103 protein-coding genes, 2 tRNA genes, 2 rRNA genes, 1 pseudogene and 1 CRISPR repeat array (2 of these 109 cut by a window edge) are annotated in these 115343 nt (G+C 37.9%); of the genes and pseudogenes, 39 read left to right on the top strand and 69 right to left on the bottom strand.

Annotated features, from left to right (window positions below):
- From ACA100_RS06770 to ACA100_RS06750, 5 genes and pseudogenes are all read left to right on the top strand, one after another.
- Window positions 1-677: pseudogene (locus ACA100_RS06770) on the top strand (carbohydrate ABC transporter permease); its annotated part reaches 103 nt to the left of the window's first position; the annotation flags it as partial.
- Window positions 678-686: 9 nt separating this feature from the next.
- Window positions 687-1502: a phosphodiesterase gene (locus tag ACA100_RS06765; protein WP_481076951.1), complete on the top strand. Its 816-nt coding sequence runs from the start codon at window positions 687-689 to the stop codon at window positions 1500-1502.
- A gap of 2 nt (window positions 1503-1504) precedes the next feature.
- Window positions 1505-2602 carry an ABC transporter ATP-binding protein gene (locus ACA100_RS06760; protein WP_481076950.1) on the top strand — a complete coding sequence of 366 codons (1098 nt, stop codon included), beginning with the start codon at window positions 1505-1507 and terminating at the stop codon, window positions 2600-2602.
- Window positions 2603-3910 (top strand): ABC transporter substrate-binding protein, encoded by a 1308-nt coding sequence (locus ACA100_RS06755; RefSeq protein ID WP_481076949.1) that lies wholly within the window; start codon window positions 2603-2605, stop codon window positions 3908-3910.
- A gap of 448 nt (window positions 3911-4358) precedes the next feature.
- On the top strand, window positions 4359-5126 hold the full coding sequence (locus ACA100_RS06750) for a hypothetical protein (protein WP_481076948.1): 768 nt from the start codon (window positions 4359-4361) through the stop codon (window positions 5124-5126).
- 226 nt (window positions 5127-5352) lie between these two features.
- Here ACA100_RS06750 and ACA100_RS06745 read toward each other — a convergent pair.
- Window positions 5353-5442 (bottom strand) — tRNA-Ser (locus ACA100_RS06745).
- 60 nt (window positions 5443-5502) lie between these two features.
- Complete coding sequence (gene pyk, locus ACA100_RS06740) at window positions 5503-6933, bottom strand: pyruvate kinase (protein ID WP_481076947.1); 1431 nt, start codon at window positions 6931-6933, stop codon at window positions 5503-5505.
- A 140-nt stretch (window positions 6934-7073) separates the two neighbouring features.
- Between pyk and hemN the strand changes: the two genes are divergently transcribed.
- Entirely contained in the window at window positions 7074-8450 is a 1377-nt protein-coding gene (gene hemN / locus ACA100_RS06735; protein ID WP_481076946.1) for an oxygen-independent coproporphyrinogen III oxidase, read from the top strand.
- A 99-nt stretch (window positions 8451-8549) separates the two neighbouring features.
- Window positions 8550-9347, top strand: coding sequence for a bifunctional hydroxymethylpyrimidine kinase/phosphomethylpyrimidine kinase (thiD, locus tag ACA100_RS06730; RefSeq protein ID WP_481076945.1), 798 nt, complete (start codon window positions 8550-8552; stop codon window positions 9345-9347).
- Window positions 9348-9414: 67 nt separating this feature from the next.
- Here the strand turns inward: thiD and ACA100_RS06725 are convergent, their stop codons facing one another.
- From ACA100_RS06725 to ACA100_RS06675, 11 genes are all read right to left on the bottom strand, one after another.
- On the bottom strand, window positions 9415-11082 hold the full coding sequence (locus ACA100_RS06725) for a PTS fructose transporter subunit IIC (protein WP_481076944.1): 1668 nt from the start codon (window positions 11080-11082) through the stop codon (window positions 9415-9417).
- A gap of 2 nt (window positions 11083-11084) precedes the next feature.
- Window positions 11085-12017 (bottom strand): 1-phosphofructokinase, encoded by a 933-nt coding sequence (pfkB, locus tag ACA100_RS06720; protein ID WP_481076943.1) that lies wholly within the window; start codon window positions 12015-12017, stop codon window positions 11085-11087.
- Window positions 12014-14530, bottom strand: coding sequence for a phosphoenolpyruvate--protein phosphotransferase (ptsP, locus tag ACA100_RS06715; protein WP_481076942.1), 2517 nt, complete (start codon window positions 14528-14530; stop codon window positions 12014-12016). The genes pfkB and ptsP overlap by 4 nt, the downstream gene beginning before the upstream one ends.
- A gap of 32 nt (window positions 14531-14562) precedes the next feature.
- Window positions 14563-15432, bottom strand: coding sequence for a sulfurtransferase (locus ACA100_RS06710; RefSeq protein WP_481076941.1), 870 nt, complete (start codon window positions 15430-15432; stop codon window positions 14563-14565).
- 56 nt (window positions 15433-15488) lie between these two features.
- Window positions 15489-16334 carry a ModD protein gene (gene modD, locus ACA100_RS06705; protein ID WP_481076940.1) on the bottom strand — a complete coding sequence of 282 codons (846 nt, stop codon included), beginning with the start codon at window positions 16332-16334 and terminating at the stop codon, window positions 15489-15491.
- 20 nt (window positions 16335-16354) lie between these two features.
- Window positions 16355-17053, bottom strand: a complete 699-nt coding sequence (locus tag ACA100_RS06700; RefSeq protein WP_481076939.1) for an ATP-binding cassette domain-containing protein — start codon at window positions 17051-17053, stop codon at window positions 16355-16357.
- Window positions 17037-17813: an ABC transporter permease gene (locus tag ACA100_RS06695; RefSeq protein ID WP_481076938.1), complete on the bottom strand. Its 777-nt coding sequence runs from the start codon at window positions 17811-17813 to the stop codon at window positions 17037-17039. Before ACA100_RS06695 ends, ACA100_RS06700 begins: the two co-directional genes overlap by 17 nt.
- The gene (modA, locus tag ACA100_RS06690; protein ID WP_481076937.1) at window positions 17810-18565 is read right to left on the bottom strand and encodes a molybdate ABC transporter substrate-binding protein; all 756 of its coding nucleotides are present in this window, start codon (window positions 18563-18565) and stop codon (window positions 17810-17812) included. The genes ACA100_RS06695 and modA overlap by 4 nt, the downstream gene beginning before the upstream one ends.
- Before the next feature lie 55 nt (window positions 18566-18620).
- Complete coding sequence (locus tag ACA100_RS06685; RefSeq protein ID WP_481076936.1) at window positions 18621-21878, bottom strand: AAA family ATPase; 3258 nt, start codon at window positions 21876-21878, stop codon at window positions 18621-18623.
- A 3-nt stretch (window positions 21879-21881) separates the two neighbouring features.
- Window positions 21882-23120 carry an exonuclease SbcCD subunit D C-terminal domain-containing protein gene (locus ACA100_RS06680; protein WP_481076935.1) on the bottom strand — a complete coding sequence of 413 codons (1239 nt, stop codon included), beginning with the start codon at window positions 23118-23120 and terminating at the stop codon, window positions 21882-21884.
- A 191-nt stretch (window positions 23121-23311) separates the two neighbouring features.
- The gene (locus ACA100_RS06675) at window positions 23312-23920 is read right to left on the bottom strand and encodes a hypothetical protein (RefSeq protein WP_481076934.1); all 609 of its coding nucleotides are present in this window, start codon (window positions 23918-23920) and stop codon (window positions 23312-23314) included.
- Between the two features lie 62 nt (window positions 23921-23982).
- A CRISPR array of direct repeats spans window positions 23983-24430; the repeat unit is 28 nt; unit sequence TTTCTAAGCTGCCTATTCGGCAGTTAAC.
- 415 nt (window positions 24431-24845) lie between these two features.
- On the opposite strand from ACA100_RS06675, the gene ACA100_RS06670 reads away from it, so the two are divergent.
- The 3 genes from ACA100_RS06670 to ACA100_RS06660 are packed head-to-tail and all read left to right on the top strand — an operon-like array spanning window position 24846 to window position 27239.
- Window positions 24846-25175 (top strand): c-type cytochrome, encoded by a 330-nt coding sequence (locus tag ACA100_RS06670; RefSeq protein WP_481076933.1) that lies wholly within the window; start codon window positions 24846-24848, stop codon window positions 25173-25175.
- 4 nt (window positions 25176-25179) lie between these two features.
- Window positions 25180-25662, top strand: coding sequence for a hypothetical protein (locus ACA100_RS06665; RefSeq protein WP_481076932.1), 483 nt, complete (start codon window positions 25180-25182; stop codon window positions 25660-25662).
- Between the two features lie 11 nt (window positions 25663-25673).
- Window positions 25674-27239, top strand: a complete 1566-nt coding sequence (locus tag ACA100_RS06660) for an FAD-binding oxidoreductase (protein ID WP_481076931.1) — start codon at window positions 25674-25676, stop codon at window positions 27237-27239.
- 142 nt (window positions 27240-27381) lie between these two features.
- On the opposite strand, the gene ACA100_RS06655 is transcribed toward ACA100_RS06660, so the two are convergent.
- The 8 genes from ACA100_RS06655 to ACA100_RS06620 form a co-directional block, all read right to left on the bottom strand.
- Window positions 27382-28839 (bottom strand): aldehyde dehydrogenase family protein, encoded by a 1458-nt coding sequence (locus tag ACA100_RS06655; protein WP_481076930.1) that lies wholly within the window; start codon window positions 28837-28839, stop codon window positions 27382-27384.
- Between the two features lie 86 nt (window positions 28840-28925).
- Window positions 28926-29876, bottom strand: coding sequence for a Gfo/Idh/MocA family oxidoreductase (locus ACA100_RS06650; RefSeq protein ID WP_481076929.1), 951 nt, complete (start codon window positions 29874-29876; stop codon window positions 28926-28928).
- Between the two features lie 10 nt (window positions 29877-29886).
- Window positions 29887-30738, bottom strand: a complete 852-nt coding sequence (locus tag ACA100_RS06645; protein ID WP_481076928.1) for a class III extradiol dioxygenase subunit beta — start codon at window positions 30736-30738, stop codon at window positions 29887-29889.
- Window positions 30731-31120: a protocatechuate 4,5-dioxygenase subunit alpha gene (gene ligA, locus ACA100_RS06640; RefSeq protein ID WP_481076927.1), complete on the bottom strand. Its 390-nt coding sequence runs from the start codon at window positions 31118-31120 to the stop codon at window positions 30731-30733. The genes ACA100_RS06645 and ligA overlap by 8 nt, the downstream gene beginning before the upstream one ends.
- 10 nt (window positions 31121-31130) lie before the next feature.
- Window positions 31131-32051 carry an amidohydrolase family protein gene (locus tag ACA100_RS06635; RefSeq protein WP_481076926.1) on the bottom strand — a complete coding sequence of 307 codons (921 nt, stop codon included), beginning with the start codon at window positions 32049-32051 and terminating at the stop codon, window positions 31131-31133.
- 22 nt (window positions 32052-32073) lie between these two features.
- Window positions 32074-32769: a 4-carboxy-4-hydroxy-2-oxoadipate aldolase/oxaloacetate decarboxylase gene (ligK, locus tag ACA100_RS06630; protein WP_481076925.1), complete on the bottom strand. Its 696-nt coding sequence runs from the start codon at window positions 32767-32769 to the stop codon at window positions 32074-32076.
- Window positions 32770-32779: 10 nt separating this feature from the next.
- Complete coding sequence (locus ACA100_RS06625; protein ID WP_481076924.1) at window positions 32780-33811, bottom strand: amidohydrolase family protein; 1032 nt, start codon at window positions 33809-33811, stop codon at window positions 32780-32782.
- Window positions 33812-34936, bottom strand: coding sequence for a 4-oxalomesaconate tautomerase (locus ACA100_RS06620; protein ID WP_481076923.1), 1125 nt, complete (start codon window positions 34934-34936; stop codon window positions 33812-33814).
- 179 nt (window positions 34937-35115) lie between these two features.
- Here ACA100_RS06620 and ACA100_RS06615 point away from each other — a divergent pair, with 179 nt between their 5' ends.
- Window positions 35116-36024, top strand: a complete 909-nt coding sequence (locus ACA100_RS06615) for a LysR family transcriptional regulator (protein ID WP_481076922.1) — start codon at window positions 35116-35118, stop codon at window positions 36022-36024.
- A gap of 176 nt (window positions 36025-36200) precedes the next feature.
- Window positions 36201-37583: an MFS transporter gene (locus ACA100_RS06610; protein ID WP_481076921.1), complete on the top strand. Its 1383-nt coding sequence runs from the start codon at window positions 36201-36203 to the stop codon at window positions 37581-37583.
- 57 nt (window positions 37584-37640) lie between these two features.
- Here ACA100_RS06610 and ACA100_RS06605 read toward each other — a convergent pair whose 3' ends face one another.
- From ACA100_RS06605 to ACA100_RS06580, 6 genes are all read right to left on the bottom strand, one after another.
- Entirely contained in the window at window positions 37641-38045 is a 405-nt protein-coding gene (locus ACA100_RS06605; protein WP_481076920.1) for a DUF6691 family protein, read from the bottom strand.
- 10 nt (window positions 38046-38055) lie between these two features.
- On the bottom strand, window positions 38056-38475 hold the full coding sequence (locus ACA100_RS06600; RefSeq protein WP_481076919.1) for a YeeE/YedE family protein: 420 nt from the start codon (window positions 38473-38475) through the stop codon (window positions 38056-38058).
- Between the two features lie 181 nt (window positions 38476-38656).
- Window positions 38657-39337 (bottom strand): energy transducer TonB, encoded by a 681-nt coding sequence (locus ACA100_RS06595; RefSeq protein WP_481076918.1) that lies wholly within the window; start codon window positions 39335-39337, stop codon window positions 38657-38659.
- Window positions 39338-39341: 4 nt separating this feature from the next.
- Window positions 39342-41288: a TonB-dependent copper receptor gene (locus ACA100_RS06590; RefSeq protein WP_481076917.1), complete on the bottom strand. Its 1947-nt coding sequence runs from the start codon at window positions 41286-41288 to the stop codon at window positions 39342-39344.
- Window positions 41289-41362: 74 nt separating this feature from the next.
- The gene (locus tag ACA100_RS06585; RefSeq protein ID WP_481076916.1) at window positions 41363-42184 is read right to left on the bottom strand and encodes a sulfite exporter TauE/SafE family protein; all 822 of its coding nucleotides are present in this window, start codon (window positions 42182-42184) and stop codon (window positions 41363-41365) included.
- A 152-nt stretch (window positions 42185-42336) separates the two neighbouring features.
- Complete coding sequence (locus tag ACA100_RS06580; RefSeq protein WP_481076915.1) at window positions 42337-43074, bottom strand: GntR family transcriptional regulator; 738 nt, start codon at window positions 43072-43074, stop codon at window positions 42337-42339.
- A gap of 95 nt (window positions 43075-43169) precedes the next feature.
- Here ACA100_RS06580 and ACA100_RS06575 point away from each other — a divergent pair, with 95 nt between their 5' ends.
- Window positions 43170-43655: a CopY/TcrY family copper transport repressor gene (locus tag ACA100_RS06575; RefSeq protein WP_481076914.1), complete on the top strand. Its 486-nt coding sequence runs from the start codon at window positions 43170-43172 to the stop codon at window positions 43653-43655.
- A 66-nt stretch (window positions 43656-43721) separates the two neighbouring features.
- Here ACA100_RS06575 and ACA100_RS06570 read toward each other — a convergent pair whose 3' ends face one another.
- From ACA100_RS06570 to ACA100_RS06540, 7 genes are all read right to left on the bottom strand, one after another.
- Window positions 43722-44894, bottom strand: a complete 1173-nt coding sequence (locus ACA100_RS06570) for a M20 family metallopeptidase (protein WP_481079114.1) — start codon at window positions 44892-44894, stop codon at window positions 43722-43724.
- A 4-nt stretch (window positions 44895-44898) separates the two neighbouring features.
- Window positions 44899-46143: an allantoate amidohydrolase gene (locus tag ACA100_RS06565; protein WP_481079113.1), complete on the bottom strand. Its 1245-nt coding sequence runs from the start codon at window positions 46141-46143 to the stop codon at window positions 44899-44901.
- 7 nt (window positions 46144-46150) lie between these two features.
- Window positions 46151-47368 (bottom strand): hypothetical protein, encoded by a 1218-nt coding sequence (locus tag ACA100_RS06560; protein WP_481079112.1) that lies wholly within the window; start codon window positions 47366-47368, stop codon window positions 46151-46153.
- A 314-nt stretch (window positions 47369-47682) separates the two neighbouring features.
- Window positions 47683-48318: a lysophospholipid acyltransferase family protein gene (locus ACA100_RS06555; protein ID WP_481079111.1), complete on the bottom strand. Its 636-nt coding sequence runs from the start codon at window positions 48316-48318 to the stop codon at window positions 47683-47685.
- On the bottom strand, window positions 48318-49259 hold the full coding sequence (locus ACA100_RS06550; RefSeq protein ID WP_481076913.1) for a phosphatidate cytidylyltransferase: 942 nt from the start codon (window positions 49257-49259) through the stop codon (window positions 48318-48320). Before ACA100_RS06550 ends, ACA100_RS06555 begins: the two co-directional genes overlap by 1 nt.
- A 69-nt stretch (window positions 49260-49328) precedes the next feature.
- Complete coding sequence (prfH, locus tag ACA100_RS06545; RefSeq protein ID WP_481076912.1) at window positions 49329-49946, bottom strand: peptide chain release factor H; 618 nt, start codon at window positions 49944-49946, stop codon at window positions 49329-49331.
- Window positions 49946-51046 carry an RNA ligase RtcB family protein gene (locus tag ACA100_RS06540; protein ID WP_481076911.1) on the bottom strand — a complete coding sequence of 367 codons (1101 nt, stop codon included), beginning with the start codon at window positions 51044-51046 and terminating at the stop codon, window positions 49946-49948. The genes prfH and ACA100_RS06540 overlap by 1 nt, the downstream gene beginning before the upstream one ends.
- Before the next feature lie 323 nt (window positions 51047-51369).
- Here ACA100_RS06540 and ACA100_RS06535 point away from each other — a divergent pair, with 323 nt between their 5' ends.
- From ACA100_RS06535 to ACA100_RS06520, 4 genes are all read left to right on the top strand, one after another.
- Window positions 51370-51981 carry a CDP-alcohol phosphatidyltransferase family protein gene (locus ACA100_RS06535; protein WP_481076910.1) on the top strand — a complete coding sequence of 204 codons (612 nt, stop codon included), beginning with the start codon at window positions 51370-51372 and terminating at the stop codon, window positions 51979-51981.
- 86 nt (window positions 51982-52067) lie between these two features.
- Window positions 52068-53825 carry a bifunctional alpha/beta hydrolase/class I SAM-dependent methyltransferase gene (locus tag ACA100_RS06530; RefSeq protein WP_481076909.1) on the top strand — a complete coding sequence of 586 codons (1758 nt, stop codon included), beginning with the start codon at window positions 52068-52070 and terminating at the stop codon, window positions 53823-53825.
- The gene (locus ACA100_RS06525; RefSeq protein WP_481076908.1) at window positions 53809-55128 is read left to right on the top strand and encodes a phosphatase PAP2/dual specificity phosphatase family protein; all 1320 of its coding nucleotides are present in this window, start codon (window positions 53809-53811) and stop codon (window positions 55126-55128) included. Before ACA100_RS06530 ends, ACA100_RS06525 begins: the two co-directional genes overlap by 17 nt.
- Complete coding sequence (locus ACA100_RS06520) at window positions 55110-55484, top strand: hypothetical protein (RefSeq protein ID WP_481076907.1); 375 nt, start codon at window positions 55110-55112, stop codon at window positions 55482-55484. Before ACA100_RS06525 ends, ACA100_RS06520 begins: the two co-directional genes overlap by 19 nt.
- Window positions 55485-55515: 31 nt before the next feature.
- Here the strand turns inward: ACA100_RS06520 and ACA100_RS06515 are convergent.
- Window positions 55516-56876 (bottom strand): IS3 family transposase gene (locus ACA100_RS06515; RefSeq protein ID WP_481076906.1). Its coding sequence is split into 2 segments (ribosomal slippage): window positions 55516-56396 and window positions 56396-56876, totalling 1362 coding nucleotides; the frame shifts between segments, so codons are not numbered across the junction.
- Between the two features lie 477 nt (window positions 56877-57353).
- Between ACA100_RS06515 and ACA100_RS06510 the strand changes: the two genes are divergently transcribed.
- Window positions 57354-57839, top strand: coding sequence for an ABZJ_00895 family protein (locus tag ACA100_RS06510; RefSeq protein WP_481076905.1), 486 nt, complete (start codon window positions 57354-57356; stop codon window positions 57837-57839).
- Between the two features lie 36 nt (window positions 57840-57875).
- Here the strand turns inward: ACA100_RS06510 and ACA100_RS06505 are convergent, their stop codons facing one another.
- Together ACA100_RS06505 and ACA100_RS06500 are read right to left on the bottom strand one after the other, a co-directional pair.
- A complete protein-coding gene (locus ACA100_RS06505) occupies window positions 57876-58691 on the bottom strand; it encodes an AraC family transcriptional regulator (protein WP_481076904.1) in 816 nt (271 codons plus the stop codon).
- 24 nt (window positions 58692-58715) lie between these two features.
- Window positions 58716-59249, bottom strand: a complete 534-nt coding sequence (locus tag ACA100_RS06500; RefSeq protein ID WP_481076903.1) for a YbhB/YbcL family Raf kinase inhibitor-like protein — start codon at window positions 59247-59249, stop codon at window positions 58716-58718.
- Between the two features lie 1312 nt (window positions 59250-60561).
- On the opposite strand from ACA100_RS06500, the gene ACA100_RS06495 reads away from it, so the two are divergent.
- From ACA100_RS06495 to ACA100_RS06485, 3 genes are read left to right on the top strand one after another with little or no spacing between them, the layout of a single operon-like run.
- Window positions 60562-62247: an Hsp70 family protein gene (locus ACA100_RS06495; RefSeq protein WP_481076902.1), complete on the top strand. Its 1686-nt coding sequence runs from the start codon at window positions 60562-60564 to the stop codon at window positions 62245-62247.
- Window positions 62244-62954: a DUF1266 domain-containing protein gene (locus ACA100_RS06490; RefSeq protein WP_481076901.1), complete on the top strand. Its 711-nt coding sequence runs from the start codon at window positions 62244-62246 to the stop codon at window positions 62952-62954. The genes ACA100_RS06495 and ACA100_RS06490 overlap by 4 nt, the downstream gene beginning before the upstream one ends.
- A complete protein-coding gene (locus ACA100_RS06485; protein WP_481076900.1) occupies window positions 62954-65371 on the top strand; it encodes a DnaJ domain-containing protein in 2418 nt (805 codons plus the stop codon). The genes ACA100_RS06490 and ACA100_RS06485 overlap by 1 nt, the downstream gene beginning before the upstream one ends.
- 71 nt (window positions 65372-65442) lie before the next feature.
- Here ACA100_RS06485 and ACA100_RS06480 read toward each other — a convergent pair whose 3' ends face one another.
- From ACA100_RS06480 to ACA100_RS06470, 3 genes are read right to left on the bottom strand one after another with little or no spacing between them, the layout of a single operon-like run.
- Entirely contained in the window at window positions 65443-66297 is an 855-nt protein-coding gene (locus tag ACA100_RS06480; RefSeq protein WP_481076899.1) for a MetQ/NlpA family ABC transporter substrate-binding protein, read from the bottom strand.
- A 41-nt stretch (window positions 66298-66338) separates the two neighbouring features.
- Complete coding sequence (locus tag ACA100_RS06475; protein ID WP_481076898.1) at window positions 66339-67022, bottom strand: methionine ABC transporter permease; 684 nt, start codon at window positions 67020-67022, stop codon at window positions 66339-66341.
- A gap of 1 nt (window position 67023) precedes the next feature.
- On the bottom strand, window positions 67024-67761 hold the full coding sequence (locus tag ACA100_RS06470) for a methionine ABC transporter ATP-binding protein (RefSeq protein ID WP_481076897.1): 738 nt from the start codon (window positions 67759-67761) through the stop codon (window positions 67024-67026).
- A 318-nt stretch (window positions 67762-68079) separates the two neighbouring features.
- On the opposite strand from ACA100_RS06470, the gene ACA100_RS06465 reads away from it, so the two are divergent.
- Together ACA100_RS06465 and ACA100_RS06460 are read left to right on the top strand one after the other, a co-directional pair.
- Window positions 68080-68436 (top strand): TM2 domain-containing protein, encoded by a 357-nt coding sequence (locus ACA100_RS06465; protein WP_481076896.1) that lies wholly within the window; start codon window positions 68080-68082, stop codon window positions 68434-68436.
- A gap of 118 nt (window positions 68437-68554) precedes the next feature.
- Entirely contained in the window at window positions 68555-69634 is a 1080-nt protein-coding gene (locus ACA100_RS06460; RefSeq protein WP_481076895.1) for an alpha/beta hydrolase, read from the top strand.
- Between the two features lie 17 nt (window positions 69635-69651).
- Here ACA100_RS06460 and ACA100_RS06455 read toward each other — a convergent pair.
- The 4 genes from ACA100_RS06455 to ACA100_RS06440 form a co-directional block, all read right to left on the bottom strand.
- Window positions 69652-69716, bottom strand: a tRNA-Met gene (locus ACA100_RS06455).
- Window positions 69717-69791: 75 nt separating this feature from the next.
- A complete protein-coding gene (locus ACA100_RS06450; protein WP_481076894.1) occupies window positions 69792-70970 on the bottom strand; it encodes an MFS transporter in 1179 nt (392 codons plus the stop codon).
- A gap of 90 nt (window positions 70971-71060) precedes the next feature.
- A complete protein-coding gene (locus ACA100_RS06445; RefSeq protein WP_481076893.1) occupies window positions 71061-72452 on the bottom strand; it encodes a hypothetical protein in 1392 nt (463 codons plus the stop codon).
- Between the two features lie 9 nt (window positions 72453-72461).
- The gene (locus tag ACA100_RS06440; protein ID WP_481076892.1) at window positions 72462-73829 is read right to left on the bottom strand and encodes a hypothetical protein; all 1368 of its coding nucleotides are present in this window, start codon (window positions 73827-73829) and stop codon (window positions 72462-72464) included.
- Window positions 73830-73995: 166 nt separating this feature from the next.
- Here ACA100_RS06440 and hisG point away from each other — a divergent pair, with 166 nt between their 5' ends.
- Genes hisG through hisIE form a run of 7 tightly spaced genes read left to right on the top strand, consistent with a single transcriptional unit; the run spans window position 73996 to window position 80443 of the window.
- Window positions 73996-74892: an ATP phosphoribosyltransferase gene (gene hisG / locus ACA100_RS06435; protein ID WP_481079110.1), complete on the top strand. Its 897-nt coding sequence runs from the start codon at window positions 73996-73998 to the stop codon at window positions 74890-74892.
- Between the two features lie 2 nt (window positions 74893-74894).
- Entirely contained in the window at window positions 74895-76187 is a 1293-nt protein-coding gene (gene hisD, locus ACA100_RS06430) for a histidinol dehydrogenase (RefSeq protein WP_481076891.1), read from the top strand.
- 2 nt (window positions 76188-76189) lie between these two features.
- The gene (hisC, locus tag ACA100_RS06425) at window positions 76190-77239 is read left to right on the top strand and encodes a histidinol-phosphate transaminase (RefSeq protein ID WP_481076890.1); all 1050 of its coding nucleotides are present in this window, start codon (window positions 76190-76192) and stop codon (window positions 77237-77239) included.
- 10 nt (window positions 77240-77249) lie between these two features.
- On the top strand, window positions 77250-78335 hold the full coding sequence (gene hisB / locus ACA100_RS06420) for a bifunctional histidinol-phosphatase/imidazoleglycerol-phosphate dehydratase HisB (protein ID WP_481076889.1): 1086 nt from the start codon (window positions 77250-77252) through the stop codon (window positions 78333-78335).
- Complete coding sequence (hisA, locus tag ACA100_RS06415; RefSeq protein ID WP_481076888.1) at window positions 78332-79066, top strand: 1-(5-phosphoribosyl)-5-[(5-phosphoribosylamino)methylideneamino]imidazole-4-carboxamide isomerase; 735 nt, start codon at window positions 78332-78334, stop codon at window positions 79064-79066. The genes hisB and hisA overlap by 4 nt, the downstream gene beginning before the upstream one ends.
- Window positions 79051-79824 (top strand): imidazole glycerol phosphate synthase subunit HisF, encoded by a 774-nt coding sequence (gene hisF / locus ACA100_RS06410; protein ID WP_481076887.1) that lies wholly within the window; start codon window positions 79051-79053, stop codon window positions 79822-79824. The genes hisA and hisF overlap by 16 nt, the downstream gene beginning before the upstream one ends.
- Window positions 79817-80443, top strand: coding sequence for a bifunctional phosphoribosyl-AMP cyclohydrolase/phosphoribosyl-ATP diphosphatase HisIE (gene hisIE / locus ACA100_RS06405; RefSeq protein ID WP_481076886.1), 627 nt, complete (start codon window positions 79817-79819; stop codon window positions 80441-80443). The genes hisF and hisIE overlap by 8 nt, the downstream gene beginning before the upstream one ends.
- Window positions 80444-80578: 135 nt before the next feature.
- On the opposite strand, the gene ychF is transcribed toward hisIE, so the two are convergent.
- From ychF to ACA100_RS06380, 5 genes are all read right to left on the bottom strand, one after another.
- Window positions 80579-81670, bottom strand: coding sequence for a redox-regulated ATPase YchF (gene ychF, locus ACA100_RS06400; RefSeq protein WP_481076885.1), 1092 nt, complete (start codon window positions 81668-81670; stop codon window positions 80579-80581).
- Between the two features lie 16 nt (window positions 81671-81686).
- Window positions 81687-82256: an aminoacyl-tRNA hydrolase gene (pth, locus tag ACA100_RS06395; protein WP_481076884.1), complete on the bottom strand. Its 570-nt coding sequence runs from the start codon at window positions 82254-82256 to the stop codon at window positions 81687-81689.
- A 6-nt stretch (window positions 82257-82262) separates the two neighbouring features.
- Window positions 82263-82868, bottom strand: a complete 606-nt coding sequence (locus ACA100_RS06390) for a 50S ribosomal protein L25/general stress protein Ctc (protein ID WP_481076883.1) — start codon at window positions 82866-82868, stop codon at window positions 82263-82265.
- Between the two features lie 81 nt (window positions 82869-82949).
- Window positions 82950-85193 (bottom strand): DNA topoisomerase IV subunit A, encoded by a 2244-nt coding sequence (gene parC / locus ACA100_RS06385; protein ID WP_481076882.1) that lies wholly within the window; start codon window positions 85191-85193, stop codon window positions 82950-82952.
- A 71-nt stretch (window positions 85194-85264) separates the two neighbouring features.
- Window positions 85265-85930: a protein-L-isoaspartate O-methyltransferase family protein gene (locus ACA100_RS06380; RefSeq protein ID WP_481076881.1), complete on the bottom strand. Its 666-nt coding sequence runs from the start codon at window positions 85928-85930 to the stop codon at window positions 85265-85267.
- Window positions 85931-86060: 130 nt separating this feature from the next.
- On the opposite strand from ACA100_RS06380, the gene glyA reads away from it, so the two are divergent.
- Window positions 86061-87311, top strand: coding sequence for a serine hydroxymethyltransferase (glyA, locus tag ACA100_RS06375; protein ID WP_481076880.1), 1251 nt, complete (start codon window positions 86061-86063; stop codon window positions 87309-87311).
- 184 nt (window positions 87312-87495) lie between these two features.
- Window positions 87496-88257, top strand: a complete 762-nt coding sequence (locus tag ACA100_RS06370; RefSeq protein WP_481076879.1) for a hypothetical protein — start codon at window positions 87496-87498, stop codon at window positions 88255-88257.
- Window positions 88258-88504: 247 nt separating this feature from the next.
- Here ACA100_RS06370 and ACA100_RS06365 read toward each other — a convergent pair whose 3' ends face one another.
- Window positions 88505-89485 carry a toxin-antitoxin system YwqK family antitoxin gene (locus tag ACA100_RS06365; protein ID WP_481076878.1) on the bottom strand — a complete coding sequence of 327 codons (981 nt, stop codon included), beginning with the start codon at window positions 89483-89485 and terminating at the stop codon, window positions 88505-88507.
- 107 nt (window positions 89486-89592) lie between these two features.
- On the opposite strand from ACA100_RS06365, the gene ACA100_RS06360 reads away from it, so the two are divergent.
- Together ACA100_RS06360 and ACA100_RS06355 are read left to right on the top strand one after the other, a co-directional pair.
- Window positions 89593-90153, top strand: coding sequence for a hypothetical protein (locus tag ACA100_RS06360; RefSeq protein WP_481076877.1), 561 nt, complete (start codon window positions 89593-89595; stop codon window positions 90151-90153).
- A 152-nt stretch (window positions 90154-90305) separates the two neighbouring features.
- Window positions 90306-91253: an AEC family transporter gene (locus ACA100_RS06355; protein ID WP_481076876.1), complete on the top strand. Its 948-nt coding sequence runs from the start codon at window positions 90306-90308 to the stop codon at window positions 91251-91253.
- 3 nt (window positions 91254-91256) lie between these two features.
- On the opposite strand, the gene menA is transcribed toward ACA100_RS06355, so the two are convergent.
- The 5 genes from menA to ACA100_RS06330 all read right to left on the bottom strand — a co-directional run bounded on the left by menA (window position 91257) and on the right by ACA100_RS06330 (window position 94376).
- Window positions 91257-92168, bottom strand: coding sequence for a 1,4-dihydroxy-2-naphthoate octaprenyltransferase (menA, locus tag ACA100_RS06350; RefSeq protein ID WP_481076875.1), 912 nt, complete (start codon window positions 92166-92168; stop codon window positions 91257-91259).
- Between the two features lie 137 nt (window positions 92169-92305).
- Window positions 92306-92848, bottom strand: coding sequence for a protoglobin domain-containing protein (locus ACA100_RS06345; protein WP_481076874.1), 543 nt, complete (start codon window positions 92846-92848; stop codon window positions 92306-92308).
- A gap of 223 nt (window positions 92849-93071) precedes the next feature.
- Entirely contained in the window at window positions 93072-93614 is a 543-nt protein-coding gene (locus ACA100_RS06340; RefSeq protein WP_481076873.1) for a protoglobin domain-containing protein, read from the bottom strand.
- 220 nt (window positions 93615-93834) lie between these two features.
- Window positions 93835-94179 (bottom strand): protoglobin domain-containing protein, encoded by a 345-nt coding sequence (locus ACA100_RS06335; protein ID WP_481076872.1) that lies wholly within the window; start codon window positions 94177-94179, stop codon window positions 93835-93837.
- Window positions 94167-94376 carry a protoglobin domain-containing protein gene (locus ACA100_RS06330; protein WP_481076871.1) on the bottom strand — a complete coding sequence of 70 codons (210 nt, stop codon included), beginning with the start codon at window positions 94374-94376 and terminating at the stop codon, window positions 94167-94169. The genes ACA100_RS06335 and ACA100_RS06330 overlap by 13 nt, the downstream gene beginning before the upstream one ends.
- Window positions 94377-94758: 382 nt before the next feature.
- Here ACA100_RS06330 and ACA100_RS06325 point away from each other — a divergent pair, with 382 nt between their 5' ends.
- From ACA100_RS06325 to ACA100_RS06315, 3 genes are all read left to right on the top strand, one after another.
- Complete coding sequence (locus ACA100_RS06325) at window positions 94759-96339, top strand: DEAD/DEAH box helicase (protein ID WP_481076870.1); 1581 nt, start codon at window positions 94759-94761, stop codon at window positions 96337-96339.
- A gap of 103 nt (window positions 96340-96442) precedes the next feature.
- Complete coding sequence (locus ACA100_RS06320; RefSeq protein ID WP_481076869.1) at window positions 96443-96802, top strand: MliC family protein; 360 nt, start codon at window positions 96443-96445, stop codon at window positions 96800-96802.
- An 18-nt stretch (window positions 96803-96820) separates the two neighbouring features.
- Window positions 96821-97171, top strand: coding sequence for an MliC family protein (locus ACA100_RS06315; protein ID WP_481076868.1), 351 nt, complete (start codon window positions 96821-96823; stop codon window positions 97169-97171).
- A gap of 92 nt (window positions 97172-97263) precedes the next feature.
- Here the strand turns inward: ACA100_RS06315 and mutM are convergent, their stop codons facing one another.
- On the bottom strand, window positions 97264-98073 hold the full coding sequence (gene mutM, locus ACA100_RS06310; RefSeq protein WP_481076867.1) for a bifunctional DNA-formamidopyrimidine glycosylase/DNA-(apurinic or apyrimidinic site) lyase: 810 nt from the start codon (window positions 98071-98073) through the stop codon (window positions 97264-97266).
- A 64-nt stretch (window positions 98074-98137) separates the two neighbouring features.
- Between mutM and ACA100_RS06305 the strand changes: the two genes are divergently transcribed.
- Window positions 98138-98521, top strand: a complete 384-nt coding sequence (locus ACA100_RS06305) for a DUF2069 domain-containing protein (RefSeq protein WP_481076866.1) — start codon at window positions 98138-98140, stop codon at window positions 98519-98521.
- Between the two features lie 60 nt (window positions 98522-98581).
- Here ACA100_RS06305 and ACA100_RS06300 read toward each other — a convergent pair whose 3' ends face one another.
- From ACA100_RS06300 to recC, 10 genes are all read right to left on the bottom strand, one after another.
- On the bottom strand, window positions 98582-99271 hold the full coding sequence (locus ACA100_RS06300; protein WP_481076865.1) for a 5'-methylthioadenosine/adenosylhomocysteine nucleosidase: 690 nt from the start codon (window positions 99269-99271) through the stop codon (window positions 98582-98584).
- Window positions 99272-99351: 80 nt separating this feature from the next.
- The gene (gene lysS / locus ACA100_RS06295; protein ID WP_481076864.1) at window positions 99352-100863 is read right to left on the bottom strand and encodes a lysine--tRNA ligase; all 1512 of its coding nucleotides are present in this window, start codon (window positions 100861-100863) and stop codon (window positions 99352-99354) included.
- 32 nt (window positions 100864-100895) lie between these two features.
- On the bottom strand, window positions 100896-102353 hold the full coding sequence (gene guaB / locus ACA100_RS06290; protein ID WP_481076863.1) for an IMP dehydrogenase: 1458 nt from the start codon (window positions 102351-102353) through the stop codon (window positions 100896-100898).
- 76 nt (window positions 102354-102429) lie between these two features.
- Window positions 102430-104136, bottom strand: a complete 1707-nt coding sequence (gene recJ / locus ACA100_RS06285; RefSeq protein WP_481076862.1) for a single-stranded-DNA-specific exonuclease RecJ — start codon at window positions 104134-104136, stop codon at window positions 102430-102432.
- On the bottom strand, window positions 104133-105128 hold the full coding sequence (locus ACA100_RS06280) for a hypothetical protein (protein ID WP_481076861.1): 996 nt from the start codon (window positions 105126-105128) through the stop codon (window positions 104133-104135). The genes recJ and ACA100_RS06280 overlap by 4 nt, the downstream gene beginning before the upstream one ends.
- A 53-nt stretch (window positions 105129-105181) precedes the next feature.
- Entirely contained in the window at window positions 105182-105400 is a 219-nt protein-coding gene (locus ACA100_RS06275) for a sulfurtransferase TusA family protein (RefSeq protein WP_481076860.1), read from the bottom strand.
- Between the two features lie 2 nt (window positions 105401-105402).
- Window positions 105403-105858 carry a ribosomal protein S18-alanine N-acetyltransferase gene (gene rimI / locus ACA100_RS06270; protein ID WP_481076859.1) on the bottom strand — a complete coding sequence of 152 codons (456 nt, stop codon included), beginning with the start codon at window positions 105856-105858 and terminating at the stop codon, window positions 105403-105405.
- Window positions 105859-105865: 7 nt separating this feature from the next.
- Complete coding sequence (locus ACA100_RS06265) at window positions 105866-106579, bottom strand: uracil-DNA glycosylase (RefSeq protein WP_481076858.1); 714 nt, start codon at window positions 106577-106579, stop codon at window positions 105866-105868.
- Complete coding sequence (gene pssA / locus ACA100_RS06260; RefSeq protein WP_481076857.1) at window positions 106569-107408, bottom strand: CDP-diacylglycerol--serine O-phosphatidyltransferase; 840 nt, start codon at window positions 107406-107408, stop codon at window positions 106569-106571. Before pssA ends, ACA100_RS06265 begins: the two co-directional genes overlap by 11 nt.
- A 376-nt stretch (window positions 107409-107784) precedes the next feature.
- The gene (gene recC, locus ACA100_RS06255; RefSeq protein ID WP_481076856.1) at window positions 107785-111189 is read right to left on the bottom strand and encodes an exodeoxyribonuclease V subunit gamma; all 3405 of its coding nucleotides are present in this window, start codon (window positions 111187-111189) and stop codon (window positions 107785-107787) included.
- A gap of 77 nt (window positions 111190-111266) precedes the next feature.
- Here recC and ACA100_RS06250 point away from each other — a divergent pair, with 77 nt between their 5' ends.
- Window positions 111267-111740 (top strand): low molecular weight protein-tyrosine-phosphatase, encoded by a 474-nt coding sequence (locus tag ACA100_RS06250; protein WP_481076855.1) that lies wholly within the window; start codon window positions 111267-111269, stop codon window positions 111738-111740.
- 33 nt (window positions 111741-111773) lie between these two features.
- Here ACA100_RS06250 and ACA100_RS06245 read toward each other — a convergent pair whose 3' ends face one another.
- The 3 genes from ACA100_RS06245 to ACA100_RS06235 all read right to left on the bottom strand — a co-directional run.
- Window positions 111774-112319: a hypothetical protein gene (locus ACA100_RS06245; protein WP_481076854.1), complete on the bottom strand. Its 546-nt coding sequence runs from the start codon at window positions 112317-112319 to the stop codon at window positions 111774-111776.
- A 360-nt stretch (window positions 112320-112679) separates the two neighbouring features.
- Window positions 112680-112795, bottom strand: a 5S ribosomal RNA gene (rrf, locus tag ACA100_RS06240).
- A gap of 117 nt (window positions 112796-112912) precedes the next feature.
- Window positions 112913-115343, bottom strand: a 23S ribosomal RNA gene (locus tag ACA100_RS06235); it runs 478 nt beyond the window's last position.

Raw genomic sequence — 115343 nt, 5'->3', positions numbered from 1 at the left:
CAATTTCATTCGACAACTTCAAGCTTGCGTGGGAAAGCGCAGATTGGCCAGTGCTATACATCAATACCATCATATTTTCCTTTGGAACCTTCTTCATACAGTTATTGACCATCACAACCGCAGGCTATGTTTTTGCTTACCATGATTTTAAAGGCAAAACGCTCCTGTTCTATCTATTGTTATTACAGTTAATGATCATGCCTGTCATCTTAATGGTGCCCAATATTATGACACTGCAATCCGTGGGCTTAATCAATAATCTCTTCGGTACGATGATGCCCTATTTTGCTTCAGCATTTGGTGTATTCCTAATGCGACAAGCCTTCCTCAGCATCCCAAAAGAGTTAGAAGATGCAGCTTTAATGGAGGGTTGCAGCTGGTGGCAAGTGATTTGGTATGTGCTTTTACCAATGACAAAGCCCACAATTCTCGCCTTTGGCATTGTTAGCGTCACTTATCACTGGAATGAATTCATCTGGCCATTAATGACGCTTAATGATCCGTCATCACAAGTTTTAACCATTGGATTAGTCTCATTTGCAATGGGCGCTGAATCTGGCGGCCAATGGGGAATGATCAGCGCAGGCACAATCCTTGTGTGTTCACCACTTCTCATTCTCTTCCTCATTTTCCAAAAACAATTTTTCAAAAGTTTCGGTTTTTCAGGCATTAAATAAGGATTTTTTATGTTACTTGCTCATATTTCAGATTTACACTTTCGCAGCGAAGGCACAAAACTGTATGATTTCATCGATACAAATGCCAAAAATGCACAACTCATCAACCATATTAACTCCCTCAGTGAAAAACCTGATGCATTGATCATTACAGGCGACATCGTTAACTGTGGCAATGAAGCTGAATATCAATACGCACGCAAAGTCTTGCAATATCTAAACTTGCCGATCTATTTAATCCCAGGCAACCATGATGATAAAGAGTTATTTGTACGCTATTTCCATGATTTATGTCCTGTGATGGGCAATGACCCTGAAAATCTGTTTTATGCAGTAGATACAGATCATGCACGATTATATTTCATCGACACTAGCCAAAAAGGCAATCCTGCTGGCCACATTACATCGGCAACATTGGAATGGTTATCAAACGAGTTATCCACTCACGATAAGCCTTCATATATTTTTATGCATCATCCTCCTGTTGATTTTGGTAATTGCCAAATGGATCTCATCCGCTGCTTAAATGGTGATCAATTACTGCCGTTGATAGATCAACATCCTCATCTTGAACGAATCTTCTGTGGACATGTTCACAGAACGATGATCGCGCAATATAAACAAGCCATCATCATGTCCATTCCAGGCACAGTCCACCAAGTACCTTATCACTCAACAGATCTCACAGATCGTTATAACGAAGAAGAAGGCATGATGTTCATGCATCGATTACTGCCAACCACAGGTTTAGTGAGCTATAACATGCCATTAGCGGCGATTCCTTCTTATCTGTATCAACCTTCCATTAGCTGTCCTGGAAACTAATCATGACAACCGTAACATTAAGAAATATCGAAAAATCATTCAATCAAACATCTGTTTTAAAAGACATTAATTTAGAGATCAATGACGGTGAATTCATTGTACTTGTGGGCCCATCTGGTTGTGGCAAAAGTACTTTATTGCGTATTTTAGCGGGATTGGAGCATGTTTCATCTGGGCAGTTATTGCTCAACAATACTGAGATCAACGATTGGTCGCCTAAAGAGCGTAATTTTTCTCTTATTTTCCAAAATTATGCACTTTTCCCTCATATGAGCGTGGAAAAAAATATCACATTCGGTATGAAAGTGCGTGGTGAAGATAAATCCACATTTGCAGGAAAAGTGAAAGAAGTCGCGGATTTATTACAGTTGGAGCCTTTATTAAAGCGTAAACCTAAAGAATTATCTGGCGGACAGCGTCAACGCGTTGCGATGGCTCGTGCCATTGTACGCTCGCCCAATCTTTTCTTAATGGATGAGCCTTTATCTAATCTCGATGCCAAACTTCGTACAGATGTTCGCGATGGGATCATTGATCTTCATAATCGGCTCAAAACCACAACCGTTTATGTAACACATGATCAAATTGAAGCCATGACAATGGCAGATAGAATCGTTGTGATGAATAAAGGAACCATTCAACAAATTGGTTCACCTGAAACACTCTATTTTCATCCTAGAAATCTATTTGTCGCGACTTTTATCGGCATGCCAGCTATGAATGTATTCAAATTACCAATTCATGCCAATGATGTTGTGCTCTATCCAGAGAGAACATTGAGCATTCCTAATGTTCAATTCCCAAAAGATGCACAAGATATTTACCTTGGCATTCGCCCTGAACATATGTCCCATGCTTTGACAGAAGATATTCGCGAAGATAACAGCTTTGCTTTAGAAGGCACGGTGACGCATCGCGAATTGCATGGTGCGGAATACTTGCTCACGATCAAAACTGCGCTGGGCGATCTGACTTATCGAATTGCTAACTATAACGGCAATGTTCCTGCATTACAGAGCGTAATGACGTTACACATTCCTTTTAATCAACTTCACTTCTTTTCAACCACCACTGAACTCAACCTTACTACGGAGTTTTAAATGAAAAAGTTACTTTCCCTTGCTGTTACATCCACTTTGATGATGAGCGCAGCTTATGCTCAGCAAAAAATTGACTTCATGTTTCCTGCACCTTTGGATGGCAAGTTAACCGCTGAAATGACACGCATTATCAAAAACTACAATGCCTCTCAAGATGACGTTGAAGTCCGCGGTATTTTTACAGGTGACTATGATACAACTAAAATGAAAGCAGAATCTGCTGCTAAAGCTGGTCAACCACCTGCATTAGTCATTATGGCAGCAAACTATACAGTTGATCTTGCATTGAAAGATATGATCTTGCCAATGAATGAACTATTCAAATATGATCCTAAACAAAAAAATGCAACAGAGTTTTTAACCAATAATTTCTGGCCAGCAGTTCATAAAAATGCTCAGATGCTAGGTGAAACTTATGCCATTCCTTTCCACAACTCAACGCCATTACTCTATTACAATCAAGATCTTTTTGATGCAGCGGGTATTAAAGAACCACCAAAAACTTGGGATGAAATGGTGGAAGTTTCTAAAAAGTTGACAGATCACTCAAAAGGTCAATGGGGCATTATGATGCCAAGCACGAATAACGACTACGGTGGCTGGGTTTTATCATCATTAACTCATGCTAATGGTGGTTATTTTAATAATCCTGATTATCCTGGTGAAGTTTATTACGATGCACCGAGCACACAAGGCGCGATGCAACTATGGAAAGATTTCGTCTATAAACATGAAGCAATGCCAGAAGGCGTACTGAACTCTAAACAGATCAGTGCTAACTTCTTCTCAGGCCGTTTAGGCATGGCAGTACTCAGCACAGGCGCATTAGGTTTTATGCGTGAAAACAGCAAAAAGATTAATATGCAAGTTGCCATGTTGCCTTCTAAAGAACGTAATGCTGTCATCATCGGTGGCGCAAGCTTAGTGAGCTTTAAAGGCATCAGCGAAGATGAAAAAGCAGCTGCATATAAATTTTTAACTTATCTTGTTAGCCCAGAAGTTAATGGTGAATGGAGTCGATTCACAGGTTATTTCGCACCAAGAATGGCAGCTTATGATCTACCTGCAATGAAAGAGTATTTAGCAGAAGAACCAAGAGCAAAAGTTGCGTTGCAACAGTTACAATATGCTTATCCTTGGTATGCAACATATGAAACAGTTGCTGTGCGTAAGGCAATCGAAAATGAATTGGCAGAAGTGATCAGTAATCCTAACTATTCAGTGCAAGAAGCCACAAAAAATGCACAGAAGAAAGCTAATGAAATTATGAAACCCTATCAAGATTCAACAGCATTAAAAGTTCAATAATAAAAATGTAGTAATTAAAACCGTCGATATTTTTATATCGGCGGTTTTTTTAGGGCTTACAATTAGACTAGAACAAGCATACAAAGTGGCCTACTTTGAAATAGACAATAAAAATAAAAGTATCTATATTTAACAGCATAGGTCAGTGACAGCTGAGATTAAGATCAGAGAACGCCGAGTGATAGATTACTTCTTATCCCCTCTTCAAACGAAGGTGGATGAGAGTATGCGTGAATTATAGGGAAAATTAACTATGAATTACTATGATTATGCACCACCCATTTTTAGATGGACATTTGGTAACACCAATATTAAGCCATGGGAGATATTTCCGTATTTGATGTAGGGAACGGTGGTTATTGCATTTATTTTTATAATTTTGGCTTTGGTACCATTGTTTAGAAAAAAACGATTCAAACACCAAAAATGGGTGCAGTTGAGTTGCTTAATGAGTGGCTTAGTTTTATTTTATTATGGGATTCAGTGGGATAAATATTATTTAGATTATGAATTTGATAATGCTTTATCTCAGCCTGGAATTTTTATAAAAAAACAGGTAGAGGCAGATGGATATGCTGAAATTTCTTTTCGCTATAGAACTCTTACAGGAGATAGAGAGGAGGTAAGATTCAAGCCCTCTGAATTAATAAAAATCAAAGAAATACCTGCCAGTGGCCTCATAAATCAATGGAATTTGAAAGATGATAAATCTTGTTATAGATTTAATCATCCAAATGAGCCTTATTTATATAAAGAAAAAGCAACTATCCTCAAGGAGGATGATGGGATATTTAATTATTCTAAACCATTAAATGAAGTAGCAAAATATAGCGGGTATAAAGATGGTCAGTGTATTGAAGGCACCCTGAATAAACCTATATCTCGTTATTACTATATCAAGGAGTCGGATCGCGTTGGGTTAGGCCTCAGACGTGAAAAACACTATATTGTTGATACCTATACCGGAGAAGAGCTGAGCTACCAATATCGTTTTCGTACAGCGCGGAGCCGTTTATATTCTATGACGCTGGGTTTGCTGGATGATTTTCTTCCCTATGGTAATAACCAAACAATACAGTCACCAGAAGGTGTAGTCATTAAAAAATATTATCCAAAAGAAGTTTACAAGTATTACGATTCAATGCCTGAATATTTTATTATCCAAACCCTTATTCCTTCAAAATTTTTTCATACAAGTACCCAAGGAGCTAAATAATGAAACCATTAACAATTCAACAAATGTATGATTTGGTGTTGCCATACCAATACAATATACTGCTCACAACCTAATATTAAAAATATTAGGTTAATAAGATAAGAACATAGTTTTGTTTTTACCAAACATCGAAATCTACACAGGGTATAGATGAGGGTACAGCATTTCAGACAGGCAATAAAAAAGCTTGTTAATCAATAAGATAAACAAGCTTTTTTACTATACTTGGCGGAGGCGGTGGGATTCGAACTCACGAACGGTTTAACCCGTTGCCGGTTTTCAAGACCGGTGCCTTCAACCACTCGGCCACGCCTCCAAAAGAGAAATGAATTATATACAATTTCAGAGTTAACGCAACCCTAAAATTGAATCTTTTTTACTCAACCACTGCAATTCGTAAATTATTTGTGCCACCTTGTACAAAATTGAGTGATCCTCTCGTAATAATAATGCGATCGCCAGACTTCACAGCATCCTGTGCTTTCAACACTTGCACAACTTCACCCACAACATCTTCTTCATTGGCATGATTCACATTGAACTCAATCGGCTTCACACCACGATACAATGTCATGCGCCCTGCTGTTTCTGTATGGCGCGTTAAACCATAGATTGGAATTTCTGCGGTTACACGGCTCATCAACAATGCTGTCGTGCCTGATTCTGTTAAACAAACTAACGCTTGAACATCATAATGGTTTGCTAAAACCATTGAGGACATAGCAATGGCTTCATCTGTAAAATTAAACTTACGATCTTTAATGAATTGATTTGGCGTTAATACGGCAAACTGGTCACTTTCTGCACCCACACAAATTTCTGCCATGGCTTTCACGGTTTCTACAGGATATTTACCTGCTGCGCTTTCAGCTGATAGCATTACAGCATCCGTGCCATCTAATACTGCATTCGATACATCCATCACTTCTGCACGCGTTGGTGATGAGTTCTCGATCATAGATTCCATCATTTGCGTTGCTGTAATAACTGCACGATTCAATTCACGAGCGCGTAAAATCATGCGTTTTTGTGCGCCCATCAATTTGGAATCACCAATTTCAACGGCTAAATCACCACGCGCAACCATAATGCCATTCGATGCCAAAATGATCTCATCAATATTAGCAACCGCCTCAATGCGCTCAATTTTTGCAATAAGATGCGCTTTTGACCCAGCTTTTTCTAACAACTGGCGCGCTTCATCCATATCAGCGCCATTTCTTGGAAAAGAAACAGCAACATAATCTGTGTGGAAATTTGCAGCACAAATTAAATCTTCTTTATCTTTGTCTGTTAATGCAGGTGCGGATAAGCCACCGCCTTGTAAGTTGATCCCTTTACGATTAGAAATCACACCACCAATTTTCACTTGTGTATGAACTTCTGAGCCTTGTACTTTTATAACTTCTACAATAATTTTCCCATCATCCAACAGTAAAATATCTTGTGGTTTTACATCATTAACTAATTCCTTATATGCAATCCCAACACGCTCTGCTGTACCTGCATTGTCATCATATTCACTGTCTAAAATGAAAGCAGCCCCTTCTTCTAAAGTGACAGAGCCATCCACAAATTTCTCAATGCGAATTTTAGGGCCTTGAAGATCAGATAAAATGCCTACTTTAATATTCAAGCGATCAGAAATTTCACGCACAGCATTCACACGCTTAATGTGATCTTCATGGGTTCCGTGGGAAAAGTTCAAACGTACAACGTTGACACCTGCTTTAATGATTCCTTCTAAAACACCTGCTCTATCCGTTGCTGGCCCCAAAGTTGCAACGATTTTGGTACGTCTATTCATGAACTTCTCCTTAATCTTTGATTAAATTCATATTAATAATACTAATCTTGATAATAGATAAAACAAGATCGCAGTCTTGTGTGTAATTCAGTACAATATACAGAATTATTTCTTTATTAACGAATATCTAGTTTGGAATCATGACAGAATCTATCTTTAATCGCGAACTCATCGACAAGTATGACAAAGCAGGTCCTCGCTATACTTCTTATCCAACAGCTGTGCAATTCACAACAGAATTCACACGTGAAGATTATATGGAAGCTGCGAAGCGTTCTAATGAATCAGGCCGTGACTTATCATTATATTTTCACATCCCATTTTGTGACACAATCTGCTTTTACTGCGGCTGTAACAAAATCATCACTAAAAATCGTAAGCGTTCTTTACCTTATGTAGATCACATGTTGCATGAAATTGAATTGCAAGCACCATTGTTTGATCGCAATCGTAAAGTAAAACAGCTCCATTGGGGCGGCGGCACGCCAACATTCTTATCGCGTGATGAGATGAAAATGGTGATGGATAAAACAGCTGAAAACTTCACTTTATTACCGAATGATGAAGGCGAATATTCCATCGAAGTTGATCCACGCGAAGCCAATGCAGACACTGTTCGTTTCTTGCGTAGCATTGGCTTTAACCGCTTAAGCATGGGCGTTCAGGATTTTAACCCTAAAGTTCAAGTGGCTGTTAACCGTATTCAGCCCAAAGAGATCACATTAGAAACATTGCATGCAGCGCGTGATTGTGGCTTTAGCTCTATTTCTGTGGATTTGATCTACGGATTGCCATTCCAAACTGTGGATACATTTAACCAAACATTGGAGGAGATGATCGAAATCTCTCCTGATCGTTTATCAGTATTCAACTATGCGCACATGCCACATTTGTTTAAAACACAAAAACAAATGAATGCAGAAGATATGCCAAAACCTGAAGAAAAGCTTTTGATTTTGAAAAACATCATCGAGCGCTTAACGGATGCTGGTTACGTTTACATTGGTATGGATCACTTTGCTAAACCAACGGATCAACTAGCTATCGCACAACGCGAAGGCAATTTATACCGTAACTTCCAAGGTTACAGCACGCATTCAGATTGTGATTTAGTGGGCATGGGCTTATCTTCAATCTCTCAAATCGGTAATATCTATGCACAAAATGTGAAAGATATGCCTGAATATGAAGCGGCATTGCAAGGCAATCAGTTACCAATTTGGCGCGGTGTTACATTAACGCCTGAAGATGAATTGCGTCGCCATATCATCACGGAATTGATGTGTAATTTGAAATTAGACATCAATGAAATCAGCCAACGCTTCAATATGGATGCAAAAGAGTATTTCAAAATTGAACTCGAAGATTTACGCGCGATGGAACCAGATGGTTTAATCGTAGTGGATGGTGATACTTATTATGTTCAAGATCGCGGTCGTTTGTTGATTCGTAACATTGGCATGGTATTCGATGGCTACTTACAGAAAAATGACCAGCGCTTTTCACGCGTGATTTAACAATATTCAAGCAACACTGAAAAAAGCTCTATCCGTAGAGCTTTTTTGTTGTAAGCTATATTTTTCACAAACAATTTGATGGATAGTAAAGGATTTTCAATGAAAAAAATCTTAACCATTGCAGGCTCAGATTCTAGCGGTGGCGCAGGCATTCAAGCGGATTTAAGAACATTTGCAAAGCATGATTTATACGGCTTTTCTGCATTAACTGTTATTGTCACGATGGACCCTGAAAAATGGTCCCATGGTGTTTATCCAATTGATGTGCCTGTGATTGAAGCACAGATTCAAACAGCATTGGATGGTGTTGGCGTTGATGCAATCAAATTGGGCATGTTGCCAACGCCTGAAATCATCGAAAATGTTTCAAAACATTTAGATATTTGGGCAACTAAAGTGCCTGTTGTGGTTGATCCTGTGATGGTTTGTAAAGGCAATAAACCATTGTTCCCTGAACATGCTGAAGCCATTCGTACGAATCTAATCAAATATGCAACAGTCACAACGCCAAACTTATTTGAAGCCGCACAATTAGCAGGCATGGAAGAGATCACAAGTTATGAAGATGCTGTAGAAGCCGCAAAACGCATCGTAGCTTTAGGTTGTAAAGCTGTGGCAATCACGAATGTTGGCCGCGTCATGGAGCCTAAAACATCCGCTGATCTATTCTATGATGGCAATGAATTAGTATTAATGGAAGGTGATTTCATTGATACACATCATACACATGGCTTAGGTTGTACTTTTGCCGCGCACGTTGGCGCAAACCTATGTAAAGGCTTATCACCACGCGAATCAGTTTATGAAGCAAAAGAAGCCATTAAAAAAGGCATCCAAAAGCATTGGGCAATGAATGAATTTGTTGGGACTTTAAACTTCCCTGATAGTTTTAAATAATATTGGTCATCAGTATCCAAAATAATAACTTAGCTCCCATCGGGAGCTAAGTTATATAAATATCAGCTTAAATTGCTCGTTTCTTTAATGTGCCAAGCATAACAGCGCTAACAACTGTACCTGCCGCAATTGCAATAACATAACCCAATAAATTACTAATCGCCCCTGGGATTAACAGCACAAAAACACCGCCATGTGGTGCTTTTAATTCGCAACCTAACACCATCGAAATCGCACCTGCAACGGCTGAACCTACAACAAAGCTTGGAATCACACGAAAAGGATCACGCGCTGCAAATGGAATCGCGCCTTCACTGATGAAAGATAAACCCAAAACTCCTGTCGCAATGCCTGATTCATATTCGTCGTTGGTGAATTTACTTTTAAACAATCGTGTCGCAACCGCTGCTGCTAACGGCGGAGTCATTCCTGCTGCCATTACAGCCGCAATCGGCTCATAAACGCCTGAAGAGATCAAAGCCACCGATGTTGCATAAGCAGCCTTATTCACTGGCCCACCTAAATCAACCGCCATCATTCCACCAATCACCGCGCCTAACACAAAAGCATTGGCACCTTCCATTCCTTTAAGCCATGATTCTAAGGCTTGCAATACAATCGCAATCGGCTCACCCACAACATAAATCATGATCAAACCCACAATCAATGTTGCCAATAATGGCAAAATCAATACAGGCTTTAATCCATCTAAATTACGGGATAATCGAATATTTTGATTAAGCCAAAGGACAATATAACCTGCAAGAAAACCTGCAATAATTCCACCGAGAAAACCAGCGCCTAAATGAGCCGCTAATAATCCTCCAATCATTCCTGGGGCTAAACCTGGTCGATCTGCTATAGAAAAGGCAATATAACCTGCCAATGCTGGCACCATTAATGAAAATCCTAAACCACCAATGGTTGATAATGCATGTGCCAATGTACCTGCATTTTCTGCATCGCCCGCATTAATACCGCCTAAAGCAAATGCCAATGCAATCAATAATCCACCTGCAACAACAAATGGAATCATAAAAGAAACACCTGTCATCAGATGTTTATAAGGCCCTATCTTTTTATCCTCTTGCACTTCTATTGCCGCTCTATTTTCAATAGGTTCCGCTTTATGCAATTTTGCTTCAGCAAGTGCTTTTTGAATGTATGATCGCCCATCATTAATCGCAGCTTTCGTATTCGATGCATAAACTCGTTTACCATGAAAACGTGCACGATCCACTTCTCTATCCGCAGCAATGATCACAATGTCTGCATTTTTGATCTCTTCTTCTGTTAATGCATCTTGTGAACCGACAGAACCTTGTGTTTCCACGCGAATATTAACGCCTAAAATTTCTGCCCCTGCTTGTAAACCTTCTGCTGCCATAAAAGTATGCGCGATGCCAGTTGGGCAAGATGTTACAGCTACAATTTGAACCGCTTTAGGCATAACGCCAGACAAAATACTTTGTGGCGATTGTAAAACAGCATCTAATGTCGTCACTGTTTGTATCATATCTTCATATTGCGCACGAATTCTCTCTGCCACATCCACACAAATCACAACATCATCTTTTTGTGGTGGTTGATCAAAGTTAACAATCGTACTATCTTTTTTAATCACAACCACTTCTATTCGTTGGTGTAAATCATGTGCGGCTTTAATCAATGCTTCCTTTGCCAAAGCCCCTTGCACTATCGAAGCTTGAATGATGACCCAAATTTTCTGATGCATGATTAGCCCTCCAATTGCTCGATCACAACTTGCGATGCCAATATTTCTACAACCTTTCTTTCAGGCAAATCGGGGCCAATAAAACCTAATTTAGCCACTGCAAATGCAGAAGATAAGCGCGCGGTAGCTTCTAAAGATAAACCCTCACGAAGTGCAGTTGCAATGCCTGCAACCATTGCATCACCTGCACCCACTGTCGTTAATATCGTGTTTGCTTTAAGCGAAGCTTTAATAACTTGCTCAGAATCTATAAATAATGCACCTTCTGCGCCCATAGAGATCACAACTAACTGAATGCCTGAAGTAATTAATTGTCGAGCTTCACAGATCACATCATCCTGAGAATTCAATAAGCGCCCAACCCAATCAGATAACTCAGCCATATTAGGTTTAATGCAATAAGGTTTAATCTCTGCTTTCAATGTCTCTCTCAATGCTTCACCGCTCGCATCCAAAATTACTTTTGCATCATGTTTTTGTAATACTGATAACATACGGACATAAACATCATTGGCGCAATTCAATGGCAACGAACCTGATAAAACAGCAATATCACAAGGTGTTTCTAAAAATTGTAGTAATTGATTGAGAGCTTCTGCTGTTGCGGAGATTCCAGGCAGATTAATATCCGTTGTATCTGATGGATCCACAATCTTAATATTGGTACGATTTGCACCCGCAACCTGCACAAACTTATCTTGAATATTTTTCTGCTGAAAGGCTGATTTAAACAGCACAGCATTATCATTGCCCAATAACCCCGTCACAATGATCGGTTCAGCATGCCAATCCGCCAAACAAGATGCCACCATGATGCCTTTGCCACCAGCAGTATAATGTACAGATTGTGCCCTATGAACTTCACCAATGTGTAGATGATTCACCGAAATGGTTTGGTCAATCGCAGGGTTTAATGTCACCGTTACAATACTCATCGTATTTCTTCCACTAAAGCACGAACATCAATCGCACAGTCTTGAACTAAAGCTGAGTGCGCCAATTTTTTCATATCCACTAAAGAGTGAGCGCGTAATTTAGCCTTTACAGGCGCAATATCTCTTGGTGTCATGGACAATTCATCCACACCCAAACCCGTTAAAATCATTGCGCCTAATGGATCACCTGCCAAACCACCACAAACGCCCACAGGACGATTGTACTGCTTAGCACCTTCTACAATCTTTTGGATCAATCGCAGTACAGCTGGATGCAAGCTATCTGCCTCTGCTGCAAGTTCTGGATTCTGACGGTCAATCGCCAATGTATATTGTGTTAAATCATTGGTGCCAATGGAGAAGAAATCCACATGTGCCGCTAAAACCTCTGCCATGACAGCCGCTGCTGGCACTTCCACCATAATACCAATTTGAATTGTAGGTGCATTCAGAGATTTACGAACCCCTTCGCAATAACTCTTCAATGTCAAAATCTCTGTCACAGTTGTAATCATAGGAAACATAATGGCCAGCTTTTTGCCATCTTTCGCCACTCGATACAAAGCTTTTAGCTGCGGTAACAACAGATCCATTCTACGCAATAATAAACGCGCACCACGAACACCTAAAAATGGATTGTCTTCACAAGGCAAATGTAAATGCGCAACTTTTTTATCGCCACCAATATCTAAGGCACGGATGATTAAAGGTAATCCATTCAATTCTTTCGCCATCGCGCTATAAATGATGTATTGATCATCTTCTGTTGGCAATTCTGAATTTTCTAAAAACAGAAACTCCGTACGCATTAACCCAACACCTTCAGCGCCTTGTGCCAATGCAAAAGGAATTTGATCAGGTTGATTGGTATTAGCACCAATCATCACTGTATGTCCATCTTTTGTCGTAGCTGGCTGACGTCGATGAGCTTCTTCTTCACGGTATTTTGCGGCCAATGTTTCCAACCAAGCTTCCGCTGATCTCATATTCGCATCGGAAGGATTCACATAGATCATCGCACCATCACCATCCACGATCATCGTACTACCATTTTTAACGTGTGCCACTGCTTCACCTGCGGCCACAATGGCAGGAATCCCTAAAGTTCTTGCTAAAATTGCTGTGTGCGATGTTGGTCCGCCATATATTGTGACCAATCCTTTCACTTTAGAGGCATCCAATAATACAGTATCAGATGGTGTTAAATCTGTTGCTGTAATGATCCATTCGCCTTCTGGTAAATCCGCCAATGTATTCCATTTTAATGAAGGATCAATGTGCCCCAAAACACGGTAGCCAATGTCACGAAGATCGGCTGTTCTCTCGGACAATGTCGCATTATCTGACAATAAAAACTCTTTCACTCGTTTCTCAATGGATTGCTGCCAAGACCATGCAACGCCATGACCATCCACAATTAACTGACATGCGCTACTGACTAAACTTTCATCGTCTAATAATGCTAATTGAGCTCGAAAAATTGCGGCGTCTTTTGCGCCCAATTTTTTCGTCATAGATTCAATGAGATTTTCCATCTGCTTTCGCGTATTTTCGATAGCATTTTCAAGAACTTTGCCCGCATCTTTCAATGCAACAGGTTCATCCAATATCACAGGACAAGATGATGTTAAATGGTAAGATTGAGCAATCACAAAACCAGGACTTGCTGAAACACCATGCAAAATTGCAGCATCTGTAATTTCTGCGGGCTTCCAACCTGAAATTTTTCCTTTTTGCTTTTGTAAACGCTCATGCTCAGCGTCATTTTGTTCCTGCATGGATAATGTTTGAATGCATGATTTAAACGCCTCAAGCTTCTGCTCATCATCCGCAGAAATGATCACTTGATCGCCACATTTAAGTCCAAGCTGTAATAATTCCACCATATTTTCTGCCATTGCAACATGTTTGCCATGGTGCACTTGAACTGCAAGATCTAATTTTTTTGCTGCTTCCGCCCATGCTGATGAAGGACGCGCATGCAAGCCCGAAGGATAATCAATCGTCCATTCAAATGAATGGGCATAATTCTTATGAAGCCTGCCAATTTCAGCATAATCTGGCTCTTTTGCATGCAGTAAAGCATTAATAATGAGATGAGCATTTGTCGTTGTACATAGCTGATCAATCAATGCTTCATTGTGCAACAATCTTGTGAGACGCTTTAATATTGCAATGTGATTATCTGTTTTTGCTGCAATGGCTATGATTAATTTTGCTTTTTGTCCATCATGCCAATCCACGCCTTCTGGTACTTGTAATACAGCTACAGCATCATGGTGAATACAATAGCGATCCTCCACTAATCCATGAGGAATTGCAACACCAACACTCAAATAAGTATTAGCCGCTTGTTCTCGTTTTTCCATACTGGGAATGAAAGCATTATCCACACAACCAGCATCCACTAGTAATTGGCCAACTGCACGAATCGCCTCTGACTTGGTTATCGATCCATTACCTAACGAAATCAACTGTTCTGTTAATATAATATTCTCAGTGGAATTGACCATATTCACGCCCTTTACATCATGATCTCTGTTATCTACCCTTTCGCTATTGGCCTTTCTGGATTTTTGCACCATTCACTCCAAGAACCAGGATACAACTTTGTAATACCCAAACCAGCATAATACATCGCAAAAATATTGTTGCAGGCGGACACGCCAGATCCACACTGCTGAACTATTATTTTACCACTATGATCTTGTAAAAACTCATTCCATTCATCTTTTAAAACATCTGGTGATTTAAATGTGCCATCGTCTTTAAGATTACATTCAAATGGACGATTGATCGCGTTGGGAATATGGCCAGCAACAGGATCTAATGGCTCAACTTCACCACGATAGCGTGCTGCACCTCGAGCATCCACAATACATAATGTAGATTGGCTCGCTGATAAATCGTCCAACACATCTTGTGTCGTGACTGTACCAAAATCACTGGCACGTATCGTGAAATTACCAGTCGTTTGATCTGTCGTTGGCTCACCTGTTTCTAATGCGTAACCTGCTATTTGCCATCCCTTGAATCCGCCTTCTAAGACTTGGACATCTTGATGACCTAACCAATGCAAAACCCACCATAAATGCGTTGCATATGTGCCACCATTATCATCATAAATAATGATACGATCATCCGAATTGATCCCTAAATCCTGCATTAACGCTTCTAACTCAGAGGGAGATTTTAAAGGATGTCTACCTGTTTCAACTGTGATTTCTGCACACAAATCAATATCAAGATCCACTCTCAATGCATTGGGAATTCTACTTTTAGCATATGCAACATCGCCATAATCTTCATTCATTAAATCAAACCGAGCATCAATGATGACCAGCTTATGATGATTTTCTTGTAATTGTTTCAAGGCTGAAACTGTGATCAATGGCGATAAAGCTTGAGTACTCATTGTGCATCCTCACATATTATGAATATATTAGTCCCATAATATGCATGAATGTGCGCCTAAGATAAAGGATTAATCATCACTTTTATGTCTAATGCTTTGGCATAATAAGGCGAAGTCGTCACTAAACCATCCACGCCTGTCTTACAATAAGCTTGAATATTATTAGGATTAATTCCGCCTGCACCCAATAATGAAATATGTGGATGCGCCATTTTCATCACACCAACGGCTTCTTTTAATGCTTCTGGCGTTAATTTATCAAACTGAATCGCATCTATGTCCATTTGTGCAAAACGTAAAGCTTCTTCTAGACTTTCAGCTTCTATCACAATCTTTTTTTCACACGTTAAATGCTTAATGTCTGCAATTTTCTGCATCAAAGCTTCGTCATTCACAAAGAATGCTCGATGCTGCTGAAAGATCAAAATGGTTTCAGATAATCCCAATCTATGTGGCATCGCTCCACCTGCAATGATACCTTGAATTGCCAAATGCTTTGTCCCTGGAATACTTTTCCGCGTCGTTAATAGTGCAATTTTTGGGCTGGCTTGATTGCACACATCCACCATTTTTCTTGTAGTACTTGCAACACCAGAACAATAATCGATGATATTCTGCCCGATCTTCCAAACTGTATGAATCGCTTCACTGCTGCCTTTGCCGATTAATACAACATCACCTGCATTAATCTGCTCGCCTGAATGCTTCATTTCAACCAATTCGATGCCCAATCGATCGAACATTTTTGCCACAATTTCTGTACCTGCCACAATGCCATTTTCCCGCGTTGCATAACGAATTTCGGCCATGTGCGCTCGAATGCTTAAAAGCTCACAAGTGAGATCAATGTAAGGCACATCCTCTCGAATTAAACGCTCGATTTCATCCGTTGTCATAAACATAATGGATCCTTTTAATGATTTTATTTCAGTTGTTCAAATAAAAATGATTCACCTTCAGCTTTAATCTCTTCAGTTAATTCATAAGCATGAATCAATCGCCCCGCTTTCATCACGCCAATTTGTGTGGCAAGTGATAAAGCCTCACTAATATCATGCGTTACATGAATAATCGTTGGCTGATAGGCTCGGTGAATGTTTCGTAAAACTTTCCGCATGTCATGGCGAGTGACATAATCCAATGCACTTGTGGGTTCATCCAACAATAATATTTGAGGTTTAAATACTAGAGCACGTGCCAAGGCGATGCGTTGTTTTTCACCACCACTTAAATGATGCACGGTGTGCTTCAATAAATGGGTGATCCCCAAACATTCTGCAATGTCATTCACCATAACTTGGCACTTTTTTAGAGGATAACCACGCATTTTTAATGGAAAAGCGATGTTATCCAACACATTCAAATGCATGAATAACTCAAAATGCTGATAAACAAACCCAATATTGCGGGCTTCTGGTAAAGTATTCTGCAAGGCTTGTCCATTAAATATCATCTCGCCCGTGACTTTGGGATATCGTCCTGCGATGGATTCCAATAACAAGGTTTTACCAGAACCTGTTCGCCCTAAAATCACACAATAGCTACCTCGCTGAATGTTCAAATTAATATCATTGAGCTGAAATTTTGATAATTTTAGTGATAAATTACAAATATTCAGCATGTTTTTTCCTCAATATCCATTCAAAAACTAAAGAGCATGTGAGTGAAATTAGCATTAAAATCACAGCGATCGACATTGCTAAATCTAAATCACCTGTTGAAAGATTCAACATGATTGAAGTGGGTAAAATCTCTGTTTTCATGCGTGTTGCGCCCGCCACCATAATGACAGCGCCAAATTCACCTAAAGCTCTCGACCAAGTTAAGACAACTGTGGAAATAATCGTAGATTTCAGTAATGGTAATGTCACATGATAAAAGCATTGCCATCGGCTCGCTCCCAATGTTCGAGCCACAAATAATTGTTTAGTATTTAAGTGCTCTAAACCAACTGTTAGGAGTTTTATCGCAAAAGGCAGATTCACAAAAGTTTGTGCCAAAATAATGCCTTGTTGAGTAAAAACAAAGGATACATTCAGATGCTTTTCTAAAAAGCTACCAATGCCCATATGACCAAAAAATAGTAATAAAGCGACGCCTGAAACAATATGTGGCAAAGCCAATGGTAAACATAACAATGGCATTAACCAATGTTTAAAACGCGAATGATATAAAAAATAAGCAATGGGAGCGGCTAGAATTAAACAGATGATTGTGGAAATGATGGATGTTTGCAGGCTCAAGCCAATAGCAAATTGCACTTCTTTTAGAAACAGCGCTTCTGGCAATAACGGAATGCCTTCCTTCATCAGCATAAAAAGTGGCGCAATAATCAATAGCGCCACCAAACTAACTAATCCATAATATGGGATTCTTCTCATTCAGCAACTGGCTTAAAACCGTAACGCGCAAAAATTTCCTTGCCCTCTTTCGAGCTTGCTAAATCCATAAAAGCTTTGGACAATTCTGGTTGTGCAGTCGAACTAATCACACCGCCAGTAACGATTTGATCAATATTTTGGTTAGGATCAATTTCAATGATCTCAACTTTCGGATTATTGTAAACAGAATCGATCGTTGCAATCATTGCATCCGCACTGCCCAATGTTAACTGCACCACCATTTCATTCACAGTATTGGCTGTGGAAACCACATGATTGTTGACCTTTTTTAAGTTGTTCTTTTCTAAAATCAACTGGGCCGTTTTACCAATCGCACTTGCTTTCTCTTCCCCAAGAATCACTTTGATACCGTCTTTACTAAGATCTTGTAGATTTTGGATATTTTTAGGATTACCTTTAAGGACAACTATCGCTGGCGTATGATGAGCAATGCCATAAGCTTCATTCACTAATCCTTTTTTATGGGCAGCATTATAAGCAACATCCGCACCAACAATGAATAAATCACCTTTCTTTGTGGCTTCCAATTGTGTCAATAACTGCCCAGAACCCGCATAGTTAAATTCAATTTCTGCATTATTTCGCGCTTCAAACAGCGTTGCGATCTCTTCCATTGGCTTTTTCAAACCTGCACCAGAATAAACAAATAGTGATTCTCCATCTGCCCATGAAAAACCAACACTGCTCGCCAATATTACAGCGGTTGCTGTTATTTGCTGAAACACTTTCATTACTGCCCTCATGATTAACTGAAATGATCGCAGTATAATATATTACATAACGTATTTACAATTTCTCACAACCCGTGCCAATAATCTCACTTCGTCCACCGCTCATTGGTTTAATCCGAATCTGTGTTTGGATTCGCTCTTTCAATGCCGAAACATGGGAAATGACGCCAATCAATTTCCCTTCGCCATGCAAATTGGATAAGACTGCAAGCGCTGTATCCAACGCTTCTTCATCCAATGTACCAAAGCCTTCATCCAAAAACAGTGAATCCACACGCACTTTTCGGCTCGCCATTTTCGATAAACCCAATGCCAGCGCCAAACTAATGATGAAGCTTTCTCCGCCTGATAAATTTTTAGTGGATCGCTCTTCGCCTGCTTGGTAATTATCCATCACGTTTAACTTTAAAGGCTCAGCTTTATCGCGCATCAATAGATAACGATCCGTCATTTTCTCCAATTGACGATTGGCGTGATTCACCATTAATTCAAAGGTTAAACCTTGTGCAAAGTTGCGATACTTTTTACCATCAGATGAACCAATCAAACCATGCAATTTATCCCATCGTTGGCATTCTAATCGCTGCGCATCAATCGCTTCTTTCTTCTCCGCAATTCTGCCAAGTGCTTGATCATTCTCACTCAATTGATATTCTAGCTGAGCCAATTGTTCTTGCTGTTCTATCCAACTCTGTTCCTGTACGATTAATTGAGTGGATAAAATATCTAAAGGCTCAGTTGTAATAGTCTTTTTCTGCTCAATGACCAATTGCGATTTTCGATCTTTTTCTCGTGCAGCTAAATCCATCTCTTTCTGCGTTAAATCTTTGGCTTTAAGTATTAATTCCTCGCGTATATCATTCGGCAATCGCGCTTCTAAAAATGCCGCTTCATCCATAAACTCATGCTGATTTAAACTTTCCATAAACACAGTATTCAAAGTTTGTAACTCAGCATCTATTTTCACAATAGATGTAGTTAATTGCTGAATGCTCTGCTCTGTTAATCGCAATGTTTGTTGTGATTGTTGTTGTGCTTCTTTCGCTTTGATTGCTTGAGCTTCCAATGATTGCAGCTGTATCGTTAATTGTTCTTCTACTGTTTCCACAATTTGCTCACCAAATAATGCAATACGCTCTGATTTTTTCGCATCTAATTCAGTTTGAATTTTAGTTAACTCTGCCTTTTTATGACTTAAATCATCTTCTTTATGCTGTAAATGATTCGATAATTGCTGAATTTCATACTTTATTGTATTCAAAGAATCCTGAATGTTTTTTGCATTGTTAACCTCAGCTTGCCACTGGTTCAATCGCCCATTTAAATGATCTAGCAATTCATCATGCGCCATAGATTTCACGATATTCAATGGCTGCAACGATGAATAAATCTCTCGATTCAGATCATCATATTGCTTCTCTAAAGTATTTAATGAATCACTATTTTTCTGCTGATTTTCAATCAATTCAGCCTGTTTTTCTTTTAATTGCGTTAATTCAGAGGTTTTTAATGTGATTTGTAGATCAATCGCCGTGAGTTTTTTATCGAGCTGATGACATAATCTTTCTTGGATTTCCAATTGATCAATGCGCTGTACCAGAATCACCAATTGTGCTTCAATTTCATCTTGCTCTGGCATTTGCCCTTTCGCATAAGGATGATCGAGCGAACCGCACAATGGGCAAGCTTCTCCATCCTTCAAACGCTTACGCTCTTCCTCCAACGAAGCAATACGATTCAGCAATGCTTGTTCTCGTAATAACCCTTCCTTTTCATTGCGATAATCAAGCAAAGTTCTGCCTGCCAATAAGCTTTGCTGAGTTGATTGCACCAAGGTTAATTCTGTATTAATTTGAGTTTTATCTTGCTCAATTTTTCCTAACTCTGTTGTTTTTGTCTCAATATTACTGGCGATTGCCTGCAACTTATCATTATCTGAATCATTAGATTTCTTTTGGCTTTCGATCGCTACAGCTTGGCATTGCAATTGTGCCAATTGGTTTTTCACCGCAAAAAAATGATTCACCAACCATTCATCTGCTTTATGTTCAACCAAATATTGCTCTGCTTTCGCTAACTCTGTTTCGCTTTTTTGATATTGCGCTTGCTGAATTTTTAACTTTTGCTGATATTCTGCCATTGAAGATTCAATCGCAGTACATTGTTGAGTTAATGCTTCTGCAATCTTTCTTTTCTCGGCCAAAGCATAATCCAAAGTACGAACTTGCTGCCAAATCACCGTTTGCGCTTTGTACTGCTCTTTCCCTGATTGATGTTGCGCCATTGCATCATCTAAAGCCTTCTGAGCACCTTCTAACGCATTTTTAGCTAATGGCAATTGCTCATTGTGCTTAACTAAATCCTTTTGAGCTTGTGATAATCCATCACGCACAGCGGTTAATTTCGCGTATTCACCCTCCAATTGCATGGCAAGATTCGCCATTTCCAATTGCTGTTTTTTAGGCTGAAATTCAGTAATGACTTTTGTTAGCTCGATTTTTTCAGCTTCTATATTGGTTAAATCAGTTGTTAATTTTTCAATTAAATTTAACCAATCCACAGCGATGCGCGTTTGATCTAAAGTCGCTTTTAACGCTTGATTTGTCGATTTTTGCGTGATGATTGTAGATTTTATATCTGTAATTTCATCATCCGTTAACAACTGAATGCCACGAACTTCCGCTTGCAAAATATCCAATTGCTTTTGTTCATCAGTTTTGCGCTTATGCACTTGTACTGAAATTTCCGAATAAATCTCTGTGCCTGTGATCTGTTCTAGAATCTCAGATTTATGCCCAACATCCGCTTTTAAAAAGCTATCAAAACTGCCTTGAGCCAATAACATAGATCGATTGAAGCGCTTAAAATCCATGCCCGTTTTTTCTTCGATCACCGCCACAACTCGGCTTTTTTTGCTTTCGATTATTTTGGATTCATCAAACTTAGACAAATCCGTAATTTCAGCAATCTCATGGGTTTGATCTTGCAGTGCACCATCTGGTGATTTTCGAGCTTTGCGCTGTTCCCAATGGCAACGATAAATCCCTGCTTGGGATTGAAACACAACCTCCGCATAACACTCGCCTGTATGGCGGGACATAATCTCATTATCACTTTTTGTGATTTTACCTAGGCGCGGCGTTTCACCATACAAAGCAAGACAAATCGCATCCAAAATCGTAGATTTACCTGCGCCCGTTGGCCCAGTTAAGGCAAAAATTCCATTATTCACATATTCAGGATCACTGAAATCAATATTCCATTCACCTTGTAAAGAGTTCAAATTTTTAAAACGTAATTCCAAAATTCTCATACTTTACTCCGCGTTTTTATCATTGTCTTGTAACTCTTGAATGATCTCATTGTAAGCTGAAATCAGCTCTGATTGTTCGCTTTCATCCACATCAAATGCCGTTAAACAGCGTGCAAAAACATCATCAGGATTCAAATCATCCAATGTTTCTTCATCCATTTCGCTGTGGATCACGCGCTCCATTAATCTGCGATTTTTAATGCGTAATACTTCAAGCTCACTATTATTCAATGCTTCATCCAATAGATCACGCAAATTGCTCACAATCTCCGTGCCTGTGTATTCAATTTCGAGCCAAGCATTGCTTTCTTCTGCCTTTAACTGCTCGATCTTTTGCTGAATGTTTTTCACATCACCTGTGATTTTCACGAGTTGCTGAAATCTTGGCACAAATAATGGTGTTACTGTTAAAGATCGTCCGATAAAATCCACGAGCAAAACTTGTTTGTTCTGATTAATTTCGCCATAGCCCATCGGAATTGGCGAGCCTGAATAACGAATATGTTCAGCACCGCCCACTTTTTGTGGTACATGCAAATGCCCAAGCGCAAGATAATCCAGTGAAGCAGGAAAGAGATCTCGCCCAACATGCGCCAATGTGCCCACATATAATTCACGCACGCCATCACCATCCACAGTTTGTGCGCCTGCCGTAAATAAATGCCCCATGCCAATCATAGGAATATCCTTAAAACCAGCTTTTTCATATTCTTTCTGCTGTGTTTCTGCGATCGCACAAACATCGAAATAATGATTACGAATGCCTTCAATTAACTTTGCATTTTTATCGTCAATATTTTCGCCTGCTTCCAATAAACGGATATCTTTATCCCGTAAATATGGCACAGCACAAATGATGGCTTCAGGCTGATCATTGTGATAAAGCGTGATCACTTCGTCGCTTAGATCATCGGGCATTGCACCCACCACATGAACATTCAGCGCATGCAATAGTGCTTTGGGCGCATTTAAAAATGATGGTGAATCGTGATTGCCACCAATAATCACAATATGGCGACAAGTGCCTTTTGCCACACGATGCAAGAATTCATAATACAAAGATTGCGCACGGTTACTTGGCGTGCTTGTATCAAACACATCGCCTGCAATTAATAATACATCCACAGCATGCTCGGTAATAGCATCCACCAGCCAATTCAAAAAAGCTTCAAATTCTGCGTAGCGCTTTTTGCCATAAAGCGCCCTGCCCAAATGCCAATCCGCTGTGTGTAATATTCTCATGCCATTATCCAATGATTCATTATGGTTGGGATATTAACATTGATAATAATTTTTAAAAAATGAATAAAAACCACTTTAAATAACAAACTATACCAACTCATCAATTTTATTAATTGTATTCAATGAGAGAGTACAATTTGGCCCACTATAATCCCCTCAAAAAAACTTCCCTAATTTGTGAGTACTAAAAATTAAATATCAGCCCTTTTTAATGCCATTAAATACCCAAGAAGCTGGTCTGTGCTATTAAAAAATCTTGAGCTGCTTTCTCTAAAATTTTCCATCTCTTCTTTTGTATGTGCTTGCCCAGACAAAACTTTATCTGCAAAATCTTTCCATACTAACAAATGAGTTTGAACGCTAGTTTTATAGTCATTAAAAAATTCATTATCTACAATCATATATAGCCTGCATATCATTATTGCCTTACTAAGATCATGAGTTAACAAATCAATATCTATAACAGTATCTTTAATCATGTGTGGTCGCATCAAAACAACTTTAAGCCTAAGACCCTCGGCAACACTATACAACTCCTCTATTTTAGCAACTCTCAATTTTTCTGATTCTAATTTAATCTGTGCATCTATCTGTTTTTTCGTTGATTGTTTTTGAGAGTAAAAGGCAATAAGTGCGGCACCAAATGCTATTAGGCCAGCAACTAAAGATCCGTGATTTTTGGATATCTCTATAAAAGTTTCAATAGTGAATAATTTCACTAAAAAAGCAAACATTGCCATAAATGGAAAAACAATAATTAAAGAAGCCACAAACTTCGAAATACATTCGTCTTTATTCATTATTAATTCTTTAGTAAATAAATATGATTATATCGTATAAACAATATCTCCGAATCTTGTGATTTCTAAGCTGCCTATTCGGCAGTTAACAAACTTACTGCTGAGTTTGCCATTCAAATTTTTTTCTAAGCTGCCTATTCGGCAGTTAACGTGTTATCCCTGTTATATCTTGGGTTGCTGCTTTTCTAAGCTGCCTATTCGGCAGTTAACTGCTTAAGCCATTCAAAGTGTACGAATCTTGATTTCTAAGCTGCCTATTCGGCAGTTAACTTATTCACCGCCTAACAATTCAGGGTTTTCGTTTTCTAAGCTGCCTATTCGGCAGTTAACCGACGGCCAAATTTACAGTGTATTTGCCAAAATTTCTAAGCTGCCTATTCGGCAGTTAACAGCATGTAAATAAATAATACAGCAGAAATTACTTTCTAAGCTGCCTATTCGGCAGTTAACATGTTGATCAAGTTAATCTCTGTCCTGAGTGTTTTCTAAGCTGCCTATTCGGCAGTTAACAGTAGATTTTACGCGTAAACTCATTAGAAAACCACATGTTACAGGTAAAAACCAATAAAATACCAATAATTTTCAATAACAATATAACCATTTGATTTATAATATTTTATTATTAACCTAAAAAACTTTGGGTCATTTCCTTCAAAAGTTGACTATAACTAAATAGTGTAATGAATCTAAATATCAGCTAGTGCATTTTCGTAATAGCTTATTCACGATTTTATTGCATAATAAAACTTACATTCAGGCTACACAATGGCTTTAGAATGCAGGAGAAAGAGGAGAGATCGGCCATAATCATCATGATGAACCCGCCAAAAACAACTGTTCAGTTATGACAATTAGCGCTGATAAATTAATGCCCATGAAATGACAAATTGGCATATTCATGGTTGATTCTAAAAGGAAATACCCAATGTTAACTATTTCATCTCGTGCCGCTCTTGTCAGTGTTTTGGCAAGCAGCCTAATATTGAGTGCCGCCCACAGTGAAGAGCAATCATTCCCCAAAGGAGAACAAACCTATAAAAATATTTGTGGTCGTTGCCATGAAGCTGGCATTGGCCCTGATTTTAAAGGTCGAAAACTACCTGCAACATTCATCATCACCATGGCACGCAGCGGCTTCCAAGCAATGCCTGCATTTCCAATGTCGCACGTGGATGATGCAACGCTATTAGAAACAGCTAAATATATTGAGAATTTACCTGCTAATCCTGTCACAACCGCACAAAAAAAGGATTAATGCCATGAATACAGCTCGTCGAAATGTATTAAAAGGCATTGTTGCTTTAGGTTCCGCTAGCGCCTTGAACTTAGTTTCACCATTGTGGGCTTCATCGAACATTGCTAATAATCCTATTCATTTGATCGTGGCGAATGATGATGTTGGAAATGCTTTTTATAAAGGTGCTAATACCGTTCAATCCATCGCCATTCAATCATCATTGCATAGCGCAACTTCCCTGCCTTTTTTAGAAAAATATCAAAACCTTTTGAAAACTAAAGGACAACGAATTTTTGGCCTCGTGGATGATGCAAGTGCCGTATTAATCATGGATTTTGCACGCTCTGCCAATGCGCGTGTTTTATGGCAAAAAGATCACGTGATTCATTCCAATGAATCAGCAGCACAATTGGGTTTAGGATTAGTGAGTAACGCCATAAATCCTGCAACAAAAGAACAGATCGCATTCAAAAAACATTACGTTTCATTTTTAATTGAAAGCTAATGGGGAAAACAATGAAAGAAGCTAAAAATATGGTGTTACCAAAAGGCGTAACACAAACAGATTTCACAAGTGCTGTAGAGCAATTACAGCAACTTTTAGGCAATGATAATGTGCTATTGAGTAGAGAGCACATCTTACCTTACACAAAAATCATGATGTCTGTTGATAATGCAGAACATACACCTTCAGCAGTTGTGACAGCAACAACAGTGGAACAGATTCAAGCCATCGTTAAAATCTGTAATGAGTTCAAAATTCCAATTTGGACAATTTCTACAGGCCGTAACTTCGGTTATGGTTCTGCTGCGCCAGTTGAGCGTGGACAAATCATTTTAGATTTGAAGAAAATGAATAAAATTATCCATGTTGATCCTGATTTATGTACAGCTTTAGTCGAACCTGGCGTAACTTATCAGCAGTTATATGATTATCTTCAAGAGAACAATATTCCATTGATGCTATCATTCTCCGCGCCTTCTGCAATCGCAGGGCCTTTAGGCAATACAATGGATCGTGGCGTTGGTTATACGCCATACGGCGAACATTTTATGATGCAATGCGGCATGGAGATAGTTTTAGCCAATGGTGAAGTTTTGCGCACAGGCATGGGCAGCGTTCCAGGTGATAAAGCATGGCAAGTATTCAAATGGGGTTATGGCCCAACATTAGATGGCATGTTCACACAATCCAACTACGGTATTTGTACTAAAATGGGTTTTTGGTTGATGCCAAAACCACCTGTTTATAAACCATTTGAGATTCAATTCCCTGAAGAGAGCGATATTTCTGAAATCGTGGAAATGATTCGTCCACTGCGCATTGCTCAGATCATTCCAAACTCAGTTGTGATTGCCAATATCCTATGGGAAGCTGCAACATGTGATACGCGCCGCCATGAATACACAATGGAACCAGGTTCAACATCTGATGAGATCTTAAAACAGATCCAAAAAGATAAAAATCTCGGCGCTTGGAACGTTTATGCTGCCTTATATGGCACACAAGAACAAGTGGATGTGAACTGGAACATTGTCAAAGCTGCCGTTGAAAAATTAGGCAAAGGCAAATTAATCACCAAAGAAGAAGCTGGCGATACTCAGCCATTTAAATATCGTGCTGAATTGATGTCTGGCGTGCCAAACTTACAAGAGTTTGGTTTATATAACTGGCGCGGTGGCGGTGGTTCTATGTGGTTTGCGCCTGTGAGCCAAGCAAAAGGCTCCGAATGTGATAAGCAAAAATCTATGGCAAAACGTATTTTGAATAAACATGGTTTGGATTATGTGGGCGAGTTCATTGTGGGTTGGCGAGATATGCACCACGTAATCGATGTTTTATATAACCGCGCTGATCCTGAAGAAACAAAACGTGCAGATGCTTGCTTTAATGAGCTTTTGGATGAGTTCGAGAAAGAAGGTTATGCTGTTTATCGTGTGAATACGCACTTCCAAGAGCGCGTTGCACAGATTTACGGCCCTGTTAAACGCCAAGTGGAACACGCGATCAAACGTGCGCTCGATCCAAATAACATCCTTGCCCCAGGCAAATGTGGCATTGATCTCACAAATAACTTTTAAAAGTTAAAAACTATCAAAATCCTGCTAATTGCCTAGTATTAGCGGGATTTTTTTAAATAACAATTTTGATGCTTGGTGATAATTACAAGATCAAAAAAACCACCTGATCAGGTGGTTTCATTCAATTCCAAATTAATTATTATTAAAACGGATAGGGTCTTGGCGTTTTCTGAACCGTAATCCACTGCATGCGCGTGAACTCATTCAATACCCATTCGCCATTGAAGCGGCCCAAGCCTGAGTTTTTCTCGCCACCAAATGGTGCATTCGTTTGATCATCCACAGAGATATCATTAATGTGCGTCATTCCTACGCGAATGCGCTGTGCGAATTCTACGCCACGCTCTAAATCTTTTGTGAAAATTGCGCTAGATAAACCAAATTCGCTCAAGTTCGCCAAATATGCAGCATCATCTTCATCTTTCGCTTTAATTACAGGTAACAATGGTGCAAAGCTCTCTTCTTTTGCAATTGAAGAATTAGGATCAACATTGATGAATACATGTGGGCCAACCAAATTACCATTAATCCCACCTGCATAAGCAACGGTTGCGCCTTGCTTTTCAGCCAAAGCAATTTTCTCTTTCACTTCGTTCACTTGTTTTTCATTAATTAATGGACCAATGGCTGTTTCCATTTCCGCAGGATTGCCCACTTTCAATGTTTTCACATGTGCCAATAATTTTTCTACATATTCATCATAAATAGATGCATCCACAATCGCGCGGTTTGTGCTCATACAGATTTGTCCTTGGTGCAAGAAACGACCAAATACCGTTGCTTTCACCGCTTCATCCACATCTGCATCTTTCAATACAACGATTGGCGCATTGCCACCCAATTCCAACGCAACACGTTTAATTGGATTACCCATCGCCAATTGCCCAATGCGATGACCAACTGGCGTTGAACCTGTGAATGATACAAATGATGTCGCTGCATGTGTCACAACATAATCACCAATTTCAGCACCTTTACCCACTACAACGCTCAATACGCCCTTTGGCAAGCCTGCTTCTTCAAACAATTTCCCCAACAATAAACCACCTGTTACAGGCGTATCACTTGAAGGCTTTAATAGAACGCTATTACCTAAAGCAATTGCAGGTGCAACAGAACGCATACTTAAATGGAAGGGAAAGTTCCAAGGGCTAATCACCGTCACAACGCCAAGCGGTAAACGATATGCGCGGCTCTCCTGCCCTGCAATTGAAGATGGCATGATAGAACCCGTTGCTCGACCAATCAGGGAGATGGATTCTTCAATAATATTTTTAGCACTGCCCAATTCAATGTGTGCTTTTAATGCTGTGCTGCCTGCTTCATTCACAAGCCATTCGTGCAATTCACCATAGCGAGCATCCATCACTTGGATCAGTTTTTTCAAAACTGCTGCGCGCTCTTGAGGTAATAATTTCCCCCAGCTCTGTTGTGCCTTTTCTGCGCCTGTATAAGCCACATCGACATCTTTTTTTGAAGCTGTAGAGACAGATAGAATAGTTTCTTGATTAAAAGGGTTACTGACTTTGATTTCCCCTTCTGCTGAACCTTTTACCCAATCACCGTTGATGAATTGTAAGTCAAATCCTGTATATTTCATCTTTGCTTTCCTCCAGTTAAGCTTTGGTGTTCATATTGAAATAAAGCCAATGATGAATCACCATTGGCCTTTTATATCATATTTTTCTACGCTAATTGTTGTTCCAAATCAGCCAATACTTTGTAGCAATCAATCACGTTAGCAACACTTGAACGTGCTTCTCTGCCTTCTTTAATTGCCGCAATGAATTCACGATCCTGTAATTCAATGCCATTCATGGAAACATCGACATTTGTCACATCAATCACTTCTTCTTTACCATTCACAAGATCATCGTATCTTGCGATATAAGTGCCGTTATCACAAATATAGCGGAAGAATGTGCCAAGTGGGCCATCATTATTGAATGACAAAGATAATGTACAAATCGCCCCATTGTCAGCTTGTAATTGAATGGACATATCCATCGCAATGCCTAACTCAGGATGGATTGGCCCTTGAATTGCATTAGCTTTGACAACTTTTGAACCTGTTTGATATTGGAATAAATCCACTGTATGTGCAGCGTGATGCCATAACAAATGATCTGTCCAAGAGCGAGGCTGACCTAATGCGTTGATATTTTTACGTCTAAAGAAGTATGTTTGTACATCCATCTGTTGAATATTCAATTCACCTGCATCAATTCTCTTCTTAATCCATTGATGGCTTGGGTTAAATCGACGAGTATGACCAACCATTGCCACCAAACCCGAAGCTTTTTGTGCAGCTAAAACCTCATCTGCATCTTTCCAGTTATCTGCCAATGGAATTTCAACTTCCACGTGCTTACCTGCTTTTAAACATTGCAATGATTGTGCTGCATGCATTTGTGTTGGTGTGCATAAAATTACGGCATCCACCTCATCCATTGCCAACATCTCTGCCATATCTGTTGTATAACGTGCAACGCCATATTTTTCTGCCACAGATTTCACATTATCTAGATCATTACTGACCAAACAAACAACTTGTGCATCATCAATGTTCTTCAATGCATCCAAATGTTTAATACCAAATGCGCCTGTGCCCACTAATGCAATTCTTACTTGACTCACCTAAAACCTCCTATGAGTTTTCTTCTAAAATTAGATGCCCAACTGCTGTATTCGATGCAGGCACATGATAAAAACGGTGTGTAACCTCTGGTGTTTTCTCCAAATTCATCGCACCGCGCGCAATCAACCACATGATCAACTCAATGCCTTCAGAACCCGCTTCACGCACATATTCTACATGCGGTACTTTTGCTAATGCTTCTGGATTTTCAATTAAATCATCTAAGAATTGATTGTCCCATTCTTTATTGATCAAACCTGCACGTGGACCTTGCAACTGATGGCTCATGCCGCCTGTGCCCCAGATTTGTACATTCAAATCTTCATCAAAGGATTCTACAGCTTCACGAATTGCTTTACCTAATGCAAAGCAGCGCTCGCCCGATGGCGTTGGGTATTGCACGACATTCACATGTAGCGGGATGATTTTGCATGGCCATTTTTCAATGTCATCACCAAACATTAATGACATTGGCACAGTCAAACCGTGATCCACTGGCAATTCATTAGCTATTGTCATATCAAAGCCATTATGAATCAATGATGTGCCAATGTGATAAGCCAATTCAGGATGACCTTCAACTGTTGGCACAGGGCGCTTGCCCCAACCTTCGTCAGCAATTTCAAATTGACCCGCAGTACCTAATGCAAATGTAGGAATCAAACTTAAGCTAAATGCATTAGCATGATCGTTATACACAAGGAAAACGACATCAGGCATATTCTCTTTGATCCAATCTTTCGAGAATTCATAACCATCAAACACTGGCTTCCAATAAGCATCTTGCGTTAATTTATTATCAATCGCATTCCCCACTGCTGGAATATGTGATGTATAAACACTAGCTGTAATCTTAGCCATCTTTTTTCTCTCCCACATAACGATTACCTTCAGGTGATCTTCCGCCTTTTACCATCATTTCACGGTATTCTGCTTCCGTCATACCTGTCATGCTACCTGCTAATTGCTGGAAGGATTTACCATCCACGCCGCCTAATTTAGCGAGGAAATAAATATTGCCACCCAATTCTAAACAGCGATTCAAATCACGCGCCAATAATGCTTCTTTTTGAGCTTCTGTCATTGGCCATTCATCCAAATATGCACGCTCATCTGCTTTGAATCGTTCACGATTGTCAGCTTTCATCAGCGACATACAAAATTGATTAATGTGATAACCTTTACGAGATTGTTCCGCATCAAAAATGATGGTTCCAGGTATATCTTTGTACGGTTTGTCCATTGTCTCCTCCTTACTTAGACGATAACGTTTCTGGCCAATACAAACGCATTGGATTATTCACCAACAATTTCTCTTGCAGTTCCGCTGTCGGCGCGATCTGTGGAATGTAATCCACCAATAAACCATCATCTGGCATATGATCTTTAAGATTTGGATGTGGCCAGTCCGTTCCGAACAATACTCTATCAGGAAATTGCGCCACAATCTTCTTTGCGAAAGGAACAACATCTTGATAAGCGTGTTGTTCACCATCCAATGCTTTTGGCCCTGTTTGACTTAAACGCTCAGGACACGAAACTTTACACCAGAAATTAGGGTTTTCCGCCATCAATTTGACGAAGAGTGCAAACTCTTCACCTTCTGCGGATTTTGTCACATCTGGTCGCCCCATATGATCCACAACAACCGTTGTATCAATATTAGTGAAGAAATCCCATAAACGAGGTAAATCTTCTGCCTCAAAGTAGATCACAACATGCCAGCCAAATGGCTTTATTTTCTCAACAACTTTCAATAATTCATCTTCAGGCGTTTCATCCACCAAGCGCTTCACAAAGTTGAAACGCACGCCACGAACACCTGCATCATGCATTTTTTGTAATGCTTCATCTGTAATCGTTGATCTCACAGTTGCAACGCCGCGCGCCAAGCCATGGGCAGATTCTAATGCATCCACCAATGCACTATTATCCGCACCATGACAAGTGGCTTGAACGATCACATTGCGCTCAAAACCGAGTAAATCACGCAATGCAAATAACTGATCTTTTGATGCATCACACGGCGTATATTTGCGTTCTGGCGCATACGGAAATTGATTGTGTGGCCCAAATACATGGCAATGGGCATCCACTGCGCCTTTTGGCATCACAAATTTTGGTTTAGATGGATTCGGATAAAATGGTAACCAGCCTGGTGTCATTTCAAACATAACAACTCCTGAAGAATTTTGATTAAGGTAGATATTTAAGACCAGCTTTTTCCAAGCCTTCGCGCATTTTGTATAAGTCCAATCCCAAAACACCATCTGCAAACTGCTGGCGTTTGTTACCTTCATTCTCTTCACGCTGTTTTGCTAATTCTGCCACTTGTGCAGCGACTTCTTTCGGTACAACCACAATACCATCCACATCTGCAATCACCACATCCCCTGGATTCACATGAGCACCTGCACACACAACAGGAATATTTACAGAACCCAATGTTGCCTTCACTGTACCTTTTGCACAGATTGCTTTACTGAATACAGGAAATTGCATCTCTTCTAGATCAGCCACATCACGCACACCACCATCAATGATCAAGCCTTTTGCACCTTGTGCCTTGAATGATGTTGCCAATAGATCACCAAAGAAGCCATCGACAGATTCTGTTGTACATGCCGCAACCACAACATCGCCTGGCTTGATCTGCTCTGCTGCTACATGCATCATCCAGTTATCGCCTGGTTGTAATAATACTGTGACTGCTGTGCCACACATTTTTGCACCGTTATAAACTGGGCGCATGTAATGTTGCATCAAACCCACTCTGCCCATTGCTTCGTGAATGGTTGCCACACCATATTTGGATAACTCAGCAACCACAGCAGCATCTGCACGAGTGATATCAGTATGCACAACACCCAAATTATTTAATCTTTGACTCATGAGAAACTCCTTATGCTTGCTTCGCTTTTAATCTTTTATCTAAACGTGGGAATACTTTACGCACATTACCTTCATACACTGCATGCTTATCAGCGGCATTTAAAGATGCGGCTTCGATATAACGCTTAGTATCATCAAAATTATGGCCCGTTAATGGATCCACTCCGCGCACTGCACCAATCATTTCAGATGCAAATAGAATATTTTTGTTTTCCACAACTTTTAATAACAGATCAATGCCATCCTGATGATAAACACAAGTATCAAAGAATACGTTATTCATTAAATGATCTGCCAATTCAGGCTTTTTCAATGCTTGTGCCAATCCTCTATAACGCCCCCAATGATAAGGTGCAGCGCCACCGCCATGAGGAATGATTAATTTTAATTCTGGGAAATCTTTGAATAAATCTCCTTCGATCAATTGCATGAATGCAGTTGTATCACCATTGATATAGTGTGCGCCCGTTGTGTGGAAACATGCATTACAACTTGTACTCACATGAACCATTGCTGGTAATTGGTGCTCCACTAATTTTTCATAAATTGGATACCAATATTTATCTGTTAAAGGTGGCGAGGTCCAATGTCCGCCCGATGGATCTGGGTTTAAATTCACCGCAACGATGTCATATTCATTCACACATTTTTCCAATTCTGGAATACATGTTTCAATGGGAACACCTGGCGATTGTGGCAACATTGCCGCTGGCGCAAAATTATCAGGATACAATTGAGAAACTCGGTAGCACAGTTCGTTACAGATCGCTGCCCACGTGGAAGAGATTTCAAAATCACCAATGTGATGCGCCATGAAGCTTGCGCGCGGTGAGAAGATCGTCATATCAATGCCGCGCTCTTTCATTAAACGCAGTTGATTACCTTCGATCGTTTCGCGGATATCTTCGTCTGTGATCACTAAATCTTCCACTCTTGGCTTCAATGATGGATCTTTAATGGATGCGATTTGCTGTTCACGCCATTCAGCCAAAGCTGTTGGTGCTGTTGTATAGTGACCATGACAATCGATGATTAAACTCATTTATTTCTCCTCTATAATTTCGCTGATTTTGTTGGGTGAGATATAAGCTTCACCTTTCATCAATACTCTTGCCGTTCTTAATAACGATGCACCTTTCACTGTTGCAACGCCATTTTCATTTTCAACATCCAAAGAAACGCTGAATTCCCCTGTGGGATGCTCAATGGATAACACTAAATCTTGATCTTTATTTGGCTGTGTTGTTAATGGATAAACAATACTTTCAGGATAAACACAAGCCGTTGCCACCGTTACCGCTGCTAACACGCCAATTGCCTCATGGCAAACATGCGGGATATAACAGCGTGTATGGATCGCGCCACCATTGATTGCAGGTGCCAATAAACACATTTTTGGATAATTTTTTTGGCTCACATCGCCTAAACCCATTTTTATGGCAGCATCTAAGCGTAATTGGTTAATTTCAGCTTTCAATGCACTATTTTCATTATATTCAGCAACTGACTCATAACCTGTGACACCAAAATCTTTCGCATTCATCAATACCATCGGCATGCCGTTATCAATGCAAGTTACTTCTATTTGCTGGCCATTGGATAATGTGAATGTATCTTTTGCCGAACCTGTTGGGAGCAATGTTCCGCACATTGCGCCAGCAATGTCTAAAAACTTGATGTAAATGGGCGATGCTGTGCCTGGCACACCATCAATACTTGCTGTGCCATCGTAACGAACTTCACCATTGGGCGTTTCCACTGTGATATCGCTCAACATGCCCGTATTTTGCGTCAACACACGAACGGTTGTCGTTTCACCTTTCGCTGAGATTAAACCATTTTCAATGGCAAATGGCACAACAGCAGCGAGCATATTGCCGCAATTAGGCTCTGTATCCACCACATCACTTTTCGGTTGTAATTGTGCAAATAAAAATGTTAATTCACTTTTACCATCAGTGGACTTTGAAATGATCCCCACTTTACTCGTTAAAGAATGTGCGCCACCCAAGCCATCAATTTGTCTTGGATCTGGTGATCCCATCAATGCCAGTAGATATTTATCCCGTAACTGAATATCTTCTGGCAATTCTTTGACATCAACGAATAGACCTTTAGATGTTCCGCCACGAACCAAACTCACTGGAACAGCTATTTTTTCGGACATATAGACCTCTCGATCCTACTGGATATTGAAATGGTTAAATATTACTGATCCTCATCTTATTAAAATTGAATAGGGGAATAAATGTGATATAAGTTCTATGAGTTAGTACAAAAATGCATAACTCATTTAATTGACCTTGTATGCTATATGTATCCATTATGTATTGATTAGGAATTGCTATGAACAACTTACCGATTGATTTAAAACAACTGCGCTATTTTATTCATGTTGCTGAGTTTGGAAGCTTCACACAAGCTGCGAATCACTTGGATGTTGCCCAGCCAATTTTGAGTAGACAAATCAGAAAGTTAGAGACAACTTTAGGCAAAAGCTTGCTGATTCGTAATGGACGTGGTGTCTCTTTAACAGATTCAGGGCATATACTGTTGCAGTATAGCCGAGAGATACTAACGCTTGTCGGTCATGTTTATGAAGAGTTAGTGCAAGGCAATTTATCAGGCCATATTTCCATTGGCATTCCACCAACTTTAGCGAGAATGCTATCCGTTGCGTTAACAAAAAAATTCCATTCAGCCATGCCTGAAGCGCGTTTAATCATCACAGAAGCGATGACTTCTGCCATTGAAGATCGCATCATTACAGGACGATTGGATATGGGCTTACTGTACAATACAAGTCGCTCTCAAGAACTTGAATTACAAGTATTAGCCAAAGAGAACCTTTATCTCATCGCTCCTAAAGAGTATCAATTTAATGATAAAAAAGAGCTCAAATTACAGGATATTGCAGGTTTACCATTAATATTGCCATCCTACCCTAATACATTTAGAAAGCTTATTGAAGTGGAAATGACTAAATCAGGCTTAAAACCGAATGTGATTTTAGAGATGAATAGCATCAACACCATCATCGAGTTAATTGTCGAAGGATTAGGCTGCGGTTTGTTGTCACATAAAATCCTAAATACTTTAAGTGAAGATGATCGCAATAAGATACAAGCCATCTGTGTACCATCATTAGAGAGCCGATTATATCTAGCCACTTCTAATAAACGCATGATCACAAAAACACAAACAACAATGCTACAAATCATCCACACTTTAATTGCAGAATACTTCAATGATTAAATACCTGTGTTTGTAGCGATATACCATTTAGACATATCTAATAGATGGCTTTAAACATTTGACTCATGGATTATTCATGCATAATGAATTCACCACTCAAAAATCTACAAAAAGACTACAAGAGTGACATCACCCAGCGTTAAATGATTATTGTAATAATATTATGGAGGTTAAAGATGGCGCCGCACCCAAGATCCGATCAGGATTTTCAAGAATTTATAGACAACAATAAATTCTCCAAGTTTCAATGGATGATCTTTGCAGTTTGCTTTTTAGTGGCACTGCTCGATGGTTACGATACTGTCGCCATTGGTTATATTGCACCTAGCTTAATTCAAGAATGGGGAATACAAAAACCTGATCTAGCCACAGCCATGAGCGCAGGATTATTCGGCATTGCCATTGGTGCTATTGGCTTTGGGCCACTCGCTGATAAACTCGGCCGTAAGATTATGCTGGTCATTTCTGTGCTTGTTTTTGGGATTGGAACATTCATTTCAGCTTATAGCCAAAACTTATTACACTTAGAAATATTACGTTTCATTACAGGCGTTGGATTGGGTGCTGCAATGCCAAATGCCGTCACATTACTCAGTGAATATTGTCCAACAAAACGTAAATTCTTTTTAGTGAACACCATGTTTTGTGGCTTTCCTGTAGGCGCCGCATCTGGAGGATTCCTAGCAGCTTGGATCATTCCTGAGTTTGGTTGGCAATCAGTTTTATTGTTAGGTGGCATTGTGCCTGTCATTTTAGCGCTTTTCTTACTATTTTTTGTGCCTGAATCCGCGCGTTACTCCATCAATAAGGGTTTATCTCAAGAGAAGATCAAAGCAACATTATCACGCATTTCTGCATCTGCTAAAGATTACACAAGTTTCTACTTATCCGAAAATATCAATGTCACCAACGAAAGCAAATCGGAAGGCATTAAAGTCATTCTCTCTAAGCATTACGTTGTTGGCTCTGTCATGTTATGGATGACTTATTTTATGGGCTTAATCATCTTCTACGGCGTTTCCAACTGGATGCCAACACTATTCACTGCCGCTAATATTAGTGGATCATTAGCTGCTGTTGTGACTGGTTTATTTGCTTTAGGTGGTTTAGGTGCGATTGCCAATGGTTGGTTGATGGATCGCTATAATCCCAGTATTTTGATCGCAACATTCTTTGCCTTAACTTTCATCACCGTTGGTGCGATCGGCTACTCTGTGAATATGGGCACAGCGGCTTTAGTATTGATTACAATTATCTCGGGCATTGTGATGAATACAGCACAATCTTCATTACCATCCTTTGCGGCAAGTTTTTATCCAACAGCAGGTAGAAGCACAGGTGTTTCATGGATGCTTGGCATTGGTCGTTTTGGTGGAATCGCAGGCTCTTACTTAGTTGCAGAGCTCATCAAAAGAGACATGGATTTACAACAAATCTTCCTTGTATTAGCGGTGCCCGCAGTGATTTCCACTTGCACATTATTGGTCATCTATTTTAAATATTTCGCCAATAAGAAAAGTGCAACTCATGAAAATAATGAAGAAACTTGTAATGCTTAATTGAAATGATATTGCGCAAAAAAGCATATGAATCGCTTCATATGCTTTTTTATTCTCTTAACGAAAACATCTTGGCAACAATAAACCCATCACCATTGCAATGGCAAATACAATACCATCAGGTATGCCTTGCCCCACTAAAACTAAAGCAGGTGCTGGGCAAATGCCCACTAATCCCCAACCTGCACCAAAGATCAACCCGCCTATGATTAAGCGCTTGTTCATCGGCGTATTTGTGGGCAGATGATGACTTTCACCCAATAATGTTGTGCCACGCTTTTTCAAAATTGTGACAGCGATAAAGCTCATCACCAAAGCGCCAACCATTACCCAAATTAATGCAGGATTCCAACTGCCAAAGGGATCTAAAAAACCTTGAACAACGGCAGGATTTGCCATACCCGATAAAATTAATCCTAAACCAAATAAAATTCCTGCAACTAATGATATGAATGCGTACATTTCGTACTCCTTATAATCCCAATAAATGTTTAACAATGAAGACAGAAACACCGCCTGCAACCATAAAAATCATTGTGACCACAACAGAACTTGGTGATAATCGCGCGATGCCACAAATGGAATGTCCACTTGTACAACCTGAGCTTAACCCTGCGCCTAAGCCCACTAATAATCCACCAATGATTAATAACACGTTATTATTCGTTAATTCAGCGACAGGCACTTGTGCGAATAAGCTATAAACCCAAGGTGATATTAAAATACCGATGATGAATAAAGCACGCCACAAAGTAAAACCATGTTTACTCAATGTTGTGCTTAAGATTCCGCTTACGCCCATCACTCTGCCGAGAAACAAAAAATAGATCATGGCTGCTAAACCAATAAGTAAACCGCCCAATAATGCTGGCAATGAAAAAAACGATGTCATATTTTCCTCAATTAATATGATGTAAGGTCAATGCCCTACGGGGATTATCTTGAAAAACAGTTGAATGTATTCAAATGCTAAAAATGAATGTGGGTATTATAGCGGAATTTCCATCAAACAGTTACTTTTAGTAACTTAAATTTAAAATATATATCCAGTCATCATTTTATGATCTAAACATTTACATATTTTCAATACTAAAAGTCACCGTAAAAAAGTAATCGTAACTGACTTTTTGTCCATTTTTTTCAGCAGGTTTATATCTATAATTTTGTGCTGATTTTTGAGCTGCATTATCCAACCTTGGATAACCACTGCTTTTATGCACTTTAACATACTCAGCTTTGCCCGAAGCCAAAACTCTAGCCATTAATGTCACTTGTCCTTCCTCTTTTCGACGAATGGATAATTCAGGATATTTGGGCTTACGATTGCCAAGAGTTTTACCTTTATGTGTTGGCGCGACAAAGGCTTGTGATCGTATGTCTTGCCCTGCTTTCTTAGGCTGAATTTGCGCAGTATTTTTATTGGTATTTTGCTTAATAATATTCTTTTTCGGCACTATTTTGGAGTTAACAGGCTTTTGAACGACTTTTTCCTTCGGCATTTCTATAGGAGATTCAATCTCTACATCACTTTTGTCTACCGTTAATATTTTAGGCGTTGCTTCTTTTGGTTCCGTAACTTTTTCTTCAAGTGGTGCGGATTGCATCACATTTAAAACAGTCATCTCTAATATTGTGCCTGCAATCGCTAAATTTTGTTCATACTGTTTTTCGGGGGAACTCAAAACAATATAGAGAATGCCACAATGGCCCAATGCAACGATCACAAACAGCACAATATTAGAGATTTTAAACATAACCTTAGAAATTCACATTCAAACGAACCCAAAAACGTCGACCTGGTTCATTGACTTTGAATTTATTGGTTTCATAAGGGTAAATATCAAATGCTGAGCGACTGATAAATTCAGAGTAGTTTTTATCTAAAACATTATCGACACCTGCCATCAAAGTTAACTCATTTTTAATTTTCCATGAGCCATTGAGGGACAATACGCCAAAACCAGCGCCTTTACCCACATCTGCACCAAAGATATTACCTTGCCCGACAGCATAACGATTCTGAGAATCCACCACTCGCCAAACAGCACCCGCACTGAATTCATCATTGCTCCAATTAATGCTCGTGTTCCATTCTAATGGTGCAATTTGCGCCAATGGTCTACGATCAGTCTTATTTTTGCCATAGGTATAAGCAATGCTACTACTTAAACTCCAATTGGGTGTAATGTTCCATTGCACTTGTGCTTCTGCACCATAACGATCCGCATTAATATTACGCGCTCTGCCTTGATCAATTAAAATGTAATCTTTCATTTGGCTTGCAAATACTGTTGTGGCAACCGTCAAATTATCCCTGTTAAATAAGAAACCAAAATCAATCTCGTGATTCGTCTCTTTTTTCACTTTTTCGCCATCGGCTCTGCTTCTTTCCCAGAAATCAGGTGCGCGTTGTGCCATGCCATAACCCACATGGAATAACCAATCATTCACTATATGTTCATAACGGATGAATGCAGAATCTAAGTTATATCGCTGAGATAGAAAACTGCCATCCAAATTCTTACCTTTACCGAAATTTGGATTATATTTTGCATCATTACGATCATGGCGATAACCCAATACTAATTTCTGATCATCATTCATGTACCAAGAGGTTTCAACAAAAACACCGATATTTTTAAATTTCTGATTCAATTGATATGGTGTATTTTTATAATTCAATGTCTTGCGTAACTTATGACGATCTGCAAACCAATCCATTCCCACAACGGTTTCAGTATTACCTAATGATAATTCTGCAAATAATTTAGCCGTTTGTGTTGTTCGCGCAGGATTACTCAATGCAAACATTTTCGGTGTCGCGCGATATGTGAAGTTATCCATCACATGATCAATCTTATTGTGGCTATACTCAAACTGTACTTTAGATAACCATGCAGTAATGTTTTCTTGCTTCACTTTAAAGCGCCAACTATCACGATCAAATTTTGTGCCATCCATCATACGATCCGCATAGGCAGTATGTCCTCGGCTACGATCATAACCTAGCTCGATCAACGTATTTTCTGTGGGCGTTAAACCCAACTCAATCGTTTGGCTAGATCTTTTGTATTCAGAATGAAGCTTGTCACCTGCGCCATCTTTATAATCATTGGATTTATTGTAAGTGCCATTAACATGAACCCAACCCCATTGATTACCAATGATTGCATCTGCGTAGGATTCTAAACGATCATATGATCCACCCAATAATGAACCGCTAAACTTTGTGGTGAATTCATCAAATCTTAGATCATTTCGTACAAAACGTGCAACACCAGCAATATTGCCTGGGCCGTATTGTACAGATTGCGGACCTTTGATAAAAATGACTTCATCATAAGATTCAGGGTAAATATAAGCAGTTGGTGGGTCCATTCTGCCGCCGCAACCGCCTAAAATCTGATGATCATTGCTTAAAATTCTTAAACGAGATCCACCCAATCCACGGAAAATGGGTTCACCACCACCGCCACCTTTTCTCGCAATGCTTAAGTTGGGAATTAACTTTAATAATTCAGCGCCATCTTGTGCAGGTACAGGCTGAATCGCCTCTTTCGGATTAATGGTTTGTACATTGGGCTGATTAGATATCTTCGCGATGACCTGAATATCATCCAATGTTTCCACTGCTTCTGTCTCTTGAGCATAAATTTTAGGCATAAGAATCCCTAAAACCGCTAAAAATAGCGCTTTTTGTTTCATAATCTCTCCTTGGTTTTGATCAGCGATGTTTGAACACGGGAGCGCTGATCAACGCTCCCATGCTTTGTATCTCATTAATGCTGCATTTTGCTATGATCCACTTGCGAATCATTCATTGGCTTATTATCTGTTGCAGGCATATCCATCTTAGAATGATCCATCGATGGTGCTGACATTTGTGAGTGATCCATCGCGCCATGACTACCGTGGTTCATGCCGCCACCTAAATCTTTCATTAACATAGAACCCATGTAGAATAACGTCATTAATAATACGATGCCACCTGCGACTCTTCGCGCATTTTTAGAAGAGAAAAAGCCACCAAAAAAGTTGCCAGAAATGCTTAACGTCAACATCATTGGTAATGTACCTAACCCGAAAAATAACATCACTAATGGCGCTGTCATTGCATTTTCAGCCCCTAAACTCATTGCAAATGCCATGTAAACCATACCGCATGGTAATAATCCCCATGCTAAACCCGCAACATAAGCCCCAAAAAATGATTTAATCGGGAAGAACTTACGTGTTAATTTTGAAATAGGACGAGAAAGTTTACTCATTGGCTTTTCAATGAATGCCAAAAATTGTGGGAAACCAATCAACTGTAATGCCACAAATAACATCACAATTCCGGCAAAGTAACGAATCACAACTTGTAATGGCTTAAGATCCTTCATGGCAACGCTTAATAACATCGCAACCACACCAAGCAACATATAAGTAGTGATTCTACCGAGGTTATAACAGAGCGCAGCCCCTATTTTTCTGCCATTACTTTTCGCCTCTGTATTCATGCCCAAAATGCCTACAACAGGCCCACACATACCAAAACAATGCAAAGAACCATTAAAACCCACAACAAACACTGCTGTAAGCAAAGCTATATCAATCATAAGACTCCCTTTCTCATTTTACAACCTGTATATACAAGTTTGAAATTATGTATATAGTCTAGCGCCAATAAAAATAATAATAAAGTGCTTTGATGAAAGATTTTTCTCCGCTCCGCACTCTATTGACTTTAAATTTTTTTAATGTATATGCTTTAAATCTTGCTATGAAATTTATAGCGTGAAGCTGGGTAATACTGCACTGCATAACTGACAATTTTATTTTGTATCTGCAATCGCTCAACCACTTTAAAGCAAGCTTCATTGTTGCCGATATCCAATAAATGACGAATATGCTCATCAGGAATCACAGCTTCTAAAGTATGCTTTTGTGACAAAGTGGGCGACAGCTTTTGTAAATACGCTGTTGTACAATCCTTTTGAAATGATTCTGCTAAATATAAAGGCGCAAAAGATTCACACACATAACGCGTTTCATATTGCACAGGAGAATTTTCATTAAAATAGATAATTTCACTATAAAATACGGAATTTTTACAGTTTTTACCCATAAATTCTGCAATATCATTAATATCATCGATTTTTTTAATACCAATAATTTTTGATGAAAAACGATAACCTTCTGCTGCAATTTCTTGTGAAATGGGAATCAATTCAAAAAATGGCACCATCTGAAATGGCGTTGCAACAAATGTTCCTGCGCCTTTTTCCCTGAATAGATAACCTTCTTCTGTCAACTCTTTAAAAGCACGATTCACTGTCATTCTGCTGATGTTTAAGATCGCCGCAATCTCATTTTCAGAAGGTAATTTTTGATTAGGCTTCCAATCACCTTTGCCAATTTTTTCCAAAATATGCTCTTTAATTTTTTGGTACATCGGTAACGAATAATTGTCTGAAGTCAAAATTGTCGTAAAAGATTTTATAGTCATAAGCAATACTCAAGAAAATAGAAGCCCCTTTCAATTCGTAAATTAGTCTATAATTAGCGAATGGGTTCATAATTCAATTAATTTAAAGGGAAAATATGGCATCCAATAAAATATCACAAGCAGAATTCACGCTCATGCAAGTATTATGGTCTCAAAACCAAGCAACGAGTCAAGAGATCATTACAATTTTAAGCGACTCCGCTGATTGGCAACCGAATACCATTCAAGCGATGTTATCACGCTTAGTGCGAAAAGGAGTCGTGGGGATCAGAAAACGTGGGCGTTATAATGTCTACTTTCCAACAATCGCCGAAGAAGATAGAAATCGACAACATGTTGAAGCAACTGGCCATCTCTGTTCTCGTAAAGTGGGCAAACGCATTGTAGAGATGATCGAAAATCGCGTATTATCATTTGAGGACATCGAAGCCATTCAAAATGCTTTAGAAGCCAAAAAGCCTTTTGCAGTGGAAGAAGTGATCTGTGATTGCCCACCAGGCACTTGCACTTGTAAAAACTGCAACTGCAAACGTGAAGAGCGTAAATTCGTGGCAACGCCGACAAACTGTTGTTCAGGCTAATTCATTCAGCCCTACAAAAAAAACCGCCATATTTTGGCGGTTTTCCATGTTAATACCCAAAGAATATTAATTTTGATTCAAATAGTTATAAGCATACTGTGCATATAGCTCAGCACCTTGTTTCAAAGTTGCCTCATCCACATTGAATCGACCATGATGATGTGCCCATTCGCTATCTGTTTCAGGGTTCGCAGAGCCCACAAATGCAAAGCAACCTGGTGCTTTTTCCATATAGTAGCTGAAATCTTCAGCGCCTGTTGTTGGACGATCAAAGATGATTGCATCTTCACCAAAAGCTTCTTTCACAATCGCCGTTGCTAAAGCTGAACTTTCCACCTCATTCAATACTGGCGGTGTCACATGGCGATAATCAATTTCGACAGTTGCACCATACATTGCTGCTGTATGTTCTGCAAAGCGCGTCACTGCTGCACGAATACGATCACGATTTTCTAAAGTGAATGTACGAACTGTACCTTCCAATGTTGCATTTTCAGCAATAACATTAAAACGCGTACCCACATCCATTTTGCCAATGCTCACAACCGCAGCGTCTAACGGATGAGTTTCACGCGCAACAGCCGCCTGTACATTCATCACAAATGATGATGCAACAACTGCAGCATCCACACATTGGTTTGGCAATGAACCATGCCCGCCTTTACCTTTGAAATGAATTTTTACAATATCCGCAGCAGCCATTCTAGGCCCAGCTTCACAGGAAATTTTACCTGATGGCAAAACAGACCAAATATGCATGCCAAAAACATTATCCACACCATCCATCGCGCCTTGTTTCACCATAGATGCCGCACCTTCCGCCAACTCTTCCGCAGGTTGAAAGATTAAGCGAACATTGCCCTGTAACTCATCCTTTACGCTGTTTAATGCTTTGGCAGCTGTTAGTAACATTGATGTGTGCGTATCATGCCCACATGCATGCATTTTCCCTTCCACTTTTGATTTATATGGAATATCGTTCAGTTCTTGTACTGGCAACGCATCAATATCTGCGCGCAACGCAACAGTTTTCCCAGCTTGACCACCTTGAATTTCAGCAATAATGCCTGTCGGTTCAGTTAAGCGATATGAAATCCCTAGTTTATCCAACTCACGCGCGATTCTTTTCGTTGTTTCAAACTCTTCCCAAGGCAATTCTGGATTCGCGTGTAATTCTCTACGCATTGCGATTAATTCATCTTCTGATGCTTTGATCACATGTTGGATTTTTTGACTAATCATTTTATTTTTCCTTTGCTTCTGTCAATGCTTTGACTGTTTCAAACAATACTTCTACACCTTTGGCGATCTCTGAATATTCCGTCCATTCTGCGGGATGATGACTGATGCCATCTTTGCTGGGCACAAAAATTAACCCAACATCCGTTACTCTCGCAAAAATCATGGCATCGTGACCTGCACCACTGACCATTGGCTCTTCAGAAATGCCCAAAGATTGACTCTGTTCTCTAAAATTATTCACAATTCTTGTGGATAACTCTGTGGGTTCTACATATAAAGTTAAATGTTCTTGGACTATAATCCCATGATGACTTTCAGCATGAATAGCTTCTTTAACAGCTGCAATCATACTATCCAATTTATCTTTAAATTTAGAACGAATGTCCACAGTGAATGTGACTTTATCAGGAATCACATTCGCACCATTTGGATAAACATTTAAGCGCCCAACTGTTGCCACACAATATTCACCAGCTTGTGTTGCAATCTGTTCAACCATAGTAATCACTCGACTTGCTGATAATAACGCATCGCTTCGCATTCCCATCGGTGTTGTACCTGCATGCCCAGCTTTACCTTGAATCACCACTTGCAATTGAGAAATTCCCACAATGACATCCACTATACCGATATCTTTTTTCAAATCCTCTAAGATTGGGCCTTGCTCGATATGCAACTCCAAAAATGCTTTCAAAGCATTCGGTGGATAAGCCAACTTTTCCACTTCTTCTGGCTGAAAACCTGCATTTTTGATGTGTTCTGCTGCACTCAAACCTTGCTGGTCTTTCAGATTCAGCAAATCTTCATACTTCAATAAACCACATAAAGCACGTGATGCTAATAAGCCTGAGTTAAAGCTTGTGCCTTCTTCTTCCACCATCGCAACAATTTCTAAAGGATATTGCGGTACTAAACCTTGGTCTTGAAATAATCTTGCTACTTCCAAACCTGCCATAATACCCGCAGGACCATCAAACATACCGCCATTTGGCACAGAATCATAATGGGAGCCCACTAAAACAATTGGCTTATGGTCAATCTCTGGCGTTGATAATCGGCCAAAAATATTCCCCAAAGCATCCTGCCTCACCGTCAAACCTGCTTTTTCCATGATTTCTTTAATAAAAGGACGAGCTTTGGCGGCTTCAGGGCTATAGGACAAGCGCGTTGTGCCTTGTCCTGGTGTTGCTGTAAATTCATTCAAATCTTCTAAATCTTTTTGAATGCGTGATACTTGAACCATTATTTGCTCCTTATGCTGCAACCAACCAGCCTTTCATATAGCCTGCTAAAATGACAGATACGATCGTCACAGAGACAAAACCGCCAATCAACATAGGTGGTAACATATGATCCAACAATACTTTTCGTTCCGCTTCATCATCTGTTAAATTGTCCACCACTTCTTTCGTGATAATGTAATCTGCAGGAAAACCATATAACGCTGTCAATGCCACAGAAAATGCCATGAATGGATTAATGCGCAAAATGAATGCGATCACAAATGAGGCAATGAACATGCCCACAACTGCCAATCCGATCAATACAACCAATGGTACGAATAAACGCCCTAACATATCTGGGCTTGCTTTACTTAAGCCATTGAATACGAAAACCATGATACCCATCATTGCAAACCCCATGGAGTTTGCTTTTTGTAACGGTTGGCGCTCCAAAAATCCTACAGCAACGGCAATCACACCAAACAATAAGCACAATACAAATTGATCCACTACGATGCCAAACTGTGTTTTAAACATTAATGATGTGCCATAAGCGATCAAACCAACCACAGCGATTCTGAATAATTTAAAATAATCTGTATCACATTTTTCATCCATTTTGCTGAACATTCTTGGACGATCCAACGCATTTTCACGAGCCAACTTTTCAACTTCTTTCATGGATTCAGGATCCGACTTCCATTGACCTTTACGATGTAACTCTAATACTCTTCGCCCTTCTTTTTTCAAAGATACTGATGTTAAAGAATAGCCTGCGAAACCTTGCATCACGTAAATTAACAATGCAAATACCGCAACGTCTTCTAAACCTAAAGCCAAGGCTGCATCATGCATGATAATGGAGGACACAATCCCACCGATTAATGGTGGGATCCCTGCTGTGATTAAGTTTTTATCAAAAAATAACGAACCAATTGTGTACCCGATAATGATCACGCCCACCAAGCTTACCAAGGCAACCACAACTGTTTTCCACTGGATGATCATTTCTCGCCATGATAACAATGTACCCATATTAACGATCAATAAGAAGATTAATAATACGGCTGTAACCGTTGGAATCCCTGCACGCGCAACCAAATCTGTTGGGAAGAACGTCCAATAACCGAGTAGAAATAGCACAGCGCAGACAAAGACAGATGGAATAAACGCTTTTGTTTTCAGCGAAATATAATCACCTAGATATAAAATTCCCAGAATCAATACAATTGCCAACATTTGTGGCATTTCTGGTGAAGGTGTTAATAACATTGTCTTTAATTGGAGCAAAAATCCCCCGGCGCCCGCATTTTCCATCTTAAATATCCCTAAAATTAATGTTTACTTTTGACTCTTTCAGCTGCTTTACTGGTCGACAGTTATTAATATTATTTTTTAAGCATCCCTAAATTGTATAGAGGATATTTTTTATTTTTGCAAGACATGACCTTTGATTATATCAAAACTTCACATTAAAATTATGCATTAGATCAATTGCTGATCAAATAAATTATTTCTTCAATATCATTCGATTAACTGCTTTCATCAATGCTAATCATTAACTATTTTGTAATACATGATTTGAGCAATATTTGATAACTTTTTTCTAATTTGTCTAGATAAATTTGAGGATTGGTATCAATCTCTAATGCAACACCCACAACTACATCGCAATTGAATGGTACAAATAGTGCTTCTCCTTTCGGTAAAGCTTTCCCTAAACCACGCAAAATTATTGGATAAACAGGCATATATTCATATCTCATTGCGAGATAATGAATGCCACGTTTTAATTTAAAAATACGATCTTCAGTACTTGAGCGCGTACCTTCTGGAAACAAAATCACAATATCGCCGTTATCCAATGCTGAATAACATCCTGAAAATAGTTCACTAGGTGCTTTAACTTCATTGCGTGCAATGGGAATAATGTCTATACAATATGTCGCAAACCATTTGATCCAACGGTTTTTGTGAAAATAATCGGCAGCCGCAACAGGACGAACACGATGTAAATCCTTCAAAGGATATAAACTCATTAAAACCAATGTATCCAAATGACTTGTATGATTGGCAGCCAATATCGCAGGACCTTCTTTCGGTAATGCTTTGCGATTCACAATATTTAAACCCAAACCAATCAACACCAATGGTTTAACAATCACCGCGAAGAATAGAATCTTAATGAGCCTTTTCATCATGCAAACTCTTTTGTGATGTAATAAAAATAATGAAAAAATAGCGGAATGGAATACATCAAGCTATCAACGCGATCCAATAATCCGCCATGTCCAGGAATGAGTGATCCGCTATCTTTAATGCCTAAATCTCGCTTGACAGAAGATAAAACGACATCGCCAATGAAGCCTGAAGTTGCGATTAAAATCCCTGCAAACAACCCTTTTTCCCATGTCAATATTGTCAAAAATGGTGCTAATAATGCTGCTAAAGTTGTTGTAATCACTAAACCGCCCAAGAATCCGCCCCACGTTTTATTCGGGCTGACTTTCGGAATGATTTTACGCTTGCCAAACAACTTCCCTGAAACATATTGACTCACATCATTGAACTGTGTGACAAAAATAAGATACAGCAATAAACCTACGAAACCAGCGTCAGGATGCACTCGATCCAAATTCGCTAAATAAGCAATATGGCTAAAACCAAAAACACACAGCATTAAGCTCCATTGAATTGTGGAATTAGCTTTAATAAACCCATCTGTTTCGCCGATTAAAACAGCTCTGAATGGCAACAATAAGAACATATAGACAGGAATTAAAATAATGAACATGCCATACCATTGAATGTATGCAAAATAATACTGAAATGGTATGGATAAATATGCCCAGAAAATCAGACGACGATCCACAGCCCTAATGGGCGTAATGGAATAAAATTCTTTCAACGCCAAAAAACTGATGAATGCAAAAAAGATCGTTGTTGCTTTTTGTCCTAAGAAAAACGCACCTAAGATCAAACCGATCATCCACCACCATGATTGCGTGCGCTGCACTAATTCAGTGTGATCTTTATGATGATCCGTTCTGTTTTTATGCCAAACAATCACACTAGAGATCATCAAGATCGCAAATAATATGCCAACCATGATTAAACTATGCTGTGGAAAATTCGCCATTATCTTATTCCTTGTTATATTTTCTAAATCATATCACGCACTTTAAAGTAAACAGTGTTTAGATACAAATTAAATCATACATTGCTCTTTAAATTGATGGCCCACAAAAATCTTTTTTGGATTGCCTCGCGCCAATTGATGATGGACCAAGCGGCGAGCTTTTTCTGATTGATCCAATTGTTCATTCATCATCTGATGCAATTTTTTCTGAATCAATAAATTCGCCAAACGCTTATTGGCATGCTGGCTACGTTCCCTTTGTACTTTGACAGAAATGCCAGTTGCCAAATGCGTTGCCTGAATTGCAGATGCAGTTTTATTCACATGTTGCCCACCTGGCCCTTGCGCTGAAATCGCTTTATACACTATTTCACTTTCAGGCAAAGCTTTGAGCGATGAAAAGAACTCAATGCCGAAAAACCAGTTTTTACGTCGATGATTGGGGCGCACTGAACTTTTCCAAATCCATTGATGTGTTCCCTGCCATTCTTGAATCAAAGCATGATCATCTTCAATATTCACATGCAATGTTGCAGATTTTAAACCTTTTCGATCCTTCACTGATTCTATTAACTCAAAATTAATATTGTGTATTGATAATGCTTTCATGAACACATTCAACGCTTTTTCAATGGCAATAGAACATTCTACAGGGCCTTGAGCTGATGATAATTGTACAATTTGCATTAGTGCTCTCCTGATGTTTTGTAAGTTAATACAGGTGATAACTCTGCAACAACTTCGATTAAATCTGCATCTTTCAATGCTTGAATCACACCTTCAATATCTTTATAAGCTTCTGGTGCTTCTTCATATAACAAATCACGATTTTGGCAAATGACTCGTCCGCCCAATTCTGTCCGAGTTAATTGATCCGCACTATATTTTTGTGACAATCGCCCTGCACATTCACTCCTCATCCACTTTCTACCTGCGCCATGCGCAATGGAAAATAGTGAGTTTTCTTGTGCTTTTGGCATCACTAAATAACTGTATGTTCCCCGTGATCCAGGAATGATTGCCAAACCTCGATCACCAGCAGTTGCACCTTTACGATGTAACCAACCTTTCACATGATCAATCATTGCAGGTTCCACATAATTGTGTGGTAAATCTAAAATACGATTCCCTGACATTTTGAGTGCATCCAACATGCGTTCTGCGATCATAGCGCGATTAATACTCGCAAATTTCACAGCTTCATCATGCTTTTGCAAATATGTATTAATGTCATCAGCATCATTCATGCCATCATGATTATAGTGATCAATGTGATCACGCAAAATCGCTTGCCCTAAACCACGAGAACCACTGTGCACCAATAAAAATAAATTTTTATGATTTAAATTTAATTGATCCCATAAATCTTGATGGATGATTGTATTCACTTTCTGAAATTCAGCAAAATGATTACCGCCGCCAATTGAACCGAGAGAACTTTTATATGCATGATTTTGAAATTCAGTCGGCACATTGTCAGCTAGCCAATCATCATCCGCAAAGTCTGAATATTTCTTTAAGATTTTTTCTGCTTTATCCAACCTAAATTTATGAGCCAATAAATCCGTTTGCCAGAAACTCATGCCACAGCCGATATCATTGCCAATTAAAGCAGGATATAAATGATCCACTGAGAAAAATGAAGCACCGACAGGATAACCGTGCCCAGCATGTAAATCTGGCATGCCTGCAACAGAATGCATGCCTTTTAATTCAGCAGTTTTTTTAAGTTGATCAAGCGCGTTGCCTTCTGTCCAAGGCGATAAAATTTGAATGGTATTGCCCATTTCCAATCCTTTTATTATGTAACTTTAAATATATTTGATTGGCAGGCGAAACGAGTTTTAAATTAAAACTTATAGATCAACGCCTGCAAAGAGATTTGATTGTAATGTTGTCATAATGTCCTCCTTGCTCGTTAATGGATGAAATAAAGATCGCAATTCTAGCAGTTTAAAAATAAAGTACAATATAATAATTTTATTAAACAATGTTTACTTTTAATAAGTCATCGTTTAATATTATTTAAAATTCACTTTTGATCTTTTTTCAGTCATCTTGATCTATCAATATTAAAGATTATTAAAAAAGAATAATTCGAGGCAACAAAATGATCTCCATCTACAAACTAAAACCTGCATTTCAATCTTTATTGCGCCCTATCACGCAAAAGCTTTTTGATAAAAACATCACAGCCAATCAAGTAACTGTGGCTGCATGCATTGGTTCATTGATTATTGCGACAATCATGGCGTTTTTCCTGCCAAATACATTAGTTTTATGGTTAATGCCGATCTGGATGTTCATTCGCATGGCACTTAATGCTATCGACGGAATGTTGGCTCGTGAATTCAATCAACAATCTAAACTCGGCGCTTACTTAAATGAGCTGTGCGATGTCATTGCAGATAGTGCGCTATTCGCTGTATTCATCTTCATTGCTGGCATCAATAGTTATGCCGTTTTACTCATCATCTTTTTAGCATTTTTATCAGAATATGCGGGCGTAATGGCACCATTAATCGGCGCAAGCCGCCGTTACGATGGCCCAATGGGCAAAAGTGATCGTGCATTTGTCTTTGGCACATTAAGCGTTGTCATTGCACTCAATTTAGTTGAGATCTATTGGATCAATAGTGTGCTCTATATCGTTATTGCATTATTGATCTACACAATTTTTAACAGAATTCGCCAAGGCATTCGTGAAACGAATGCTTTATAAAAATACATTATGCATTTCCTCGCCGTAGGTGAGGAAATTGCCAAACCTAGAAATAGTTTAAATATACAAATAATAAGGAAATAATCATGAGAACAGAAACAACTTCAACTTTTACGAGCCATGATGGTGAATCTCTATTTTATCGCCATTGGGCAGCGACAGAGCCAAGTTTGGATAAAAAAGCGATCATTCTATTTCATCGCGGGCATGAACATTCAGGCAGAATTGCTCACTTAGTGGATGAGTTGAATCTACCTGATTATGACTTCTTTGCTTGGGATGCACGCGGTTGTGGTCAATCACCTGGTGCTCGTGGTGATGCACCTAACTTTGGTTGGATGGTGCATGATGCAGAAACTTTCTTTCAACACATTCAATCTGAATACAATATTCAAGCAGAAAATATTGCCGTTATCGCCCAAAGCGTAGGCGCTGTGATTGCTTCCACTTGGGTACATGATTATGTGCCTAAAATTCGCGCATTAGTGCTAGCATCCCCTGCCTTTAAAGTGAAGTTATATGTACCTTTTGCCATTCCAGGTTTACGTTTAATGTATAACATTCGTGGCAATTTCTTTGTGAATAGCTATGTAAAATCCCATTACTTAACACATGATGAGGAGCGCCAAGAATCCTTCAATGCAGATCCTTTAGTTGAGCGCCCTATTTCCACCAAAATTTTATTGGATCTTTTTGATACATCTAAAAGAATCGTTGCGGATGCTGCATCCATTCATGTGCCAACTCAGTTATTAATTTCAGGCTCTGATTGGGTGGTTAAAAGAAAACCACAAATCACTTTCTTTAAAAACCTCAGCTCCAAAACCAAAGAGATGCACATATTGAAAGGCTTTTATCACGATACATTAGGCGAAAAATATCGTGGTATTCCGATTCATAAAGCACGATCATTTATCGAAAAAGCATTCAGCCAACCGATTGAAACACCCAATTTAATCGATGCCGATAAAGTTGGTTATACCGCGGAAGAATCCAAAAAGCTCGCTAAACCTGAAAGAAATATTTTCAAAAAAATGTATTGGGCATTCACTAAAAAAGGGTTGTGCTTTGCTTCTCGTACATCCGATGGCGTAAAATTGGGCATTGAAACAGGTTTTGATTCAGGTAGCACATTGGATTATGTTTACCGTAATCAACCCACAGGTTTAACTGCTTTTGGCCGATTCTTAGATTTTAAATATTTGGATGCAATTGGCTGGCGCGGGATTCGTCAACGCAAAGTGAACTTAGAAAAAATTCTAAAAACTGCCATTGAAACACAACAAGCTGACAAAAAAGATGTCCGCATTGTGGATGTTGCAGCAGGCCATGGTCGATACATTTTAGAAACTGTGAATCAATTGCCTAAAAAGCCAAAATCAATCCTGCTTCGTGATTATAGTGAACTAAATGTTGAAAAAGGTACTGATCTGATTGCACAAAAAGGCTTAAGTAAGATCGCAACTTTCGAGCGTGGTAATGCATTCAGCGAAGAGGAATTATCCAATCTATCACCGAAACCAACCATTGCAATTGTTTCAGGTTTGTATGAATTATTCGGCGAAAATCACTTATTACAAAGTTCTTTGAAAGGCTTAGCCAACAGCATGGAAGCTGGCAACTATTTGATTTATACTAACCAACCATGGCATCCTCAATTAGAGTATATTGCTCGTGCATTAACAAGCCATCGTGAAGGTCAACAATGGGTAATGCGCCGCCGTACTCAATTAGAAATGGATCAATTAGTAGAAGAAGCAGGCTTTACGAAACAGAATATGCTCATTGATGAATGGGGAATTTTCACTGTATCAATCGCGGTGCGTAATGGACAAGATCACTAAAAATCTCTGGCAACAAAAATGCATATGGTTAATCTCATTAGCCATATTCTTTTATCTCACTTATAACGCCGCCAACTATTTCACTATTTGGCGCGCAAAATCAGAGATCATTCCACACATAATGTTTCAATGGGAGCACAAAATCCCATTGATTCCTTGGACGATCATTCCCTATTGGACGGAAAATCTATTTTATGGCTTAGCCATTGTATTAACCATTAATAGCAAACAACTTAAAACATTGGGCAAGCGTTTATTCGCCACGCAAATTATCTGTGTTTTGGGTTTTCTGCTCTTTCCCTTACAACAGATCAATGTGATCAATCGCCCAGAAATTCAAGGCTTCTTTGGCTGGTGGTTTGATTCTTTGATGAAATTTGATCATCCTTATAATCAAGCGCCCTCCTTGCACATTGCCCTTTTGGTTGTGTTATGGACTTTTTATACCGAGCGATTTTCTAAAAAATGGCATTGGTTAATCAGCATTTGGTCACTTTTCATTGGCGCTTCTGTATTAACCACTTGGCAACATCATTTCATTGATATTCCTGCGGGCATGTTAGCAGGTGCTTTAGCTATTTGGATTGTACCCAATCATATTCAATCGCCATTATATGTGCCAAAACTCGCTAAAAATTGGCAATGGTTTGGTGTTTATTTCACCATATCTATCATTCTGACCTTGATTGCGATTGTGAATAAAAGCGGTTGGTTATGGTTATTGTATCCTGCATTTTCACTTTTCATTGTGGCTTGTAACTATGGTTTCTTTGGCAGAAAAGGTTTCCCGAAACAGAAAAATGGGCATTACGCATTGAGCCAATGGATTCTGTTTCTACCTTACATTTTAATTGCCATGATCAATTCAAAAATTTGGACACGAAAAAGCAATCCTTTCGATGAAGTATCGCCCAATCTTAATATCGGTTCGATCCCAAACCGAACGCTAGATCTTTCACAATTTCAAAGTTTAGTGGATTGTTGTGCAGAAATTCCCTTTAATGGTGAAAAAGTGGAAAATTATTATCATAATTATTTATTGGATATGACGCCTTTAACCATTGCTGAATGTGAACATGCTGCCAATACTATCAATAAGGCGCTTCGATCTGGCAATACTTTGGTATTTTGCGCCCTAGGTTATTCAAGAAGTGCCACAAGCATCGTTGCTTATCTTGTGATCTATCGAAATTACTCCGTGAACAAAGCCATTCAACAAGTAAAAAAAGCCCGTAAAGATATTGTGTTGAGTCCAACACAGATCAAAATATTAAGGAAATTGACATGGAATTATCTGTATTAATAACGCTATTAAAACAAGGCAAATTAATCAATCGATCATCTTGGGCCATATTCATCATTACAGCGTTGAGTATTGCTTATCTTGCACCTTTTAGATTTGCAATCATTGCGATTTTACTTGCGTTTGTATTACTAATCGCACAAACCTATTATGCGCTTCGCATTGCGATGGATTATGAGTTTTTCCAGTTATTACAAAATGAATCACCAAGCCTTGAAAACTTGGAAGCCTTTGATCAAATCTTACTGAAACATAAGCTCATTAAAAACTTGGAGCCTGATACAACAAGAAGCTTAGATAGCAGAATTGCGGGGATTATTTGCTTGGTGAAATTACAAATCACTTATTTGGTTTGAACTGACCCCATAAACTTGGACAGTTTATAAATTATAAAGACAAGGACTGATTTCGATATTCTATCGGACTCAGTCCTTTTAGTTTGAGCTTAATTCGATCATTATTGTAATAATCGATGTACTCATGAATCTCTTTCTCTAATTGATCGATAGATTCAAATTTTTTCACATGAAATAGCTCTGATTTCAAAACACCAAAGAAGTTCTCAATCACAGCATTATCATAGCAATTGCCTTTGCGTGACATGCTTTGTCTAACTTTGTGATCTTTTAAAGATTGTTGGTACTGTTTCATTTGATATTGCCAACCTTGATCAGAATGTAAAATCAGTTTCTTGCGTCCTTTCTTATGTAACTTTAAATGCTTCAATGCCTTATTCAGCATTTTACCCACCAACTCATATTTGGAGTTTTTAGCAACTTCATAGCTAATAATTTCCTGATTATATAGATCTAAAATCGGAGATAAATACAGCTTTTCACCGTTCACTTTAAACTCTGTGACATCTGTTACCCATTTTTGGTTGGGCCTTTGAGCCTTAAAATTACGCTTCAAAATATTCTTCGCTATTTTTCCAACTTTTCCTTTATAAGATTGGTATTTCTTCGGTCTTACTAAAGATTTAAGATTCAGTAATCGCATGATTCTTTGAACTTTTTTATGGTTAATGGGGAAATCTTTTTGTAATATCGCAGTGATGCGACGATAACCATATCGACCTTTATGCTCATGAAAAAGGGCTGTTATCCTTGCTTTAAGGCTTTCATCTGAATCAGGCTTAGCCAATACTGCCTTATGATAGTAATAAGTGCTTTTGGCTAGATTCATGATTTTCAGTAACGATGACAATGAATGCTTTACTTTGAGTTCTTCTGCGATGATTGTTTGCGCCTGAGCGCTTCTTCCTTCTCGTCCAATTCCTGAAACTTTTTTAACACATCATTCTCCGCACGAAGATAGGCTAATTCAGCTTGAAGTTGATCTATCAACTTTTCTTGTTCAGTGCGATTATCAGGTTTTTTGGGCAATCTCATCTTTTTAGGTCTTCCTTTTTGACGTGGTTCAAGTGCACTCAAACCACCTTCTTTAAACAGTGATTGCCATTCTAATATAGAAGTAAATGCTGGAATATTAAAATATGAAGCCGCTTCGCGGGCAGAGTAATAATGATCTGACATAAACTTCAATACATAATATTTGAATTCAGCAGAATATAATCGTTTTGTTGTTCTTGGCTGAATCCCTGATTGACCATGATACTGATAAGCTTTGACCCACTTTTTAACGGTGGAGTGATCAATATTAAAATGATCAGCTGTAGAGCTATATCCATTTCCTTTTTGATAAAACTTAACAACTTTTAATTTGAAATCAAAAGAATACTTCGCCATATAAAAACACCCCAAAGTTGTGTCCAACTTTTGGGGTGCAGTTCACAAATCTTTGGCTTATTAATATCCTTGCTGATTTTATCTATGCCATCGGGCATGATAATAATCGTATCTGCGAGCTTATTTGGATTTCATAGATCAGAACTATATTTATGGTATGACAGCTATCCTCAATACTTATTATTATTTTTCACTATTTGTTCGACGCCAATTTTATTTTTAAAGCTTTGGCACAGTAAAACCCGATTAAGCTTGATATTTCAACTATTTGTTAGAGCTTTATTAGCTGCAATCTATGTACTTTTTATATATTTAATTCTTCACACAATTTTCATGATAGATATCATCATTCCAGCATTCATTAAAATGATCGCCCATTAAAAAATATCAGATTTACTACTGATCAAAGGCAAGTAAAAATCATAGATTCAGTGATATAATAATCAAAATATTATAATAAAAAACAAAGGAATAAATATGTCTCTAAAGAAATATTATTGGATATTTTCGGGCTATCTATTATTGTGTAATATTCTATTTTCCCTTCTTAGCATATTAATTAACACATCATCTGGTTTTATTTTATCAAGTATAGTTAGCATATTTATATCTGCAATACTTCTTATTCACAATTTTCTAAAAATAGAAAAACGAATACCTACAATTGAAGAATCTCGCAAACTTACTCGAGTTAGCTTTGTACTAACTTGGACAATATCACTAAGCTATTTTTGGATTTATTTTGCAGGTTTCATCTTTTACTTTAAAGGATTAAAACCATTTCTTTTTCTACTTAAAAATCCTTTAATTAATTGGGCTTACATGTTTGGACTAAAAATAAACTCCGAATTTTTCATCACTATTCTCATATTTTTAGTAATTTTCTCTCTGATTTTTTATGGGTCATTAAAATACTTATATGGTAGTTATACAAAAAAACTATCAAAATTTTTATTAGAGTAAAATCTATAGTAACTATTACTTTTAATACCCGTTTCTTTATCTAGCATTATTCTTCATCTCGCTCGGCAAAAATCCAAAGCGTTGCCTGAAATAATATGCAAATCGGGAACCTGATTCATAGCCCGCTTCTTGTGCGATATCTTCAATGTTCCAATGGGTTGTTTGCAATAAAGTTAAGCCATAACTTGTGCGTACATTTTGTATGAGTTGGCTGACACTCGTATTTTCATTGGCAAGGTGCCTGCGCATTGTGCTTTCACCTAAATGAAAATGCTGTGCAATCTCTTTCGCTTGCCATTTTTGATTTGGTGCTTGAGAGATTAATTGTGTGATTTTTTGAGATAACGTTAAATTTTCAGCACTCGAAAATACAACACCCATTTGCTCTAGCCAAATCAAAATCTCCACAAATTTATGATTTACTAAATCTTGATTATTGATTGTTGTGAGTTGATTAGATATCTGTAAAAAACTCTCTTTAAACGATTCAGGAATATTCTTTAAGATTTGGATATTATCTAAATACGAGGAATGATGGCTTTCTCGCATCTTTTCATAATATTTTAATGGCTTAGATTCCCACGTAAAATAACATGCTAGATAACTATCATCCTCAGGATTTAGATTAAGAATATCCAATGTTGTACCCGCAGGAATCACCAATATTTCACCTGCATTAATTGTGGATTTTTGATGATCAAACTCGATGATTTTAGTGCCTTGCAACACTAAAATCACCATTGGATTGAGGCAGAAAATCTGAGTTAACGGTTGTTCATAATGTTGAAGAATAGTCGCACAAGTGCCGATATCTTCAAACCTTAATAATTGCTTTGAACTCTCCAAACCCACTTTTTTCTCCCTTAATCTTTATATTTATCGACCAAAAGTATAAGTCATCGTTGCTTTACCAATCGCGTGATGATTTGCCATAAAGCCAATCAATGCAGGCGATGCAGCTTCTGATTCAGGAATTTGATCAATATCTAAAGCATATAATGTGAATTGATAACGATGCGTTCTACCTTCAGGCGGACAAGCGCCACCAAAAGTATTGATGCCATAATCGTTGCGAACGCTCCAAGAACCTTTTGGCATCAAATCTACAGAGCTGCCTGCGTTTTCAATAATTCCAGTTGTTGCAGGTGAAATATTCGCAACCACCCAATGCCACCAACCTGAACCTGATGGCGCATCGGGATCATACACAGTTAGCACAAAGCTTTTAGTATCTTTCGGTGCATTTTTCCATTCCAATGCAGGCGAAATATTCTCGCCCTGACAACCAAACTGATTAAACATCTGTTTATTCGTCAATCCATTGGCTTCAAGCTCTGGGCTTGATAACGTAAAATCCTGCGCATTCGCACAACCCAACATCACAACGAAACCGAGCACTAACTTTTTCATACAACATTAATCCTTTATAAATAACAAGGCGTTTAGTTTCACTGAAATATGGATGATTCACCATGCAGAATCAATCTAGTTTAATACAAATTCGCTCACTTGAATTCGTTTAATTATTCACATCAAAATGCTACTTTTATCAAAATCAAAGCAACATATTCGAGATATAATATTTTGATATAAAAGAATAAAAAAAAGGAAAACAAAATGATTGAATGGCTTAAGCAAGACAAAATACCATTATTAACATCAGGGCTATTTATTGTAGTCGCGCTTTGTCGAAGATATTACCAGATACTTGGCGGCTCCTATATATCATATATTAATGACCAGGAACTTATCATTTCCATGCTCATTACTTCTACAATGTTCATAATTTTTCAAGCACTCTTAGTCTTCAGTTTTTCTGCAATCACTATCCATCAATACAATTGGGAAAACTCCGTTAAAAAGAACATAGCCTTTATTCTTATATGCGGTATTGCTCCTTTCATTTTTCTACATTTAATCACGTTGTTGCCTAGTTTCTATCAGATAAAATCACTGATATTAGACTATGCAATTCGATTATTATTTATGATATTGGTCGTATATTCTTTGGTTTTACCTAACATTATTTTTACTCGGATCTTGCGATTAAAAATTAATACAAATCCTATAATTCATATAAAACCTTATTTCACTTTTGCATTTGCAGCCGCAATCTATCTAATTTTTACACATGCTTATGTACACTATTTCACTAATATCGATCTGAAAAACAATATCCTCAACCATATTTTTATAGTCACGCTTGTTATTATCGCATTCTTTTATCTGTATTTTTGGTATCAAACTGTCGTTAATAATATTCCTTTTTCTAATGCCTTCACTGCATTTCATTGGTCTATTTTTATAACTATGACAGTTACTTTTCTTATTTTACTGCTTCTCCATTTATGCTCATATGTCGTCACACCATACATTATAGTTGTGCCCTTATATCTTATTTTTGCGGGAAAAGGCATATACGCCCTAATACTTTCCATCATTATATTTTGTTATACTTTCACACTTTCTAACCACAAATATTACAAAATCTTTCACGCAAGTGCTATTGCCTACATTGTTTTAATCCTTTTCTTCAGCATGCGCAATGTGCATTTAGAAAATGGCTTACTATATGGATCAATACTGCTAATCATCATTAATATCTCTATTGCTATGTTGATTTTCAGTTTATTCCCCCGTTTCATCCTAAAAATAAGCCTAAAATTGAGCCAAAAAATCGTATAATAGACCACATTAAAAATAGGCTAATTGATAAATACAAATGACGAATACAGAAAATACGCCATTGATTGGCATTGATTTAGGCACAACCAATTCATTGATCGCTGTATGGAAAGATGGCGAAGCAAAACTTATTCCCAATGTGCTGGATGAATATTTAACGCCGTCCGTTGTGAGTGTGGATGATGATGGACAAATCCTTGTTGGGCAAGCTGCCAAATCACGTTTAATCACACACCCTGATCGTACTTTTGCGGCTTTTAAGCGTTTTATGGGTGCACAAAAGAAATTCAAAATTGATGATTATAATTTCACACCGCCAGAATTATCTGCCCTTGTTTTAAAATCTCTGAAAAAAGATGCTGAAACTTATCTCAAACAAGATATCAAAGATGTTGTCATCTCTGTACCTGCGTATTTCAGTAATGAACAGCGCAATGAAACAAGATTTGCAGCCGAATTGGCAGGTTTAAATGCTGTGCGTTTAATCAACGAACCGACAGCCGCCGCTTTGGCTTATGGGCTGGATCATGACGACGATGAAGAAACCATTATTGTATTTGATTTAGGTGGCGGCACATTTGATGTCACATTATTGGACATTGAAGTTCCATTAATCGAAATCCATGCATCCACTGGTGACAACTATTTAGGCGGTGAAGATTTTACTGCTGCGATCATGCAATATGCATTAAAAGAGTGGACAATCAACCATAATGATTTAACCGCACAAGCACTCTCAAAACTTTATAGCACAGTGGAATCTTTCAAATACCAATATTCCATTAAGCATCAATTATTGGAATGGGAATGGCAAGATCAATCGTACACATTAACCATTGCAGATGATTTACTTAGTAAAATCTATCAAGATCTGTTGATTCGCATTCGTCAGCCGTTGGAAAAATCGCTGCGCGATGCCAAAAAATCAGCATCAGACATTGATAAAGTTATTCTTGTGGGCGGTGCGACTAAATCTAGCATCATTCAACAGCTAGTTTCTAAGTTATTTAAAAAACTACCGTTTCGTCATTTAGATCCCGATACTGTTGTTGCGTTGGGTGCAGCCATTCAAGCAGCCAACCGCGCACGAGATGAAACCATCGAAGAACTTATTTTAACTGATGTTTGTCCATATACATTGGGCATTGCTGTACATAATCCAAATTCTAATGATGCACTTTTTCAGCCCATCATAGAGCGCAATACAATCATTCCCACTTCTCGATTAAAGCCCTTCTCCGCCATGACGATTGGACAAAAGTCCATCAATGTTGAGGTTTATCAAGGTGATCGCCCCTTCGTTAAAGACAATATTTTGGTGGATAAATTTGATGTTAAATTGCCACAAAGCGATGCCATTACACAGTTTGAAATTCGTTTCAGCTACGATATTAATGGCTTATTGGAAGTAGATATTCTCTTTGATGATCAAGACAGTAATCATAATCACTCTATTGATCGAAGCCCTGTCGGTTTAACCGATGAACAAAAGATAGAGAGCCGCGAACGCTTAAAGCATTTAAAAATTCATCCAAGAGAAACTTTAGCCAACCGCACCTTAATGGCACGCTTAGATGAAGCCTTTGCGAAATCTTCTGGCAATGAACGTGAAATGATCTATGAATGGATCCAAAGATTCTTAGAAATGCTTAATCTGCAAGATGAAGTACAGATCACAAAAGTGAGAAAAGAGATCAATGCATTACTGGATAACTTATCATGAGCCTATCACAACAAGAACGCTGGTTTTATAACTTGAGTTTGCCATTTTCATATCTATTCATTGATCATGAAAATGGCAACACAAAACCCGAGTTTTATAGTACAGATGTCTCTTTAGAAGAAGCTTTTAAAGGCTGGGACATTAATGATCGCGAATCACTGTTATTAACCATAGAACGTATGACAGACAATGGCCATGCAGGTATTTCCAATCTACCTTATGCTATTTTTTCTCGCGGCTTGCCTTCTGAATGGCAAGCACATAAAGCAGAAGAGAAAACAAACTTTATGCAGTTCATTGATGATATGGTAGAAACCACTGGCCATTTAGTGCAATCTGGTGGTATTCGTGCTTGGGATTATTCTAGAATGAGCCTTTTAGCACGCGCTGGTTATAATACAAAACTGATCACTTATGACGAATTATTGTGGATTCATTATGAGTTGGCATTGCGAACTCAATACTTCTTTTCCAATTGGCCACAATATTTTTCTAGCCACTTCATTGGTTGGCATTATTGGTTATTCAATGGTGAAGGAATGGAATCGTTAGAAGATTGGCAGCTATCTTTCATTCAACAAAATAGCCCAATCTATCAAGAACAATTTCAGAAAGTAATGGCTGATCCCGACTGTAAAAATTTACCTTGGGCACTTTATTTAGAAACTGTCGAAAAGCCAGAATCAATGGTGGAGATTAATTGGTAATGAAAACTATCTGGGAAATATTATCCATTGAACCAACGACAGATCAGAGCATCATCAAGAAAGCTTATCGAAAAGCGTTGCCAAATCATCACCCCGAAAGCGATCCTGAAGGTTTTAAAGCACTGCGAGAAGCTTATGAAAGCGCTTTGAATTACCAAGAATCTTCCGAAGAAGATTGCTCAGAATCCAGCGCTAATGAGAATGAGGAAACGCAAACACCTGAAGCCATTCAAAAGCTTTATCAATTGATGGATGATCCACAACGAAGATTTTTGATTTCAGCTTGGGAAACATGGATTCATGAAGAGATCAACGATCTATCATTGGATGATTACGATAATATCCAATTTTGGGTGCTGCAAGCGTTACTGAATCAACAATATTATCTTGCCAATGATTGTGCTCGCATCGTGATTCAACGATTTAACTGGGAGGAATATTACGAACAACATTCTGATGAACATAGTCGCAATGTTGTTTTATCCTTCATTCACGGTTGCCAGAATGAGGATCTGATAGATCATCAACTTTTGGTGGATTATCCATTAGCCATCCAAAATAAAATTTTAGAGTTTTACCAGAACTGCAATGAACAGAGCCGCTCGAGTGCATTGCATCACTTGTCTCATTATCTCTATCTTCATCACAATATCCCTATGCCAAATGATCCCAGATTGATCATCAAGATTGCCCATTGGTATATGTTGATCGATGAACCCAAAGCCATTTGGTTGGCGGCACTGCAATCCATTAGAGAAACAATCAAAGATGATATTTTGCTGAAAGACGTTGATTATTTAATTAATTTTCATCGTATGGTGGATCGTGATCACTACATTCAATTATTAACTGATTTGAATCCACATTGCCATTTATCCGTTGCCTTCCAAGCTTATTTGGAAAATGCCAATCTATTCCCTTTCATCCACATGGCACACTTTTTTAAATACCATGTTTTAAACCATTTACAAAACCATCAATTATTGCGCTTTGAACCTGTTATACAAGTTTCATTACCGCTATCATTCATTTCTCAATCAGTATTACGAGATGATGTGACAGCAATGATCGAAGATTATTGGGGCAATTGTAGCTTTGATTTTTTATCTTGTGGATTGAATGCTCAACCGACAGATCCCATTCAGTCTCTTCTTTATGCTGTGTGGGTCATTAAATATGGTGATGAATGGAGTTTAGATGCATTCATAAAAACAGATTATGAATATGATGATCCGATTGCTAATTTGTTATTGGAAACATTCCAAAGCAGTGCTACACAATTATTGGCATATTTCCAAACATCACTTGCCATCCGACATACAAAAAACACTTTGAAATTATATGATGAACCTGAGCCCGAGCAATCGGTTGATCACTCTTTAAGGGATATTCATCTTATCTATGGCTGGATGAATCGTATGCATCCTTGGGCATCAGATAATTTCATGAGACTTTACCTTCGTAATCATGATAAAAGCAATCCATCGTTATTAATGCGTGAATATTTTACTTATTTATTCACCTTGTCGGAGAGTCAATTAAATTATATCCAAGCAGCTCAAAAGACCATTCATACATGGCGACAACAAAATATTTTGCTATTTTTATTCACAAGAACAAAACAGATTTATCATTTTGATCATCATAGAAAATTAATCAAATCCTTACCGAAAACGAGAGTCAAATGGTTTGATCATGCATTCAAAATGTTAAAAAAAATTACCAACAATAAAGCATGTTTTAAAACAGATTTCTTTTGGGAAGAGCTCATAGAAAGTGATCTAAAAAAAGATCTACGATATGCCAATATCTTTTATATTTATCACTATAATTGGCAATATATTGCTGATCAATTCTCAAAATCCAAAGCTTATGAATTCTTCTATCTTTTTATGATGAGCAATATCACTGATCACTCTGAAAAAGTCATGAACGATGCCGATATTTTGCTCGCCATTGCTTTGCTTAACTCAAAAGATCTTACAGCAAACCGCAAAACATCTTTAAAGAATTATCTTGCTCGTTTTAAAAATCAATCTGAAAATGTGGCTGAAACACTCGAATACTATCAAAATATTATAGAAACTGGTGATGTGCCAGAAGAGTGCCAAAGTTGGGTGCCGCCATTTGTAGAACTTTTGCAATTACAACATAAAATCCGTAGCCAACAACCTTTCAGTAAAGATGAGCTCAAAAAATTAAAATATATGGCCGAAATGTCCGAATATAATACTGCACTTCGTATGGCGGCGCTTGTCTTACACAATGAAAAGCCATTAACGATGTTTGGAAAAATTATGCAACCCTTCAAACAATTCTACAAACTTCTCATGCGATCATACACTGCAAAAATGATTTTCATTGCAGTATGTATCATCATTGCCAAGCTCATGAAGTATCTTTTTGTTGGTCCATAATTATTCATAAAATTGACTCATAAAAAAGCCTCGCAATGCGAGGCTATATTGTGTGAAATATTTTGGAATGATTACTTCGCTTGTTCGCCCCAAATTGCTGGCAATTTAAATCCTGGGAATTTTTGATCAATGTATGCTTTAAACTCATCTGAATTATAAGCAGATTCAATATCTTTTAACCATTGCGCATCTTTATCTTGCGGCTTAACAGCACTCCAATTGACATATGCAAAGCTTGGCTCTTGAAATAATGCTTCTGTTGGTTGAATGCCAGCGTCAATTGCGTAGTTACCATTGATCACGGCAAAATCCACATCCGCTCGCGCACGTGGTAATTGCGCCGCTTCTAATTCTACGATTTCGATATTTTTAGGATTTTCCACGATGTCTTTTTTCAAAGCCACCAAAGGATTCACACCTTCCTTCAATTTAATCCAGCCCAATTCATCCAACATGACCAATGCACGTGCATTATTACTAGGATCATTAGATACAGCGACAGTGCTACCTTCTTTCAACTCATCAAAATTCTTTAATTTACCTGGATAAATGCCCAATGGTGCCGTTGGCACTTGGAAAACTTCGATTAAATCTAATTTATGTTGCTCTTTGAATAAATCAAAATAAGGTTTGTGCTGAAATACGTTGATATCCAAATCACCATCCGCCAACGCAATGTTCGGGCGAACATAATCAGTGAATTCCACCAATTTAACGGTATAACCTTTTTTCTCCATTTGAGGACGCACAGAATCACGCACCATATCCGCAAACATTCCTGGTGTTGTTCCAATTGTGATCTCTTTTTTCTCGGCTGGTTTCTCTGCTGTTGCTGTGTTTTTATCATCACTTTGACCGCAGCCAGCTAGAACTAAGCTCAATGCCAATGCGCTGGTTGTTAATGCTTTTGACCATAATTTTTTCATGTTGAAACTCCTCAACTTTCTCAATTGAATTAATTTAAAAATTAACGCTTATCTAATTTTCTAGCGATCATATTGCCAATGGATTGCATCAAAATCACTAGGATGGATAAAACTGCCACAATGAACACGATAAATTCAGTTTGGAAACGATAATAACCATAACGCACCGCTAGATCGCCCAATCCACCGCCGCCAATCATGCCAGCGGCTGCGCTGTAGGATAAAACGCTGATGGCTAAAACTGTAATGCTTGAAACCATGCTCGAACGGCATTCTGATAACAAAACTTTAAAAATAATCGTGAATGGTTTTGCACCGATTGATTCCGCTGCCTCAATCATTCCACGAGGCACTTCACGTAAATTTTGCTCAACCAAACGTGAAAAATAAAATACCGCAGAAACCGTTAAAACAAATGATGCTGCAACAGGTCCAATAGATTTACCCACAACAATTTTTGTTAATGGAATCAATGCAATCATTAAAATTACGAATGGAAATGCACGCATAAAGTTCACGCTCGCATTTAAAATGTGATGCAAAACAGGATTAGCAAAAAGCTGATTTTTGCCCGTTAAAAAGAGATAAATACCTAATACGGTGCCGAGTAAAACACCCAAAACTGTAGAAATGCCCACCATAACAAATGTTTGCCATGTGGCTAATAAAATCTCATCTTGAACGGCTAAAATGCTTTGTACTGCTTCATTGAATCTTTCTAACATATTAATCCTCTCTCACCAGCTCTTGACCAATCGCTGATTGTGCATGGATTTGGTTATCCTGCACTTCCACAATTTCCACAATATCACCATGGTTTAACAATGCTGCACGATGACATAAATTACGGATCACGCTCATTTCGTGCGTCACAATCACAATCGTAACGTTGAAGCGTTCATTGATCTCTTTTAGGCAACTTAATACGCTGCGAGTTGTGGAAGGATCTAATGCACTTGTTGGCTCATCTGCTAGGATCACAGAAGGATTAGATGCTAAAGCACGTGCAATCCCAACGCGTTGCTTTTGCCCGCCTGATAACTGTGATGGATAATGATTGATACGATCACTTAAATGCACGATCTCTAAACATTCTGCGACACGTTTTTCAATCTCTTGCTTACTCCAGCCTGCAATCTCCAATGGAAATGCAATGTTTTGTGCAACTGTACGATTGGATAATAAATTGAACTGCTGAAATACCATGCCAATTTTTTGGCGCGCTAAACGCAATTCATCTTTAGATAATTTTGTGAGATCTTGATCACCGACATGAACAGCGCCTTGATCTGGTCTTTCAAGCAAATTAATTAAACGCAACAAAGTGGATTTTCCAGCGCCTGAGTAACCCATTAAACCAAAAATCTCACCCTTTTGAATACGCAATGTTGTTGGGCGAACAGCACTGAACCAAGTGTTATCTTGGTTTTGATATTGCTTGGCAATATTGTCCAAGAAAATCATACAAACAAACTCCTAACCAAAAATTAAGCCCGATGTGATCAACACAACGGGCTTAACAGGAAAATCGTTTGATGCAGGATTTTCAATGTATGAATACAACGGCATCCACTGTTTAGCTGTTTTTCGCCCGCAATCTGTGTCAAATCGGCGCTATTAAAAAATAGTTTTTAAATTAAACTCTTTTTCCATCCATTGGTCAATCATTTTTTATCAATTAATTTTTTCACCGATTGATAATACTGCAAAACTGTTGAAATATAACAATTCGCGCTATAATTACGCCCACTATTATTTGCGATACCATTATGGAGAAAGATAATGTCTAATGTACAAGAAGAAAAACAAATGGCATTTGCCAATGATTACATCAATATTAATGCCAATAAATTTAACAGCGAACAAATTTTCACACTCAAAGAGATGTTGCAAAAATTGCCTGTAGATCGCCAAATCACAGTGCAAACTTTCCCACTAAAAGATCCAATTTTGGCTTTAATCATCTCGTTTTTCTTAGGTGGATTGGGCATCGATCGTTTTTATGTCGGCAATATTGGTTTAGGGATTCTCAAACTGATTACATTGGGCGGTTTAGGCATTTGGGCATTGATAGATCTATTTTTAATCATGCGTGCAGCAAGAAGAACTAATTTCAATAAATTATCACTGCTTTTATAACGCAAAAATACAATAAAACTACATCGCCATTCTCTGTACAGAATGGCTTTTTGTTGCAGATATAAATAATAATGATTATCATTATCGTTTTATATTCCCGCAACAGGATGTTCCTACAATGATGAAGAAAGCTTCTTTATGGTTAGCAATCAGTTTAATTGCGACACAGATTTCTACACACAGTTTTGCCAATACTAAAATCTCTATCGGAGAAACTCAAACAGTATCTTCATCCATATTTAACGAAAATAGAGAAATACAGATCTATTTGCCTTCATCTTATGCAAAATATCCCAGTCAAGATTATCCTGTCATTTATCTATTAGATGGTGAAAATAACTTTCATTACCTCACAGGATTTGTTCAAAAATTATCCAAAGTGCCCTATCCTTCCATGCCTGAAATGATCATTGTGGGCATTATTAATACTGATCGTTCTCGTGATTTAACACCAACAGCACAACGATTTGATTCTGCAGCCAAAGATGTTAAACGCATTTCTGGAGAAACGGGTGGCAATATGGCATTTTTCCAATTTTTGGACAATGAAGTCATGCCAACCATTGAGAAAAAATATCGTACCAATGGTTTAAATATTCTCATTGGTCATTCTTTCGGCGGCATCACAGCTTTGAATCATATGCTCAATGGCACAAAAGATATGCAAGCTTATATTGTGCATGATCCTAGTATTTGGTGGGATGACGAAGTCATGTTACAACGCTTTCAAGATGCCAAAGGTAAAGACTTTCAAAACAAAAAGCTATTCATCACACAAGTGGGAGAAAGTGAAAATACAGAGCGTACTTCAAACCATTACAAAGGCATTCAAAAGCTCAATGATTATCTTCAAACCAAGCCTTTTAAAGATTTAAGTTATCAATATAAGCAATATGAAGGCGAAGATCATGGCTCTGTGCCATTAAAAGGTAACTTAGATGGATTACGTTATGTTTTTGATGATATTAAAATTAATATCAAAGACATTCCTAATCAACCGAATTTAGTCCAAGAACATTATGCCAAATTGAGCCAAAATCTTGGCTTTGAAATGCAACCCAGTGAACCTTATTTAGATGCTGTTTTAAATTATTTAAAACGATTGGATGACCCAAAAATTGCAGAGCAATTTCAAGAGTATATTATTTCTATTTATCCGAAAGGTAATGTTGCCGATACAGTGAATAAATCATATTGACCCGTCCTAGAATAAGTTAACAGGTTGAATCGAACCACCGACCCCAGCATGATGAGTGCTGTACTCTAACAAACTGAGCTACATGTCCATACTCTGTCTGTTGAGGGATGCGATTATCAGGCATTTCATATCATCAATACTCATTTTGCACCAAAAATTAACACTGCTGCATAGAGTCTAATTCCTTCGTTGGCAATAACCCTGTCAATAATCCCAAGATTGGCAAAAAGGAAGTGCAAACAAAAACGGTTTGTAGGCTCGTTTTATCAGCGAGCCAGCCTAAAAATAACGCACCTATTCCGCTCATCCCAAACATTAATCCAAAGAAAATGCCAGCAATCATACCGACATTGCCTGGCACTAATTCTTGAGCAAATACCACAATCGCCGAAAATGCAGATGCCAATATTAACCCAATAAATACAGATGCAATAATCACACCAATGAAAGGTAAATGTGGCAAAGCTAATGTGAATGGCAATGCACCAATCATGGAGAACCAGATCACTTTTCTTCTGCCAATTTTATCGCCAATTGGTCCACCAATGAATGTACCAATCGCAATGGATGCCATGAAAATAAAGACCAAAATAACAGCATTTGAGCGCTCGACATGGAATTTCTCGATCAAATAAAAACTAAAATAGTTCGTAAAATTCGACATATAAAAATATTTAGCAAAAATTAATACTGCAAGAATCAACAAAGCCCACAATGTGCGATTTTTGCCATAAGGGAATGTCACTTCTTTTGTTTGCCCTTTGGGTTTGGCTTTTTGATGTTGACTGCCCCAATGCCCAAGATAAGTCAATAAGCCAATGGCTAAAACACCAACTGCGGCAAACCAAAAGATATTCTGTTGATTTGCATACTTAACGATGATAATACCCGCGATCAATGGCCCCAATGATGAACCTAAATTTCCGCCCACTTGGAAAATAGATTGCGCTAAACCGTATCTTCCACCCGATGCAATTCGTGTTAATCTCACAGCTTCAGGATGAAAAATGGATGAGCCAATGCCCATCATGCCTGCTGCAATTAATAGATGAATATAGTCGGTCGCAAAACCCAACAGTGTAATTCCACTTGTTGTAGCCAACATACCAAATGGTAATAGATAAGGCTTAGGTTGACGATCAGTAAAAAATCCAATCCCTGGTTGCAAAATAGATGCTGTCATTTGATACACCAAGCTGATCATACCAATTTGGGCAAAATCCAAAACAAAATTCACCTGCAATAATGGATAAATCGCCGTCAACATCGACTGAATTAAATCATTACATAAGTGGGCCATTCCGATCATTAACAATATTGGAAAAGCTGTCTGCATTGTACTTTTCGGCTCTATCACGACAATATCCTAAAATATTCTTGGACATTCATTTAAGCAGAAATTACATTTATTGCACGCGATAAATTTTCACAGCTTATTGGGAATGACGATTTGCAATGTTTTCAAATGAGCATCATTCTGCATTGTTCTACGAATTGTTGCAGGTAGGTGCTTATATTGCACACCAGATAATGAAATCGAACGCTCTTTAGAATTCCATACAAATGGCTGCTGAGAAATGGGATCAATCGCTAAATCGCCCTGAGATTTTAGAAACTCAGGAATATCTTCATCTTGAACTTGATGTTTCATGATCAAATATTTCAGATAAACCATATTATGATAATCTCTTTGAATATCATTGCGCTCTAAATAACCTACTTCCCATATTGAATTCCGACAATCCATCATCAATAAAGTATTGGTCACATCTTTGCACAACTCTCTCACCAATTTTTGTGTCGTTGGATCATAAGGATTTACTTGATATAGCGCTTCCAATTCACTCTTTTTTACATAGTAATCATTGAGCTCTACAACGGATAAATCATGGCTGGCCAATACTGGCTTAAACCAAACAAATGCTAATTGTGATTCGTGCTTTAATGCGATCAATGTTGTTGGATGAATTTGCTGTGCATAATCTTGTCCTGCTAACATCAATGCCGAAAATTCAGGATGTTGCAATAATTGTTCTGCATACTGGCTATTCAATAATGCATCCAAATACTGATCCAAAATCTGCTGCATTGCACCTGCAATCATCACATCAATTAAGTTGTTTTTCTGTTCCAAATAAACCATTTGATTGATTCGTCCTTGCAATAACAATAATGTTTCAATGCCTTGATCAACCTTCCCTTCTGAAATCAAAACCACCGAATTCGCTAATTGTGCTTTCATAATACTCAAAAGATTTTGATATGCAGGCAACGGCGTCATTATTGAAGCTTCACGAGGAAAAAACAATGTATGTGCTATAGGATAATCCCTAAAAACATCATCATAGCGCTGGATTAATGTTTCATTATCTTTCAACAATTGCTGAATCTTGGACTGATTCTGAATGATCTGATCAATACAATGTGAGTTATTGTATTCAAAACATAATAAATTTATTTTGATGAAATTTTTCGGATCCTGCCATTGTAATAAACCTTTTGAATAATCTAATTTATTTAATTCTAAGGCTATCTGATTAATCTCTTCGCTCGATAACATATTTACTTCAGGCAATGCTTCATAAATCGCCGCATAATCTTTAGCAAATGCTGTTTTAGTTACATTGTAATAATCATCTTTTGCATAAGTTGCGCCTAGCAAAGCTATAAAACGATTATTTTCTAATAATTTAGTATCCAATGGCTTTGGCGTGATCAACTCTTTCACTTCAGGCAAAAGCTCTACTTGCTCTTCTGCCACTAAAAAAGATGTTAAACCCAAAATAATTAATGCTGCGAAAATGAGCGATTTTTTCATCATTGTTCCTTATTTTGAATCTCTTTGAGGAATCGTTACTTGTAAATTTTTAATGTCAGGATTATTTGTAACAACAGTTCTAATTTGTGCAGGTAAGTATTTACTTTCAGGTAATGGAATAAAAATAGTGCGTGCTTCAGCATTCCATTGAAACGGTTCTTGAGTGATAGGATCAATTGCAATTTCACCTTGAGTTTTCAAAAATGCAGGAATGTCTTGATCCTGAATACTGTCTCGCAAAATTAAATATTTAAGATAAACCATATTGTGATAATTACTTTGTGTATCATAACGCGCCAAATAATCTTCAAAAACAAATACACTACAAATATCTTCATATTGTCTATTTAAAACTTCACATTCTTTAATTAATTGCTCTTTTTGATCTGCAAAAGAATTATTTCTAATTGATTCAATTAGTTTTTGGTTAAAGATATATCCTTGATTTAGAGCTTCATTACTAATAGTGTTCTTATTATTTTTTATAAAGTGATTTAATACCCACTTTACTTCAGCTTCCATTGTTTTAATAAGATTCTTACGATATTGCTCAGGATAAGGCTGAAATAATTCAACTACATCTGAATTATTCAATTCATTGATCAATAAACCTTCATCTAAAATAGCATTCAAATAAAGATCTAAATATGAGCGATAAGCTACTCCCAACATTTGAGGAATCAAACCGACAATTTCATTATCTGGTGTTAATAATCTTATACCTCGTTCAACATCCTGAAGATTCTCAATCGCTTGTTTAATCTGATAGTCATTGAGTTGCAAAATAACTTGATTAAGAGTTAATCGAATAACTCTAGGAATATGATGATAACTGGATAAAGCATCCATTGAAAAATCATTGTATTCCGAACCATCAGATAATAAAGATAGATCAGTATGTTTATCCGAGTTTTTAACAATATGATGATAACGCTGCAATAATTTCTGATTATCTAACAATAATTGTTCGATTTGATCACGAGATTGAATAGTTTTAGTAAAGCAGTTTTTCGCCATATATTCAGAACATAACAACAACTCATCATACAATTGATTTATATTTTCTGACCAAGCTAACATCGCTTGCCCTTCAGGCAATTGATCTTTCATTGAGATTAGTTTTTTGGATGACTCTTTATCCATCAAGATATCATAATTAGCTTTAACTGTTTGCTGAGCAACTTCATAATAATCATCAGAAGGATACAAAAGCCCTAATAAGCCAGCGGAAAAACTATTTTCCAATAATTTTGGATCCAATGGCTTTGGTGTGATCAACTCCTTCACTTCAGGCAATAGCTCTACTTGCTCTTCCGCCACCGAAAAAGATGTTAAACCCAAAATAATTAATGTTGTGCAAATGATAGATTTTTTCATAATTTATTTATTATTAAACAATTAATTAGCGATATTGTAAAACTTTGATTATAGCCCATTTCAATAAAATATTTTCAATTCCTCACACAAAAGAGGTTGCATAATAATTTTTCAAGCGTACTATCTTAATAGTACAGTACTAAGATAATTCAAAAATCAAAGGAAGATTATGCAATCCCAACGCTTAAAAATTGCGATCCAAAAATCTGGTCGCTTGAGTCAAGAATCTGAAGCTCTCTTTAAACAGTGCGGCTTAAAAATGATCATACAAAAAGATAAGCTCATTGTTCATGTGGAAAATATGCCGATTGATATTCTCCGTGTACGTGATGATGATATCCCAGGTTTAGTCTTTGATGGCGTTGTTGATATTGGCATCATTGGGCAAAATGTTTTAGAAGAAGAGAGCTTAAGCCGAGAAGGCAAAATGGATAACGATTACATCACATTAAAAGAATTACCTTTTGGTGGATGTAGATTATCACTCGCGATCCCTAAAGAAATGCCATATGAATCTGTGGAATCGTTAAAAGATATGCGCATCGCGACATCATATCCTTACTTATTGAAGCGCTTTTTAGATGGTAAAAATGTGCCATTCAAAACATCTATGCTGAACGGTTCAGTAGAAGTTGCACCGCGCGCAGGTTTATCGGATGCGATTTGTGATTTAGTTTCAACAGGTGCAACATTGGAAGCCAATGGCTTACGCGAAGTGGATGTCATCTATCGTTCTAAAGCTGTGATTATTCAATCCACAAATACAATGGATGACGCAAAACAAGCGCTCATTAATAAATTGATGACGCGCATCCAAGGCGTAACACAAGCTGTTGAATCAAAATACATCATGCTCCACGCGCCTAAAGATCGCTTAGATGAAATCTGTAGCTTATTACCAGGTGCAGAAACCCCAACAATTTTACCATTGGGCAATGATAAAAGCCGCGTAGCGCTACATATGGTCAGCACAGAATCTCTATTTTGGGAAACAATGGAAGCCTTAAAAGCTAAAGGCGCCAGTTCAATTTTAGTTTTACCTATTGAAAAAATGATGGAGTAACAATGCGTACCGTAGTTTGGAAAAATTTATCCACCCAAGAGCAATCACAAGTTTTACAGCGCCCTGTTCAAATGAGCGCACAAAGTTTAGAAAATAATGTTCGTGCCATTGGCGATGCGATTCAACAAGAAGGTGATACAGCTTTAATTCGCTTCACTGAAAAATTTGATAAAACCACATTAACTGATGTTGTTTTACCACAAGCTGCATTCGCAGAAGCTGAGAAAAACTTATCCAATGAATTTAAACAAGCCATACAAAATGCATATAGCAACATTTATAAATTTCATGCAGCACAAAAGCCCGAGCCTATTTCAATCGAAACGCAAAAAGGCGTTTTATGTGAAGTATTGACGCGCCCAATTGAAAAAGTGGGTTTATACATCCCAGGTGGTACAGCGCCGCTCTTCTCTACGGTATTAATGCTCGCCATTCCTGCGAAAATTGCAGGCTGCAAACGCATTGTATTGGCTTCTCCGCCAACCATTGCGGATGAAATTATCTATGCTGCAAAGCTATGTGGCATTGATACAATTTATACAATGGGCGGTGCTCAAGCTGTATTTTCCCTTGGTTTAGGCACAGAAAAAGTCGAAAAAGTAGATAAAATCTTTGGACCAGGTAATAGCTATGTCACAGAAGCGAAACGCCAAGTGAGCCAAATGATGAATGGTGCAGCCATTGATATGCCTGCGGGCCCTTCTGAAGTTTTAGTGATCGCTGATGATAATGCAAATCCTGACTTTGTGGCTTCTGATCTATTATCCCAAGCGGAACACGGTACAGATTCACAAGTAATTTTAGTAACGACATCCCAAGCCATGGCAGATAAAGTGAATGTTGCTTTAGATTATTGGCTCAACCAACTATCTCGCAAAGATACGGCGCTTGAATCATTAAAAAACAGCACAACAATTATTGTTGATTCATTGAATGAGGCCGTTATTGTGAGTAATTTATATGCGCCTGAGCACTTAATCATTCAAACTGATGATGCACGCAATTTACTCGATGATATTCAGCATGCAGGCTCTGTGTTTTTAGGTCAATATTCAGCAGAATCCATGGGAGATTATGCATCTGGCACAAACCATGTATTGCCAACCTATGGTTATGCCAAAACAGTTTCAAGCTTAGGTTTAGCCGATTTTAGTAAACGTATGACAGTTCAAGAAATTTCCGAAGATGGTTTAAAAGATTTGGGCCCTGTGGTATCTCTATTAGCAGAAAAAGAATTATTAGATGCCCACAAACTAGCAGTAGATATTAGGCTCAAAACTATCCTAGGAGAATAAAAATGTCGATGACAGATAAAGAGAAACGATCCATCCAAACATTGGTGCCCTATAGTGTTGCACCAAGAGATCAAGATTCAGAAGCCATCTATTTAGATGCCAATGAAAATCCTTATCCGCGAGAATACCGTTTATCCAATAAATACTTTAACCGTTATCCTGAACCGCAACCGCAAGCACTGTTAGAAAGCTATGCTCAATATATTGGCGTTCAGCCTGAAAATCTATTAGTTTCTCTAGGCGGCGATGAAGCGATTAAACTCATCATAGAAGCGTTCTGTAATGATGAAAATGCCATTTTATTCTCGCCGCCAACATTTGGTATGTACGCCATTGACTCTTATGTCGTGGGCTCTAAAGTGTTAGAAGCACCATTAACAAAAGATTTCCAAGTGGATGTACCTGCATTTTTATCAGCCGCACAAAATGCCAAAGTTGTCTTCATCTGTTCGCCCAATAATCCAACAGGTAATTTGATGAAAGTTACGGATATTGAAGCTGTATTGAATGGTGTGAGCGATCAAACCATTGTTGTGCTAGATGAAGCTTATATTGAATTTTCTGATAGAGAAAGTTTTGCAAAACGATTGGTAGAATTCCCAAACCTTGCGATCATTCGCACATTGTCCAAAGCATTTGGTGTGGCGGGAATTCGCTGTGGCTTTACGGTTGCCAATACAGATTTGATCCGTTCACTACAAAAAGTAATCGCACCTTATCCATTACCAACGCCAGTGATTGAAATTGCAGAACAAGCCATCAGTCAAGATGGCATCGAATACATGCGTACTGCTGTTAAACAGATCAAGCAAAATAAAACTGTATTTGTGGAAGCTTTATCTACGCTGCCTTTTGTTGTCAAAATTCATCCGAGTGATGCTAATTTCATCTTAGTTGAAATGACAGATGCAGCAAAAGTCTATGAACTTCTAAAAACCGAACATATTTATGTGAAAAAACAATCAGGTATCTTAAACAATTGTTTACGCATTAGCATCGGTACTGAGAATGAGATGAAACGCGTACTACAAGTACTCACCAAATATAATTAGGATGATTGTTATGCAAAATATTTTATTCATTGATCGTGATGGCACATTGATTGATGAGCCAAAAACAGATTTTCAAATTGATTCATTAGAGAAATTAATTTTTGAACCTAAAGTCATCCCTGCTCTGCTCGCTTTACAAACAGCAGGTTATCGCTTTGTTATGGTGAGTAATCAAGATGGTTTGGGAACAGAATCCTATCCTCATGCTGATTTTGATCTACCTCACAATAAAATGATGGAACATTTCAAATTGCAAGGCATCACTTTTGATGATGTATTGATTTGTCCACATTTTGAGAGCCAAAATTGTGATTGTCGTAAACCAAAATTAGGTTTGGTTCAGCGCTATTTGGATGAAAAACTATTTGATCCTAATCATAGCTATGTGATTGGTGATCGTGAAACGGATGTCACTTTAGCGAAAAACATGGGCATTCCAGCACTTCAATACCATCCTGAGAAGTTGGACTGGGATTTGATTGTGGAAAAATTAATGCCACAGAAGCAAAACATCAGTTATGAACCTCGCACAGGTTATATTGAGCGCAGCACTAAAGAAACGGACATCAAAGTTTCTGTCTCTTTAGATGAAACAGGCGCTAATACAATCAATACAGGTTTGCCATTTTTTGATCATATGTTGGATCAAATTGCCACACATGGTGGTTTTAAAATGACTGTGGATGTCAAAGGTGATATTGAGATTGATGATCATCACACAGTAGAAGATACAGCCATTGCTTTAGGAGAAGCATTACGTGCAGCATTGGGTGATAAACGCGGCATTGCACGTTTTGGCTTCGTTTTGCCAATGGATGAATGCAAAGCTTTTTGTACTTTAGATCTTTCTGGCCGCCCTCATTTAGAGTTCGATGCAAAATTTAAACGCGATATGATTGGAACTTTTAGCACAGAAATGGTAGAACATTTCTTCAAGTCTTTAGTTTATTCTTTACGTTGTACGCTGCATTTAAAAGTGAAAGGGAAAAATACCCATCACAAAATTGAATCTCTGTTTAAGGTGTTTGGCAGAACACTTCGCCAAGCGATTAAAGTTGAAGGTACTGAGTTACCAAGTTCTAAAGGGCTACTATGATAATAATTCCTGCGTTAGATTTAATGAATGGTCAAATTGTAAGATTGCAACAAGGTGATTACGATAAACAAACCAAGTTCACCGCATCTCCCATTGAACAATTTGAAGAATATGTATCACAAGGTGCAAAATATCTTCATCTCGTGGATTTAGATGGCGCAAAAGATCCCGCACAACGCCAATTATTCACCATTAAACATATCGTAGAAGGCGTGAAAGCCCCCATCCAAGTGGGCGGTGGCATTCGCACTATAGAAGATGTACAAAAACTATTAGACATTGGTGTTGAGCGCGTTGTTGTTGGCTCTACGGCTATCCAAAATCCTGAAGAAGTTAAATCTTGGTTTCAAGAGTTTGGTGCAGATAGTTTCGTATTAGCCTTAGATACTCGCATTGAAAATGGCAAAAAGCTCATCGCCATCAGCGGTTGGCTAGAAACAACAGATCAAACCATTGAAGATGTTATAGAAAATTTCCAAGAAGTTGGCTTACAACATGTGCTTTGCACAGATATTTCTAAAGATGGCATGCTTCAAGGCTCCAATGTCAAATTGTATAAAGAGCTCGTGAAAAAATATCCTGACATCAATTTCCAAGCATCTGGTGGCATTGGTGGCTTAAAAGATTTGGAAACATTGAGCAAATCAGATGTTTACGGTGTCATTGTTGGCCGAGCTTTACTAGAAAATAAATTCACAACCAAGGAGGCAATCGCATGCTTGCAAAAATAGTCGCATGCCTAGATGTAAAAGATGGTGTTGTTGTTAAAGGTACTCAATTTAAAGATCATGAAATCATGGGTGATATTGTTGAATTAGCCAAACGCTACAACAAAGAAGGCGCCGATGAAATTGTGATTTATGACATTGCAGCCTCTACAAGAGATGCTTTGGTGGATAAATCTTGGATTCGTAATGTTGCGGATGTGATCAATGTGCCTCTTTGCGTCGCAGGTGGCATTAAATCTATCGAAGATGCGGAAATTGTATTTGCCAATGGTGCACAAAAAGTTTCTATTAATTCCCCTGCTCTCGCCAATCCTGATTTGATCAATCAGTTATCAGAAAAATTTGGCAAAGAGAAAATCGTTGTGGGCATCGATTCATATTTCGATGAAGCTAAAAATGATTACTTTGTCTATGCTTTAACTGGTGATCCCAACAAAACTAAAGCGACACAATGGCGTACAGAAGATTGGATTCGTGAAGTAGAACAACGTGGCGCAGGTGAAGTTGTCCTCAATATGATGAATCAAGATGGGGTTCGTGAAGGCTATGATTTAGTCCAATTGAAAAAAATGGCGAGTGTGACAACACTTCCTATTGTAGCTTCGGGTGGCGCAGGTGTTGCAGAACACTTTTTAGAAGCTTACACGATTGGTGATGCACAGGGCACATTGGGAGCTTCTGCATTCCACAAACAATTAGTACACATTGGTGAATTAAAAGAGTTTTTAAGAACTCATGGTGTCGAGGTGCTCAATGCCTAAAGAATTTTCAAAACTCATTGATCACGTTGATTGGAATAAGGTTTCTGGCCAATTACCTGTCATCATTCAAAACTATAAAACATCTGAAGTTTTGATGTTTGGTGTAATGACCAAAGAAGCCTTGCAAAAAACATTGGATGAAAATATTGTCACCTTCTTTTCCCGTACAAAACAGCGCTTATGGACAAAAGGTGAAACTTCTGGCGATTATTTAACAGCCGTTGATTACGCTTTAGATTGTGATCTCGATACTTTACTGATCACGGTCATTCCTAAAGGTAACACTTGTCATTTAGGCACAAAAAGTTGTTTTAGTCGTATTTCTTCTGATTTGCCTTGGGTTTTCTTCAGTGAACTTGAAGAGATGCTTGATAAACGGAAAGATGCAGATCCAGAAACCTCTTACACTGCTTCTTTATACGCTGTTGGTAAAAAGAGAATCGCTCAAAAAGTTGGTGAAGAAGGCGTTGAAGTTGCTTTGGCAGCCATGGCGGAAGATAAGGAAGAAATCCTCAATGAAGTCGCCGATCTTCTCTATCACACAACAATATTATTGCATGACCAAGACTTAGCTTGGGGTGGCGTATTGGAAGTTTTGAAACAACGCCATAAAAAATAATCCAACGTTTTGTTTTATCTTCTCATCAAAGAACCCCGCTGAAGGTATAACTCAGCGGGGTTTTTATTCAATACTAAAAAGTACTAATGAGATCTCTCCCTTCGGGAGAGATCTGTAATATTTTTCAAATAATGACTATACATTAAATCTAAAATGCATAACATCGCCATCTTGTACGATGTATTCTTTACCTTCTAAACGCATTTTACCTTTTTCTTTCGCGCCAGCTTCGCCTTTCAATGCAACATAATCATCATAAGCAATCACTTCTGCACGAATAAAGCCTTTTTCAAAATCTGTATGAATCACGCCAGCTGCTTGTGGTGCTGTTGAACCTTTTTTAATCGTCCAAGCACGTACTTCTTTCACACCAGCCGTAAAATAAGTCTCTAAGTTCAACAATGAATAACCTGCACGAATCACGCGATTCAAACCTGGTTCATCAAAGCCCATTTCAGATAAGAAATCTTCTTTATCTTCATCATCCAACTCAGCGATCTCTGACTCAATTGCCGCACAAATTGGCACAACAAACGAACCTTCTGCTGCTGCGTATTCTTCAACTTTTGCTAATAATGGATTATTTTCAAAACCATCTTCATTCACATTGGCAATATACATGACAGGTTTAATCGTCAAAAATTGCAATTCGCGAATCAACAATTTTTCATCTTCATCCAATCTCAATGAACGCACACTTTTGCCTTCATCCAATACTGGAATGATTTTTTTCAACACAGCCACTTGTGCTTGTGCATCTTTGTTACCACTTTTTGCAATTTTTTCTACACGATGTAAAAATTTTTCAGCAGATGCTAAATCCGCCAATGCTAATTCAGTATTGATCACTTCAATGTCATCAATCGGATCAATTTTGCCTGATACATGAATGATGTCATCATTTTCAAAACAACGCACAACATGCGCAATCGCATCTGTTTCACGAATATTTGCTAAAAATTGATTACCTAAACCTTCACCTTGTGATGCACCTTTAACAAGGCCAGCAATATCCACAAAGTCTACAAATGTTTGTTGTACTCTTTCAGGCTTAACAATATCAACCAATGGTTGAATGCGTTGATCTGGAACATTCACACGACCAACATTTGGCTCGATTGTACAGAATGGATAGTTTGCAGCATCGATCCCTGCATTGGTGAGCGCATTAAAAAGTGTTGATTTACCAACATTAGGAAGCCCTACAATACCACACTGAATTGCCATAAATTATTCCTTTAAGTTACTTCTTACGATGTAATTCGTTCATGACTGGCTCAAAATCACCAGCAACCATAGAAGATAAGTATCGTCTTGCATCCCAAATGGAATCATCCATTAATTTTTGATCTGCGCCCGATGCTTTCTTTAACACATAGTTCGCGACTAACTTCGCATCGCCAGGATGGCCAACGCCAACACGCAAACGATTAAAGTTATTAGAACCCAAACAAGATACAATACTTTTTAAGCCATTATGCCCGCCATGTCCACCACCTTGTTTTACTTTTACAACACCAGGTGGCAAATCCAACTCATCATGAACCACTAAAATTTCTTCTGGTAAAATTTTATAAAAGTGTGCCAAAGCCAAAACGGATTCACCACTTTTGTTCATGTATGTTTCTGGTTTCAATAAATAGACTTTTCGACCATCTTGTATTAATTCGCCCACTTGTCCTTTAAATTTACTTTGATAAGACAAAGGAGAGCTTGCTATCTCGTCAATAAACCAAAAACCCGCATTGTGGCGGGTTTCGATATATTCGGGACCAGGATTACCCAGCCCGACAATTAATTTTAGCGCCGTCATTGACTATTACGCTTCTTCTGTAGCCTCTGCTGCAGCTTCAGTTTCTTCAGCTACGCGTGGAGCTACGATACCAGCTACTTGATCTTCAGCATGAGTTAAGATTTCAACGCCTTTTGGTGCTTTGATGTCAGCTACAGTGATGTGTGCGCCAACTTCTAAAGCTGCAATGTCAACTTCGATTGCGTGTGGCAAATCTTTTGGTAAACATTCAACTTCAACTGCTGTTAAAGCGTGAGTTAAGATACCACCAGCTTTTACGCCAGCTGCAGTTTCAGCATTCAACAACACAACAGGTACTGCTGATGTTAATTTTTCACCAGCTTTAACACGCAAGAAGTCCAAGTGAGTGATCAATGGTTTGAATGGGTGACGTTGTACATCACGCACGATTGCGCTTTCAGCTTTGCCATCGATTTCAACAGTTACGATGCTTGAATAAACATCTTCATGACGGAATTGTGTCAAAACTTCGTTGTGGTTCAAAGTGATGCTTACTGCATCTTTGTCTGCACCATAAACTACTGCTGGGATTAAACCTTCACGACGTAGGCGGCGGCTCGCTCCTTTCCCCATGTCCTTGCGAAGAGATCCTTTAAATACGAATTCACTCATTTGTTACTCCAAATAAAATTTTAGTTATAAAAAGTTTTCGACCGCGACCAGCCAAAAACACAAGCGCCATATTATAGCAATTTAATTACTCACTGCAATCTCTAATTTCGTGATTTTTGTGCCTTTTTTTACTTCTTTTCCACGCTTACCGCGCTCATCCACAAACAACTGCCAATCATGCGGTTTCAAAGTCACTTTCGAGCGACCGAAATAGAGATTAATCACATCTTCAGCACCAATCATATACAAACCAACCAATGCATCTTCTTGGTTTTTAAATGCAGCACCAGGAATACCAATGATCTGATTACCTTTACCTTTCGCCAATTCAGGCAATGCAGATAATTCAGTCACCAATAATCGCCCCTTTTCAGTATAAGCAACCAGATAAGGCTTATGCTCTATATCTACTTTTTGTGGCTCGAACATTTTAGCATCGCCTACATTCACAATCGCTTTACCAGCTTTTTGACGACTCAATAATTCGCTATAAGTCACAATAAAACCATAGCCATTATTCGCAGCCAATAAATATTTGCTCTCTTCCTGATCGCACAAAAGATAATTGATATGCGTAGATGCTGACAATGTGAATCGCCCGCTCAATGCTTCGCCCATAGTTCTTGCTGATGGCAATGTATGCGCGGCCAAACTATATGCACGGCCATCATTATCAAAAAATACAGCCTGTTGATTATTGCGACCTAAAATAGAGCAGAGATATTCATCGCCTGTGCGGTAATTCAACTGTGTCGGATCAATTTCGTGCCCTTTTGCCGCACGAACCCAACCCATTTTGGATAAAACAACTGTAATTGGTTCATTGGATACCAATTCAATTTCATCAATCGCCTCTGCTTGTGCGCGCTCAATCACTTTTGTTCTTCTCACATCGCCATGAGTTTTTTGATCTTCTTTGATCTCTTTTTTAATCAATGCTTTTAATTTTGCAGGTTCATTCAACAATTGCATCAATTCATCACGTTTCTGCTGCAATTCATCTTCTTCAGCCTGAAGTTTCATCTCTTCCAGCTTTGCCAAATGGCGCAATTTAGTTTCCAAAATTGCATTGGCTTGAATTTCAGTGAGATTGAATGTGCTCATCAACAGCTCTTTTGGCTCATCTTCAAAACGAATGATGCGAATCACTTCATCGAGATTCAAATAAGCCACCATCAATGCTTCTAAAATATGCAAGCGTGCTTCTACTTTGCTCAATTGATGCGTTAAACGGCGCGTCACGGTTTCCGTTCTGAATTGAATCCATTCTGTGAGAATTTGATGCAAATTTTTAACTTGTGGACGATTATCCAAGCCGATCATATTCAAATTCACACGCACAGATTTTTCTAAATCTGTCGTTGCAAATAAGTGATCCATTACGCGCTCATGCTCTACGCGATTAGATTTTGGGATCAACACAATGCGCACAGGATTTTCATAATCTGATTCATCGCGAATGTCGTCAATCATCGGTAATTTTTTAGATTGAATTTGATTTGCGATATCAATCTGAATCTTTTCACCTGAAATCTGATACGGCAATTCTGTGATCACAATGTTGCCATTCTCAATGAAATATTTTGCACGCAAACGAATCGATCCCGTGCCTTGTGTATACAGCTTCACGAGTTCTTCTTTTGTATTAACGATTTCACCGCCTGTTGGGAAATCTGGTGCTGGCACATATTGCATCAATGCTTCTAAGGTTAAATTCGGCTGATCAATCAACGCACATGTTGCATCTGCAACTTCCGTTAAATTATGTGGCGGAATATCCGTCGCCATACCAACCGCAATCCCTGTACCGCCATTCAATAAAATATTGGGCAATCTTGCAGGCAATCTCACAGGCTCATCCAATGAACCATCAAAGTTTGGCTGCCAATCCACAGTCGCTTCATTGGTTTCTTTCAATAAAACTTCCGCATATTTAGACAGTTTAGATTCTGTATAACGCATCGCAGCAAACGATTTAGGATTATCCAACGAACCAAAGTTTCCCTGTCCATCCACTAATGGATAACGATAAGAGAACGGCTGAGCCATCAAAACCAATGCTTCATAACATGCGCTATCACCATGCGGATGATATTTACCGATCACATCGCCCACTGTTCTGGCGGATTTTTTATGTTTAGAGACTGCGGACAGACCCAATTCACTCATCGCATAGATAATGCGGCGTTGAACAGGCTTTAGGCCATCGCCAACATGTGGCAAGGCGCGATCCATAATCACATACATGGAATAGTTTAGATAAGCTTCTTCAGCAAACTCCGCCATTGGGCGAACTTCAAAATTCTGTTGCATAAATTGCGTCATAGTTCATTATTTCTAAAAAATAGAAATCCCATTCTGCTACAAAACAGAATGGGATTCTCATAATCGTTCATTTAAAATACAAATTGTGGTTTATCTTCAAAACCGTTTAAACGCTCCAATTCGATCTCGAATCTTGAATCTTTACGGATTTCGCTCAATTGATTAATAAATACTGTGCCACTTGTGACCGTTTGATCTTGCTGACCAATGAAAGCCAGTAAACGACCACCAGTTTTTAAAGCATCTAACAATTTTTGTGGTGCTTCTAAAACTGAACCTGTCATGATGATGACATCATAACTATTTTTCTCTACTGTAAAATCTTTTACATCTGCTGTGATCAATGTCACATTATCGATATTCAGTTGATCAATATTTTTTTGTGCCGTTGCCGTGTAATCAGGATTAATATCAATCGCCGTGACTTTTTCACCCAAATGCGCAGCCAATGCTGCTAAAAATCCGCTGCCTGAACCAATCACCAATACATTATCTGTTGATTCGATTTCGACTTCCTGCAAAATTCTGCCTTCCATCGCTGGCGTTAACATCTGATCTTTACCGCCTAATGGTAATCTCAGTTCTGAAAAAGCCAATGTTTTGTGCTCCTCCGCTACAAAATCATCACGATTGATAACATCAAATGCGTTTAATACTCTTTGATTCAATACATTCCATGGACGAATTTGCTGCTCTATCATATTAAAACGCATATGATCTTTATTATTCATCGTCATAATCACGCCTTCCTCTTAATGGGTAAATTAATCTAATTTCTTTAATTATCAGTAGAGTTGTTGAATGAAAACTCTTTACGCTCTACAATAACTGTCGCCTTTGCTTGGGTTATTCTATAGGAAAATCATCATGTTTGAAAATCTCGCGTTACACTCATTTGATCCTGAACTCTTTGAAGCTGTAAAAAAGGAAGGACAACGTCAAGAAGATCATGTTGAATTGATCGCATCTGAAAACTATTGTTCTCCATTAGTTATGGAGTTACAAGGTTCTATGTTAACTAACAAATATGCTGAAGGTTATCCAAATAAGCGCTACTACGGTGGCTGTGAATTTGTTGATATCGCGGAAAGCTTAGCCATCGAACGCGCTAAAAAATTATTTGGTGCTGATTATGCAAACGTACAACCTCATTCAGGTTCACAAGCGAATGGTGCTGTTTATTTAGCATTGGTTGAACCAGGTGATACAGTTTTAGGTATGAGCTTGGATCACGGCGGTCACTTGACTCATGGTGCTAAAGTTAACTTCTCTGGCCGCACATACAAAGCTGTTCAATACGGCGTGAATGAAGATGGCTTAATCGATTATGATGAAGTTGAAAAATTAGCAATTGAACACAAGCCAAAAATGATTGTTGCAGGTTTCTCTGCTTACTCACAATTATTAGATTTCAAACGTTTCCGTGAAATCGCTGACAAAGTAGGCGCATATTTATTCGTAGATATGGCTCACGTTGCAGGTTTAGTTGCTGCTGGTTTATATCCTAACCCAATGGAATATGCTGACGTTGTAACAACAACAACGCACAAAACATTGCGTGGCCCTCGTGGCGGTATCATTTTAGCTAAAGCAAATCCTGATTTAGAGAAAAAATTGAACTCAGCAATCTTCCCAGGCATTCAAGGTGGCCCTTTAATGCACGTGATCGCAGCTAAAGCTGTGGCACTTTTGGAAGCAATGCAACCTGAGTTTGTTGAATACCAAACACAAGTTTTAAAGAATGCTAAAGCAATGGTTAAAGTATTCCAATCACGTGGTTTTGATATCGTTTCTAACGGTACAGAAGATCACTTGTTCTTGGTAAGCTTAGTTAAACATGGCATTACTGGTAAAGCTGCGGACGCTGCATTAGGCAAAGCAAATATCACAGTGAACAAAAATACTGTACCAAATGATCCACAATCTCCATTTGTAACTTCAGGTATCCGTGTTGGTACGCCAGCAATCACAACTCGTGGTTTCAAAGAAGGCGAGTCTGAATTATTGGCTAACTGGATGTGTGATGTGATGGAAAACTTGGATGACGAAGCATTGGCTACACGCGTTGCTGAAAACGTAACTGCATTGTGCCGTAAATTCCCTGTTTACAAAAAATAATTCATTATTTTGTAATCACTGAATAACGAAGCCCTAAAAATTTATTTTTAGGGCTTTTTCATAACTATAATTTCTCTAAAATATTATGACTATCACAACTTTCATTTTTCTTAGCTTACCATTTTTAATCTTACTAGCTCTTCTTGTTTATCTAGGTTACAAACTATATAAACAATATGATGAAATGGATTCTGAACAAAGAATTTGGTCAGATACATTTATAATTGGTGTAGGAATATTATTTATTATCTCGTACGCCATGACTTTCTATATATTTGAAACGCCATTATCTGCTGAAAGAATCAATCGCCTTAGATTATTGCTACAAATTATTCCTATCATCATGGGTGGCTGTGCTTTAATTATTGCCTTTCTTAACTTCAAAAGGAAAGCTTTTAATTTCAATGAAGAAGGATTAGGAAATCTTAGTTATTTTTCAGGGCTTAATCATCATAACAGCGATCATAGCTTTACTATTATGAATCTAAAGGACAAACCTATTGTCATATTTAATATTGTAATTAAGCTACATAATATTTCTATAAGTTTACCTTACAACTATCCTTTAACTATCAATGGTTACCATGCTGAACGTCTAAATATGCCTTATATTGATAAATTTATTTCTCATGCCAACAATGGGTATTTTGATGTGGTGACAAACGAAAAACTTCCTTTTGCTGAACCCAACTTATTTTCTGGTAATCAAATAGTTAAGGCACTTGCCTATGAGGAATTTACTGTTTATGCAGAAACAAATATCCGACAAAAATACATCAAAGTAACCAAACAAAATTTTGATTCAATTCCTGATAGCCAAATACATATAGAAGAAATTGATATTATTCATGATATTGAAAATCAGGATAAAATTTGGCGAGATGAATACTATGATTTATTAAACAATCTTCCATTATCAAGGCAAGGTAATAATTTCAAATTATAAAATAATGATCTAAAATACTCCGATCATAATTCACTCTGAATCTAAAGGCAGACTATGAAAAAGGAACAACTCTTATTAATCGTTGGTGCGATTTTATTAGTGATTGGTGTTGTGTTAAGCATGACAAATGGTGGAGCTGATAATGCAGCAATCGCCTAGCAAGCAACTAATGCACGAGAAGCAGCACTAGCAATCACTGCTAATCCAATCAATCCTTTTTTCATTGCTTTCTCTTTAATCTATAAATTTATAGCTGATCAAAACCTTTAAGCGGAGGGACTTTCTGACACTTCACATAAGGGTCATATTTTATAGTTCCATCTTGATACTTTTCCTTACCATTTTCCAAAAAAGCCTTACGAATTAATACGCCATTTTCATCCCATTTTTGACACCAACCATTAGCATATCCAAAATTATCAAATACAATTTCGGCATATTTCTGACCAGACTCATACCAATAAGTTGCAATACCTTGTATAAATCGATCTTTATAGTTGGCTTCAAAATATTTTTTGCCTGATTTGTACCAATAAATTGTCTTTTGTTGTTTAGCTTGATACCTATCTTTAAAATATTTGTACTGGAGTTCACCTGTTGGATAATATCCAAGAACAACTGTTAAATCTAAATCAGGATCAAAGAATACTTCATACTTAAGAGTCCCATCTTCACGCCAACTTTTTCTGTACTCTTTTTCAGGCAACTGACTGTTTTTATATGACTCTTCACGTTTATTACCATTGATATACCACTGAGTGTTATGTTCACCAAATGATCGATTCTCATCAGTGCGATCATATTGAGAAATTGCATTAATTGTGTGCTGTGAATTATCAAAATAATCTTTTCTCTCACCCACTAAAAAGCCATTTCTGTAAGAAGCTTCACTTGAAATTAAACCATTTTTATACCAGAGAATATATTTCCCTTCTTTTCTTCCTTCAAGAAGTGCATATTCCTCTTTTTTCTCACCAGTATCATAATGCGTTACAATCTTTTCAATTTTACCTTCGCCTTTAGCAATGCGTTCTAACCGAGCCTCTTCTTCTAATTTACGATTAATGGCATCTTGTCTATTTTCTTCTATCATTTTTCTAATACTTTGATTACGCTCTTGCAATAAACGAGCATATTCACGTTTTTGATAATCTTGATACTGCGAATATCCAAAATATCCACCACCTAACACAGTGATAATTGCTAATCCTACCAATCCTTTCTTCATTGCTTTCTCTTCTATTGATCGTAATTTAATCGACATTTAGCTTTTTATCATAAAAAAAATTTATAGCTACTATACTATAACATTGAGCCATTTTGACAGGATGAATCATGCAACATTTTAAAAAACTCATTGGAGAAATCAGAACCGCACAACAAAGAGATATAGAATTTTGTGCAATCTTAAATAATATTTATCACCGCTATCATTTAATCAATGATCTATTTGGTGAACAATATGATCGCCATACAGAATACGCTTTTAAAATGATGCCGTTCCTTTTACCTGTTAGAAATAAACTCCAACCTTTATTAAACACAGGTGTATTTTCTGTACGACAAAAACAACTGATCTCAGAAGTATTACGCGCTTTACACAGCCCAGAATATGATGGTGAATCACCTGAAATCAGAATTCATGGCATTTGCGCACTCCATTTTTGGATGGGCATTTTTAATATCGATAAAGGTTGGTATTTGTGTGATTTCAAAACTACGTTTAAATCTTTGACTAAAGACGATGATGGTGTAAGCTTTCTACCATATGATGCTTCTCAGAAAAAAATCAATGCAGCACAGCCATTTGTCAATCCAAATAAAAAAGATGAAAATTTTGAGGCACTCATCGTCTATTTGAATCAAGCTATCGAATATATTTTGAAAGAAGCATAAATTTTCTAAATATTCAAAGGTCAATTATGAAAAAAGAAAAACTAATTTCATATTAAAAATCACAAAAAATATAGTTAGCCAGACCGCAACTTATCCGCATAACTAATGCTATAGTAATCAGCATAATTAGAATATGTTTGTTAGGTTGCCCTATGATCTTCTTTACTACTTTAACTTCTGTTTCCGTCATGGGCGCCATGATGTTAGTTGGCGTATTGTTGCGCCGTGCCTATGGTTTAACCATAGAATCTCAGCGCTTAGTTGTCGCTTTAATCGTCAATATCGGCTTACCTTCCATCGTTTTATCGAGTGTATTCAATACACACTTAGATTCTGAATTGATGCAGCAAATCCTCACCATGTTTGTTTTATCAGTCATATTAAATACGCTCGGCATTATTGTTGTTCGTTATATCGCCTTGAAACGATTTAAAACCGAAGACAAAAAAGCAAGTGAAATTGCCATCACTGCGACATTAGGCAATACAGCTTTTATCGGCATTCCACTGTGTTATGTTTTATTAGGTGCGCAAGGTGCATTACTTGCTGCAATCTTTGATGCAGGTTTAGACTTTGTGATTTGGACTGTTTGTGTCTTTCTATTACAGCGAGATAAAGGCTTTCGCCTGCGTAATCTTGCAGCCATGATCAACATTCCATTAATGGCAATTGTGATCGCTTTAACATTGGGTGCAATACAATTTGAAGCTCACGAAATATTAAAACAATTAACCAAATCACTGGCTGCCATTGCTAGCCCATTGGGCATGATTTATATCGGCTTATTGATTCCTGACTTATGGAAAGTAATTAACAAGATTGATTTAAAAAGCGTGACTTTGGGCGTATGTTTCAAAATCATCATTTTTCCATTGATGGCATTTTTACTGATTATTTTACTGCCGATTGATTCATTAGTCACAAAAGTGATCTTGATCCAAGCCACAATGCCAACTTTTACATTGGCATCCGTGCTATTTCAACGCTACAACGCAGACATTAACTTTAGCATCGCCATGACATTAATTTCCGTCATGGCATCCTTAATCACCATTCCTTGTATGCTCTATTTGTTACATTTAATTGGTGTTGGACTCTAAAGATTACTCTGTCATGCTAAAAAGGATGGCGCAGCTTAACAGTAGCGCCGTAGATAAATTCAACCTGACCATCGGCACCAATAAATTACCCACAAATTTATCCTCGATGCTTAATTCATAAACTTGTCTTAAATATAATGGAATCAATACTAAAAAAATCCATAATGCAGACAAAGGAAGATAACTCACAACAAAGATAATTAAAACGCCCAGAGATGTTAAAAGTAAACTGATCTGATAAGATTTCGCCCACGATAAACCCATCATCACAACCAATGTACGCTTCCCTGCCTTTTCATCCTGTTCGTGATCCCGCATATTATTAATATTCAAAACGCCCATGGATAGAAATCCACTGGAAATCGCAGGCAAAATTAACCAAGCACCCAGCTCATTCGTTTGCAGATAATAACTTCCCATAATGCCCACAAAACCAAAAAACATTAAAACAGATAAATCACCTAAGCCAATGTAACCATAAGGCTTTTTACCAACAGTGTATGTCACAGCGGCGACAATGGATAAAAATCCTAAACCAATGAAGAAATATAACTGTTCGTAACTTGTGGTGGAAACCAGTAATAACCATAAACCTGAAACAACAGACACACAAATTGTTAAACACAATACAAGACGCAATTGATTCAACGTAATCACACCATGATGAATACCACGCAATGGCCCTAACCGCTCACATGTATCTGTCTGTTTAGAAAAATCGCCATAATCATTAGCCACATTAGAAGTAATCTGTAGAAGCACTGCTGTTAATAAGGTTAAAAGAAATACTTTAAAGCTGAATTGGCCTTGCCAATAAGCCAATGCATTGGCGATTAAAATAGTTGCAACAGCTAATGGTAATGTTTGTAATCTAAAGCTGCTCAACCATGCGTGATAGTATTGACGTCTATTCATTATTTTTTCTCAATTTCCATCGATGACTTATTTATACATGGATTTTCCCATGTTATCTATATTATTGATAAAAAAGCCAATACCTAAAATTAGGTATTGGCTTGAGATAATATATTCAAAATAACAGCAACTATTAATCAACTCATTAACTTATGTAGTAGTTTTTTAGAAATACCTGTGAATTCTAACAACCCATCATAATAACTACCATCAATGATGAAATGGTTAATATCTAATATTTTTAATACAGATGAAATTAATTCAACCTGAGTACAACCAACGGCATTGGCATCCTCAGCGGTAATAAATTTAGGAAACTCTGAACGCAAAAAACTCATACTTGCAGAAACAAATAATGGTGGAATACCAATGCGAGCATGCACTCGTCCAATGTTCCATAAAGATTTTATATAATCTTCGTTAAATTCCATAGAAAACAACTCTTGCATCCACTGAATATGTGTAGTTTTTAATCCCTCAACCCTTCCTTCTAAATAAACTGCAGTGATGTGGTTATTTTCTAGCTGAGCATAAAATTTATCAGTTAACTCAGGTAATTTAGGCTCAATCAAAGGACTCAATTTATGTAAACGATCTATATCTTTGTGTGTGAATTGATTCACATCCAATAGTACATCCAACTCCGCATGCATGATCCCAAAACTATTCTTAATCGACACAATATCTCCCCTTTAATAATATCTATTATTTTTATTTCATTATTTTATGATTAATGATAATTCAGGACTATCAATTCAATTAACCAATATTTTCCATAGCATTATAAAAACATAAACCATTAATAATTATTATTCAACAATAATCAGTGAAAATAATATAATAAAAGAGCTAATATTACTTATTAACTCTTTATCCATAATTTAAAACATACGATAATTTATTTTAACTCATCAATCTTTGTAACAATTTCTTAGAAATCCCTGTGACTTCCAATAAGCGATCATTATAACTGCTGTCTATCACAAACTGATTAATGTCCAACATTTTCAAAACCGAAGCGGTTAACGCGGCTTTTGTGCTCCCCAATTCCGTGGCCATTTCATCCGTGATGATATTAGGTATTTCTGAACGTAAAAAACTCATACTTGAAGCGACAAATAAAGGTGCAATGTGTAATTTTGCATGCACTCGGCCAATATTCCATAAAAATGCGACATACTCTTCATTGAATTCTCTGGAGAAAAGATCCTTCATCCATTGTAAATGCGTCGCTTTTAATGCTTCCAAACGGCCCTCCAGAAATACAGCAGTTGTTTCATTATTTTGTAATTGAACATAAAAAAGCTCTGTCAAAGCGGGTAATTTAGGTTCAATGATTGGCTTTAATAAACGTAATTTATCAATATCTGCCTGCGTAAAATTATTAATATCTAATAAAACATCTAGATCTTCATTGGTAATACCAAAATTATTCTTAATTGTCACAGTTGATTCCTATAATTTCTAATAATAACTTATAAATATTTCATGTAATTTGCATCACATAATCTAAATTTTGATTATCTCAACTTGTAGCACTGATCATCATCATAGATTATTTTAATCAAACTACTACTAGCAACTATAGTACAAAGATTGCTGAATTAATATGCTACCCTCATAAATTTCATAAAATTTTTCTTTTCAATTCAATTCTTTATTTATTTTAACTCATCAATCTTTGTAACAATTTCTTAGAAATCCCTGTAACTTCCAATAGGCGATCATTATAACTGCTGTCTATCACAAACTGATTAATGTCCAACATTTTCAAAACCGAAGCGGTTAACGCTGCTTTTGTGCTCCCCAATTCTGTGGCCATTTCATCCGTGATGATATTAGGTATTTCTGAACGTAAAAAACTCATACTTGAAGCGACAAATAAAGGTGCAATGTGTAATTTTGCATGCACTCGACCAATATTCCATAAAAATGCGACATACTCTTCATTAAATTCTCTGGAGAAAAGATCTTTCATCCATTGTAAATGCGTCGCTTTTAATGCCTCCAAACGGCCTCCAGAAATACAGCAGTTGTTTCATTATTTTGTAATTGAACATAAAAAAGCTCTGTCAAAGCGGGTAATTTAGGTTCAATGACTAGCTTTAATAAACGTAATTTATCAATATCTGCCTGCGTAAAATTATTAATATCTAATAAAACATCTAGATCTTCATTGGTAATACCAAAATTATTCTTCACAACCACGTTTAACACCCGCATAAAAATTAAAATTTATTTCAATAATTCAATGAGATAAAATAAATATTACCTTCATCAAATCCCATATAAATTTTAAATATGGATCGTGACAAATTTATGACAGACTTTCATTTAATGAATAAAAATTTAAAGATATTGATGTAAAAGCAAGATATAGATATATTTTTTCAATTAATTTCATCCCTGACTATCATATTTAAAAAAAGTCTGTATAATCCACAGGCTTCATCGAATTCTAGGGTCTACTGCATATTATTCTATATTTGCCTCACTCTCGCGCGCTATCGTCGCCACGTAGTATTCCATGAACACTCCTTTATTAATTCTTTAAGGTGCCTCAATTGAATTTGAGGTAGATATATTATTTATGCTTTTTTCAGACTTAGATCTAAACCCGATTTTATTAAATGCGTTAAATGAAATGGGTTATCAATCCCCTACGCCTGTGCAAGAAAAAGTTTTGCCTGTTGCGTTAAACGGTGATGACTTAATGGTGAGCAGCCAAACTGGTAGCGGTAAAACAGCAGCGTTTTTATTACCTGTATTGAACATTCTTTTAGACATTCCTTTTGAGAAAACTTCTTCTCGTAAAGGTGAGCGCCGTGGTAAAGACAACATCAAACCTAAAGCTTTGGTATTGTGTCCAACACGTGAATTAGCACAACAAGTTGCTAAAGAAGCGATTCGCTTAAAAGGTGCAGCTCGCGGTATCCGTATTTCTACAGTAGTTGGCGGCATGCCATATGGCCAACAAATTCGCGAATTAGAAAACGTAACTGTTTTAGTTGCAACGCCAGGTCGTTTATTAGACTTGTATAAGCAAAAAGTTGTGGACTTATCAGAAGTACAATTCTTTGTAGCAGATGAAGCAGATCGTATGTTAGATCTCGGCTTTGCTGAAGACTTAGAAATGATCCACAAAGCGTGTAAAAACTGCCAGCAAAACTTAATGTTCTCCGCAACATTCCCTAAAAATATCATGCGTTTAGCAGAAGAGATGATGGAAGATCCTGAGCGCATCGAACTCTCTTCACAAAACGTATTGAACACAAACATCACTCAACAAGTGAACTTTGCAGATGACAGAGATCACCAAAGAGAATTATTGATTCACTGGTTAAACCAACCGAATTTGGATCAAGCAGTTGTATTTACTTCAACACAAATTGAAAGTGAAGAAATTGCAGATATGTTGGAAGATGCTGACTATTCAGTAACTTACTTGCATGGTGGTATTCCACAAAAAGTCCGCAACCGTCGTTTAGAATCATTACGCAAAGGCCGCACTAAAATTTTAGTGGCAACAGACGTTGCAGCACGCGGTATTGATATCGCATCAATCACTCACGTTATCAACATCGGCTTACCAATGAAAGCTGAAGACTATGTTCACCGTATTGGTCGTACTGGCCGTGCTGGTCGTTCTGGTGATGCAATCAGCATTGTGAATGTGCGTGATCATCGTCGTTTACGTGATATTTCTGACTATACATCTTATAAAATCGATGTATTAACAGTGGAAAGTTTAGAACCAACTTTGGATCCTAACGATTTCAGAGAAAACAGAAACAAGAAAGGTCGTGGCCGCGGTCGTAATGGCGGTGGTAAATCTGGTGGTCGTCGCTTTGAACGCAGTGGTGGCGGTCGCGGTGATAGAAATGATCGTGGTGATCGCAAAGATCGCGATTCAAGATCAGACAAGCCAAGAAATGAACGTAAATCATCTTCTGAATTCTTCGACAAACCTAAAGGTGAAGGCCGCGATTCTCGTAGCTCAGAAAAACAACGCTTCACAGCTGAGCGCAAATCAGACAAATCAAAATTTGAGCGTTCAGAAAGAACTGATAGAACTGCTCGCTCTGATAAACCAAGAGGTGATCGTTCAGAACGCCCTACACGTTCAGATCGCCCACAAAAATCTTTTTCAAGAAGAGCACGCTCTGAATAATTAAAATTCAAGTGCCATTTAAAATTAAAAACTCGCCCATTCGGCGAGTTTTTTTCTGTATGATATATCTGCTTCATCCAATAATAATTTTAGGAGAAAACAAATGAAGAAATTAGTCAAAATCGTAGCTGTTTCTACAATTGCTTTAGGATTTGGCTTAACTGCATATGCAGAACAAAAAAATTCGCTCAATGAGTATGAAATCACTAATACAACGCAATTTACCTGTGCCCAAGAAACACTAACTGTTGATTTCTTAAATAAAAAACAAAATAACATCGCCCTTATAACATTGTCTGGTGACACAGTGCCAACTCTATTGGCAAATGTAATGGCTGCAAGTGGTGAAAAATATGTCGGTAGTATTTATGAACTATGGATTAATGGTGATAGTGCCATGTTCACTAATCTTATGATTGCCCCTGAAAATGCCGTAGAATGCCAAATTGTACCCGCAAAATAAATTAAACTAGGAGAAATCATGAATACATGGATTAAAGCTTTAGCAATCACAACTACTATTGTAGGATTAAGTGCTTGTGCAAGTAGCACTTCTTCTAATGGATTGGATCAATATAAAGAAACTTCAGTCACAACATACCAATGTGGTAATGATAAAGTGACCGCAAAATTTTTAAGCGATGAATTTAACAATATCGCTTTAGTTTCTGTCAACAATGAAGCACCTGCATTATTATCCAATTCTCTTGCCGCAAGCGGTGCAAAATACCAAGGCGGTATTTATGAATTATGGACAAAAGGTGACAATGCAACTTTTAGAAATTTATTAAAAGCACCTAATAGAAATATCCAATGTAAAACAATAAATTAATATTTTTATTAACTTATTAAAATATCCAATAAGCTATTCAATAAAAAAGGATTATATTACCATAATCCTTTTTTATATCTGCTTTGTTATGATCACTTTTGACAAATTGGGCAAAAATATGTCGATCGTTGAGCAATAGTAATTTTCTGAATTTCTACACCACAATTCACGCATTCAGCTTTATCTCTTCCATAAACAGATAAAGAATGAGCGAAATACCCATGTGTGCCATCAGGCTGTACAAAATCTTTTAATGTGGTTCCTCCTTCCCCAATCGCACGACTCAACACGGTTTTAATAGAATCCAATAATATTTTCTGTGCTTTGGGTTTTAAATCCTGTGTAGGTTTTGTTGGATGAATGCCACTCAGAAAAAGTGCCTCATTAGCATAAATATTCCCAACACCCACAACAAATCTTTGGTCCATAATAAAAGATTTAATGGGCTGTTTTCGATTTTGAATAATTTTTTTAAAATAAGCTTCATTAAATTCATCGCTCAATGGCTCTGGTGCTAATTTAGTTAAATAGTCTGGTGTTTCATCACCTCGATAAATTTGCACAAAACCAAATCGACGCGGATCATGATAACGAAGCTCTTTACCATTGGATAACTTAAAAACTATGTGATCATGTTTTTTACGCGGCTCATCAGATTCACTAATTCGTAAACTGCCCGACATACCTAAATGAATCAATAGATAAAAACCATCTGAATGCATTAATAGGTATTTTGCTCTCCTCGTAACATTTGTGATGACTTGACCTTCCATTAAAGTCAGCGCATCACTCACAGGATAACGTAGCGAACGATGATGAATATCAATCTTCTCAATGGATTGATTAATCACATATGGCATAATGCCCTGCTTAGTAATTTCAACTTCTGGTAATTCTGGCATAGCAATCCCGATTATGATGAAAACATGATAAAATTCTCTTCATTGTACTCATTATGGATAATATATGCATCACCCAATCTTACCTCTGTCTCGCATCCTCACACTAGCAGGATACGGATTATTAATGATCACATTAATTCTTGGCATTGTTCTTAAAAAAATCTACATCAATATGCCAGAAGGCTTATTACTCATTACTTTAGTTGTACCTTTACTTTTCCCATTACGAGGATTATTACAAGCTAAACGCTATACGCATGCTTGGGGTAGTTTTTTATCTTGCTGGTATTTAGTGATTGGCGTAGATGTTTGGCCTGATAATCCTGCATTATCAGCAGTCATTTTATTATGTACAACTGTATGGTTTACTGGCATGGTTTTATTTGCACGATTTTCTCCATTCGATTGGAAAGAAATTCCAAGCGAACGCTTTAAAAAATCTAAATAATTTTCACTCAGTTATAAACAATAAAAAGGTTGGCAATGCCAACCTTTTATTGTGATCAAATTAAGATAATTTCAAATACTCTTCTGCAATCAATGCTGAGTTTGCGCTTGCTTTCGCTAAATATGTTTCAAAATCCATATCATTGCCTTCGTTATGCGTTACATCACTTAATGAACGTAATACAATCCAAGGTGTTTGATTGCGCTCACACGCGCATGCAATTGCAGTTGCTTCCATATCCACAGCAATGGCATTCGTAAATTTTTCTTGAATACGTTTAAATGCATCTGAATCTTTGGTCACAAATTGATCACCTGATACAATCAATCCCAAATGATATGGTGTATTTAAAGATTTCAATACAGCTTCAATGCCTGATAAATCAGAATGGCCATTTTCAAAAATAAAGCGTGAATCAGTGATTGTGTTTGGCCCAATATCGAAATCATGATATTGCAATTTATTAGCAACAACCACATCACCAATAGTTTGACCAACTTTTGTACCACCAGCACTACCAATATTAATCACTTCTGTCGGCTTAAATTCTTTCAATAAAATTGCTGCTGTATATGCTGCATTCGCTTTACCAATGCCAGACTTGGCCACAACAATATTTTTACCACCTAACTGACCCTGATGAATTTCTACACCATCAACAACACCTTTCACAACCATTGCCATACGAGCAACCAATGCACAAACTTCCTCATCCATTGCACCAATAATGACTTTAACTTGGTTTATCATAATAGATCCTTTTTAAATTTATATTCCAATCCAAAGCTCTTGAAAAAAAAGCTTTAGTTTTCACTAAAGCTTTTCTTGAATTATTCTGCTTTATTTCGCATATGTGGGAATAATAACACGTCTCGGATGGATGCTGCATCAGCAAAAATCATCACTAAGCGATCGATCCCGATTCCTTCACCTGCTGTTGGCGGTAAACCATATTCTAACGCAGTGATAAAATCTTTATCTAGATGCATTGCTTCATCATCACCTGAGTCTTTCTCAGCCACTTGAGCCATGAAACGCTGATATTGATCTTCAGCATCATTCAATTCCGAATAACCATTGCCAACTTCACGACCGCCAATGAAATATTCAAAACGATCTGTGATCATTGGGTTTTCATCATTCTTACGCGCTAATGGTGAAACTTCTGAAGGATATGCTGTGATGAATGTTGGTTGCATCAAATTCTCTTCAACCTTCTCATCAAATACTTCCATCAAAATTTTGCCCCAACCATCAGAATCTTTAAATTTAATACCGATAGATGTCGCCAATTCCGCCACACCTTCACGAGTATCTAAATCAAAGTTTTTAGCTTCTGGATAATGATGAACGATAGACTCTTGAACTGTCATACGAACTGCTGGCTGACTAAAATCCAAAGTCAACCCTTGATAAGGTACACTTGTTGAACCCACAACATCTTTTGCTAAAGTTGCCATTAATTCATCAGTGAAATCCATCATATCTTTATAATCAGCGTATGCCCAATACCATTCAACCATTGTGAATTCAGGGTTATGGCGCGTTGAAACACCTTCATTTCTAAAGTTACGATTCACTTCATAAACTTTTTCCATACCACCCACAACCAAACGCTTCAAATAAAGTTCTGGCGCAATACGCAAATAGAACTCCATATCCAAAGCATTGTGATGTGTAATGAATGGTTTTGCATTCGCACCACCTGGGATAGAATGCATCATTGGTGTTTCAACTTCCTCAAAACCTTTATTGTCAAAGAAGTTACGAATGGTACGCATGATTTGTGTACGCTTACGGAACACCTCACGCGCTTCCATATTCATAATTAAGTCAACATAACGCTGGCGATAACGCGCTTCAATGTCCGTTAAACCATGAAACTTATCTGGCAATGGACGCAATGATTTAGTCAATAAATCAATTTCAGAAACACGAACCGTCAATTCACCCTTATCAGAACGCGAAACAACACCTGAAACACCGATGATGTCACCGATATCCCAATGAGAAAATTCTTCAAATTTCTCTGCGCCAATCAAGCCTGTATTCAAGAACAACTGAACATCACCTGTCTGATCACGAAGAACAACGAATCCACCCTTACCAAACAAACGTTTAGACATGATTCGACCAGCCATCTTCACATGAATATTTTCAGCAGCCAATGCTTCCTTATCCATATTTTCTGTACGTTTATGCAAATCCTTCGCATGTGTATCTTTGCGGAATTGATTTGGAAACGCTACATCCTTAGCCTTTCGAATGCCTGCTAATTTCTCACGGCGTTCAGTAATTAAATGGCTTTCGTTGACTTCTTCGGTTTTAATATCTTGACTCATAATTCTTTGACATAAAAGTTAATAAAATAGGATTAGCTTGAGTAGTTCGGTGCTTCTTTAGTGATTGTTACATCGTGAACATGTGACTCACGCATACCTGCGTTTGTGATCTGTACAAATTTTGGTTTAACGTTCATGTCTGCAACTGTTGCGCAACCAACGTAACCCATACCTGCACGAATACCGCCCATCAATTGGTGAACGATTGGCACCAAAGAACCTTTATATGCAACACGGCCTTCAATACCTTCTGGTACTAATTTATCTGAAGTTGTACCTTCTTGGAAGTAACGATCAGAAGAACCTGCGCCCATTGCGCCTAAAGAACCCATTCCACGATATGATTTATAAGCACGACCTTGATAGAATTCAATATCACCAGGTGCTTCATCAGTACCTGCTAATAAACCACCCACCATGATGCATGATGCACCTGCGGCTAATGCTTTAACCATGTCACCTGAATAACGAATACCGCCGTCAGCAATGACAGGAATACCACGATCTTTCAACGCCGATGCAACATTAGAAATCGCACTAACTTGTGGCACGCCGATACCTGCAACAATACGAGTTGTACAGATTGAACCTGGGCCGATACCTACTTTAACAGCATCCGCACCAGCGTCCGCTAATGCAATAGCAGCTTCAGCAGTCGCAATATTACCTGCGATGACTTGTAAATTTGGATAAGTTTGTTTAACCCAACGTACACGATCAATAACACCTTTAGAATGGCCATGTGCTGTATCTACAATGATCACATCCACACCCGCTGCTGCCAATGCTTCAATACGTTCTTCAGTACCTGCACCAGCACCAACTGCTGCACCTACGATTAATTGCTCATTTGCATCTACACATGCATTTGGTAATGACTGTGAACGAGAAATATCTTTAACTGTAACCAAACCACGTAATTCATTAGCATCATTCACGATTACTAAACGCTCAACACGGTGTTCACGCAGCAAGTTTACGATTTCTTCACGGCCAGCATGCTCTTTAACTGTAATTAGACGATCACGTGGCGTCATTACATCTTTAATGCGAATGGACAAGTTATCATGGAAACGCACATCACGATTAGTAATGATGCCCACAACTTTACCTGCATCAATTACTGGCGCACTTGAAATTTCAAATGTGCTGAACATGTGGCGTAATTCAGCCAATGTCATATCTGGTGTTACAGTTACAGGATCAGAAATGATACCGTTTTCGAATTTTTTAACTTTACGAACTTCAGCTGCTTGCTCTTCGATCGTTAAGTTTTTATGAATGATACCGATACCACCTTGTTGCGCCATAGCAATTGCTAAACGGCTTTCCGTTACTGTGTCCATTGCTGCTGATAATAGTGGGATATTTAAGCTGATTGATTTCGTTAGTTGAGTCTTTAAAGATACTTCTTTAGGTAGAACTTCAGAATAATCTGGAACGAGTAAAACATCATCGAAAGTTAGTGCTTGCTCAATAATACGCAACATAGTGTTTGATCCCTCTAGAGATTGGTTTGCCAAAAAAGATTGGCTCGGGATTCTAACACAAAATGGGGAGTTTTGGCTATCTACTTTCTATTTCTATATGATCTATTAATAATTGCAGTGATCGACGACCACGCCATTCATTCACATCCAATTTATAAATACAACGTACTTTCTCTGTGTTTTCTTGCCAATCCTTTGCTTTGAAAAAGGCAATACCATTGATAGTAAAGTTAGATTGTGGATGTTTTAATTCAAGTTTTAAATGAGTATTTTGCAGGATTTTAGCATCCACAACGTCAAAGGTATTATCAAATGTTGGCTCTGGGAATGTTTGCCCCCAAGGCATTGCAGTTCTTAATACAGCCGCATTATCTAATGTAAAATCTTCAACACCCAATTCCCCATCCGTATAAATAACCTTAGGATCAACGTCTCTTAATAGTTTTTCTGCGCGCATTGTGAATACATTTTGAAATGCTTTAAATGCAGATTTTCTTAATGTTAAACCTGCTGCCATCGCATGACCGCCAAATTGTAAAATCATATCTGGATATTCAGTTGCAATGCTTTCCAATAAATCACGTAAATGAATCCCTGCAATGGAACGACCTGAACCTTTTAATAATTCATCATTCTCTTCAGCAAAAATAAACGTTGGGAGATTAAACTTTTCTTTCACACGCGATGCAACGATACCAATCACACCTTGGTGCCAAGAAGGATCATACAAAGCTATGCCGCTCGGCAATTCTTCATCATTCGATAATATTTTTGCCAAGATCTGTTCTGTTTCTACAGTCATCGAGCGCTCAATTGCTTTACGCTCTTGGTTAAAATTATACAAACGACCAGCATAATAACGGGCGCGATCTTCAGCATCTGTGATCAAGCATTCGATCCCTACACGCATATCATCCAATCGCCCCGCAGCATTTAATAATGGAGAAATACCAAAAGCAATATCTGTCGTGGACAATTCAGCCTGTTTTTTACCTGATACTTCCAATAATGCCTGAATACCAACAACTGTACGACCTCGTCGAATTCGTTCAATCCCTTGTTGAACTAAACAGCGATTATTGCGATCTAAAGGCACTAAATCAGCAATTGTTCCCAATGCAACCAAGTCCAAATAGTCTGCTAAATTTGGGGCTGTTTGTGACGTAAAATACTTTTGATTAATCAGCTCACGCCGAACCGCCATCAAAACATAAAAAGCAACGCCAACACCGCACAACGAACTACTTTCAAAGTCACTATTTTTAAGATTAGGATTCACAATGGCATCAGCCATCGGCAAAACTTCACCTGGCAAATGATGATCTGTAACAACGACATCAATGCCATGCTCTTTTGCTTTTGCGATTGCCGCAATACTTGAAATCCCATTATCTACAGTGACGATTAAATCTGGGGCAGCTTCTAAAATTGAATCCAATAATGAAACCGTTAATCCATAACCATCCAACATTCTATTGGGAATACGATATGAAACATCTTGGCTGCCAAATAACCTTAAAACACGCATCATAAGTGCTGTGGAAGTTGCACCATCCACATCATAATCACCCACAATCAATATTTTTTTCTGCTGAATAATTGCATTTGCAATAATTATCGCGGCTTTCTCACAATCACTTAAAGAAGTAGGTACCAATAAATCCTTAAGGCTAAAGGAGCACTCCTCAACCGATTGTAATTGGCGGCGTTGAAGCACTCGATTCAAAAGTGATGATGAACTCAATTCAACATTAGAGTTTTGTACTCTTTCTACAATGATCATTCTGGCAAATAACTATAAGTGAACTTAGGTCGTGATAATACAAACTTAAACTTTTTGTTATACACAAATCTTTCGCCATTCACTGTATCAATGATTACATTGCTGATTAACCCTTGATCTACAGCAACCAATGCTGGCGCCAATAACATATTGGCAATTTGAGATCGTGCATCTAACCAACCTAATAAATCATTGTCAGAGATTTTACTCACTAGACGATCATCCACCACACAAATATTAGGATGATTATGAACCATTTGAGAAAAATCAGCCGTTGAATTGCGTAGTGGGAAAAATGACATACCTGCGCCACTACCAACGCCACGAATGATTGCATTATCTGAAAATATTGCTGAATATTCTACATCTGCATCAAATTCATACTGCTCCCCATTACCCCAAGGCCAAAAATCCACAATAGGATCATAGCGCTGCCTTAATCTTAAACTATTGTAAGAGTAGGTTTTCAACCAATCATGCGCATGATTGAATTGTTCTTGCCAATACAAAGCATCAGGGCCAGATAAACCATAGCTTGCAGGATCAATACCTTTGGGTCTTAATCCCCAAATCGGGGTTGATTTAACCTCATTATTTTTCTTTAAAGAGATAAACCAATCGCCATTGGTTGTCACAATTGAGTCCTCTGCAAATGAAAAATCACTTGCAAAATCTTCTGCCATTTTTTGAACCATATGGCCACGTAAATTTGTCACACCCAACTGTGTTAACAAAGAGAGTTTAAACCAGTTGTTAGAACGCATACGAATGCCACTTGCATTCAAACCACAGCGCGCCCAAGCAATATCATCTGGTAACTTTAAATATTCTGTTAAAGCATCTTGAATCAAAAAATGATTGGTTTTATGCGCGGTAGATGAATGTAAGAATCTATCATAAACAGAATCCAACGGAACCGATGAGATTTTATTTGCCCAAGCATTCGGCAAATGATCCGTCAAACATGGGATGATAAATAAAACTGTATTCATTAGTTAACTACACCACTATCAATTTAAATTAAAGTACTTCTCTAAAAATTCTCTTAACTTTTCTTGATTAGGAAATAAAATACCCCTTCCTCTGTCCAAAACTTCAACAATTCATTAGAAGTTTTACTTAGAAAAGCCTTAAAATCAATTTCCGAGTGAGGGTCTGTCGTCACAACCTGAATTTCATCACCCACATCCATTTTTTGCAACGCCTGCTTAGTTTTCAAAATAGGCATTGGACATTGCAAATTTTTTAAATCTAATATTTCCATAATCACCCATTCATTAACATGCACGCCATGATAATCGCATCTTCACGGCCATTTTTTGTAGGATAGTAATTCTTCCGAATATCTATCTCATTGAATCCTTCTGATTCATACAATGATAAAGCCGCAACGTTAGATGACCTAACTTCTAAAAAAATCGATACGATATTTTTTTCAATCATATCTTTCTTTACATATTGCAACAACTTACGACCTAAACCTTGACCTTGATAATCTGGATCAACCGTAATATTTAAAATAGTGGCTTCATCCAATACTATCATCATAAATACATAAGCAATTACTCTATCATAGTACGTTATTTTAATTTTATACTCATCCCCTTCAACCATAGAGCTCATAATCTTCTCGCTCCAAGGAATGGGATATGCTTTTTTCTCAATGCTATATATTGCTTCAAAATCACCCTGGGTGATTTCTAAAAACTGAATATCTTCCATTGTACACTTATTCCAATAGTTTTTTCATGTCTTTCCACACCTTTCGCTTTTCTTCAGGAAATTTTAATAATTGATATGGATTATAACTAACATACACTGGAATCTGTTGCCCCAATATTTCCAAACTCGCTACCTCAGTTCGCATATCGTCAAAAGATTTTGCTTCTTTCAATAAATATTTGGCAACATTTCGGCCCAACAATAAAATTTTGGTAGGTCGAATTTCATTCAACTCTGTCAACAAATGCTGAAAACACTGATTCTCTTCTGTTTGCGTAATGAATGATTGATACGGTGAACATTTCACATATGGCGTAATATAAACATCATCCATAGAATAACCAATTGTTTTGAGAATATTGGTGAATAATACGCCTGCTTCTTCAGCAAATGGTTCACCTGCAACATCTTCATTAAATGTTGGCGCCTCTGTAATGACAACAAGCTTGGATTGATTCGATCCTTTACCAGATATAACTTGTGTACGACCCGCATGTAATTTACATGCAGTACAATTATCAACAGATGCCGCAATGGGAGCGTCAACTTGAGGTTGATGATAATCAACCTCAGGTATAACACTGGATGATATAGCTATGGACGCCTCAACAGGCAACGCTTCTTCCTGAAGAGTGGGCTCGATAACCTCTGAAGCTTCCTGTCCACGCACTTGCCAAACAGGAATCTTCAGTAATTTTAAATACTCTAAATTATGACTCATGATGCTCGTGACGCTCATGACGTTTTGCTTGTAATGCTTGCATACGTTTTTTACGTGCTTGTCTACGATACACATATTGTACAGGTGCAGATAAACCATAAATGAATGCAGTTAAAAACAACACAATAGATGGTGATGAAATCAACATACCTGCATAAATTACAACGATAATTAAAGCAGTAAATCTAACTCTCTTAATTTCTAGTGTTTTAAAACTATAAAACAAGAAATTCGATACCATCATTAACCCCGCATAGAGTGTCACTATAACCATTAAGCCTGTTAAATCATGACCTGTAAAAGTCAAATCCGCACCGAATGCAGAGGCAATTTTTTTAATACCAACTTCACCTGCCCAAACTGCACCTGCAACAATCGCAGCAGCCGTTGGACTTGGTAAACCTACAAAATAACGCTTATCCACAGAGCCGATCTGCACGTTAAAACGTGCTAAACGAAGCGCTGCACATGCTAAATAAACGAACGAAGCAAACCAACCGATCCCGATCACTTTAGAAACTTCACCCAAGCCTTGGAATGACCACATATAAACTAAAATGGCAGGTGCCGCACCAAAAGCAACCATATCTGCCAATGAGTCATATTGCTCACCAAAACTACTTTGTGTATTTGTCCAACGTGCAACACGCCCATCCATGCCATCCAAAACCATAGATACAAAGATTAAAACTGCTGCCGCAGCATAACGTCCTTCTAATGCTAATAAGATGGAGCTAAACCCCGTCATCAAAGAAGCCGTTGTAAAAAGATTCGGCAAAATGTAGATGGCATTTTTTGAAAGATTATTTTTAATCTTTTTATTATTCATTAAAATCGCCTCGTTATGGAAAACCTGTATTATACATTCTTGATTAGTGGAAGCTATAGCTAAAGGCAACATTCACTCATCAAGCATTTTGCATAACTATTGAGGTTATTTCCTGTTTAAAGGGTTCATTAATACATACATTGCTACATAATTAAGGATTGAATTCATCATTATTATGATGATCATCAATTCTTAACCATATTAAACAAATATCATCACAACATTGTAACAACTGACAATATTTAAAATTATCACAAGTTATGAATAAGTCCACATAACCTGTGGATAATTATGTGTATGACTCAGTTAAAATAACCATAAACTATTAATTTTTATTAATTAAATAAATATGATCATTTTTTTCTCTTTACGTCCTTTATTTCAGTTCTTTGGGCTTTGTATAGGTGATTAACGCTACATATTGCAAATAAAAATAGAGATAACCAATCACTTCTTTTTCTGTAATCTTAGTAATAAAACGATCCACCAACATAGAATCCTGATTCAACAAATCATCCATAACGCGATCCATGATTTCTGTTTTCAATTCTAGATGCTGCGATAAATAATGAAGAACTTTTTCTGAATCATAATGTCTATAACTTTCCACAATAAAATCCACATGCTTCTGTAGTAATTTTTTATCTTTAACACGCAAAACACCTTCGGATGCAATCATGAATGGCGTTGTTAAATTCTCCTGATAGCCTACTAATAGTTTTTGCAGCAATGTTTTAGCAACATCAATATCAATTGCGTCAATAACCGTTTCATAAACCTTTTTACCATCACAATAAAAAACTTTGGTGACAATACTTCGATGCAATCTCACAGTATTTAAAAGATGTGTCACAAATCCATCAAACTGACGTTTCAAATGCCATTTCCCAGCAAATACTAAACATTGTTGATCGCTATTATTCCCAATCACTGTGCCTGTTACGATAATATTATCTAATACAATATTCACCTGCTCTTCTACGCCATATTGGCAATGATTGATTTTGGCTTCTAATACAAGTTTTAATATTGGTTCAATGAATGCATGCCAATCCAGCTTAGCAAAAGCAAATTTGGGCAGCTTACCTTCCGCTTTATACTGTTGAAACAACTGATGTCTTGCGTAATCATGTAATAAATCATCAGGTATATCGTTATAAAATAACTCCTCGATTAAATTAATACGTGCCTGATATGTTTCCAAAGCATCTCTTTCTGACAAGGCAAAAATTTCATCATCTTCAATCTCACTCATGGATTGCTGATAAAAATTGATGCCAAAATGATGAATACTGAAAGATTTCAGCGGATCTTTAAAAGCATCAATCAGCATTTTTGCCGAAATTTGTGTAAGTTCAGAGGATTTCGGTTCATATTGTGCATCATCCAAATCATGTAATGCAGGTAACCATTCTTTTTGGAACGAATGAATTGGGCTATGATCACTAAAGAGCATTGGGCTAAATGGCGATAAAGGATGATGAATGGTTAATGCCTGTGCCACCATTTGCCCTGAATCTGTTTCTGCAATTTCATCTAAATAGTGCTGCAATTCATTCACAAATAATGATGGAAACATTTCACTATTGTTGTGAATATTTTTACCAATATAGCTGATATAGAGTTGAGACTTGGCCGACAATATCGCCTCTAAAAACAGATAACGCTCATCATTAACTGTAGAACGATCACCACGTTGAGGATGCGCTTGCATCAAATCATATTCTGGATATTGCTTACGATGGGGAAAACTTTCTTGATTCATTCCCAACATACAGACAATCTTAAATGGAATGGAGCGCATTGGAATGAATGTACAAAAGTTAATAGAACCAGTTAAAAATCGTGATTCTGGCCTAAATGAAGACAGATGCTCATTCAAATTTCTCTGAATTAAATGAATGGTAATCGGATCAGTGAATTGAACATTATCACCTTCATCTAAGAAATTGTTCCAGATCGATTGCAAGTGTTGTAAACGATATTGAGTGACATCATTGTCGATATAGAACTTCGACCAAATCTCAGGCAATAATGTTCGCCATTCATCCAATGAATATGCCTGAGATAACTGAGTTTTTAAATCTATTAACGCATCTATAAAATCCACTAAATGACCTAATGTTACTGCTTCTCCGCCTTGAATATAAGGAAAAGCTAAAACATCGTCAATTTCAACAGCCTCATTCAAACTGTAACCCAACAATAAGCGTTTCAATCCCCACAACCAAGTATTTGTAGGCTCTTCACGCACATTCAATTCTGCTAAATGATTGTGATCAATACCAAACTTAATATTACTATTTTCTACCCATTTACGAATCAGCTCTCGATCATTCTGACTAATGTGAAAACGTTCAGCAATCTCAGGGATTTCCAATAATGTTAATAATTCGGAAACAGTAAAATGACTTTCTGAGATCGAAAGCAATAATAAAAATGCATCCAAAATGGGCTCATGTTTACCCAATGTAAAATCTGAAATAGTGAATGGAATTTTAGCATCATATGAGAAAGGCGAGCCGAACACCGCTTCAATCATCGGACGATAACGATCAATATCAGAAACCATCACAATAATATCTTTAGGCTCTAACTCATGGTCACGATTAAATGCATGTAGCAATTGATCATATAAACCCTCCACTTCCCTTCTTTCACTGTAATGTGAATGAAAACAGATGCTTTTATCATCAGCTTTCAACAAATATCGTGATTTTTCTAGATTAATTGCTGCTAAATTAAAAACTTCTTTTTGTACATAACCCAATAAACCATAAGTTTCTGGTTCACTGAATGCTTCAATTTCACGAATATCATCATATTGTGATAATAAATGAATAAAATCTCTCCCAATTTTCCCGAAGCTTGCCAATAGTGGATTGCCATGAAATTCTAACCATTGCTCTGATGTTTCCAACTCAACATCTAAACCATATTCATCTATATCAGGCGAGAAAATTTCCTCACGTGCTTCAGCTGATTCAAAAATAATGCGCTGAACATTACGGTTACGGTATTGCGTTAAATCTCCCCAATAAAACTGAGACGGATTAGTGAAAAAAACATGCACATCAATTTTCTGACTTAATGTATGCAATAAATCAATGAACAATGGTGGCAATGTTGAAATCCCAATCACAAATAAACGAGTAGGAATATTTTTATTTTGATAACGCTCCTCAGGCAACGATTTCAATAATTTTGTAATATTTGCTAAATAATGTTTTGGAATGACTTTATGATAAATCTCTTGCCATACTTTTTGCTGCCACAGCTCATCCATTGAATCATTAAAAACTAATTGATTTTTCTGCCATGCATCAAACCAATCTGGGCGATAAGCTAAGTATTTATCAAATAATCCTGCAATTTCTTCAGCTAATCCCATCATTCGTATATCATGATCTTGTGTATGATCATTGGATAAATATCGTTCTAAAACGTCCAAATCTGCCAATGAAGAATGTTTCAATACATCAAATACTGCCCAAGTTAATGTTAACCGAGAAATTCTTAAATTAGTTTGTTGCCGTTCTTCTTCTGTCAGTAAGTTCTCAATGATTGTAACAATCTGATTAATCGGGAATTCTAATTTAGTATTCGCAAAAATATTATGCTCTTCCGCTAATGCACTCTTTAACCAATTCGTCATCCCACTACTATGAATAATAAAATATTCAGGTAATAAAGGGTTTGCTAAAGGATTTTTTTGGATCAAATAACTTGCCATATATTGCAAGGAATCTAAATGATTGGAGTGATAAATAGTAAAAGCCATAGCCACTTCTTTTAATGATAATATATGCATCATTGTAAGCTAAATTCAGCATTAAATGGATATTGATAGGATTTATTATGGTTAAAGTTTTATTTGTCTGCTTGGGTAATATTTGCCGATCTCCAATGGCCGAGGCACTATTTAGAGAAAAAGTGAAAGCCAAAGGATTGGAAGATAAAATTTATATTGCCTCTGCCGCAACAGGCGACTGGAATTTAGGCAAACCACCGCATCATGGCACACAAGAAATCTTAAATGAAAGAGGCATTTCTACAAAAGGCATGATTGCTACACGAATTTGCGGTGATGACTTTGAAGCTTATGATTATATTTTAGGTATGGATAATAATAATATTCGAGATCTCAAAGCGCTTCCACCAACCGATCAGTATGATTCTAAAATCCATTTATTCTTAGAGCCACTCAATAATCCTGAACATACGGAAGTACCTGACCCTTATTACACAGGTAATTTCGAATTAACTTATGATCTAGTGAATCAAGGCTGTGATTATTGGTTGGATTATATTATTAAAAATCATCATTTATAAATAACAAAAGCGATCATTGAAGATCGCTTTTTATTATCTTACATTTTTACGAATATAATCTATCACAATCCCCCAACCTGCTTCATTGGGTGCATCATATGACCATAATTGTTCTGATTCATCATCTAATAATACTAATAATTCATGATACTGTTTTGATAAAGTTTTTCTAACCTCAGAATCTATTTCTAATAATTCTTGTGTAGATAATTTAAATCTTGGATTAATGAGAAAATTATGATGATCACAAAAATGCCCTTTCATTTTATTACTGAAAGGATCTATCGGAAACAACTCAATCAATTTCTTATAATGTATAGCTAAATCATCAAGCTGATGTACTTTTAAAGCATTTTCTATAAATGGTAAGAAATCATAGCCTTCGATGATTCCACTCCATCCATCGCCTTTCCAATGACCAATAATATTCATCATAACAAATGCGTTAAAAGCCGCTGTATCTAATTGCTGAGCAATACTATCAATGTCTCCAAGAGACCAAATTTTCTCTGCAATTTCTAATAAGTCTTCTTCTGTATTTATATTTTCCAATGCAATAAAGCATTTCAATGTCATCATAATTTGTTATCTTTAATTTATCTTCATCATTATAATGAAACACAACATAATAAATAAGCTAGCGCCGATTATTAGATTGGTTTTCGTGTCTTTCCAAAGAGCTTGAAAGCTCCTCTTTCTACCTATGCATAATAAAACAATCCATCTAATAGATGCACCAATAATAGGCAATATATATTCAAATATTATTTGTGCGACGCCTTCTCCGATTCCACCCATTGTCAGCAACACTCTTTTAGGCTCAATAAAAACTTTTGTTATTGTAACATTGAGTACTAATCAACATTTAATTATCTTTTCCATTTTCTTTCTTTTACACAAAGAAAAAGCCCACTCAATGAGTGGGCGATTCATATTAGACCCTGGAGATGACCTACTTTCACATGGGGAGGCCCCACACTATCATCGGCGCAGCTACGTTTCACTTCTGAGTTCGGAATGGATTCAGGTGGTACCATAGCGCTATTGTCTCCAGGAAAACTGGTGGTTGGATGTTATTATCAACACCGCAACAGCATTCTTTGGTTTAGTTGGTTAGCTTTCGCTTGCGTCGTATACCGACATTATTGTGTTACGATTCTGAGACCTATTATATGGTCAAGCCTCACGGGTCATTAGTATTGGTTAGCTCAATGCATTACTGCACTTACACACCCAACCTATCAACGTCGTAGTCTCCGACGGACCTTTAGAGAGGTTAAACCTCTAGGGAAATCTAATCTTAGGGTGGGCTTCCCGCTTAGATGCTTTCAGCGGTTATCCCGTCCGTATTTAGCTACCCGGCAATGCCATTGGCATGACAACCGGAACACCAGAGATACGTCCACTTCGGTCCTCTCGTACTAGAAGAAGCTCCCTTCAAATTTCCAACGCCCACGGCAGATAGGGACCGAACTGTCTCACGACGTTCTGAACCCAACTCGCGTACCACTTTAAATGGCGAACAGCCATACCCTTGGGACCGACTACAGCCCCAGGATGTGATGAGTCGACATCGAGGTGCCAAACTCCGCCGTCGATATGGACTCTTGGGCGGAATCAGCCTGTTATCCCCGGAGTACCTTTTATCCGTTGAGCGATGGCCTTTCCATACAGAACCACCGGATCACTAAAACCTACTTTCGTACCTGCTCGACTTGTCTGTCTCGCAGTCAAGCACCCTTATGCTTTTGCACTCAAAAGCGCGATTTCCGACCGCGCTGAGGGTACCTTCGCACTCCTCCGTTACTCTTTCGGAGGAGACCGCCCCAGTCAAACTACCCACCATGCAATGTCCCCGATCCAGATAATGGACCTAGGTTAGAATTTCAAATATTTCAGGGTGGTATTTCAAGGATGGCTCCACTCAAACTGGCGTCTGAGTTTCAAAGCCTCCCACCTATCCTACACAAAAAGATTCAAAATCCACTGCAAAGCTATAGTAAAGGTTCACGGGGTCTTTCCGTCTTGCCGCGGGTACACCGCATCTTCACGGTGATTTCAATTTCACTGAGTCTCGGGTGGAGACAGTGTGGCCATCATTACGCCATTCGTGCAGGTCGGAACTTACCCGACAAGGAATTTCGCTACCTTAGGACCGTTATAGTTACGGCCGCCGTTTACTGGGGCTTCGATCAAGAGCTTCGCGTTACCGCTAACCCCATCAATTAACCTTCCAGCACCGGGCAGGCGTCAGACCCTATACTTCCACTTTCGTGTTTGCAGAGTCCTGTGTTTTTGATAAACAGTTGCAGCCACCTTTTCACTGCGGCCCTCTCAAGCTTACTGCGTAAAGCATTCACCTAAAAGGGCGTACCTTCTCCCGAAGTTACGGTACAATTTTGCCGAGTTCCTTCACCCGAGTTCTCTCAAGCACCTTAGAATTCTCATCCCGACCACCAGTGTTGGTTTGGGGTACGGTTTCTATATAACTGAAGCTTAGAAGTTTTTCTTGGAAGCATAGCATCAACTACTTCGGAGTCCGTAGACTCACCGTCATCACATCTCGGTATTAAGATCCCGGATTTGCCTAAGATCTCTACCTACTTGCTTAAACTGGGATAACCGTCACCCAGCTAGTTTAGCTTTCTCCGTCCCTCCATCGCATTATATAGAAGTTCAGGAATATTAACCTGATTCCCATCGACTACGCATCTCTGCCTCGCCTTAGGGGCCGACTCACCCTGCTCCGATTAACGTTGAACAGGAAACCTTGGTCTTTCGGTGTGGGAGTCTTTCACTCCCATTAACGTTACTCATGTCAGCATTCGCACTTCTGATACCTCCAGAATCTCTCACGAGTATTCCTTCTCCGGCGTACAGAACGCTCCCCTACCACTTAATATCTAAATATTAAATCCGCAGCTTCGGTATATCGCTTAAGCCCCGTTGAATCTTCCGCGCAGGCCGACTCGACTAGTGAGCTATTACGCTTTCTTTAAATGATGGCTGCTTCTAAGCCAACATCCTAGCTGTCTATGCCTTCCCACATCGTTTACCACTGAGCGATAATTTAGGGACCTTAGCTGGCGGTCTGGGTTGTTTCCCTCTTCACAACGGACGTTAGCACCCGCTGTGTGTCTCCCATGATTGCACTTTCTGGTATTCGGAGTTTGCATCGGGTTGGTAAGTCGGGATGACCCCCTAGCCGAAACAGTGCTCTACCCCCAGAAGTGATACATGAGGCGCTACCTAAATAGCTTTCGGGGAGAACCAGCTATCTCCAAGCTTGATTAGCCTTTCACTCCGATCCACAGCTCATCCCCATCTATTGCAACAGATGTGGGTTCGGCCCTCCGGTCAGTGTTACCTAACTTTCAGCCTGGCCATGGATAGATCGCCTGGTTTCGGGTCTACACCCTGCGACTAATTCGCCCTATTAAGACTCGGTTTCCCTATGCCTCCCCTATGCGGTTAAGCTTGCCACAGAATGTAAGTCGCTGACCCATTATACAAAAGGTACGCAGTCACCCTAAAAAGGGCTCCCACTGGTTGTACGTACACGGTTTCAGGTTCTATTTCACTCCCCTAGCCGGGGTTCTTTTC

Source organism: Wohlfahrtiimonas sp. XWW7 (genome assembly GCF_056716055.1).
This window is presented reverse-complemented; position numbering and strand designations above follow the sequence as displayed.

Bases quoted from the DNA above. Each gene is read 5' to 3' on its own strand.
- ACA100_RS06765 (WP_481076951.1), top strand. From the start codon at position 687: ATGTTACTTGCTCATATTTCAGATTTACACTTTCGCAGCGAAGGCACA.
- ACA100_RS06760 (WP_481076950.1), top strand. From the start codon at position 1,505: ATGACAACCGTAACATTAAGAAATATCGAAAAATCATTCAATCAAACA.
- ACA100_RS06755 (WP_481076949.1), top strand. From the start codon at position 2,603: ATGAAAAAGTTACTTTCCCTTGCTGTTACATCCACTTTGATGATGAGC.
- ACA100_RS06750 (WP_481076948.1), top strand. From the start codon at position 4,359: ATGAGTGGCTTAGTTTTATTTTATTATGGGATTCAGTGGGATAAATAT.
- pyk (WP_481076947.1), bottom strand. From the start codon at position 6,933: ATGAATAGACGTACCAAAATCGTTGCAACTTTGGGGCCAGCAACGGAT.
- hemN (WP_481076946.1), top strand. From the start codon at position 7,074: ATGACAGAATCTATCTTTAATCGCGAACTCATCGACAAGTATGACAAA.
- thiD (WP_481076945.1), top strand. From the start codon at position 8,550: ATGAAAAAAATCTTAACCATTGCAGGCTCAGATTCTAGCGGTGGCGCA.
- ACA100_RS06725 (WP_481076944.1), bottom strand. From the start codon at position 11,082: ATGCATCAGAAAATTTGGGTCATCATTCAAGCTTCGATAGTGCAAGGG.
- pfkB (WP_481076943.1), bottom strand. From the start codon at position 12,017: ATGAGTATTGTAACGGTGACATTAAACCCTGCGATTGACCAAACCATT.
- ptsP (WP_481076942.1), bottom strand. From the start codon at position 14,530: ATGGTCAATTCCACTGAGAATATTATATTAACAGAACAGTTGATTTCG.
- ACA100_RS06710 (WP_481076941.1), bottom strand. From the start codon at position 15,432: ATGAGTACTCAAGCTTTATCGCCATTGATCACAGTTTCAGCCTTGAAA.
- modD (WP_481076940.1), bottom strand. From the start codon at position 16,334: ATGTTTATGACAACGGATGAAATCGAGCGTTTAATTCGAGAGGATGTG.
- ACA100_RS06700 (WP_481076939.1), bottom strand. From the start codon at position 17,053: ATGCTGAATATTTGTAATTTATCACTAAAATTATCAAAATTTCAGCTC.
- ACA100_RS06695 (WP_481076938.1), bottom strand. From the start codon at position 17,813: ATGAGAAGAATCCCATATTATGGATTAGTTAGTTTGGTGGCGCTATTG.
- modA (WP_481076937.1), bottom strand. From the start codon at position 18,565: ATGAAAGTGTTTCAGCAAATAACAGCAACCGCTGTAATATTGGCGAGC.
- ACA100_RS06685 (WP_481076936.1), bottom strand. From the start codon at position 21,878: ATGAGAATTTTGGAATTACGTTTTAAAAATTTGAACTCTTTACAAGGT.
- ACA100_RS06680 (WP_481076935.1), bottom strand. From the start codon at position 23,120: ATGAGAATATTACACACAGCGGATTGGCATTTGGGCAGGGCGCTTTAT.
- ACA100_RS06675 (WP_481076934.1), bottom strand. From the start codon at position 23,920: ATGAATAAAGACGAATGTATTTCGAAGTTTGTGGCTTCTTTAATTATT.
- ACA100_RS06670 (WP_481076933.1), top strand. From the start codon at position 24,846: ATGTTAACTATTTCATCTCGTGCCGCTCTTGTCAGTGTTTTGGCAAGC.
- ACA100_RS06665 (WP_481076932.1), top strand. From the start codon at position 25,180: ATGAATACAGCTCGTCGAAATGTATTAAAAGGCATTGTTGCTTTAGGT.
- ACA100_RS06660 (WP_481076931.1), top strand. From the start codon at position 25,674: ATGAAAGAAGCTAAAAATATGGTGTTACCAAAAGGCGTAACACAAACA.
- ACA100_RS06655 (WP_481076930.1), bottom strand. From the start codon at position 28,839: ATGAAATATACAGGATTTGACTTACAATTCATCAACGGTGATTGGGTA.
- ACA100_RS06645 (WP_481076928.1), bottom strand. From the start codon at position 30,738: ATGGCTAAGATTACAGCTAGTGTTTATACATCACATATTCCAGCAGTG.
- ligA (WP_481076927.1), bottom strand. From the start codon at position 31,120: ATGGACAAACCGTACAAAGATATACCTGGAACCATCATTTTTGATGCG.
- ACA100_RS06635 (WP_481076926.1), bottom strand. From the start codon at position 32,051: ATGTTTGAAATGACACCAGGCTGGTTACCATTTTATCCGAATCCATCT.
- ligK (WP_481076925.1), bottom strand. From the start codon at position 32,769: ATGAGTCAAAGATTAAATAATTTGGGTGTTGTGCATACTGATATCACT.
- ACA100_RS06625 (WP_481076924.1), bottom strand. From the start codon at position 33,811: ATGAGTTTAATCATCGATTGTCATGGTCACTATACAACAGCACCAACA.
- ACA100_RS06620 (WP_481076923.1), bottom strand. From the start codon at position 34,936: ATGTCCGAAAAAATAGCTGTTCCAGTGAGTTTGGTTCGTGGCGGAACA.
- ACA100_RS06615 (WP_481076922.1), top strand. From the start codon at position 35,116: ATGAACAACTTACCGATTGATTTAAAACAACTGCGCTATTTTATTCAT.
- ACA100_RS06610 (WP_481076921.1), top strand. From the start codon at position 36,201: ATGGCGCCGCACCCAAGATCCGATCAGGATTTTCAAGAATTTATAGAC.
- ACA100_RS06605 (WP_481076920.1), bottom strand. From the start codon at position 38,045: ATGTACGCATTCATATCATTAGTTGCAGGAATTTTATTTGGTTTAGGA.
- ACA100_RS06600 (WP_481076919.1), bottom strand. From the start codon at position 38,475: ATGACATCGTTTTTTTCATTGCCAGCATTATTGGGCGGTTTACTTATT.
- ACA100_RS06595 (WP_481076918.1), bottom strand. From the start codon at position 39,337: ATGTTTAAAATCTCTAATATTGTGCTGTTTGTGATCGTTGCATTGGGC.
- ACA100_RS06590 (WP_481076917.1), bottom strand. From the start codon at position 41,288: ATGAAACAAAAAGCGCTATTTTTAGCGGTTTTAGGGATTCTTATGCCT.
- ACA100_RS06585 (WP_481076916.1), bottom strand. From the start codon at position 42,184: ATGATTGATATAGCTTTGCTTACAGCAGTGTTTGTTGTGGGTTTTAAT.
- ACA100_RS06580 (WP_481076915.1), bottom strand. From the start codon at position 43,074: ATGACTATAAAATCTTTTACGACAATTTTGACTTCAGACAATTATTCG.
- ACA100_RS06575 (WP_481076914.1), top strand. From the start codon at position 43,170: ATGGCATCCAATAAAATATCACAAGCAGAATTCACGCTCATGCAAGTA.
- ACA100_RS06560 (WP_481079112.1), bottom strand. From the start codon at position 47,368: ATGCCACAAATGTTGGCAATTGTATTGATTCTGGGAATTTTATATCTA.
- ACA100_RS06555 (WP_481079111.1), bottom strand. From the start codon at position 48,318: ATGAAAAGGCTCATTAAGATTCTATTCTTCGCGGTGATTGTTAAACCA.
- ACA100_RS06550 (WP_481076913.1), bottom strand. From the start codon at position 49,259: ATGGCGAATTTTCCACAGCATAGTTTAATCATGGTTGGCATATTATTT.
- prfH (WP_481076912.1), bottom strand. From the start codon at position 49,946: ATGCAAATTGTACAATTATCATCAGCTCAAGGCCCTGTAGAATGTTCT.
- ACA100_RS06540 (WP_481076911.1), bottom strand. From the start codon at position 51,046: ATGGGCAATACCATTCAAATTTTATCGCCTTGGACAGAAGGCAACGCG.
- ACA100_RS06535 (WP_481076910.1), top strand. From the start codon at position 51,370: ATGATCTCCATCTACAAACTAAAACCTGCATTTCAATCTTTATTGCGC.
- ACA100_RS06530 (WP_481076909.1), top strand. From the start codon at position 52,068: ATGAGAACAGAAACAACTTCAACTTTTACGAGCCATGATGGTGAATCT.
- ACA100_RS06525 (WP_481076908.1), top strand. From the start codon at position 53,809: ATGGACAAGATCACTAAAAATCTCTGGCAACAAAAATGCATATGGTTA.
- ACA100_RS06520 (WP_481076907.1), top strand. From the start codon at position 55,110: ATGGAATTATCTGTATTAATAACGCTATTAAAACAAGGCAAATTAATC.
- ACA100_RS06510 (WP_481076905.1), top strand. From the start codon at position 57,354: ATGTCTCTAAAGAAATATTATTGGATATTTTCGGGCTATCTATTATTG.
- ACA100_RS06500 (WP_481076903.1), bottom strand. From the start codon at position 59,249: ATGAAAAAGTTAGTGCTCGGTTTCGTTGTGATGTTGGGTTGTGCGAAT.
- ACA100_RS06495 (WP_481076902.1), top strand. From the start codon at position 60,562: ATGACGAATACAGAAAATACGCCATTGATTGGCATTGATTTAGGCACA.
- ACA100_RS06490 (WP_481076901.1), top strand. From the start codon at position 62,244: ATGAGCCTATCACAACAAGAACGCTGGTTTTATAACTTGAGTTTGCCA.
- ACA100_RS06485 (WP_481076900.1), top strand. From the start codon at position 62,954: ATGAAAACTATCTGGGAAATATTATCCATTGAACCAACGACAGATCAG.
- ACA100_RS06480 (WP_481076899.1), bottom strand. From the start codon at position 66,297: ATGAAAAAATTATGGTCAAAAGCATTAACAACCAGCGCATTGGCATTG.
- ACA100_RS06475 (WP_481076898.1), bottom strand. From the start codon at position 67,022: ATGTTAGAAAGATTCAATGAAGCAGTACAAAGCATTTTAGCCGTTCAA.
- ACA100_RS06470 (WP_481076897.1), bottom strand. From the start codon at position 67,761: ATGATTTTCTTGGACAATATTGCCAAGCAATATCAAAACCAAGATAAC.
- ACA100_RS06465 (WP_481076896.1), top strand. From the start codon at position 68,080: ATGTCTAATGTACAAGAAGAAAAACAAATGGCATTTGCCAATGATTAC.
- ACA100_RS06460 (WP_481076895.1), top strand. From the start codon at position 68,555: ATGATGAAGAAAGCTTCTTTATGGTTAGCAATCAGTTTAATTGCGACA.
- ACA100_RS06450 (WP_481076894.1), bottom strand. From the start codon at position 70,970: ATGCAGACAGCTTTTCCAATATTGTTAATGATCGGAATGGCCCACTTA.
- ACA100_RS06445 (WP_481076893.1), bottom strand. From the start codon at position 72,452: ATGAAAAAATCGCTCATTTTCGCAGCATTAATTATTTTGGGTTTAACA.
- ACA100_RS06440 (WP_481076892.1), bottom strand. From the start codon at position 73,829: ATGAAAAAATCTATCATTTGCACAACATTAATTATTTTGGGTTTAACA.
- hisD (WP_481076891.1), top strand. From the start codon at position 74,895: ATGCGTACCGTAGTTTGGAAAAATTTATCCACCCAAGAGCAATCACAA.
- hisC (WP_481076890.1), top strand. From the start codon at position 76,190: ATGTCGATGACAGATAAAGAGAAACGATCCATCCAAACATTGGTGCCC.
- hisB (WP_481076889.1), top strand. From the start codon at position 77,250: ATGCAAAATATTTTATTCATTGATCGTGATGGCACATTGATTGATGAG.
- hisA (WP_481076888.1), top strand. From the start codon at position 78,332: ATGATAATAATTCCTGCGTTAGATTTAATGAATGGTCAAATTGTAAGA.
- hisF (WP_481076887.1), top strand. From the start codon at position 79,051: ATGCTTGCAAAAATAGTCGCATGCCTAGATGTAAAAGATGGTGTTGTT.
- hisIE (WP_481076886.1), top strand. From the start codon at position 79,817: ATGCCTAAAGAATTTTCAAAACTCATTGATCACGTTGATTGGAATAAG.
- ychF (WP_481076885.1), bottom strand. From the start codon at position 81,670: ATGGCAATTCAGTGTGGTATTGTAGGGCTTCCTAATGTTGGTAAATCA.
- pth (WP_481076884.1), bottom strand. From the start codon at position 82,256: ATGACGGCGCTAAAATTAATTGTCGGGCTGGGTAATCCTGGTCCCGAA.
- ACA100_RS06390 (WP_481076883.1), bottom strand. From the start codon at position 82,868: ATGAGTGAATTCGTATTTAAAGGATCTCTTCGCAAGGACATGGGGAAA.
- parC (WP_481076882.1), bottom strand. From the start codon at position 85,193: ATGACGCAATTTATGCAACAGAATTTTGAAGTTCGCCCAATGGCGGAG.
- ACA100_RS06380 (WP_481076881.1), bottom strand. From the start codon at position 85,930: ATGACGATGAATAATAAAGATCATATGCGTTTTAATATGATAGAGCAG.
- glyA (WP_481076880.1), top strand. From the start codon at position 86,061: ATGTTTGAAAATCTCGCGTTACACTCATTTGATCCTGAACTCTTTGAA.
- ACA100_RS06370 (WP_481076879.1), top strand. From the start codon at position 87,496: ATGGATTCTGAACAAAGAATTTGGTCAGATACATTTATAATTGGTGTA.
- ACA100_RS06365 (WP_481076878.1), bottom strand. From the start codon at position 89,485: ATGAAGAAAGGATTGGTAGGATTAGCAATTATCACTGTGTTAGGTGGT.
- ACA100_RS06360 (WP_481076877.1), top strand. From the start codon at position 89,593: ATGCAACATTTTAAAAAACTCATTGGAGAAATCAGAACCGCACAACAA.
- ACA100_RS06355 (WP_481076876.1), top strand. From the start codon at position 90,306: ATGATCTTCTTTACTACTTTAACTTCTGTTTCCGTCATGGGCGCCATG.
- menA (WP_481076875.1), bottom strand. From the start codon at position 92,168: ATGAATAGACGTCAATACTATCACGCATGGTTGAGCAGCTTTAGATTA.
- ACA100_RS06325 (WP_481076870.1), top strand. From the start codon at position 94,759: ATGCTTTTTTCAGACTTAGATCTAAACCCGATTTTATTAAATGCGTTA.
- ACA100_RS06320 (WP_481076869.1), top strand. From the start codon at position 96,443: ATGAAGAAATTAGTCAAAATCGTAGCTGTTTCTACAATTGCTTTAGGA.
- ACA100_RS06315 (WP_481076868.1), top strand. From the start codon at position 96,821: ATGAATACATGGATTAAAGCTTTAGCAATCACAACTACTATTGTAGGA.
- mutM (WP_481076867.1), bottom strand. From the start codon at position 98,073: ATGCCAGAATTACCAGAAGTTGAAATTACTAAGCAGGGCATTATGCCA.
- ACA100_RS06305 (WP_481076866.1), top strand. From the start codon at position 98,138: ATGCATCACCCAATCTTACCTCTGTCTCGCATCCTCACACTAGCAGGA.
- ACA100_RS06300 (WP_481076865.1), bottom strand. From the start codon at position 99,271: ATGATAAACCAAGTTAAAGTCATTATTGGTGCAATGGATGAGGAAGTT.
- lysS (WP_481076864.1), bottom strand. From the start codon at position 100,863: ATGAGTCAAGATATTAAAACCGAAGAAGTCAACGAAAGCCATTTAATT.
- guaB (WP_481076863.1), bottom strand. From the start codon at position 102,353: ATGTTGCGTATTATTGAGCAAGCACTAACTTTCGATGATGTTTTACTC.
- recJ (WP_481076862.1), bottom strand. From the start codon at position 104,136: ATGATCATTGTAGAAAGAGTACAAAACTCTAATGTTGAATTGAGTTCA.
- ACA100_RS06280 (WP_481076861.1), bottom strand. From the start codon at position 105,128: ATGAATACAGTTTTATTTATCATCCCATGTTTGACGGATCATTTGCCG.
- ACA100_RS06275 (WP_481076860.1), bottom strand. From the start codon at position 105,400: ATGGAAATATTAGATTTAAAAAATTTGCAATGTCCAATGCCTATTTTG.
- rimI (WP_481076859.1), bottom strand. From the start codon at position 105,858: ATGGAAGATATTCAGTTTTTAGAAATCACCCAGGGTGATTTTGAAGCA.
- ACA100_RS06265 (WP_481076858.1), bottom strand. From the start codon at position 106,579: ATGAGTCATAATTTAGAGTATTTAAAATTACTGAAGATTCCTGTTTGG.
- pssA (WP_481076857.1), bottom strand. From the start codon at position 107,408: ATGAATAATAAAAAGATTAAAAATAATCTTTCAAAAAATGCCATCTAC.
- recC (WP_481076856.1), bottom strand. From the start codon at position 111,189: ATGGCTTTTACTATTTATCACTCCAATCATTTAGATTCCTTGCAATAT.
- ACA100_RS06250 (WP_481076855.1), top strand. From the start codon at position 111,267: ATGGTTAAAGTTTTATTTGTCTGCTTGGGTAATATTTGCCGATCTCCA.
- ACA100_RS06245 (WP_481076854.1), bottom strand. From the start codon at position 112,319: ATGATGACATTGAAATGCTTTATTGCATTGGAAAATATAAATACAGAA.